103 protein-coding genes, 1 tRNA gene, 1 pseudogene and 1 riboswitch (1 of these 106 running past the window's edge) are annotated in these 111,682 nt (G+C 72.9%); of the genes and pseudogenes, 51 read left to right on the forward strand and 54 right to left on the reverse strand.

Annotated elements, in window-relative coordinates:
• Positions 1-73 precede the first annotated feature (73 nt).
• Together ACFPP6_RS13025 and ACFPP6_RS13030 are read right to left on the reverse strand one after the other, a co-directional pair.
• The gene (locus ACFPP6_RS13025; protein ID WP_382040614.1) at positions 74-1,162 is read right to left on the reverse strand and encodes a FecCD family ABC transporter permease; all 1,089 of its coding nucleotides are present in this window, start codon (positions 1,160-1,162) and stop codon (positions 74-76) included.
• On the reverse strand, positions 1,159-2,193 hold the full coding sequence (locus tag ACFPP6_RS13030) for a FecCD family ABC transporter permease (protein WP_382040617.1): 1,035 nt from the start codon (positions 2,191-2,193) through the stop codon (positions 1,159-1,161). Before ACFPP6_RS13030 ends, ACFPP6_RS13025 begins: the two co-directional genes overlap by 4 nt.
• 139 nt (positions 2,194-2,332) lie before the next feature.
• Here ACFPP6_RS13030 and ACFPP6_RS13035 point away from each other — a divergent pair, with 139 nt between their 5' ends.
• Entirely contained in the window at positions 2,333-2,992 is a 660-nt protein-coding gene (locus ACFPP6_RS13035) for an HAD family hydrolase (protein WP_382040620.1), read from the forward strand.
• Here ACFPP6_RS13035 and ACFPP6_RS13040 read toward each other — a convergent pair.
• On the reverse strand, positions 2,947-3,207 hold the full coding sequence (locus ACFPP6_RS13040) for a hypothetical protein (protein ID WP_382040623.1): 261 nt from the start codon (positions 3,205-3,207) through the stop codon (positions 2,947-2,949). The genes ACFPP6_RS13035 and ACFPP6_RS13040 overlap by 46 nt on opposite strands.
• Positions 3,208-3,419: 212 nt before the next feature.
• Between ACFPP6_RS13040 and ACFPP6_RS13045 the strand changes: the two genes are divergently transcribed.
• Positions 3,420-3,803 (forward strand): cold-shock protein, encoded by a 384-nt coding sequence (locus ACFPP6_RS13045; RefSeq protein WP_058045797.1) that lies wholly within the window; start codon positions 3,420-3,422, stop codon positions 3,801-3,803.
• A 130-nt stretch (positions 3,804-3,933) separates the two neighbouring features.
• Here ACFPP6_RS13045 and ACFPP6_RS13050 read toward each other — a convergent pair whose 3' ends face one another.
• Genes ACFPP6_RS13050 through ACFPP6_RS13065 form a run of 4 tightly spaced genes read right to left on the reverse strand, consistent with a single transcriptional unit; the run spans position 3,934 to position 7,589 of the window.
• Positions 3,934-4,788 (reverse strand): 1,4-dihydroxy-6-naphthoate synthase, encoded by an 855-nt coding sequence (locus ACFPP6_RS13050; RefSeq protein ID WP_382040626.1) that lies wholly within the window; start codon positions 4,786-4,788, stop codon positions 3,934-3,936.
• Positions 4,785-5,564, reverse strand: coding sequence for a futalosine hydrolase (locus ACFPP6_RS13055; protein ID WP_382040629.1), 780 nt, complete (start codon positions 5,562-5,564; stop codon positions 4,785-4,787). The genes ACFPP6_RS13050 and ACFPP6_RS13055 overlap by 4 nt, the downstream gene beginning before the upstream one ends.
• 19 nt (positions 5,565-5,583) lie before the next feature.
• Complete coding sequence (locus tag ACFPP6_RS13060; protein ID WP_382040633.1) at positions 5,584-6,051, reverse strand: DUF2771 domain-containing protein; 468 nt, start codon at positions 6,049-6,051, stop codon at positions 5,584-5,586.
• Positions 6,052-6,077: 26 nt separating this feature from the next.
• A complete protein-coding gene (locus ACFPP6_RS13065) occupies positions 6,078-7,589 on the reverse strand; it encodes an MFS transporter (RefSeq protein ID WP_382040636.1) in 1,512 nt (503 codons plus the stop codon).
• Positions 7,590-7,939: 350 nt separating this feature from the next.
• On the opposite strand from ACFPP6_RS13065, the gene ACFPP6_RS13070 reads away from it, so the two are divergent.
• Positions 7,940-8,830: a DUF3027 domain-containing protein gene (locus ACFPP6_RS13070; protein ID WP_382040639.1), complete on the forward strand. Its 891-nt coding sequence runs from the start codon at positions 7,940-7,942 to the stop codon at positions 8,828-8,830.
• Between the two features lie 353 nt (positions 8,831-9,183).
• Positions 9,184-12,486 carry a sacsin N-terminal ATP-binding-like domain-containing protein gene (locus ACFPP6_RS13075; RefSeq protein ID WP_382041022.1) on the forward strand — a complete coding sequence of 1,101 codons (3,303 nt, stop codon included), beginning with the start codon at positions 9,184-9,186 and terminating at the stop codon, positions 12,484-12,486.
• Positions 12,487-12,547: 61 nt separating this feature from the next.
• Here ACFPP6_RS13075 and ACFPP6_RS13080 read toward each other — a convergent pair whose 3' ends face one another.
• From ACFPP6_RS13080 to ACFPP6_RS13090, 3 genes are all read right to left on the reverse strand, one after another.
• Positions 12,548-12,817, reverse strand: coding sequence for a hypothetical protein (locus ACFPP6_RS13080; RefSeq protein ID WP_382040642.1), 270 nt, complete (start codon positions 12,815-12,817; stop codon positions 12,548-12,550).
• A 274-nt stretch (positions 12,818-13,091) separates the two neighbouring features.
• Positions 13,092-13,484 carry a DUF6415 family natural product biosynthesis protein gene (locus tag ACFPP6_RS13085; protein WP_382040644.1) on the reverse strand — a complete coding sequence of 131 codons (393 nt, stop codon included), beginning with the start codon at positions 13,482-13,484 and terminating at the stop codon, positions 13,092-13,094.
• A 76-nt stretch (positions 13,485-13,560) separates the two neighbouring features.
• The gene (locus ACFPP6_RS13090; protein ID WP_382040647.1) at positions 13,561-14,289 is read right to left on the reverse strand and encodes a GntR family transcriptional regulator; all 729 of its coding nucleotides are present in this window, start codon (positions 14,287-14,289) and stop codon (positions 13,561-13,563) included.
• Positions 14,290-14,347: 58 nt separating this feature from the next.
• Between ACFPP6_RS13090 and ACFPP6_RS13095 the strand changes: the two genes are divergently transcribed.
• The 3 genes from ACFPP6_RS13095 (at position 14,348) to ACFPP6_RS13105 (ending at position 16,238) form a co-directional block, all read left to right on the forward strand.
• Complete coding sequence (locus ACFPP6_RS13095) at positions 14,348-15,163, forward strand: class I SAM-dependent methyltransferase (RefSeq protein ID WP_382040649.1); 816 nt, start codon at positions 14,348-14,350, stop codon at positions 15,161-15,163.
• Positions 15,164-15,234: 71 nt separating this feature from the next.
• Complete coding sequence (locus tag ACFPP6_RS13100) at positions 15,235-15,759, forward strand: DUF6879 family protein (protein ID WP_382040652.1); 525 nt, start codon at positions 15,235-15,237, stop codon at positions 15,757-15,759.
• Positions 15,744-16,238 (forward strand): DUF6879 family protein, encoded by a 495-nt coding sequence (locus ACFPP6_RS13105; RefSeq protein WP_382041024.1) that lies wholly within the window; start codon positions 15,744-15,746, stop codon positions 16,236-16,238. The genes ACFPP6_RS13100 and ACFPP6_RS13105 overlap by 16 nt, the downstream gene beginning before the upstream one ends.
• Before the next feature lie 301 nt (positions 16,239-16,539).
• On the opposite strand, the pseudogene ACFPP6_RS13110 reads toward ACFPP6_RS13105, so the two are convergent.
• Positions 16,540-17,064 (reverse strand): annotated as a pseudogene (locus ACFPP6_RS13110) (DUF6879 family protein).
• Positions 17,065-17,393: 329 nt separating this feature from the next.
• On the opposite strand from ACFPP6_RS13110, the gene ACFPP6_RS13115 reads away from it, so the two are divergent.
• Positions 17,394-19,925 carry a helicase-associated domain-containing protein gene (locus ACFPP6_RS13115; RefSeq protein WP_382040655.1) on the forward strand — a complete coding sequence of 844 codons (2,532 nt, stop codon included), beginning with the start codon at positions 17,394-17,396 and terminating at the stop codon, positions 19,923-19,925.
• A gap of 186 nt (positions 19,926-20,111) precedes the next feature.
• Positions 20,112-21,758, forward strand: a complete 1,647-nt coding sequence (locus tag ACFPP6_RS13120) for a DNA repair helicase XPB (RefSeq protein ID WP_382040657.1) — start codon at positions 20,112-20,114, stop codon at positions 21,756-21,758.
• A 48-nt stretch (positions 21,759-21,806) separates the two neighbouring features.
• On the opposite strand, the gene ACFPP6_RS13125 is transcribed toward ACFPP6_RS13120, so the two are convergent.
• Positions 21,807-21,947: a hypothetical protein gene (locus ACFPP6_RS13125; RefSeq protein WP_382040659.1), complete on the reverse strand. Its 141-nt coding sequence runs from the start codon at positions 21,945-21,947 to the stop codon at positions 21,807-21,809.
• A 360-nt stretch (positions 21,948-22,307) separates the two neighbouring features.
• Between ACFPP6_RS13125 and ACFPP6_RS13130 the strand changes: the two genes are divergently transcribed.
• A complete protein-coding gene (locus tag ACFPP6_RS13130) occupies positions 22,308-24,371 on the forward strand; it encodes a HelD family protein (protein WP_382040662.1) in 2,064 nt (687 codons plus the stop codon).
• 34 nt (positions 24,372-24,405) lie between these two features.
• Here ACFPP6_RS13130 and ACFPP6_RS13135 read toward each other — a convergent pair whose 3' ends face one another.
• Positions 24,406-24,735: an ArsR/SmtB family transcription factor gene (locus tag ACFPP6_RS13135; RefSeq protein ID WP_382040665.1), complete on the reverse strand. Its 330-nt coding sequence runs from the start codon at positions 24,733-24,735 to the stop codon at positions 24,406-24,408.
• A gap of 97 nt (positions 24,736-24,832) precedes the next feature.
• Between ACFPP6_RS13135 and ACFPP6_RS13140 the strand changes: the two genes are divergently transcribed.
• Positions 24,833-26,068, forward strand: coding sequence for an MFS transporter (locus ACFPP6_RS13140; protein ID WP_382040667.1), 1,236 nt, complete (start codon positions 24,833-24,835; stop codon positions 26,066-26,068).
• A gap of 34 nt (positions 26,069-26,102) precedes the next feature.
• Here the strand turns inward: ACFPP6_RS13140 and ACFPP6_RS13145 are convergent, their stop codons facing one another.
• Positions 26,103-26,801, reverse strand: a complete 699-nt coding sequence (locus ACFPP6_RS13145; protein ID WP_382040670.1) for a copper homeostasis protein CutC — start codon at positions 26,799-26,801, stop codon at positions 26,103-26,105.
• A 59-nt stretch (positions 26,802-26,860) separates the two neighbouring features.
• Here ACFPP6_RS13145 and ACFPP6_RS13150 point away from each other — a divergent pair, with 59 nt between their 5' ends.
• Positions 26,861-27,523: an HD domain-containing protein gene (locus ACFPP6_RS13150; protein ID WP_382040673.1), complete on the forward strand. Its 663-nt coding sequence runs from the start codon at positions 26,861-26,863 to the stop codon at positions 27,521-27,523.
• Positions 27,524-27,599: 76 nt separating this feature from the next.
• Here ACFPP6_RS13150 and ACFPP6_RS13155 read toward each other — a convergent pair whose 3' ends face one another.
• Entirely contained in the window at positions 27,600-27,866 is a 267-nt protein-coding gene (locus tag ACFPP6_RS13155) for a DUF4031 domain-containing protein (RefSeq protein ID WP_168091635.1), read from the reverse strand.
• A 10-nt stretch (positions 27,867-27,876) separates the two neighbouring features.
• The gene (locus ACFPP6_RS13160; RefSeq protein ID WP_168091641.1) at positions 27,877-28,245 is read right to left on the reverse strand and encodes a hypothetical protein; all 369 of its coding nucleotides are present in this window, start codon (positions 28,243-28,245) and stop codon (positions 27,877-27,879) included.
• A 54-nt stretch (positions 28,246-28,299) separates the two neighbouring features.
• Here ACFPP6_RS13160 and ACFPP6_RS13165 point away from each other — a divergent pair, with 54 nt between their 5' ends.
• The 3 genes from ACFPP6_RS13165 to ACFPP6_RS13175 are packed head-to-tail and all read left to right on the forward strand — an operon-like array spanning position 28,300 to position 31,896.
• The gene (locus tag ACFPP6_RS13165) at positions 28,300-29,268 is read left to right on the forward strand and encodes a MurR/RpiR family transcriptional regulator (RefSeq protein WP_382040676.1); all 969 of its coding nucleotides are present in this window, start codon (positions 28,300-28,302) and stop codon (positions 29,266-29,268) included.
• A 44-nt stretch (positions 29,269-29,312) separates the two neighbouring features.
• Positions 29,313-30,398 (forward strand): N-acetylmuramic acid 6-phosphate etherase, encoded by a 1,086-nt coding sequence (murQ, locus tag ACFPP6_RS13170; RefSeq protein ID WP_382040679.1) that lies wholly within the window; start codon positions 29,313-29,315, stop codon positions 30,396-30,398.
• A gap of 7 nt (positions 30,399-30,405) precedes the next feature.
• Positions 30,406-31,896 (forward strand): PTS transporter subunit EIIC, encoded by a 1,491-nt coding sequence (locus ACFPP6_RS13175; protein WP_382040682.1) that lies wholly within the window; start codon positions 30,406-30,408, stop codon positions 31,894-31,896.
• A gap of 90 nt (positions 31,897-31,986) precedes the next feature.
• Here the strand turns inward: ACFPP6_RS13175 and groL are convergent, their stop codons facing one another.
• The 4 genes from groL to thrC form a co-directional block, all read right to left on the reverse strand.
• Positions 31,987-33,609 carry a chaperonin GroEL gene (groL, locus tag ACFPP6_RS13180; RefSeq protein WP_058045776.1) on the reverse strand — a complete coding sequence of 541 codons (1,623 nt, stop codon included), beginning with the start codon at positions 33,607-33,609 and terminating at the stop codon, positions 31,987-31,989.
• A gap of 346 nt (positions 33,610-33,955) precedes the next feature.
• On the reverse strand, positions 33,956-34,162 hold the full coding sequence (locus tag ACFPP6_RS13185) for a cold-shock protein (RefSeq protein WP_030367227.1): 207 nt from the start codon (positions 34,160-34,162) through the stop codon (positions 33,956-33,958).
• 423 nt (positions 34,163-34,585) lie between these two features.
• Complete coding sequence (locus ACFPP6_RS13190; RefSeq protein WP_382040685.1) at positions 34,586-34,861, reverse strand: ubiquitin-like small modifier protein 1; 276 nt, start codon at positions 34,859-34,861, stop codon at positions 34,586-34,588.
• Between the two features lie 76 nt (positions 34,862-34,937).
• Positions 34,938-36,245 carry a threonine synthase gene (thrC, locus tag ACFPP6_RS13195; protein ID WP_382040688.1) on the reverse strand — a complete coding sequence of 436 codons (1,308 nt, stop codon included), beginning with the start codon at positions 36,243-36,245 and terminating at the stop codon, positions 34,938-34,940.
• Positions 36,239-36,382: riboswitch (SAM riboswitch) on the reverse strand. It overlaps the preceding gene by 7 nt.
• A gap of 188 nt (positions 36,383-36,570) precedes the next feature.
• On the opposite strand from thrC, the gene ACFPP6_RS13200 reads away from it, so the two are divergent.
• From ACFPP6_RS13200 to ACFPP6_RS13210, 3 genes are all read left to right on the forward strand, one after another.
• Positions 36,571-37,518 carry a glucosyl-3-phosphoglycerate synthase gene (locus tag ACFPP6_RS13200; RefSeq protein WP_382040690.1) on the forward strand — a complete coding sequence of 316 codons (948 nt, stop codon included), beginning with the start codon at positions 36,571-36,573 and terminating at the stop codon, positions 37,516-37,518.
• A 41-nt stretch (positions 37,519-37,559) separates the two neighbouring features.
• Positions 37,560-39,041: an alpha,alpha-trehalose-phosphate synthase (UDP-forming) gene (locus tag ACFPP6_RS13205; protein WP_382040693.1), complete on the forward strand. Its 1,482-nt coding sequence runs from the start codon at positions 37,560-37,562 to the stop codon at positions 39,039-39,041.
• Positions 39,042-39,140: 99 nt separating this feature from the next.
• Positions 39,141-40,043 (forward strand): hypothetical protein, encoded by a 903-nt coding sequence (locus tag ACFPP6_RS13210; protein ID WP_382040695.1) that lies wholly within the window; start codon positions 39,141-39,143, stop codon positions 40,041-40,043.
• Positions 40,044-40,103: 60 nt separating this feature from the next.
• On the opposite strand, the gene otsB is transcribed toward ACFPP6_RS13210, so the two are convergent.
• Genes otsB through ACFPP6_RS13225 form a run of 3 tightly spaced genes read right to left on the reverse strand, consistent with a single transcriptional unit; the run spans position 40,104 to position 42,597 of the window.
• On the reverse strand, positions 40,104-40,955 hold the full coding sequence (gene otsB / locus ACFPP6_RS13215; protein WP_382040698.1) for a trehalose-phosphatase: 852 nt from the start codon (positions 40,953-40,955) through the stop codon (positions 40,104-40,106).
• A gap of 31 nt (positions 40,956-40,986) precedes the next feature.
• Complete coding sequence (locus ACFPP6_RS13220) at positions 40,987-41,304, reverse strand: DUF3263 domain-containing protein (protein ID WP_382040701.1); 318 nt, start codon at positions 41,302-41,304, stop codon at positions 40,987-40,989.
• 9 nt (positions 41,305-41,313) lie between these two features.
• Positions 41,314-42,597, reverse strand: coding sequence for an extracellular solute-binding protein (locus tag ACFPP6_RS13225; protein ID WP_382040703.1), 1,284 nt, complete (start codon positions 42,595-42,597; stop codon positions 41,314-41,316).
• A gap of 186 nt (positions 42,598-42,783) precedes the next feature.
• Between ACFPP6_RS13225 and ACFPP6_RS13230 the strand changes: the two genes are divergently transcribed.
• The 5 genes from ACFPP6_RS13230 (at position 42,784) to ACFPP6_RS13250 (ending at position 48,420) form a co-directional block, all read left to right on the forward strand.
• Entirely contained in the window at positions 42,784-43,746 is a 963-nt protein-coding gene (locus tag ACFPP6_RS13230) for an SIS domain-containing protein (protein ID WP_382040706.1), read from the forward strand.
• A gap of 630 nt (positions 43,747-44,376) precedes the next feature.
• Positions 44,377-45,324, forward strand: a complete 948-nt coding sequence (locus ACFPP6_RS13235) for an ROK family protein (RefSeq protein WP_382040709.1) — start codon at positions 44,377-44,379, stop codon at positions 45,322-45,324.
• Positions 45,324-46,469 carry an N-acetylglucosamine-6-phosphate deacetylase gene (gene nagA / locus ACFPP6_RS13240; protein WP_382040712.1) on the forward strand — a complete coding sequence of 382 codons (1,146 nt, stop codon included), beginning with the start codon at positions 45,324-45,326 and terminating at the stop codon, positions 46,467-46,469. Before ACFPP6_RS13235 ends, nagA begins: the two co-directional genes overlap by 1 nt.
• Positions 46,470-46,617: 148 nt before the next feature.
• Entirely contained in the window at positions 46,618-47,550 is a 933-nt protein-coding gene (locus ACFPP6_RS13245; RefSeq protein ID WP_382040714.1) for a 1-phosphofructokinase family hexose kinase, read from the forward strand.
• A gap of 42 nt (positions 47,551-47,592) precedes the next feature.
• Complete coding sequence (locus tag ACFPP6_RS13250; protein WP_382040717.1) at positions 47,593-48,420, forward strand: class II fructose-bisphosphate aldolase; 828 nt, start codon at positions 47,593-47,595, stop codon at positions 48,418-48,420.
• 2 nt (positions 48,421-48,422) lie between these two features.
• Here ACFPP6_RS13250 and ACFPP6_RS13255 read toward each other — a convergent pair whose 3' ends face one another.
• Both ACFPP6_RS13255 and cdgB read right to left on the reverse strand, forming a co-directional pair.
• Entirely contained in the window at positions 48,423-49,361 is a 939-nt protein-coding gene (locus ACFPP6_RS13255) for a carbohydrate-binding protein (protein WP_382040720.1), read from the reverse strand.
• Between the two features lie 128 nt (positions 49,362-49,489).
• Positions 49,490-51,304: a diguanylate cyclase CdgB gene (gene cdgB, locus ACFPP6_RS13260; RefSeq protein WP_382040723.1), complete on the reverse strand. Its 1,815-nt coding sequence runs from the start codon at positions 51,302-51,304 to the stop codon at positions 49,490-49,492.
• A gap of 340 nt (positions 51,305-51,644) precedes the next feature.
• Between cdgB and ACFPP6_RS13265 the strand changes: the two genes are divergently transcribed.
• On the forward strand, positions 51,645-52,196 hold the full coding sequence (locus ACFPP6_RS13265; protein ID WP_382040726.1) for a flavin reductase family protein: 552 nt from the start codon (positions 51,645-51,647) through the stop codon (positions 52,194-52,196).
• Positions 52,197-52,273: 77 nt separating this feature from the next.
• Here the strand turns inward: ACFPP6_RS13265 and arfB are convergent, their stop codons facing one another.
• Positions 52,274-52,711, reverse strand: coding sequence for an alternative ribosome rescue aminoacyl-tRNA hydrolase ArfB (arfB, locus tag ACFPP6_RS13270; protein ID WP_168091617.1), 438 nt, complete (start codon positions 52,709-52,711; stop codon positions 52,274-52,276).
• Positions 52,712-52,908: 197 nt separating this feature from the next.
• On the opposite strand from arfB, the gene ACFPP6_RS13275 reads away from it, so the two are divergent.
• From ACFPP6_RS13275 to ACFPP6_RS13285, 3 genes are all read left to right on the forward strand, one after another.
• Positions 52,909-53,484 (forward strand): TerD family protein, encoded by a 576-nt coding sequence (locus tag ACFPP6_RS13275; protein WP_058045757.1) that lies wholly within the window; start codon positions 52,909-52,911, stop codon positions 53,482-53,484.
• A gap of 272 nt (positions 53,485-53,756) precedes the next feature.
• Positions 53,757-53,957: a hypothetical protein gene (locus ACFPP6_RS13280; protein WP_168095827.1), complete on the forward strand. Its 201-nt coding sequence runs from the start codon at positions 53,757-53,759 to the stop codon at positions 53,955-53,957.
• Between the two features lie 355 nt (positions 53,958-54,312).
• Positions 54,313-54,516, forward strand: coding sequence for an antitoxin (locus tag ACFPP6_RS13285; RefSeq protein WP_058045755.1), 204 nt, complete (start codon positions 54,313-54,315; stop codon positions 54,514-54,516).
• Between the two features lie 37 nt (positions 54,517-54,553).
• Here the strand turns inward: ACFPP6_RS13285 and ACFPP6_RS13290 are convergent, their stop codons facing one another.
• Positions 54,554-55,114, reverse strand: coding sequence for a GNAT family N-acetyltransferase (locus ACFPP6_RS13290; protein ID WP_382040731.1), 561 nt, complete (start codon positions 55,112-55,114; stop codon positions 54,554-54,556).
• Between the two features lie 59 nt (positions 55,115-55,173).
• Positions 55,174-55,731 carry a GlcG/HbpS family heme-binding protein gene (locus ACFPP6_RS13295; RefSeq protein WP_382040734.1) on the reverse strand — a complete coding sequence of 186 codons (558 nt, stop codon included), beginning with the start codon at positions 55,729-55,731 and terminating at the stop codon, positions 55,174-55,176.
• 216 nt (positions 55,732-55,947) lie between these two features.
• Between ACFPP6_RS13295 and ACFPP6_RS13300 the strand changes: the two genes are divergently transcribed.
• The 4 genes from ACFPP6_RS13300 to ACFPP6_RS13315 all read left to right on the forward strand — a co-directional run bounded on the left by ACFPP6_RS13300 (position 55,948) and on the right by ACFPP6_RS13315 (position 60,438).
• Entirely contained in the window at positions 55,948-57,111 is a 1,164-nt protein-coding gene (locus ACFPP6_RS13300; RefSeq protein WP_382041027.1) for a sensor histidine kinase, read from the forward strand.
• The gene (locus ACFPP6_RS13305) at positions 57,108-57,833 is read left to right on the forward strand and encodes a response regulator (RefSeq protein WP_382040736.1); all 726 of its coding nucleotides are present in this window, start codon (positions 57,108-57,110) and stop codon (positions 57,831-57,833) included. Before ACFPP6_RS13300 ends, ACFPP6_RS13305 begins: the two co-directional genes overlap by 4 nt.
• Before the next feature lie 380 nt (positions 57,834-58,213).
• Positions 58,214-59,836: a M4 family metallopeptidase gene (locus tag ACFPP6_RS13310; protein ID WP_382040739.1), complete on the forward strand. Its 1,623-nt coding sequence runs from the start codon at positions 58,214-58,216 to the stop codon at positions 59,834-59,836.
• Between the two features lie 104 nt (positions 59,837-59,940).
• Positions 59,941-60,438: a hypothetical protein gene (locus tag ACFPP6_RS13315; RefSeq protein ID WP_382040741.1), complete on the forward strand. Its 498-nt coding sequence runs from the start codon at positions 59,941-59,943 to the stop codon at positions 60,436-60,438.
• 64 nt (positions 60,439-60,502) lie between these two features.
• Here the strand turns inward: ACFPP6_RS13315 and ACFPP6_RS13320 are convergent, their stop codons facing one another.
• Positions 60,503-61,231 carry a pentapeptide repeat-containing protein gene (locus ACFPP6_RS13320; RefSeq protein ID WP_382040744.1) on the reverse strand — a complete coding sequence of 243 codons (729 nt, stop codon included), beginning with the start codon at positions 61,229-61,231 and terminating at the stop codon, positions 60,503-60,505.
• 141 nt (positions 61,232-61,372) lie between these two features.
• On the opposite strand from ACFPP6_RS13320, the gene ACFPP6_RS13325 reads away from it, so the two are divergent.
• Complete coding sequence (locus tag ACFPP6_RS13325) at positions 61,373-62,380, forward strand: zinc-binding dehydrogenase (RefSeq protein ID WP_382040747.1); 1,008 nt, start codon at positions 61,373-61,375, stop codon at positions 62,378-62,380.
• A 296-nt stretch (positions 62,381-62,676) separates the two neighbouring features.
• Positions 62,677-64,335, forward strand: coding sequence for an MFS transporter (locus ACFPP6_RS13330; RefSeq protein WP_382040750.1), 1,659 nt, complete (start codon positions 62,677-62,679; stop codon positions 64,333-64,335).
• A 130-nt stretch (positions 64,336-64,465) separates the two neighbouring features.
• On the opposite strand, the gene ACFPP6_RS13335 is transcribed toward ACFPP6_RS13330, so the two are convergent.
• Complete coding sequence (locus ACFPP6_RS13335) at positions 64,466-65,611, reverse strand: aminopeptidase P family protein (RefSeq protein ID WP_382040753.1); 1,146 nt, start codon at positions 65,609-65,611, stop codon at positions 64,466-64,468.
• Between the two features lie 216 nt (positions 65,612-65,827).
• Between ACFPP6_RS13335 and ACFPP6_RS13340 the strand changes: the two genes are divergently transcribed.
• Positions 65,828-67,999, forward strand: a complete 2,172-nt coding sequence (locus ACFPP6_RS13340) for an MMPL family transporter (RefSeq protein WP_382040755.1) — start codon at positions 65,828-65,830, stop codon at positions 67,997-67,999.
• Between the two features lie 74 nt (positions 68,000-68,073).
• Here ACFPP6_RS13340 and ACFPP6_RS13345 read toward each other — a convergent pair.
• Positions 68,074-68,146, reverse strand: a tRNA-Thr gene (locus ACFPP6_RS13345).
• Positions 68,147-68,328: 182 nt separating this feature from the next.
• Between ACFPP6_RS13345 and ACFPP6_RS13350 the strand changes: the two genes are divergently transcribed.
• From ACFPP6_RS13350 to ACFPP6_RS13360, 3 genes are all read left to right on the forward strand, one after another.
• Positions 68,329-69,462, forward strand: a complete 1,134-nt coding sequence (locus ACFPP6_RS13350; protein WP_382040757.1) for an ABC transporter ATP-binding protein — start codon at positions 68,329-68,331, stop codon at positions 69,460-69,462.
• Between the two features lie 268 nt (positions 69,463-69,730).
• Positions 69,731-70,138, forward strand: coding sequence for a hypothetical protein (locus tag ACFPP6_RS13355; protein WP_190022318.1), 408 nt, complete (start codon positions 69,731-69,733; stop codon positions 70,136-70,138).
• Positions 70,139-70,207: 69 nt separating this feature from the next.
• Positions 70,208-70,942, forward strand: a complete 735-nt coding sequence (locus tag ACFPP6_RS13360; RefSeq protein WP_382040760.1) for a nucleotidyltransferase family protein — start codon at positions 70,208-70,210, stop codon at positions 70,940-70,942.
• 88 nt (positions 70,943-71,030) lie between these two features.
• Here the strand turns inward: ACFPP6_RS13360 and ACFPP6_RS13365 are convergent, their stop codons facing one another.
• The 3 genes from ACFPP6_RS13365 to cysS form a co-directional block, all read right to left on the reverse strand.
• A complete protein-coding gene (locus ACFPP6_RS13365; RefSeq protein WP_382040763.1) occupies positions 71,031-72,668 on the reverse strand; it encodes a DoxX family protein in 1,638 nt (545 codons plus the stop codon).
• A 140-nt stretch (positions 72,669-72,808) separates the two neighbouring features.
• A complete protein-coding gene (gene rlmB, locus ACFPP6_RS13370; RefSeq protein WP_190022315.1) occupies positions 72,809-73,762 on the reverse strand; it encodes a 23S rRNA (guanosine(2251)-2'-O)-methyltransferase RlmB in 954 nt (317 codons plus the stop codon).
• A gap of 73 nt (positions 73,763-73,835) precedes the next feature.
• Positions 73,836-75,233: a cysteine--tRNA ligase gene (gene cysS / locus ACFPP6_RS13375; protein ID WP_382040765.1), complete on the reverse strand. Its 1,398-nt coding sequence runs from the start codon at positions 75,231-75,233 to the stop codon at positions 73,836-73,838.
• Positions 75,234-75,411: 178 nt separating this feature from the next.
• Here cysS and ACFPP6_RS13380 point away from each other — a divergent pair, with 178 nt between their 5' ends.
• From ACFPP6_RS13380 to ACFPP6_RS13390, 3 genes are all read left to right on the forward strand, one after another.
• Positions 75,412-76,542, forward strand: coding sequence for an acyltransferase family protein (locus ACFPP6_RS13380; protein ID WP_382040768.1), 1,131 nt, complete (start codon positions 75,412-75,414; stop codon positions 76,540-76,542).
• 196 nt (positions 76,543-76,738) lie between these two features.
• Positions 76,739-78,058 carry an acyltransferase family protein gene (locus ACFPP6_RS13385; protein ID WP_382040771.1) on the forward strand — a complete coding sequence of 440 codons (1,320 nt, stop codon included), beginning with the start codon at positions 76,739-76,741 and terminating at the stop codon, positions 78,056-78,058.
• A 254-nt stretch (positions 78,059-78,312) separates the two neighbouring features.
• The gene (locus ACFPP6_RS13390; protein ID WP_382040774.1) at positions 78,313-78,720 is read left to right on the forward strand and encodes a PPOX class F420-dependent oxidoreductase; all 408 of its coding nucleotides are present in this window, start codon (positions 78,313-78,315) and stop codon (positions 78,718-78,720) included.
• Between the two features lie 24 nt (positions 78,721-78,744).
• Here the strand turns inward: ACFPP6_RS13390 and ispF are convergent, their stop codons facing one another.
• From ispF to ACFPP6_RS13405, 3 genes are all read right to left on the reverse strand, one after another.
• Complete coding sequence (ispF, locus tag ACFPP6_RS13395; RefSeq protein WP_058045737.1) at positions 78,745-79,245, reverse strand: 2-C-methyl-D-erythritol 2,4-cyclodiphosphate synthase; 501 nt, start codon at positions 79,243-79,245, stop codon at positions 78,745-78,747.
• Complete coding sequence (gene ispD, locus ACFPP6_RS13400; protein WP_382040778.1) at positions 79,235-80,008, reverse strand: 2-C-methyl-D-erythritol 4-phosphate cytidylyltransferase; 774 nt, start codon at positions 80,006-80,008, stop codon at positions 79,235-79,237. Before ispD ends, ispF begins: the two co-directional genes overlap by 11 nt.
• Before the next feature lie 299 nt (positions 80,009-80,307).
• Entirely contained in the window at positions 80,308-80,790 is a 483-nt protein-coding gene (locus ACFPP6_RS13405) for a CarD family transcriptional regulator (RefSeq protein WP_003953493.1), read from the reverse strand.
• Between the two features lie 545 nt (positions 80,791-81,335).
• Here ACFPP6_RS13405 and ACFPP6_RS13410 point away from each other — a divergent pair.
• Positions 81,336-82,043, forward strand: coding sequence for a copper chaperone PCu(A)C (locus ACFPP6_RS13410; RefSeq protein ID WP_382040783.1), 708 nt, complete (start codon positions 81,336-81,338; stop codon positions 82,041-82,043).
• Between the two features lie 133 nt (positions 82,044-82,176).
• On the opposite strand, the gene phoP is transcribed toward ACFPP6_RS13410, so the two are convergent.
• Together phoP and phoR are read right to left on the reverse strand one after the other, a co-directional pair.
• Entirely contained in the window at positions 82,177-82,848 is a 672-nt protein-coding gene (phoP, locus tag ACFPP6_RS13415) for a two-component system response regulator PhoP (RefSeq protein WP_465269372.1), read from the reverse strand.
• A 55-nt stretch (positions 82,849-82,903) separates the two neighbouring features.
• Entirely contained in the window at positions 82,904-84,124 is a 1,221-nt protein-coding gene (gene phoR, locus ACFPP6_RS13420; RefSeq protein ID WP_382040786.1) for a two-component system sensor histidine kinase PhoR, read from the reverse strand.
• A 202-nt stretch (positions 84,125-84,326) separates the two neighbouring features.
• Between phoR and phoU the strand changes: the two genes are divergently transcribed.
• Positions 84,327-85,016, forward strand: a complete 690-nt coding sequence (gene phoU / locus ACFPP6_RS13425) for a phosphate signaling complex protein PhoU (protein ID WP_382040789.1) — start codon at positions 84,327-84,329, stop codon at positions 85,014-85,016.
• Between the two features lie 373 nt (positions 85,017-85,389).
• On the opposite strand, the gene ACFPP6_RS13430 is transcribed toward phoU, so the two are convergent.
• Positions 85,390-86,229: a class F sortase gene (locus tag ACFPP6_RS13430; protein ID WP_382040792.1), complete on the reverse strand. Its 840-nt coding sequence runs from the start codon at positions 86,227-86,229 to the stop codon at positions 85,390-85,392.
• A 181-nt stretch (positions 86,230-86,410) separates the two neighbouring features.
• Here ACFPP6_RS13430 and ACFPP6_RS13435 point away from each other — a divergent pair, with 181 nt between their 5' ends.
• Positions 86,411-87,025, forward strand: a complete 615-nt coding sequence (locus ACFPP6_RS13435) for a hypothetical protein (RefSeq protein ID WP_382040795.1) — start codon at positions 86,411-86,413, stop codon at positions 87,023-87,025.
• Between the two features lie 176 nt (positions 87,026-87,201).
• On the opposite strand, the gene ACFPP6_RS13440 is transcribed toward ACFPP6_RS13435, so the two are convergent.
• Complete coding sequence (locus ACFPP6_RS13440; protein WP_058047075.1) at positions 87,202-87,963, reverse strand: phosphoglyceromutase; 762 nt, start codon at positions 87,961-87,963, stop codon at positions 87,202-87,204.
• Between the two features lie 154 nt (positions 87,964-88,117).
• Here ACFPP6_RS13440 and ACFPP6_RS13445 point away from each other — a divergent pair, with 154 nt between their 5' ends.
• Positions 88,118-89,416 (forward strand): MDR family MFS transporter, encoded by a 1,299-nt coding sequence (locus ACFPP6_RS13445; RefSeq protein ID WP_382040797.1) that lies wholly within the window; start codon positions 88,118-88,120, stop codon positions 89,414-89,416.
• A gap of 26 nt (positions 89,417-89,442) precedes the next feature.
• On the opposite strand, the gene ACFPP6_RS13450 is transcribed toward ACFPP6_RS13445, so the two are convergent.
• The gene (locus ACFPP6_RS13450; RefSeq protein WP_382040799.1) at positions 89,443-89,982 is read right to left on the reverse strand and encodes a type III secretion system chaperone family protein; all 540 of its coding nucleotides are present in this window, start codon (positions 89,980-89,982) and stop codon (positions 89,443-89,445) included.
• Positions 89,975-91,336 (reverse strand): D-inositol-3-phosphate glycosyltransferase, encoded by a 1,362-nt coding sequence (gene mshA / locus ACFPP6_RS13455; protein ID WP_382040802.1) that lies wholly within the window; start codon positions 91,334-91,336, stop codon positions 89,975-89,977. Before mshA ends, ACFPP6_RS13450 begins: the two co-directional genes overlap by 8 nt.
• Before the next feature lie 173 nt (positions 91,337-91,509).
• Between mshA and ACFPP6_RS13460 the strand changes: the two genes are divergently transcribed.
• Positions 91,510-92,319 (forward strand): methyltransferase domain-containing protein, encoded by an 810-nt coding sequence (locus ACFPP6_RS13460; RefSeq protein WP_382040805.1) that lies wholly within the window; start codon positions 91,510-91,512, stop codon positions 92,317-92,319.
• Here the strand turns inward: ACFPP6_RS13460 and ACFPP6_RS13465 are convergent.
• The 5 genes from ACFPP6_RS13465 to ACFPP6_RS13485 all read right to left on the reverse strand — a co-directional run bounded on the left by ACFPP6_RS13465 (position 92,282) and on the right by ACFPP6_RS13485 (position 98,155).
• Complete coding sequence (locus ACFPP6_RS13465) at positions 92,282-92,719, reverse strand: NUDIX hydrolase (protein ID WP_382040808.1); 438 nt, start codon at positions 92,717-92,719, stop codon at positions 92,282-92,284. The two genes, ACFPP6_RS13460 and ACFPP6_RS13465, sit on opposite strands and share 38 nt — an antisense overlap.
• Entirely contained in the window at positions 92,716-93,774 is a 1,059-nt protein-coding gene (locus tag ACFPP6_RS13470; RefSeq protein WP_417801535.1) for a CHAD domain-containing protein, read from the reverse strand. Before ACFPP6_RS13470 ends, ACFPP6_RS13465 begins: the two co-directional genes overlap by 4 nt.
• A 139-nt stretch (positions 93,775-93,913) precedes the next feature.
• The gene (locus ACFPP6_RS13475; protein ID WP_382040814.1) at positions 93,914-96,274 is read right to left on the reverse strand and encodes an RNA degradosome polyphosphate kinase; all 2,361 of its coding nucleotides are present in this window, start codon (positions 96,272-96,274) and stop codon (positions 93,914-93,916) included.
• 436 nt (positions 96,275-96,710) lie between these two features.
• The gene (locus ACFPP6_RS13480; protein WP_382040816.1) at positions 96,711-97,700 is read right to left on the reverse strand and encodes an ABC transporter ATP-binding protein; all 990 of its coding nucleotides are present in this window, start codon (positions 97,698-97,700) and stop codon (positions 96,711-96,713) included.
• The gene (locus ACFPP6_RS13485; RefSeq protein ID WP_382040819.1) at positions 97,697-98,155 is read right to left on the reverse strand and encodes a GntR family transcriptional regulator; all 459 of its coding nucleotides are present in this window, start codon (positions 98,153-98,155) and stop codon (positions 97,697-97,699) included. The genes ACFPP6_RS13480 and ACFPP6_RS13485 overlap by 4 nt, the downstream gene beginning before the upstream one ends.
• Positions 98,156-98,386: 231 nt before the next feature.
• On the opposite strand from ACFPP6_RS13485, the gene ACFPP6_RS13490 reads away from it, so the two are divergent.
• The 3 genes from ACFPP6_RS13490 to ACFPP6_RS13500 all read left to right on the forward strand — a co-directional run bounded on the left by ACFPP6_RS13490 (position 98,387) and on the right by ACFPP6_RS13500 (position 102,607).
• Complete coding sequence (locus tag ACFPP6_RS13490; protein ID WP_382040822.1) at positions 98,387-99,475, forward strand: Rieske 2Fe-2S domain-containing protein; 1,089 nt, start codon at positions 98,387-98,389, stop codon at positions 99,473-99,475.
• Between the two features lie 232 nt (positions 99,476-99,707).
• Entirely contained in the window at positions 99,708-100,331 is a 624-nt protein-coding gene (locus tag ACFPP6_RS13495; protein ID WP_382040825.1) for a TetR/AcrR family transcriptional regulator, read from the forward strand.
• Positions 100,332-100,444: 113 nt separating this feature from the next.
• Positions 100,445-102,607 carry an MMPL family transporter gene (locus tag ACFPP6_RS13500; protein WP_382040828.1) on the forward strand — a complete coding sequence of 721 codons (2,163 nt, stop codon included), beginning with the start codon at positions 100,445-100,447 and terminating at the stop codon, positions 102,605-102,607.
• A gap of 1,270 nt (positions 102,608-103,877) precedes the next feature.
• On the opposite strand, the gene ACFPP6_RS13505 is transcribed toward ACFPP6_RS13500, so the two are convergent.
• Both ACFPP6_RS13505 and ACFPP6_RS13510 read right to left on the reverse strand, forming a co-directional pair.
• Complete coding sequence (locus ACFPP6_RS13505; protein WP_382040831.1) at positions 103,878-104,432, reverse strand: flavoprotein; 555 nt, start codon at positions 104,430-104,432, stop codon at positions 103,878-103,880.
• The gene (locus ACFPP6_RS13510) at positions 104,429-105,766 is read right to left on the reverse strand and encodes a hypothetical protein (RefSeq protein WP_382040834.1); all 1,338 of its coding nucleotides are present in this window, start codon (positions 105,764-105,766) and stop codon (positions 104,429-104,431) included. Before ACFPP6_RS13510 ends, ACFPP6_RS13505 begins: the two co-directional genes overlap by 4 nt.
• A gap of 137 nt (positions 105,767-105,903) precedes the next feature.
• On the opposite strand from ACFPP6_RS13510, the gene ACFPP6_RS13515 reads away from it, so the two are divergent.
• The gene (locus tag ACFPP6_RS13515) at positions 105,904-106,410 is read left to right on the forward strand and encodes a hypothetical protein (RefSeq protein WP_382040837.1); all 507 of its coding nucleotides are present in this window, start codon (positions 105,904-105,906) and stop codon (positions 106,408-106,410) included.
• On the opposite strand, the gene mshD is transcribed toward ACFPP6_RS13515, so the two are convergent.
• Positions 106,407-107,330 (reverse strand): mycothiol synthase, encoded by a 924-nt coding sequence (mshD, locus tag ACFPP6_RS13520; protein ID WP_382040840.1) that lies wholly within the window; start codon positions 107,328-107,330, stop codon positions 106,407-106,409. The two genes, ACFPP6_RS13515 and mshD, sit on opposite strands and share 4 nt — an antisense overlap.
• A gap of 132 nt (positions 107,331-107,462) precedes the next feature.
• Here mshD and ACFPP6_RS13525 point away from each other — a divergent pair, with 132 nt between their 5' ends.
• A complete protein-coding gene (locus tag ACFPP6_RS13525) occupies positions 107,463-109,268 on the forward strand; it encodes a bifunctional metallophosphatase/5'-nucleotidase (protein ID WP_382040843.1) in 1,806 nt (601 codons plus the stop codon).
• Positions 109,269-109,327: 59 nt separating this feature from the next.
• Here ACFPP6_RS13525 and ACFPP6_RS13530 read toward each other — a convergent pair whose 3' ends face one another.
• A complete protein-coding gene (locus ACFPP6_RS13530; protein ID WP_382040845.1) occupies positions 109,328-109,735 on the reverse strand; it encodes a YidB family protein in 408 nt (135 codons plus the stop codon).
• An 85-nt stretch (positions 109,736-109,820) separates the two neighbouring features.
• A complete protein-coding gene (locus ACFPP6_RS13535; RefSeq protein WP_382040848.1) occupies positions 109,821-110,681 on the reverse strand; it encodes a helix-turn-helix domain-containing protein in 861 nt (286 codons plus the stop codon).
• Between the two features lie 136 nt (positions 110,682-110,817).
• On the opposite strand from ACFPP6_RS13535, the gene ACFPP6_RS13540 reads away from it, so the two are divergent.
• Positions 110,818-111,288, forward strand: a complete 471-nt coding sequence (locus tag ACFPP6_RS13540; protein ID WP_382040851.1) for a hypothetical protein — start codon at positions 110,818-110,820, stop codon at positions 111,286-111,288.
• Positions 111,289-111,346: 58 nt separating this feature from the next.
• Here the strand turns inward: ACFPP6_RS13540 and ACFPP6_RS13545 are convergent, their stop codons facing one another.
• A protein-coding gene (locus tag ACFPP6_RS13545) for a sensor histidine kinase (protein ID WP_382040854.1) crosses the window boundary here: on the reverse strand, positions 111,347-111,682 show its end. The gene runs 1,056 nt beyond the window's last position; 336 of the gene's 1,392 nt are visible here — the last part of the coding sequence; the start codon falls outside the window, past its right edge; its stop codon occupies positions 111,347-111,349.

A 111,682-nucleotide genomic window follows, 5' to 3' on the forward strand; every position in this document is an offset into this window, starting at 1 on the left:
CCCTCCGGGCCGTCCAACGAGCCACCCTTCACGCTCTCCGAGCCGCCCTTAACGTTCTCCGGCACGCTCTTCGTCACGCTGTTCCTCCGGTGCGGCGGGTGCTGTGGCCCTTGACGATGAGCCAGATCAGGTACGGGGCGCCGACGGCTGCGGTCAGCACGCCCACGGGCAGCTGCGTCGGCTCCAGGAGCTTGCGGCCCAGCAGGTCCGCGACGACCACGATGACCGCGCCCGTCAGTGCCGACGACAGCAGCGGGATCTGCGCGGTGCGCGTCATGCGGCGGGCCAGTTGCGGGGCGAGCAGCGCCACGAAGTCGACGGGCCCGGCCGCGCCCGTGGCGATCGAGGCGAGGACGACGCCGAGGAGGGCGAGCCCGCAGCGCACCCTGTTCAGCCGCACGCCCAGCGCGGTCGCCGTGTCGTCGTCCATGGAGACGGTGCGCTGCGCCCGGGCGGCCCAGCACACGAAGGGCGCGAGCACGAGCAGCGAGAGGGCCAGGGGTGCGGCCTCGTCCCAGCCGGGGCCGTTGAGCGAGCCCGTCATCCACACCTGCGCCCGCTGGGCGACGAGGTAGTCGCCCTTGGTCATGAACAGGTGGGTGACGGAGCGCAGGGCGACGGCGAAGCCGATGCCGATGAGGACGAAGCGGGTGGCGTGCAGGCCGCCGCGCCACGCGAAGGCGTAGACGAGGACGGCGGCGAGGAGGCCGCCGGCGACGGACACGTAGGGCAGGGCGGCGTACGAGGTGACGCCGAACGTCATGGCGCCGACGGTCAGGGCGCTCGCGCCCTGGGTGACGCCGATGATGTCGGGGCTGGCGAGCGGGTTGCGGGCGACGGTCTGGATGAGCGCGCCGGAGACGCCGAAAGCGAGGCCCACGAGGATGCCCACCGTCATCCGCGGCAGCCGCAGCGTGCCGACGACGAGCTCTTCGCGCGAGGGTTCGCCGAGGAGGACCTTCAGCACCTCGCCGGGCGCCGTGAACGACTTGCCGGTGCACAGGTACGCCAGGCACGCGGCGGCCAGCAGGACGGCCAGGCCGGCGGCGACGGCGGTGGCCCGCCGGTGGACGAGGAAGGAGCCGCGGCCGGCCCGGACGAGGGCGTAGCCGGCCGGGCGGGCGCCGCGGCCGGTGGTGCGGCCGTTGACGGTGGTGCTCATGCGGCGGCCACCCGCTTCCGGCGGACGAGGGCGATGAGGAAGGGGACGCCGATCAGGGCCGTCATGACGCCTGCCGGGACCTCGCCCGGCGGGAAGAACACGCGTCCCGCGGTGTCGGCGGACAGCAGGACGGCCGGGCCGAGGAGGGCGGACAGGGGCAGCAGCCAGCGGTGGTCGCCGCCGACGAGCGCGCGGGCGATGTGCGGCACTGCGAGGCCGACGAAGGCGATGGGCCCGGCGGCGGCCACGCCGGCACCGGTCAGGACGGTGGCGCCCAGCCCGCCGGTGATCCGGACGGCCGCCACGTTCTGCCCGAGGCCCTTCGCGACGTCCTCGCCGAGGGCCAGCGCGTCCAGGCCGCGGGCCACGGACAGCACCAGGACCGCCCCGGCCAGCAGAAACGGCCAGATCCGGCCCGCCAGCTCCGCGTCGCTCGCGGAGAGCGAGCCGACCTGCCAGAAGCGGAACTTGTCCAGGACGGACGCCTGCGTGGTGAGCACGGCCGTGGTCACCGAGACGAGCAGGGCGTTGATCGCGGCGCCGGCCAGCGCGAGCTTGACCGGAGAGGCCCCGCCGCGGCCGCGCGAGGCGATGGCGTAGACGGCGACGGAGGCGACGCCCGCGCCCGCGAACGCCCACCACACGTAGCCCGTGAGGCTCTCCACCCCGGCGAGCATGATGGCCAGGACGACGCCGACGGCCGCGCCGTGGCTGATGCCGAGGACGCCGGGGTCGGCGATGGGGTTGCGGGTGATGCCCTGCAGGGCCGTGCCCGCGAGGGCGAGGGCGGCGCCGACCATCAGGCCGACGAGGGTCCGCGGCAGCCGCATCTCACGGACGACGACGGCGTCCCTGCCGTCGCCGCCGTGCAGCAGGGCGTCGAGGACGCGGTCCGGGGCGACAGGGCGGGCTCCCACCGCCAGGCTGAGGAGCACCGCGACCAGCAGGACGGCGGCCGCGGCCGCCGTCCAGCCGATGCGGCGCCGGATCAGGGAGGATCCGGGACTGCTGATCGGGACGGCGGCTGACATCGCTTCCACGGGTGGTTCGGGCGGCCGGAGGGCCGGAGTGAGGCGGTTAGGGCAGGCTAAGTGTACGTAGGGGGCCTGGCGGGAAGGCCGGGGGCGGCCACCCCAGGGAGGCCCGGGGCCACCCTGCACAATGGGGCCCATGAGTTCCGCCGCGCGCACGCCCCGCTTCACGGTCGGCTTCGATCTGGACCTCACCCTGGTCGACTCCCGCCCGGGCATCCGGGCCGCGTACGCCTCGCTGGTCGCCGCCACCGGCACGGCCATCGACATCGACCTCGTCCTCACCCGGATCGGGCCGCCGCTGGAGCAGGAGCTGGCCAACTGGTTCCCCGAGGAGCGCGTCGCCGAGGCCGCCGCCCTCTACGTGGCCGCGTACCCGGAGCACGGCATCGCGCCCTCGCCCGCGCTGCCGGGTGCCCGCGAGGCCGTGGCCGCGGTGCGCGAGCTGGGCGGCCGGGCCGTCGTCGTCACCGCCAAGAACGCCCGCAACGCCCGTCTCCACCTCGACCACCTGGGCATCGAGCCGGACGTGCTCGTCGGCTCGCTGTGGGCGGAGGCCAAGGCGGGGGCGCTGCGCGAGTACGGCGCGGCCGTCTACGTCGGCGACCACGTCGGGGACGTCCGCGGCGCGCGGGCGGCCGGCGCGCTGTCGGTGGCCGTGACGACCGGGCCCTGCGGGGCGGAGGAGCTGCGGGCGGCGGGCGCGGACGTCGTCCTGCCCGGGCTCGCGGACTTCCCCGGGTGGCTGCGCGGCTACCTGGCCGCGGCGGGGCCCGCGGCGGAGGAGGCCCGCGCCTGACGCCGCTGCTCGGCGACCGACCGCAGCACCCCGGCGCCCGCGATGAGGAATCCCACCCCCATCAGCATGCAGACGAAGTACGCTGCGGGAGGCAGCGGGGCGGAGCCCAGGAACAGGGGGGCGACCGTCGCCAGGGTGGCCACCGCGCCGACGAGGAAGACGATGGCGCCGATGCGTACCAGCAGATCCCCGGCCCGGGGCGTTTCGCTACTCACCCCACCAGGGTAGATGCCTGGGCGTGGGGTGGGGCCGGGGACATCTTGTCACCGGGCCCGGGACCATTAGCCTTGGGGGGTAGCGGGTCTTGCGACCCGCTGTAGTGCTATCAAGAGCTGTTTTTCCGCCGATTGCCGTCGATGGCCGATGGTTTCCGGCGGTCTCCCCTTCAATTCCCCATTTCCGACGAGATACGAGGACGAGGACAGACGTGCCTACCGGCAAGGTCAAGTGGTTCAACAGCGAGAAGGGCTTCGGCTTTCTCTCCCGCGACGACGGCGGAGACGTCTTCGTGCACTCCTCGGTGCTCCCGGACGGGGTCGATTCCCTCAAGCCCGGACAGCGGGTGGAATTCGGTGTCGTGGCCGGCCAGCGGGGCGACCAGGCGCTGTCGGTGACGCTGCTCGATCCCACGCCCTCGGTCGCGGCCGCCCAGCGCCGCAAGCCCGACGAGCTGGCGTCGATCGTCCAGGACCTCACCACCCTCCTGGAGAACGTCACCCAGCAGCTCGAGCGCGGCCGTTACCCCGACAAGGCCCACGGCGCCAAGATCGCCGGCATGCTGCGCGCGGTCGCCGACCAGCTGGACGTCTGACGTCCGTCGTCCGACGTTCGCCGTCCGGCAAACCTGCAGAAGACGTCTGGCGAACCCGCAGAACGGGACGTCCGGCAACCCGCAGAAGCCGAAGAGTCCGAAAAGGACGCAGAGTCCGAGGAGGACGCGCTCAGACGAAAGCGAGCGCGTCCGGGCCGAGGGGCGGTACGAGCCCCTCGGCCGCGGCCCGGGTGAGCAGCCCGCGGACCGCCGCATAGCCGTTCTCCCCGAGCCCGGCCGTGAATTCGTTGACGTAGAGCCCGATGTGCTGGTCGGCGACCTTGGGGTCCATCTCCTGCGCGTGCTCCAGCACGTACGGCCGCGAGGCCTCCGGATCGTCCCACGCCATCCGCACGGACGTCCGTGCGGCCTCCGCCAGTTCGCGCAGCCGCTCCGCGCCCAGCGAGCGCTTGGCGATGATCGCCCCCAGCGGGATGGGCAGGCCCGTGGTGTTCTCCCAGTGCTCGCCCATGTCGGCCAGGCAGTGCAGGCCGTAGCTCCCGTACGTGAACCGCGCCTCGTGGATGACCAGGCCCGCGTCCACCTTGCCGTCCCGGACGGCCGGCATGATCTCGTGGAACGGCAGGACGACGACCTCGCCGACCCCGCCCGGCACCTCCGCGGCGGCCCACAGCCGGAAGAGCAGGTACGCCGTCGAGCGCTCGCTCGGCACCGCGACCGTCTTCCCCGCCAGGGACGCGGGGCTGCTGCCCGCCTCCCGCGTGAGCACGAGCGGCCCGCAGCCGCGGCCCAGGGCGCCGCCGGCCGGCAGCAGGGCGTACTCGTCCAGCACCCACGGCAGGACCGCGTAGGAGACCTTCAGGACGTCGAACTCGCCGCGCTCGGCCATCCCGTTGGTGATGTCGATGTCGGCGAACGTGACGTCCAGGGCGGGGGCACCGGGGACCCGGCCGTGCGCCCAGGCGTCGAAGACGAACGTGTCGTTCGGGCAGGGCGAGTAGGCGATCTTCAGGGGCTCGCTCATGAGGTGCTCCAGGTCTCGGAGGTGCTCCACGTCTCGGGGGGAGCCGCCCGCAGCGCTTCCCGCAGGGCGGCGGAGGCGCCGGAGAGGGCCTGCAGGGCGTCGCCGATGCGCCACGCGGCACGGTCGCGCGGGCCGACGGGGTTGGAGACGGCCCGGATCTCCAGGGCGGGCACGCCGTGCACGGCCGCCGCCTCGGCCACGCCGAAGCCCTCCATGGCCTCGGCGAGCGCGGCGGGCCGCGCGGCCACCAGGGCCGCGGCCCGCTCGGCGGTGCCGGTCACCGTCGAGACCGTCAGCACGTCGCCGCGCTGCGCCCCGGCCGCCTCGGCCACGGCGCGCACCAGTGCCGCGGGCGGCCGGTGCTCCACCGTGCCGAAGCCGAGGTCCGTCACGGAGACGAAGCCGGCGGGCGTCTCGGCGCCCAGATCCGCCGCCACGATCGCGTCGGAGACGACGACGGACCCCACGGCCGCGCCGCGGCCGGGGCCCGTGAAACCGCCGCCGATGCCCGCGGAGACCACCAGGCCGTAGGGGCTGCCGGAGAGCGCCGCGGCCGTCAGGGCCGTGGCCGCTCCGGCCGCCGCGGCGGCCGGGCCCACGCCGGCGGCCAGCACGTCGATCACGAGCGGCTCCGGGACCGGGGCGGGCCGGCGCAGCACGAAGCCCGGCACGGCGAACTCGACCGGCTCGACCGTGCCTGCGGGACCGGCCGCCGAGGCGCCGCGCACGAACGCGTCGCGCTCGGCGTCCACGGCGGTGACGACGAGGACGCGCATCAGCGGGACCGCCGGTCCGTCAGCTCTTGTCCAGCTCGAGCTTGACGCTCCACACGCCGTCCTTGGTGATGACCGACAGCACCACGGACTTCTCCAGGCGCTGCGCCATCCGGTTGACGAAGAGCTGCTCGCCGTCGAGGGAGGTGTAGGTCTGCTTCAGCTGGTTGGTCTGCTGCTGGCCGTTGCCCACCACGATCCAGCCCTGCTCGGCCATGTCCGGCTCGACGCCCACGCGGACCTTGTCGCCCGGCTGGACCTTGATGGACTTGATGGACTTGTCGGCCATGCACTTGTCGAGGTCGCCGCGGTCGAGCTCCTTGCCCTTCTCGTAGCAGGCGGCCTCGGTCGTCACGGTGGTCGAGCCGACGGTCACCGTCGCCAGCGGCGTCGGCTTGTCGCAGGCGGAAAGGGCGACGAGCCCGAAGGCCACGGCGCCGACAGCGGCAGCGGCGCGGCGGCGCTTGCCCCGGAAAATCGCAGCGGTCATGCGGGCAGGCTATCGGGCCGCCCAGGTCAGGCCACGCGGGGGTGCGGTGAGCCACGCCGTGCCGCTGCCAGCAGACCCCGTACGGCTGTCGCGACGCCCAGCGCGAGCACCCCGGCGGCGACCGCCATGCCCAGGGTGCCGTTCAGCGGCAGCACGATGCCGACGGCCCCGCCGACGACCCAGCACATCTGCAGCAGCGTCTCCGAACGGGCGAACGCCGAGGTGCGCACCTCCTCCGGCACGTCGCGCTGGATGAGGGAGTCCAGCGACTGCTTCCCCAGCGCCTGGGAGATGCCGGCGACGGCCGCCACGACCACCACGAAGAAGGCCCCGAAGAGCACGGCGGCCGCTGCGGTCGTGCCCAGGGACACCGTCAGCACCAGCGCGATCGTCTTCTCCGGGCCGCGCGAGCGCAGCAGCGCCCCTATGGCCGTGCCCAGGGCGTTCCCGGCGCCCGCGGCGACGGCGACGACGCCGAGCGAGAAGGCCGGGCTCAGGTCGCCGAGGGGGTGGACGCGCAGCAGGAAGGCGAGGAAGAAGGTGAGGAAGCCCGAGAGCATGCGCATGGCGCTGTTGGCCTGCAGGGCGTGCAGGACGGAGCTGCCGACGGTGCGGAGGCCGGGCGGTTTGGGAGGCTTGCTCCTCTTGTTGCCGTTCCTGCTGCCGCTCCTGTTGCCATTCCTGGTGCCATTTCTGGTGCCATTTCTGGCGGCATTCCCGTTGTTCCTGCCGATCCATCCCTTCCTGTCGTTTTTGTTGAACTTCGCCATGTGCATCCGCCGGGGGCGGTGCGGGAGGTGCTCCCCGGAGACCAGCCGGGCCCGCGCCTCGCCCTTCGCCGAGTCGACCTTGTGCGGGAGCGTGAAGGACAGCACCGTGCCGAGGACGAACACGATGAAAGCCCCGTAGAGCTGATATTCCGGTCCCAGCCGGTGCAGCCCCGCGCCCAGCGGGGCCGCCACTCCCGTGGCCAGCAGCCCGCCGAGGGTCACCCGGGAATTGGCCTTCACCAGCGAGATCCGCGGTGGCAGCAGCCGCGGCACGACCGCCGAGCGCACCACCCCGTACGCCTTCGACGCCACCAGGACGCCGAGCGCCGCCGGATAGAGCTCCAGGCCGCCGCTGGCCACCGCCCCCGACATCGTCAGCGCGAGCAGCGCCCGCGTCAGCATCGCGCCCGCCATGGCGGCCCGGCGGCCGTGCGGGAGCCGGTCGAGCAGCGGCCCGATCACCGGGGCCAGGAGGGTGAACGGCGCCATCGTGATCGCCAGGTAGAGGGCCACCCGGCCGCGCGCCTGGTCCGTGGGGACCGAGAAGAACACCGTGGACGCCAGTGCGACGGTGATCAGCATGTCGCCCGCGGAATTCACCGCGTGCAGCTCGATCAGCTTGCCCAGGCCCGACTCGCCCGCGCCGTGCGCGTGTGTCGCCCTGCGCACGCCCCGCGCGGCAGCCGTGAACGGGGCGCGCAGCACGCGGCCGGCGCCCCGGGCCGTGCGGCGCAGCGGACCGCCCTCGACCGACCGGATGGCTCCCACCACGCCATACTGCCCCAACTCGCACCGGGCAGGGCACTTTCGCCGCCGCCGCCGGCCGCACGGGGCCGGGCGCGCCCCCTTCGCGGGCGGTCGGGCGCGGGGCTCGCCGCGGCCCGGCTATCCCCGGTGGCGCCGAGCGGGGTAGCGTGCGTAGCGCGCCACCGGCGGTCGTTCTTGGCCGCGCTCCGAGTCTCGATCCCGCAGAATGGGAGTGACTAGGTGTGCCCGAGGCCGTTCGGGCGCGGACGTCGACGCGGTCCTGAGGTCCGCTCCGTCCGCCGACCCGGCCGATCGGCTGGCGCACTCGTGAGACGGCGTGGAAGAGAGAATCGATTCTTGTGAGTGCTGCGATGCGAAGCCGTACCCCGGACCGCCTGTGCGCCGAGGCGGTCGACCTGGCCCGTGCTGCGGCCGAGGAGGCCGCGCTGCCCGGCACGGTCGGCGAGCATGTCCAGACCGTCGCCGACGGGGACCGCGTCGTCACCCACTCCTTCCTCTGCCTGGACCCGGCCTACCGCGGCTGGCGCTGGGCCGTCACCGTCGCCCGCGCCTCCCGCGCCAAGAACGTCACCCTCGACGAGACGGTCCTGCTGCCCGGGCCGGATGCCCTCCTCGCCCCCGAGTGGGTCCCCTGGAGCGAGCGCCTGCGCCCCGGCGACATGGGCCCGGGCGACCTCCTCCCGACCGACGCCGAGGACCTGCGGCTCGTGCCCGGCTGGAGCGGCGAGGACGTCCCGCCGCCGAACTCCGCCGTCTCCGAGGAGATGGACCGCCTCGCCGAGGCCGAGGACGCCGACGTCGTCCCCGGCTCCCCCGCCGCCCAGCCGGCCGTCCCGGCGCGCGGCACGATCGCGGCCGTCGCCGAGGAGCTCGGGATGCGGCGCGCCCGCGTCCTGTCCCGCTACGGGCTGCACACCGCCGCCGACCGCTGGGACGAGACCCACGGCGCGAAGACCCCGATGGCGCAGGCCGCCCCGGCGTCGTGCGTCAGCTGCGGCTTCCTCGTGCCGATCGGGGGCTCCCTCGGACAAGCGTTCGGCGTGTGTGCCAACGAGTTCGGCCCGGCGGACGGGCACCTCGTGTCCCTGTCGTACGGCTGCGGCGGGCACTCCGAGGCCGCGGTCATGCCGAAGCCGCCGCGGCCGGCGCCGCCGGTGATCGACGAGACGCTCGTCGACCCCATGCCGCTGCGTTCCGAGCCGGCCGGCGACGAGGAGGACGAGGAGCTCGGGCACTCCTGAGGCACCCGGGGGGGCTCGCGCCCGGCGCCTCCGCGGACGGGCTGACGTACGCTCGGCCTGCGCACTCGGCCTGCGCGCTCGGCCTGCGACCACCCGGTGCCACCGCGGACGGGCCGGGCCTCCGGCCTCCTGACGGGGGCTGCCCCTGACGGGCGGGCCCGACCCCGGTCCAGCCCGTCCGGGGGCACCTCCCAGCGGCAGCTGGGGAAGTTCGAGGACGAGCGCCCCCCGGCGCGATACGGCCCCGCCCGCGCAGAGGGCGCCACCGGCCTGTCACCCCCGCGCGGTACGTTCTGCCGTAGGAACACCGAACACCCACCGGCGGCAGGAGACGACACGTGAGCGGCACGGCAATGGTGCGAGGCGCGGCCGAAGGCGCGGATCCGTTCGGAACCGCGCGCCTGCGGCGCGGCGTGCTGGACGCCTGGGCGGCGTCGCCGGCCCGCTTCCGGGAGGACGCGAACGCCGAGGAGGACCTCGCCCTCGGTGGCTACCGCGACCGCCTCGTCGTCGAGCTCGCCCAGAACGCCGCAGACGCCGCGGCCCGCGCCGGCGTCCCCGGCCGTCTGCGGCTGACCCTGCACGCGGCCGCCGGCAGCCGCCCGGCCGTGCTGGCCGCGGCGAACACCGGGGCGCCCCTGGACGCCGCGGGCGTCGAGTCCCTGGCCACCCTCCGGGCCTCCGCCAAGCGCGAGGCGGAGAAGGACACCGCCCCGGGCGGCCACGGCAGCGTCGGCCGGTTCGGCGTCGGCTTCTCCGCGGTGCTGGCCGTCAGTGACGAGCCGGCCGTCGTCGGCCGCTCCGGCGGCGTCCGCTGGTCGCTCGCCGAGGCGAGGGCGCTGGCGGCGCGCGAGGCCGTCCGGGCCCCCGCCCTGGAGGAGGAGATCCGCCGCCGCGAGGGCCACGTGCCGCTGCTGAGGCTCCCGCTGCCCGCCGAGGGCACCGCCCCGGCCGGCTACGACACGGTGGTCGTGCTGCCCCTGCGCGACGGCGCCGCCGAGGACCTGACCTCCCGTCTGCTGGCCGGCGTCGACGACGCGCTGCTGCTGACGCTGCCCGGTCTGTCCGAGGTCGTCGTCGAGACGGACGGCGTCGTACGGACCCTGACGCGCCGCCAGGAGGGCCCGTACGTCCTCGTGGACGACTCCGCGCGCGGCACCACGGCCCGCTGGCGGGTCGAGCGGGCGGCCGGGGCGCTGGACTCCGCGCTGCTCGCCGACCGGCCCGTGGAGGAGCGCCTGCGCCCGCACTGGTCGGTCATGTGGGCCGTGCCGGTGGGCGAGGACGGCGCGCCCGTACGCCCCGGCACCGCGCCCGTCGTGCACGCCCCGACGCCGACGGACGAGCCGCTGGGCGTCCCGGCGCTGCTCGTCGCCACGTTCCCGCTGGAGCCCACGCGCCGCCACGCCGCGCCCGGCGCCCTCACGGACTTCCTCACCGAGCGCGCGGCCGAGGCGTACACGCAGCTGCTGCGCGACTGGCACCCGGTCGGCCCGGGAACGCTCGACCTCGTGCCCTCCCCGCTGGCGCGGGGCGCGCTGGACGCGGAGCTGCGCCGGCGGGTCCTGGACCGGCTGCCGGGCGTCGCGTTCCTGCCGAGCGCGGCCGGGGGCCCCGCCCAGGAGCCGGCCGCGCCGCGGGGCGGCGGCGTGGAGGGCATCCCGTGGACCGAGGGCCCGGACGCGGCCCACCAGGCGCCGGAGCCGGCCCCCGCCCCGGCCGCCCCGCCGGCCGCCGACACGTGGGACGACCCGTTCGCGCGGAGCGGGCCCGGCGGCCCCGACGGCGAGGCGTACGCGCTGCGGCCCCTCGACGCCGAGGTCGTCGAGGGCGCCGGCGCCGAGACCGTCGCCGTCCTCGGCGAGCTCTTCCCGAACCTGCTGCCCGCCGGCCTGGAGCGCCGCCCCGAGCTGCGCGCCCTCGGCGTCGCGCGCGCCCCGCTCGGCGAGGTCGTCGACCGGCTCGCCGGCGTCGAGCGCGCCCCGTCCTGGTGGCAGCGGCTCTACGACAGCCTCGCCGGCATCGACCCGGACCGGCTCACCGGCCTGCCCGTGCCGCTGGCGGACGGCCGTACGGCCATCGGCCCGCGGCAGGTGCTGCTCCCGCCGCCGGACGGCACGGACTCGGAGCGGCTCTCCCGCCTGGGGCTGAAGGTCGCCCACCCCGACGCCGCGCACCCGCTCCTGGAGAAGCTCGGCGCCACCCCGTCCTCGCCCCGGGCCGTCCTGACCACCCCGCAGGTGCGGGCCGCGGTGGCCGCCTCCCTCGACGCCGACGAGGTGTGGGACGAGGACGCGCTCGACGCGGACGCCCTCGCCGAACTCGTCCTCGGCCTCGTGCGCGACGCCGATCTCTCGCCCGGCGACGAGCCCTGGCTCGGCGCCCTCGCCCTGCCCGACGAGGACGGCGAGCTCGCCCCCGCGGGCGAACTCGTCCTGCCCGGCAGCGCCTTCGAACGCGTGATCCGGCCCGGCGAGCTCGCCGCGTGCGACGCCGCCCTCGCCGAGCGGTGGGGCGAGCAGCCGCTCACCGCCGTCGGCGTCATGGCCGGCTTCGCGCTCGTGCGCGCCACGGACGTCGTCCTCGACCCCGACGAACTCGAACCGCGCGACGGCGACTTCGCCGAGCCCGACGACGCCGGGCTGCTCGACGCGGTCGACGTGTGGTGCGAGGACGTCCTCGACCGGCTGCCGGACACGCCCGTGCCGCCCGTCGCGACGGAGATCGTGGCCGTCCGCGACCTCGACCTCGTCGACGACGACGCCTGGCCGGAAGCCCTGGCCCTGCTCGCCGAGCCGCCGCTGCGCGACGCCCTCACCACGCCCGTGCGCATCCTGCTGCCCGACGGCACGACGGAGTCCGTCCGCCCGTACACCGCCTGGTGGCTGCGCGGCCACCCCGTCCTCGACGGCCGCCGCCCCGCCGGCCTGCGCGTCGCGGGCGGCGACCCGCTCCTGCACGGCCTGTACGAGCCGGCGGACGCGGCCGGCCTCGCCGACGAGCAGGTGCTGCGCGCCCTGGGCGTCCGCACGTCCGCGGCCGCGCTGCTCGACGAGCCGGGCGGCGCGGCGGAACTCCTCTCCCGCCTGGCCGACCCGACCCTCCCGGTGAGCCCCGCCCAGCTCCACGGCCTCTACAGCGCGCTGGCGGAGCTGGACCCGGAGGACGTCACCGTGCCCGACGACGTACGGGCCGTGGTCGACGACCACGCACAGGTCGGGGACGCGACGGACGCCCTGATCGCCGACGCCCCCGACCTGCTGCCCTTCGCGGAGGGCCACCCGCTGCTGCCCGTACGCCCCGACCGGGCCGCCGCCCTCTCCGAACTGCTGCAGGTACGACGCCTGAGCGAGGCCTTCCCGGTGACCGTCCCCGCGGGCGACGGCGAGCTCCGCGAGGTACCGGAAGGCGTCCGGGTCCTGCTGCCGGGCGCGCCCTCCACGTACGTCGAACACGAGGAGCTGGTCGTCGGCGGCGTGGAACTGGACTGGCGGCTCAACCCCGACGACGGCGTGCTGCACGCAGCCACCCTGGAGGGCCTGGCGGCGGGCCTGGCCTGGGCCGCAGGAGCCTGGTCCCGCCGCTTCGAGGCGGCGGCCCTCCTGGAGGACCCGAGCCGCACGGAGGAACTGGCCCGGACGCGCTGGTTCGACTGACCGGAACGGGATGGGGGCGGCCCGGCAGGACCGCCCCCCTCACCCCTCTCGCACCCCCTGCCTACGGGTGCGTCTGCTCAATGAGCCGGAGGTTGCACCGGGCGTGCCCTTTGCCGTTCTTCGGCAGAATCCAGAAGGACCCGTCACTGTCCTGCCCCACGACGCACTGCGTGCTCTTGAGGCAGTCGGGCCGGTGGCGCTTGGCCACCTTGCGCAGCTCCTCGAGCGCCTGTTCCCGGGTCTTGTTCCCGCTCAAGGACCGAAGGACCCGCTGGTGCGGAGCCGCTCCCTCGGCGATGACCGTCTCCTCCATGACCAACCACTTGGGCATCGACCACTCTCCGAAGTCCGCAACGGGCGTGCCTGCCTGGACCGTGCGAGACCTGAACGACCGGCCTACGCCCTCTGTTCCCCGCCGACAAAGGCTTCACAGGTGCAGCCCGGCAGTTGCTTGAGCGCGGGCGGGCCACCGGTGTGGGGGACGGCCACCACCTCGTTGCGCCGCTTCGCATACGTCCGTCGGCGGCTCGGCCACAAGGCCCCTACGGGACGGGAGAACTGCCCGTACAGACCCCACCACGCCCACAGCCGCGCAGCCGCCCCCTTCACCGCTCGCCTTCCCGTTGCAGACGCCGCTGCTGGTGCATCAGATCCCCCGCAGCCTTGCCCAGGCCCCGGGCGAAGCTGATCGCGGACGCATACCCGTCACCGGGCCCGCCCCCGGCCCGGTGACGGGCTTCCTGCACCGCGACGAACGCGGACCGGCGGACCGGACACTCCACGGGGCGACGGCCCGCAGCCGCCTCCACGGCCGGGACGGTCTCCCGGATGTACCCGAGAAGCCGCTCGGTGACCTCACTCAGCCGCGACGGGGCAGGCAACCACGTCTCCATGGCGGTGGCCTCACGGAGCGCCTGACCGATCGAGACGGGGGACGGCTCGGAGGGGGCGAGCGTGATCTCGCCGGGGGTGTGGGCGGTACGGGGGAAGGGAGGCATGGCAGGCTCCTTCAGGAGATGTGACTGGCGCCACATCTCCACACTGGACCGGTTAACCGGTCCAGTCAAGCCATCGTCAACTTACCGTTCCCATCTCGTAGTTCTCGACCCGCTCCCACAGATCCGACGGCGTCACTCCCACCTCACACACCAGAGGGGCGCCATCAGCATCTCGGGCGATATGCAGATCAATTGCCACTGCCATCGGCAGTTGCCGTTCGAGCGCCTCGGCCTCCGCGGCACTCGCCAGCCTCACCGTGACGATGTCCGTCCCCCGCACAGGCGAGCGTCCGGTCTGACGACCCACATAGTGGGTGGTCCCCTCCGCGATGGGCTTCGCCTGGGACAGCTTCGGGCACCGGTCGGCCACATCCGCCGGGAACCACGCACTCACCAGCGACAACGGCGCCCCGTCGGCGAGCAGCACCAACCGGTCGCGGCGCAGGGCCGTTTCTCCGGGCTGCAGCTCCAGGGCCTCGACAACATGAGCGGGTGGGACTTCCCTGACCGGCGAGCCCAGACGACGGAATGGACGGCCGCTCACCACACGCGTGGCGCCGCTCCTCCGTCCCCCGGCAGGCCGGGCCAACGGCGTATCGGTGACCCGGAATCCCAGGCCCTGCCGCGCGACGATCACTCCGTCGGCTCGCAGCACATCGAGCGCCTTGTTCACCGTCGCCCGGGACACACCCCACTGCTCGCAAAGGTCCCGGCCGGACGGCAGAAGGTCACCCGGAGCGAACTCCCCCTCGGTGATGCGGCGTCGCAAGGAATCGGCGATCTGTTCGTACTTCAGCATCGGCACGGCTGGGCACTCCCGCTTCACTGGACATGTTGACCGGTCACGGTAGAGCATCGCCGTCATGACGATCCCCCAAGTGGACCCGGAGATCATCGACTTCTACACCGACACCTTCGACGAGGCCACCCGACTGACGGCAACAGCAGACGGCATGCTGGAGATGGTCCGCACTCAAGAGCTGCTCCGGCGTCACCTTCCTCCCGGCCCGGCCACGATTCTCGACGTGGGCGGCGGGCCCGGGACCCACGCGCGGTGGCTCGCCGCCGACGGGTACCGGGTCAACCTCGTGGACCCGGTGGTCAAACATGTGGCGCAGGCTGCCGAGGCCGGGCTCACGGCGGAGGTCGGGGACGCACGGAGCCTCACCGCCGACGACGGCTCCTACGACGCCACGCTCCTCCTCGGCCCGCTTTACCACCTGCTCGACCGCGCCGACCGCGACCAGGCGCTGGCCGAGGCACGTCGGGTCACCGCATCCGGTGGCCTGGTGGCCGCCGCGGCCATCAACCGGTACGCATCCCTCTTCGAGCACACGGCCACCACGTGGCTGGACCGCGAGAGCGTGCGCGGCGCCGTAACCGACATCCTCGCCACGGGCGTGCACGAGCCGGGCAGGAAGGGCTTCACAGCGGCCTACTTCCACACCGCGCCGGAACTGGCGGAAGAAATGCGTGCCGCCGGTCTGCGTGACGTTCGCGTCTACGCGATCGAAGGGCCCACATGGTCGCTGCTCAAGGCCGCCGAGCAGCACACGGGAGAGCCTGTCGCCCTCGACTCCCCGCTCTTCCGCGCAGCACTCGCCGCCGCCCGCGCCGCGGAACCTTACCCGGATCTGCTCGCCGCCAGTTCACACCTACTGGCCACGGGCCGGGGCTAAAGGGGCAAGCAGGCACGAGACGGTCGCGGAGATTCCCCGGCGGATGGTCCAGTTCTTTCTGGAGGTGCAGGGTGGCAAAGGTGCCGACCATTGAGGAGCTTCTGGCCTCGGCCGAGCACTCGGCGGTGCATCTGGAGATGCGCGACACGTACATGCCGTCCGACCCCGCCTTCATCGCCTGGCAGAACGGGACCCTGACCGATCCGGTGGGTGGCGACGTCGAATTCCAGCAGTGGCTGGAGACGGTGTGGGCTGCCACCGGCCGCGGCGTCGGCATCCGCCGGGCGCGGGTTTTCTCCGTACCGGAGTCGGACTGCATCCGCTTCGAGCACTACGTCTCGGAGGCCAACGCGAAAGCGGGCGAGGACATCCGCTGGCTGCCGCGCAGGCAGGCGACCGACATCCCTTTCCCGGGCAACGACTTCTGGGTGTTCGACAACCAGCTGGTCGTGGTCCTGCACTTCACGGGTGACGGGGAGGCGGCGCCGGACTGGCTGGAACCCACGCGGGACGAGCGGGTCCTCCGCCTTTGCACGAGTGCGTTCGAGGCAGTCTGGGAGCGGGCGGTCCCGCACGCGGAATACCGGCCCTCCTGAGCGACGGCAGCGAAGTAGACCGGACACAACGAGTGCCCTGCGGTGTCGGTCGATGCGGAGAAGAAACGCAAGCCAAGCGCACGGGACAACAGGACGTCGACGCTGGCTCGGACTACTGGGCCCCGTGGGTTGATCTCATCCGCCGGACGATCGCCCGGGGCGTCGTCGTTCGCCGGGCCCGGATCGTCTCCGAGCCGGTGACCGACTACATCAGGTACGAGCACGCGGGCACCCCGGTCAACGTTCAGGCCGGGGAGCAGGTGCGTTGGCTGCCACGCCGGCAGGCGTCGGACATTGCTCTCCCGGGCAACGACTTCTGGTTGTTCGACGACCGCTTGGTGATGTTCAACCACTTCACCGGAGACGGTGCATCGGCAGGCCCATCAGTCAGTGAAGACGCGGACGTCACCGAACTGTGCGCGTCGGCGTTCGAAGCAGTGTGGGAGCGCGGTATCCCTCACGAGGCCTACCAGGTCTGACACGCCACCACCGTCTTCCAGCGCCCAAACCGCCCACGAAACACTCGCCGAACGCTTGCGGGAGCTACGCCTGGACACAGATCCCGACCGGGCCACCGACGCCGGCGAGAAGGACGGCGGGAGGGGACGGGGGCGCAGGGGTGGGGGTCCGGGGCGCTGACGTGTATTTGTGGGCCCAATCTCCGGGCACGCACGACATCAGGGGCACCGGGCCCGTAAATATACGGCCCCGGACCCCCACCCCGGAGCCCCCGGCACCGGCACCCCCACGCACCGCCCCACCCCGCGCCCCCGGGTGGTTTCAGGGCTTGTAGTCGCGGTGCGGGATCGCCGTGGTCCAGAGAAGGTCCCGCACCCGGATGCACTCGGCCACGGCCACGGCGTCCTCGATCAGCTCCGAGCCGAGAACCCTCCCGTCCTCGTCGAAGTGCCCCACGGCCAGGAGGCGGTCATCGAACAGCCACCAGTCATTTCCGCCCACGGGAAACGTGATGCCTTCCGGCAGTCTGTGCCTCGGGAGCCACCGGATGTCCTCGCCCATCTCCAGGTTCAACCGGGTCAGCGAGTGCTCCCGCCCGACGTACCGGGAGTGCGGCTCCGTGACGACCCGCACCCGCCGGACTGCCTTGCCGCCCCCGGTCACACTCTTCATGAGCGTTGTCCACGGTCCCAGTCAGGCGAAGTCGTCAGGTTCGCCCCTCTGCCAACGGGCATAGGGAGTGTCCTCGACAGGCGACCCGTAGTGGTCCCTCAGCTCCAGATGAAACGCGTCCCGCTCCAGGCTGCGGAACAGCTCGTCACGCTGTGCGGGGGTGATCAGGTCCACCGCTCTCCTCCGGTAAGCCCGCGATCGAGGACTTGGGGACCTCGATGCAGGTGTCGTAGCCGGGTATGCGCATCTGGCTCAGGGCTTCAGGGTCGCGCATCTCGCCCCACGCTGGGGCCGCGTCCGACCAAGCCACCGAGGCCAGCGGGTGCGGGCCCGTAAATATGCGGCCCCGGAGCCCCCGGCACCGGCACCCCCACGCACTGGCAGCGCCCCGCGCACCGGCACCCCCCACCCACCGGCGGAGCCGCCGGCACCGGCGCCCCCGCACCGCCGCAGCGCCCCGCAACCCCCTGGCCTGCGGCGCTCGACCCGGTACCGTAAACAGAATGACCACACCGCGGGAGACAGGCAGTAGCGGCGGGGCCGCGCGCGGCGGGCCGCGGACGCTGGCCGAGGAGTTGCGGGCGCGGCCCGACGGGGCGCTCGCGGGGCTGCTGCGGGCCCGGCCCGATCTCCTCAACCCCGTGCCGGGCGATCTGACCCAGCTGGCGACCCGCGCGGGCACCCGCGCCTCCGTCGTGCGCGCCCTGGAGCGCCTGGACCGCTTCGCCCTGCAGGCGGCCGAGGCCCTCGCCGTGGCCCCGGACCCGTGCCCGTACGGCACTCTCGCGGCCCTGATGACGGGGGACGCCCCCGCCGACCCGCGCATCGCCGAGGCCCTGCCCCGCGCCGTGGCCACCCTGCGCGAGCAGGCCCTGGTCTGGGGCGGCGAGGACCGGCTGCGCCTGGTCCGCACCGTCCGCGAGCTGCTGGCGCCGAGCCCGGCGCACCCCTCCCCCACCGGCCTCGGCCCGACCGTGGCGGAGGCCACGGCGGGCATGTCGCCGGGCCGGCTGCAGCAGATCATCGCGGCTGCGGGGCTGCCGGGGACGCACGACCCGGTGTCGGCGGTCGCCGCGCTCACGACCCTGTTCGAGGACCGCACCCGGATGGCGGAGCTGCTGGCGGGGGCGCCCGCGGAGGCCACGGCCGTCCTGGGCAGGCTGGTGTGGGGCCCGCCCTACGGCACGGTCACCGCCGATCCCGCCCCGCACCTGCGCTGGCTGCTCGACCGCGGCCTGCTGCTGCCCGCGTCACCCGGCAACGTGGTCCTGCCCCGCGAGGCGGCCCTGCACCTGCGCGGCGGCCGCGCGCACCGTACGCCGGAGCCGGTGGCGCCCGAGCTTGCGCCCGCCACGCCGCACTCGGCCCGCACGGTGGACGCGACGGCCGCCGGCCAGGCGTTCACGGCCCTGGGGACGGTGGAGGAGCTGCTCGCCGCCTGGGAGTCGGACGGCCCGCTCGTGCTGCGCGCGGGCGGCCTGAGCGTGCGCGACCTGAAGCGCGCCGCGGCGGTCCTCGACGCCACCGAGGACGCGGCGGCCTTCTGGATCGAGCTGGCGTACGCGGCGGGGCTGCTCGCCTCGGACGGCGAGGTCGACGAGCGTTACGCGCCCACGCCCGCCTTCGACGACTGGCTGCACCTGCCTGCCGAGCATCGCTGGGCCCGCCTGGTCACGGCCTGGCTCGCGGCCACCCGCACCCCGGGCCTGGTGGGCAGCCGGGACGCCAAGGGCCGCCCCCTCAACGTCCTCGCCGCGGAGCTGGACCGCTCGCCCGCGCCCGAGGTCCGCCACCGCGCCCTGGCCCTCCTGGCCACGCTCCCGCCCGGCACGTCGGTCTCCGCGGACACGCTGCTGGACCGCATGCACTGGGAGCGCCCTCCGCGGACGCCGGCCGAGCCCGGCACGGAGGACCTGCGCACTCGCCTGGCCCGCTGGGCGCTGGCCGAGGCCGAGCTGCTCGGCGTCACCAACCGCGGCGCCCTGTCCGCCCCGGGCCGCGCCCTGCTGGGTCCGGAAAAGCCGGAGAGGCCGGAGGGACCGGAGGGCACGGAGCCCGCATTCCCGCTCAGCGACGCCGAGCAGGCCGCCTGCGCCGTACGGGCGGCCGCCCTGCTGGCCCCGCTGCTGCCGGAGCCGCTCGACCACATCCTGCTCCAGGCCGACCTGACGGCCGTCGCCCCGGGCCCCCTGAAGCGGCCGCTCGCCCAGACGCTCGGGGTCCTCGCGGACGTCGAGTCCAAGGGCGGCGCCACGGTCTACCGCTTCACGCCCGCGTCCGTGCGCCGCGCGCTGGACGCCGGGCAGACCGCGGCCGACCTGAAGGCGTTCCTCACGGAGCACTCCCGTACGCCCGTGCCGCAGCCGCTGGCCTACCTGATCGACGACGTGGCCCGCCGCCACGGCCGGCTGCGCGTCGGCGCCGCGTCCTCGTACCTGCGCTGCGACGACGAGGCGATGCTCGCCGAGATCCTCGCCGACCGCCGCTCCGCCCCGCTGCGGCTGCGCCGCCTCGCCCCCACCGTGCTCGCGGCGCAGGCCGCGCCGGACGACCTCCTCGCGGGCCTGCGCGCGATGGGGTACGCCCCGGCGGCCGAGTCGGCCGAGGGGGACGTCGTCGTCACGCGCGCCGACGCCCGCCGCACCCCGCAGCGCACCGCCCCGGCCCCCGTCCCGGAGGGCCCGCCGGTGCCGGACGAGACGCTGCTGGGCGCCGCGGTGCGGGCGATCCGCGCGGGGGACCTGGCGTCCACGGCCGAGCGCAAGCCGGTCGCCGCCCCCGCCCCGGCCGACGGCGGCCTGCCCCGCACCACCTCCGCGGACACCCTCGCCACGATGCAGGCCGCGGTGCTCACGGGCGCCGCGGTGTGGATCGGCTATGTGAACGCGGAGGGCGCGGCGAGCCAGCGCGTCATCGCCCCGGTACGCGTCGAGGGCGGCTTCGTGACCGGCTACGACCACACGGCGGACGAGGTCCGCACGTACCCGCTGCACCGGATCACAGGCGTGGCGGAACTGGCGGACGAGCACGCCTGACCCCCGGCCCCGGCCCCGGCCCCACTACCCCGGCACGACCACCCCGGACGGCCCGCGCAGGAGCACTCGCCCAGGAGCACTCGCGCAGGAGCACTCACACCCCATTCCCACCCGCCTCCACGTTCGAGCAAGTAAACTCAGGAGTTTGGCGCGGTGGGCCGGCCGGGCCCGGTTGTGGAGGTACGAGTGTCCTGCTTGATCGTCCAGAGCGACAAGACGCTGCTCCTGGAGGTGGACCACGAGCAGGCCGACGCATGCCGTCGCGCCATCGCCCCCTTCGCCGAGCTGGAGCGCGCCCCGGAGCACATCCACACCTACCGGGTCACCCCGCTGGGCCTGTGGAACGCGCGGGCGGCGGGGCACGACGCCGAGCAGGTCGTCGACGCCCTCGTCACGTACTCGCGCTATCCCGTCCCGCACTCCCTCCTCGTCGACATCGCGGAGACGATGGACCGCTACGGGCGGCTGCGGCTGCTCAAGCACCCCACGCACGGCCTGGTCCTGGAGTCGACGGACCGCCCCGTCCTGGAGGAGATCCTCCGCTCCAAGAAGATCCAGCCGCTCGTCGGCGCCCGGATCGACCCGGACACCGTCGCCGTGCACCCCTCCGAGCGCGGGCAGATCAAGCAGACGCTGCTGAAGCTGGGCTGGCCGGCGGAGGACCTGGCCGGGTACGTGGACGGCGAGGCGCATCCGATCGAGCTGGCGGAGGACGGCTGGGCGCTGCGGCCGTACCAGCAGCAGGCCGTCGAGGGGTTCTGGCACGGCGGTTCGGGCGTGGTCGTGCTGCCCTGCGGCGCGGGCAAGACGCTCGTGGGCGCCGGCGCGATGGCCAAGGCCAAGGCGACCACGCTGATCCTGGTCACGAACACGGTCTCGGCGCGGCAGTGGAAGCACGAGCTGGTGAAGCGCACGTCGCTGACCGAGGACGAGATCGGCGAGTACAGCGGTACGAAGAAGGAGATCCGGCCGGTCACCATCGCCACGTACCAGGTCCTCACGACCAAGCGGAAGGGCATCTACCCGCACCTGGAGCTGTTCGACTCCCGCGACTGGGGCCTGGTCGTCTACGACGAGGTGCACCTGCTGCCGGCGCCGGTCTTCAAGTTCACGGCCGACCTGCAGGCGCGGCGGCGGCTCGGCCTGACGGCGACGCTCGTGCGCGAGGACGGGCGCGAGTCGGACGTCTTCTCCCTCATCGGCCCGAAGCGCTTCGACGCGCCGTGGAAGGAGATCGAGGCGCAGGGCTACATCGCGCCGGCCGACTGCGTGGAGGTGCGCGTCAACCTCACGGACTCCGAGCGGCTCGCCTACGCGACGGCCGAGACGGAGGAGAAGTACCGCTACTGCGCGACGACCGCCACGAAGCGGCGCGTCACGGAGGCGCTGGTGGCCCGGCACAAGGGCGAGCAGACGCTGGTCATCGGGCAGTACATCGACCAGCTCGACGAGCTCGGCGAGCACCTCGACGCGCCCGTGATCAAGGGCGAGACCAGCAACGCCCAGCGCGAGAAGCTCTTCGACGCCTTCCGGCAGGGCGAGCTCTCGGTGCTCGTGGTCTCGAAGGTCGCGAACTTCTCCATCGACCTTCCGGAGGCGACGGTCGCCATCCAGGTGTCGGGCACGTTCGGCTCCCGGCAGGAGGAGGCCCAGCGGCTCGGCCGGGTGCTGCGCCCGAAGGCGGACGGGCACGAGGCGCGCTTCTACTCGGTGGTCGCCCGGGACACCGTCGACCAGGACTTCGCGGCGCACCGGCAGCGGTTCCTGGCCGAGCAGGGTTACGCGTACCGCATCGTGGACGCGGACTCGCTGCTCGCGGGCGAGGAGGCGTAGGCCGTACGGCCGCGCACGACCCCGGCCTCGTACGGAGGAGAGCCGGGGTCAGGCCCTGCGGCCGTCCGCGTACTGGCCCAGGACGACGACGCTGACGGCCGCGCCGGCGAAGGCCTTGATCGCACGGAGGGCGTGCGCGAGGGGGGATTCGTCGGCGGCGGGGTCCGGGTTCACGGCTGCTGTGTTCATGTCTCCATGATGGTTTCCCGCGGCGCCCCCGGACATCGGCCTGCCGGTGTAAAAGCGCAGGCCCGCGCGTACGACCCGAGGATCATGGTGTCCTACGGGAGGTGGACGCCGACCCTGAGGTCGTCCCTGGGGACGCCCCTGGGGACGGCCTTGGAGGCGACCCTGGGGACGACCCTGGGGCGGCTCTGAAAACGCCCCAGGGGAGCGCGGAAAATCGCTCGCGCGCCCCCAGCCCGCTGACTAGAATCTCCCCTTCCCGCCCGCCTCCCGCAGCGTCCGCCGCGCCGCACGGAGCGCGGCCGCCGACCGGACGGAAACCGGCGGCTTCCGATCGTCCCCCGTACGTCTGGAGGCTCTGCCGTGCCCGCGCCGCAAGTGACCACCCACGCGAACGACCCCCTGGAGCGGGAGCGCACCCACCTCTCCTCCTCCCGCGCCGCCTTGCGCGCGATGCGGGAGGACGTCGAGGCCCTGGACATCAAGGACGTCACCGCGAACTGGGTCAACGCCGCCGTCCTGGAGCGGCAGATCGAGGAGCGCATCACGGCGCTGGCCGATCTCGCGCACACCCCGCTGTTCTTCGGGCGCCTGGACTACACGCACGCGCCGGGCGCGGACCGGGCCGAAGGGGCCGAGGGCGAGCAGTTCTACATCGGCCGCCGGCACGTGCACGACGCGGACGGCGACCCGATGGTGATCGACTGGCGCGCGCCCGTCTCGCAGCCGTTCTACCGGGCGTCCAAGAAGGAGCCGATGGACGTGCGGATGCGCCGCCGCTTCGGCTACACGGGCGGCGAACTCACCGCGTACGAGGACGAGGACCTCACCGACACGTCCGGCGCCGACCAGGCCAGCAAGCTGCTGCAGGCGGAGATCGAGCGGCCGCGCGTGGGCCCCATGCGGGACATCGTGGCCACGATCCAGCCGGAGCAGGACGAGATCGTCCGTGCGGGGATCGGCGGCACGGTGTGCGTCCAGGGGGCTCCCGGCACCGGGAAGACGGCGGTCGGCCTGCACCGCGTGGCCTATCTGCTCTACGCGCACCGCGAGCGCCTCGCCCGCACGGGCACGCTGGTCATCGGACCGAACCGGTCGTTCCTGCACTACATCGAGCAAGTCCTGCCCGCGCTGGGCGAGTTGAACGTGGCGCAGGCGACGGTCGATGACCTCGTCGCGCATGTGGAGGTGCGCGGCACGGACCGCGCGGAGGCCGCCCGCATCAAGGGCGACGCCCGCATGGCGGAGGTGCTGCGGCGCGCGGTGCGCTCCGGGGTGACGATGCCGGAGGAGCCGGTGGTCGTCGTGCGCGGCTCGCGGCGGTGGCGGGTGCCCGCGTACGAGATCGAGGAGATCGTCCGCGAGCTGCTCGGTCGCGACATCCGCTACGGCGCCGCCCGCGAGGCCCTGCCGCAGCGGATCGCGCACGCCGTGCTCGTACGCATGGAGCAGGCGGGCGAGGCGCCGGACGACCGGGTGCAGGACGCGGTCGCGCGCAACGCCGCCGTGAAGGCGGCCGTCAAGGCGGTGTGGCCCGCGGTCGATCCGGTGAAGCTGGTGCTGCGGCTGCTGTCCGACGCGGAGTTCCTGGCGGAGCACGCGGACGGGGTGCTCTCGGCGGAGGAGCAGGCGGAGATCCTGTGGGCGAAGCCGGCGCGCGGCGTGAAGTCGGCGAAGTGGTCGGCGGCGGACGCGGTGCTGATCGACGAGGCGGCGGACCTGGTGGCGCGGACGCCGTCGCTGGGCCACGTGGTCCTGGACGAGGCCCAGGACCTCTCCCCCATGCAGTACCGCGCGGTGGGCCGGCGCTGCACGACCGGTTCCGCGACGATCCTCGGCGACCTCGCGCAGGGCACGACGCCGTGGGCGACGTCCAGTTGGCAGGAGGCGCTCACGCACCTCGGCAAGCCGGAGGCCGGCGTGGAGGAGCTCACGCAGGGCTTCCGCGTGCCGCGCGAGGTGATCGCCTACGCGTCGCGGCTGCTGCCCGCCATCGCCCCCGGCCTGGCCGAGGCCACGTCCGTGCGTGAGGCGGCGGGCGACTTCGCGGTGCGCGCGGTGCCCGGCGGGGAGCTGGACGCGGCGGTCGTGGCCGCGTGCCGGGAGTCGCTGGAGCGGGAGGGGTCGATCGGCCTGATCGCGGCGGACGCGCGGATCGGGGCGCTGGGCGCGCTGCTGGCGGAAGCGGGCCTGCCGTACCTGGCCCCGGGCGAGGAGACGACGGCGGAGGCCCGCCTGACGCTCGTGCCGGCGTCGCTGGCGAAGGGCCTGGAGTACGACTACGTGGTCCTGGACGAGCCGGCGGCGGTCGTCGCCGGCGAACCGGACGAGCGGACGGGGCTGCGGCGGCTGTACGTGGCGCTGACGCGAGCGGTGTCGGGGCTGACGGTGCTTCACGCGGAGCCGCTGCCGGGGCAGTTGGCGTAACGCCTGCACACGGAGGGCCCGCGCCCGGGAGGCCTTACGAGGCCTCCCCCTCCAGCCCTCTGAGCAGGGCGTCCAGCAGCCCGGGGAACCGCTTGTCGAGATCCCCCCGCCGCAGCTGCACGAACCGGTTGCGGCCGGAGACGCGCGTCGAGGTCACCCCCGCCTCGCGCAGGACCTTCATGTGGTGCGACACCGTGGACTTGTGCAGGTGGTCGAGGCCGAGCCCGCTCAGGTCGCAGGCGAACTCCTGACCCCTCAAGTACACCCACAGCAGCTGCAGGCGCACCGGGTCGCCGAGCGCGTGCAGCACCCTCACCAGCTGGATGTCCTCGGTCGCGGGCTGCGGCAGCCACTCGTCCGGCATGTGCTCTTCCCTCCTCGCCCCCGGTAATTGTTTGACAATTATCCACCCATCCCCAATTGTTTGACGAGCATCCAACGATTCGTCTCGGGGGGATCCTGTGCGTCTGCGACTACTCCTGCTCGCCCTCGGCACCTTCGCCGTGGGCACCGACACCATGGTCATGGCCGGCATCCTCGGCCGGGTCGCCGACGACCTCGGCGTCTCCGTCCTGGCGGCCGGCCAGGTGGTGACGGTCTTCGCGCTCGCGTACGCGCTGCTCGCCCCGGTCCTCGCCGCCGCGACCGCCCGCTGGCCGCGCCGCCGCCTGCTGCTGACGGCACTCGCCGTGTTCACCGCCGCGAACGCCCTGAGCGCCCTCGCGCCCGACTACACGACGCTCCTCGCGACCCGCGTCCTGGCCGCCGCCGGAGCCGCCCTGTACAGCCCGAACGCCAGCGCGGCCGCCACCACCCTCGTCCCGCCGGAGCGGCGCGGCCGGGCCATCGCGACCGTGCTCGGCGGAATGACCGTGGCCACGGCCCTGGGCGTGCCGCTCGGCACCTACGTGGGCCGGGCGGACTGGCGGCTGACCATGTGGCTCGTCACCGCGCTCGGCGCCGTGGCCCTGCTGGGCCTGGCCGCCTTCCTCCGCGAACTGCCCGCGCCCGCCCAGGCGGTGGGCCTGCGGGAGCGACTGGCCCCGCTGCGCGACGGGCGCGTCCTGGCCGCCGCGGCGACGACGTTCGCCTTCTTCATGGCGTTCCAGTCCGTCTACATCTACCTGGGCACGGCCGTGCACCCGGCGACGGGCGGCGACGCGGACCGGCTCAGCACCATCCTGCTGGCGACGGGCGTCGCCTCGGTCGCGGGCAGCTGGCTCGGCGGCCACGTCGTGGACCGCTGGGGCGTCCGCAAGGTCCTGCTGGCCGGCAGTGTGGTCTCGGCGGTGTTCTTCGCGGCGCTGCCGTGGCTGGGCCGGACGATGACGGGCGCGCTCGTCTACGCGCTGGCGGTGCCGCTCGCAGGCTGGTCGATCTCGGTGGCCCAGCCCCACCGCCTGGCCTCCCTGCGCCCCGCCGACGCACCGCTGCTGCTCTCCCTCAACAGCAGCGCGCTGTACCTGGGCATGGCCGCGGGCGGCGGGACGGGCAGCCTGGCGATGGCGCTCCTGGGAGAGCGCTGGTTCCCGCTGGGGGCGTCGGCGCTGGCGCTGGTGGCACTGGGGATGGCGGCAGGGACGACGAGGCCGGCTGCGACAGCTGCCGCAGCCACGGGAGCAGGCCGCACGCGGACCCCGGCCGGGCCCGCAGCCGAGAACCGGGCCCGGCAGAATTCGAGCCCGTCCGGCGTTTGAGGACCGGGGACCGGGACGGAGCCCCGGACCCGCCCTACGCGTCCAGCGCCTCCCGCCAGGTCCGCACCGCACCCGCGTCCACCGGCCCGCCCCACCCGTCCGGCCGAGCGGCGCCGCCGATATGGAAGGCGGAGATCCCGGCCCCGCGCAGCACCGGCAGGTGCTTGAGCTGCAGCCCGCCGCCGACCATGATCCGCGGCTCGTAGCCGGGCTCGTCGGCCCGTCCCGCCTCCGCGACGAGCGTGGCGAGGCCGTCGTCGACGCCGGCGGCGGACCCCGCCGTCAGGTACGTGTCGAGGCCGGGCAGGTCGGCGAGCTGCTTGCGCAGGGCGTCGCGGTCGGCCGCCCGGTCGATGGCGCGGTGGAACGTCCAGCGCGCCCGCGGCCCGATCGCGTCGGCGAGCGCGGCGACGGCCGTGAGGTCGGCGCGTCCGTCGTCGGTGAGGAAGCCGAGGACGAACTCGGAGGCGCCTTCCGCGACCAGCGCACGGGCCCGGCCGCACAGGGCGTCCAGGGCCGCGGCGTCACCCGCGGAGAAGCCGTCGGCGGCGCGCAGCATGACGCGCACGGGGATGCGGACGGCGTCCCGCACGGCGGTGAAGGTCTCCAGGGACGGGGTGAGCCCGTCCGCGGCCATGTCGGTGACCAGTTCGAGGCGGTCCGCCCCGCCGTCCTGCGCCGCCACCGCGTCCCGCGGGCCGAGCGCGATCACCTCAAGAATTGGTCTAGACATATTGCACAGCCTGCCATACGGGAGCCCCGCGCCAAAAGCGGTGCCCCACAATTGGCCCCATGGCAGCTACGACCGAGCACCCGTCCGGCCCCGCCCTGCGCATCCGCTGGCAGGAGACCGTCGACCGCGCCCGCGGCGGCGCGACCTCCCCGGACCCCGGCCCGTACGCCGACGACCTGCTGCGCCGCTGGTCGGAGCCGCAGCGCCGCTACCACACCGTCGATCACCTGGTGGCGGTCCTGGACCGGGTCGAGGAGCTGGCCGCGCACGCCGACGACCCGGACGCCGTCCGCCTCGCCGCCTGGTTCCACGACGCGGTCTACCGCCCCGACCGCTCCGAGAACGAGGAGCGCAGCGCCCACCTGGCCGAGCGCGCCCTGCCCGAACTGGGCATCGGCGCGGCCCGTACGGCCGAGGTCGCCCGGCTCGTACGGCTGACCGTCGGCCACGCCCCGGGGGCCGGCGACCGGGACGGCGAAGTGCTCTCCGACGCCGACCTGGCCGTGCTCGCGGGATCCCCGCAGGAGTACGCGGCCTACGCCGCCGCCGTCCGCGAGGAGTACGCCTTCGTGCCCGACGCGGCCTTCCGCGAGGGGCGCTCGGCCGTGCTGCGGCAGCTCCTGGACCTGCCGCGGCTCTTCCGCACGCCGCTGGGCTACGACCGCTGGGAGGCGGTCGCGCGCCACAACCTCACCACCGAACTGGGCCTGCTGGCCGGCTGACCGCGCACCTGCACGGGCGGCGGGCGCACGGACCACGGCTGCACGGGCACGGCCACACGGACTGCGGCCGCACCGACTACGGCCGCTCGTGCTTCGGCCGCCGCAGCCCCGCGCCCACCAGCAGCCGCACCAGCTCCTTGCTGCTCGCCTCCACCGCACCCAGCCGCACGGCGTCCCCGTAGGACGTCGACGGCACGTCGTAGTGGTCGCGGTCGAACGCGCGGGCGGGAGCACCGAGCCGCGCGGCGAACGCGTGCAGCTCGTCGTACGACACATCGCTGATCAGGTGGGACCACATGCGGCCGTGCCCGGGCCAGACGGGCGGGTCGATGTAGAGCGTCATCGGCGGCGCCTCACCGCAGGGCGCCGGCGAGCGAGCCGACGGGTGCGACCAGGACCGTCTGCTTGGTGCAGGCCCAGTGCGGGTCGGGCCCCAGCTCCGGCTCGACCTCCAGGGCGTGCAGATCACCGGATCGGGTGCAGAGCGGGCACAGCGGCCAGCGGCCGTAGCGCTCCAGCAGGGCGTCCTGGACGTCCTGGGCTATCAGCCCGACCACGAACCCGGCCCCTTCCGGCCACTGCTCGACCCACCACCGCCGCTGCGCCACCGCGTCCTCGACGAGCGAGACGACGTCGGCCTCCGCCACGTCACCCGCGACGAGGTCGGCGAGGATCAGGGCGCGCGCCGTGTGCAGCGTTTGTTCGAGCTCCATACGGTCCATTGTCCCGGACAGGGGCGGTTGACGGCTCACCACCCTGAAAATACCTTTCAAAAGGTGAGCAGCAAACTGAAAGAAACTACCGGCGGCGACCGTGCGGTCCCCGCGCCGGCCGACGCCCCCGCCGCGCCGCCCGCCCGCGGCGCCCCCGCCCCCGGCGCCCTCGCCGCCAAGGTCCGCACGCTCGCCCCCTCCATGACCCGCTCGATGCAGCGCGTCGCCGAGACCGTGGCGAGCGACCCGGCGGGCTCCGCCGCCCTCACCGTCACCGGCCTCGCCGAGCGCACCGGCACGAGCGAGGCCACCGTCGTGCGCACCGCCCGCATCCTCGGCTATCCGGGCTACCGCGACCTGCGGCTCGCCCTCGCCGCGCTCGCCGCCGAGCAGGCGGCCGGCCGCGCCCCGGCCGTCACCGCCGACATCGCGGTCGACGACCCGCTGCCCGCCGTCGTCGCCAAGCTCGCCCAGGAGGAGGCGCAGTGCCTGGCGGACACCGCCGCCGCCCTCGACACCGCGCAGCTGGAGGCCGCGGTCGCGGCGCTCGCCGGGGCCCGGCGCATCGACGTCTACGGCATCGGCGCCTCCAACCTCGTCGGCCAGGACCTCGTCCAGAAGCTGCTCCGCATCGGCTTGATCGCCCACGCCCCCGCCGACCCGCACCTGGCCGTCACCAACGCCGTCCAGCTGCGCGCGGGCGACGTCGCCGTCGCCATCACCCACTCCGGCCGCACCACCGACGTCATCGAACCGCTGCGGGTCGCCTTCGAGCACGGCGCGACGACGCTCGCGATCACCGGCCGCCCGGAGGGCGAGATCGCCCAGTACGCGGACCACGTGCTCACCACCTCCTCCGCCCGGGAGAGCGAGCTGCGCCCCGCGGCCATGTCGAGCCGCACCAGTCAGCTCCTCGTGGTGGACTGCCTGTTCATCGGCGTCGCCCAGCGGACGTACGAGTCCGCGGCGCCGGCCCTGTCCGCCTCGTACGAAGCGCTCGCACACCGCCACGCCCCGCGCTCCACGCGCTGACCGAAGCCGGCCCGCCCGGCACGCATGGAAAGAGCCGTCCGCCCATGGCCTCTTCTTCTGCTTCGTCATCCGCATCAGCCGCGGCCGCCGCCGCTTCCCCCGCGCCGTCCGACCCGCCCGTGCCGTCCGGCCCGGCCACGGCATCCGGCACCCCCGCCCCGCCGGCCGCCTCCGCACCGGCCGGCGCCTCGCCGGACCCGGCATCGCGGGCGTGCAACGCCCTCCGTGGCGAGCTCGCCGCCCTCACCACCGAGGCCTTCCGCCCCGACCTCGCGGACATCGACCGGCTGCCCACCCTCGACATCGCCCGGATCATGAACGGCGAGGACGCCGGCGTCCCCGCCGCCGTCGCCGCCCGGCTGCCCGAGATCGCCGCCGCCATCGACGCCACCGCCGCCCGGATGGCCCGCGGCGGCCGGCTCGTCTACGCGGGCGCGGGCACCGCCGGCCGCCTCGGCGTGCTCGACGCCAGCGAGTGCCCGCCGACCTTCAACACCGACCCCTCGCAGGTCATGGGCGTGATCGCGGGCGGCGCGGCGGCGCTCGTCACCGCCGTCGAAGGCGCCGAGGACAGCCGGGAGCTGGCCGCGGGCGACCTGGCCGCCCTCGGTGTCGGCCCGGCCGACACCGTCGTCGGCGTCTCCGCCTCCGGCCGCACCCCCTACGCGGTCGGGGCCGTCGAGCACGCCCGCGCCGCCGGGGCGCTGACCATCGGCGTGTCCTGCAACGCCGGCTCGCCCCTCGGCCGGGCCGCCGACCACGCGATCGAGGTCGTCGTGGGCCCCGAGCTGCTCACCGGCTCGACCCGGCTGAAGGCCGGCACCGCCCAGAAGCTCGTCCTCAACATGCTCTCGACGATCACCATGATCCGGCTCGGCAAGACCTACGGGAACCTGATGGTCGACGTGCGGGCCACCAACGACAAGCTGCGCGCCCGCTCCCGGCGGATCGTCGCCCTGGCCACGGGCGCCTCCGAGCAGGAGACAGAGGCCGCGCTGACGGAGACCGGCGGAGAGGTGAAGCACGCCATCCTCGTCGTCCTGGGCGGCGTCGACGGGCGCACGGCCGCGCGCCTCCTGGACGAGTCGGGCGGTCACCTGCGCACGGCCCTGCGAACGGCACATGGGTAGCCGCACCATGGCACCGGACCCTCCGGACGCACCCGACGACGGCCCGAGAGGCGAGCGCGGCCGCGGCACCGGCGCGGCCGCGCTCCTGCCCCTCCTCGGCGGCGCCGGCAACCTCACGTCCGTCACGAACTGCATGACGCGGCTGCGGGTGACCGTCCGGGACCCGTCGGCCGTCCGGCGCGACGAACTGCGGGCCCTTCCGGGGGTGCTGGGCATCGTCGAGGACGGCACGGCCCTCCAGATCGTGCTCGGCCCGGGTGCGGTGGCCAAGGTCGCGCCGGAGCTCGCGCGGTACGTGGAGGCGGCCGGCGCGGAAGGTGCCGCCCCGGAGGCCGTCACCGCGGAAGCGCTGGCCGAGCGCGGCGCGGCGCTCCGGGCCGAGCGCAAGGCCCGCAACGCCACCCCGGCCAAGGAGTTCCTGCGCCGGATCGCCCAGATCTTCGTCCCGCTGATCCCCGCCCTGATCGGCTGCGGCATCGTGGCGGGCCTGGCCGGGCTGCTCGCCAACCTCCACTGGCTGCCCGCGCTGGCCCCCGCGCTGACCGCGTGCGCGTCGGGCTTCATGTCCCTGATCGCGGTCTTCGTCGGCTACAACACCGCCAAGGAGTTCGGCGGCACCCCGGTCCTGGGCGGGGCCGTCGCGGCGATCATCGTGTTCCCCGGCGTGGACCGGGTGACCGCGTTCGGCGAGAAGCTCGCACCCGGCCAGGGCGGGGTGCTCGGGGCGCTGGCCGCGGCCCTGCTCGCCGCGCACGTCGAACGGTGGTGCCGGCGCCGCGTCCCCGAGGCCCTGGACGTGCTGGTCACGCCGACGGTGACGGTCCTGGTCGCGGGCCTGGTCACGCTGTACGGGCTGATGTACGCGGCGGGCGAGGCCGCCACGGCCATCGGCCGCTTCGCCGACTGGCTGCTCGCGAACGGCGGGGCGGCGGCGGGCTTCGTCCTCGGCGGGCTGTTCCTGCCCCTGGTGATGCTGGGCCTGCACCAGGCCCTCATCCCCATCCACACGACCCTGATCCAGCAGCAGGGCCACACGGTGCTGCTGCCGATCCTCGCGATGGCGGGCGCCGGCCAGGTGGGCGCGGCCCTCGCCCTCTACGTCCGCCTGTCGCACAACGCCTCGGTGCGCCGGACGATCCGGTCCGCGATGCCGGCCGGGCTCCTGGGCATCGGCGAGCCCCTGATCTACGGCGTCTCCCTGCCGCTGGGCCGCCCGTTCGTCACCGCCTGCATCGGCGGCGCGTTCGGAGGAGCGTTCGTGGGACTGCTGGGGCAGCTGGGCGACACGGTCGGCTCGACGGCCATCGGCCCGTCGGGCTGGGCCCTGTTCCCGCTGCTGCAGGGCGGCCACGGCCCGGTCCGGGCGGTGACGGTCTACGGGGCGGGCCTGCTGGTGGGCTACGCGGCGGGATTCGCGGCGACGTACGCGTTCGGCCTGAGTCGCGAGTCGCTGCGCGAGCTGAACGCCGGTGGGGAAAAGAGCCCGTCCGGCGAGTGAGGACAAAGGCGGTACGCCCGAGGGCGGCACCCCCTTCGCAGGGAGTGCCGCCCTCGGCGTACAGCGTTCAGGACAAGTGATCCGTCAGGATCAGAAGTCCATGTCACCGCCCGGCATGCCGCCCGGAGCGGCCGCGGCGGCCTTCTCCGGCTTGTCGGCGATGACGGCCTCGGTGGTGAGGAAGAGCGCAGCGATGGACGCGGCGTTCTGCAGGGCGGAGCGGGTGACCTTGGCCGGGTCGATGATGCCCTCGGCGACCAGGTCGACGTACTCGCCCGTGGCGGCGTTGAGGCCGTGGCCCGGGGTCAGGTTGCGCACCTTCTCCACGACGACGCCACCCTCGAGACCGGCGTTGACCGCGATCTGCTTGAGCGGGGCCTCCAGGGCCAGCTTGACGGCGGCGGCACCGGTGGCCTCGTCGCCCTCGAGCTCCAGCTTCTCGAACACCTGGGAGGCCTGCAGCAGGGCCACGCCACCACCGGCGACGATGCCCTCCTCGACGGCCGCCTTCGCGTTGCGAACGGCGTCCTCGATGCGGTGCTTGCGCTCCTTGAGCTCGACCTCGGTCGCGGCACCGGCCTTGATGACGGCCACGCCGCCGGCCAGCTTCGCGAGGCGCTCCTGGAGCTTCTCGCGGTCGTAGTCCGAGTCGCTGTTCTCGATCTCGGCGCGGATCTGGTTGACGCGGCCCTGGACCTGGTCGCTGTCACCGGCACCGTCGACGATGGTCGTCTCGTCCTTGGTGATGACGACCTTGCGGGCGCGGCCGAGCAGGTCGAGACCGGCGTTCTCCAGCTTGAGGCCGACCTCCTCGGAGATGACGGTGCCACCGGTGAGGATGGCGATGTCACCGAGCATGGCCTTGCGGCGGTCGCCGAAGCCCGGGGCCTTGACGGCGACGGACTTGAAGGTGCCGCGGATCTTGTTCACGACGAGCGTGGACAGGGCCTCGCCCTCGACGTCCTCGGCGATGATCAGCAGCGGCTTGCCGGACTGCATGACCTTCTCCAGGAGCGGCAGCAGGTCCTTGACCGAGCCGATCTTGGAGTTGACGATCAGGATGTACGGGTCGTCGAGGGACGCCTCCATACGCTCCATGTCGGTGGCGAAGTACGCCGAGATGTAGCCCTTGTCGAAGCGCATACCCTCGGTGAGCTCCAGCTCCAGACCGAAGGTCTGGGACTCCTCGACGGTGATGACGCCTTCCTTGCCGACCTTGTCCATGGCCTCGGCGATGAGCTCGCCGATCTGGGTGTCGGCGGCGGAGATGGAGGCGGTGGAGGCGATCTGCTCCTTGGTCTCCACGTCCTTGGCCTGCTCGAGCAGGGCACCGGAGACGGCCTCGACGGCCTTCTCGATACCGCGCTTCAGCGCCATCGGGTTGGCACCCGCGGCGACGTTGCGCAGGCCCTCGCGGACCAGGGCCTGGGCCAGGACGGTCGCGGTCGTCGTGCCGTCACCGGCGACGTCGTCCGTCTTCTTCGCGACCTCCTTGACCAGCTCGGCGCCGATCTTCTCGTACGGGTCCTCGAGCTCGATCTCCTTGGCGATGGAGACACCATCGTTGGTGATCGTGGGGGCGCCCCACTTCTTCTCGAGGACGACGTTGCGGCCCTTGGGGCCGAGGGTGACCTTGACGGCGTCGGCGAGCTGGTTCATCCCGCGCTCGAGACCGCGCCGTGCCTCCTCGTCGAACGCGATGATCTTGGCCATGTGAAGTGGTCCTCCCAGGACGGGGTGGAGACTGCTCCGGACCGCACTGGCGCCCGCGACGGACGGCCTGCGTACCCTGCGGTTCCTTGCCCCGCCTGGCCCGCGGACCTCACCGACGGTCCAAATCTGTCACTCTCACTCGGAGAGTGCTAAGCCCAATGATTAGCACTCGACCAGGGAGAGTGCAAGCGCCTCGGGGGGACAGTCACGCCCACGAGGCGCCGGGAGCAGGGGCCCCAGGCAGCCGTACCCACCCCACGCGCCCCGCACACGCGCGAGGGGCTCGCACCCCGTCGGGTGCGAGCCCCTCTGCAAACCGAGCGAGCCGGTGGTCGATGCGCCGCGATCAGACCTGCTGCAGCTTCACCATGTCCGCCTGCGGCCCCTTCTGGCCCTGCGAGATCTCGAACTCGACCCGCTGACCCTCCTCGAGGGTGCGGTAGCCGTCCATCTGAATCGCGCTGTAGTGGACGAATACATCCGCACCACCGTCGACCGCGATGAAGCCGTAGCCCTTCTCCGCGTTGAACCACTTGACGGTGCCCTGAGCCATGCCTAACTCCCCTATTACTGGCCCTTGCGCAGGACCGCACTTCGCGGACCCGGGTCAGACCTCACCCCCTGGCAGCCCAGTGGGTGTGCGCCGGAACGCGTCGACCGCGGCTGAATGTATCTGCACGGATGCCGTCTGCAACAGGTCACTCGGACGAGAATTCCGGGCATGGCCGATCGAGAAAATCGGCTGAACTCCGGGTATTTCAGGGCAAGTCGGGCCGGGTATAACGCAACCAACCCGGCATTTCGTGCACACACTTCGCGCACAACTTGACGGGTTCTCATATGCGTTCGGCACTGACGCCGGGCGGGGATCGCCTCAACTGTATCGCGCTCAACAGGCGGAATCGCCCCGTCCGCTTTACGGACGGGGCGATTCCGGGGACGTCGTGCGGCAATAACGGAAGAACCCTGTGAAACCTCAGCCGCCCGCGACGGCCGGGATGACGGAGACGGCGGAGCCGTCGGGGGTGGGCGTCTGCAGCCCCTGCTCGAAGCGGACGTCGTCGTCGTTGACGTAGACGTTCACGAACCGCCGCAACTTGCCGGCGTCGTCGAGCACGCGGGCGGCGATGCCGGTGTGGTTCTCCTCCAGGGACCGGAGGACATCGGCAAGGGTCGCACCTTCGGCGGAGACCTCGGCCTTCCCGCCGGTGTAGGTGCGGAGGATGGTGGGGATGCGAACAGTAACGCTCATGGGAAAACCTTCCAGAGAGGTTGTGGGCAGTCGTTCCGTAGGGGCGGAACGGGTGGGCACAACCGGCCCGCAGATGTCAGACGGCAGCAAGACCAGCGGCGCGGAACGCTTCCAACGACGGCCGGATCGTCGCCGTGGGCCCGGCCGCAACGGCGTCGAGGGTCTTCAGCCCGTCGCCCGTATTGAGCACGACGGTCGTGAGCGACGGGTCCAGCAGCCCGCTCTCGATCAGCTTCCGCGTCACGCCGACCGTCACCCCACCCGCCGTCTCGGCAAAAATCCCCTCGGTCCGGGCGAGCAGCCGAATCGCATCGACGATCTCCGGATCGCTCACGTCCTCCACCGCCCCGCCCGTCCGCCGCGCGATGTCCAGCACGTACGGCCCGTCGGCCGGGTTGCCGATGGCGAGGGACTTCGCGATCGTGTCCGGCTTCACCGGCCGCACCACGTCGTGCCCGTCCTTGAACGCGCGGGCGACCGGCGAGCAGCCCTCCGCCTGCGCTCCGAAGATCTTGTACGGGCGGTCCTCGACGAGCCCCAGCGCGACGAGCTCCTTCAGCCCCTTGTCGATCTTCGTGAGCTGCGAGCCCGAGGCGATCGGCACGACGATCTGGTCCGGCAGCCGCCAGCCCAGCTGCTCGCAGATCTCGTAGGCGAGCGTCTTGGACCCTTCGCCGTAGTACGGCCGGAGGTTGACGTTGACGAAGCCCCAGCCCTCCCCCAGCGGGTCGCCGATCAGTTCGCTGCAGAAGCGGTTGACGTCGTCGTACGTGCCCTCGATGCCGACGAGGTCGCCGCCGTAGACCGCGGCCATGACGACCTTCCCGGCCTCCAGGTCGTGCGGGATGAAGACGCACGACTTGAACCCGGCCCGGGCGGCCGCGGCCCCGACCGCACCCGCCAGGTTCCCGGTCGAGGAGCACGACAGCGTCGTGAAGCCGAAGGCGCGGGCGGCCTCGACCGCGATCGCGACGACCCGGTCCTTGAAGGAGTGCGTCGGGTTGCCGGAGTCGTCCTTGACGTACAGGCCGCCCGTCACACCCAGCTCGCGGGCGAGGTTGTCCGCCTTGACGAGCTTGGTGAGGCCGGGGTTGAGGCTGGGCTTGCCCGCGACGTCGGCGGGGACGGGCAGCAGGGGGGCGTAGCGCCAGATGTTCGCGGGGCCGCCCTCGATGCGCTTGCGCAAGGCCTCGGGGTCGCCGGCCGGCAGCTCGTAGGCGACTTCGAGGGGGCCGAAGCACAGGGCGCAGGCGAAGATGGGACCGAGGTCGAAGCGCTCTCCGCACTCGCGGCAGGAGAGTGCCGCGGCGGGTCCGAGGTCCACAGAAGTGGTAGAGGGTTCAACAGACTGCACAGCCATGGAGGCGAGGCCCTTTCTCCTCATCTTCCTCGCGGCGTACGTCGCCACGAGACGGAATTGGCACCTTCCCCGCCGGGAGCCTCGCCGCGTGAACGGTGAGACCGGCTGGAGGGTTGCCGGGGCTTCAACGGGCCGTGTCCCTCTGCCCCTCTGGATGAGCGGTATGGCACTGGGCGTGGCCCAGGCGTTTGTGCACGCGACGACCCCCGACATAGGACGGCGGTCCGCGTTGTTCAAGACTGTAACGGAAGGGACGGCCCGTTGAGAGGGGCGTCCGCACCGCGAGATGCATCACAGAACGCGTCACAGAACGCGTCGCACAACGTCCGTGAGACAGGGAGTCGTACACGTGCTGGAAGAGGTGGAGCGCTGGCTGGCCGAGCGGTCCTGGTCCGCTGCCGATCGTCCGCTCGACGTGCTTCTGGCCGCCAAACGGGACTCCGGCACCACGGTGAGCGTCGTCCTGCCGGCGCTGAACGAGGAACCGACGGTCGGCACCATCGTGGCGACGATCCGCCGCGAGCTGATGTCGGCCGCGGTGCCGCTGGTGGACGAGCTGGTGGTGGTCGACTCGGGCTCCACGGACCGCACGGCCGAGGTCGCCGCGGCGGCCGGGGCGCGCGTGGTGCACCGGGACGAGGTGCTGCCGAGCCTGCCCGCGCTGCCGGGCAAGGGCGAGGTGCTGTGGCGCTCCCTGCTGGCGACGACCGGCGACATCGTCTGCTTCGTGGACGCCGACCTGCGCGAGTTCTCGGCGGACTTCGTGTCGGGGATCGTGGGCCCGCTGCTGACCGACCCGGGCGTGCACTTCGTCAAGGCGATGTACGACCGCCCGCTGGGCGAGGCCGTCGGCCAGGGCGGCCGGGTGACCGAGCTCGTGGCCCGTCCCCTGCTGAACCTGCACTGGCCGCAGCTGGCCGGTTTCGTGCAGCCGCTCGGCGGCGAGTACGCGGCCCGCCGTTCCCTGCTGGAGCAGCTGCCGTTCCCCGTCGGCTACGGCGTGGAGCTGGGCCTTCTGGTGGACGCGCTGCACACGGTCGGGCTGGGGGCGCTGGCCCAGGTGGACGTGGGCGTGCGCAAGCACCGCCACCAGGACGGGCGGGCGCTGGGCCGGATGGCCGCCGCCATCTACCGCACCGCGCAGCTCCGGCTGGCCCGGGGGCACCTGGTGCGACCTGCGCTGACGCAGTTCGAACGAACCCCGGAGGGCTTCGTTCCGCGGACGTACGCGGTGGACACGGAGGAGCGGCCGCCGATGGCCGGAATACCCGAGTACGCACAGCGGCACGCCGCGTAAGCGTACGTTTGAGCGGTTCTTCCCGTGGCAAGGCTGGCCACATGGTCGCTGAGCACGTGCCCACCGCATCGATCGCCGCCGCGCCGATCGTCGTCGCCTCCAACCGCGGACCGGTCTCGTACCGGCGCAGCGAGGACGGCACCCTCGTGGCCGGGCGCGGCGGCGGCGGGCTGGTCTCCGGGCTCAGCTCGATACAGCGCGACGCCGAGGGCGGGGCAGCGGTGTGGGTGTGCGCGGCCCTGGGCGAGGGCGACCGCGAGGCGGCCCGCGCCGCCGGCCGAAGACTCGCCACGGGCGACACCGGCGGCCATCAGGTGCGGATGCTCGACATCCCGCCGGACACCTTCGCCGCCGCGTACAACGGCATCGCCAACTCCGTGCTGTGGTTCGTGCACCACATGCTCTACCAGACGCCCCTGGAGCCCTCCTTCGACCGGGACTTCCGTGTGCAGTGGGCGGCCTACGAGGAGTACAACGCGGCGTTCGCGGACGCCGTCGCCGAGGAGGCCGCGCAGGGCGCCGCGGTGCTCGTCCAGGACTATCACCTGGCGCTCGTGCCGGGCCTGCTCCGGGCGCGCCGCCCCGACCTGCGCATCGGCCACTTCTCGCACACCCCGTGGGCCCCGCCGGACTACTTCCGGATGCTGCCGGACGACGTGGCCGGGCAGTTGCTGCGCGGTGTGCTCGGCGGCGACCGGGCCGGCTTCCTGACCCTGCGCTGGGCCGAGGCCTTCGCCGCGTGCTGCGCGGACGTGCTGGGCGCGGAGGTCGTGCGGGACGGCGAGGGGCGCGCCGCCGGGGTGCGCTTCGAGGGGCGGACGACGCGGCTGGGCGTGCACGGCCTCGGCGCCGACGGGGACTTCCTGCGCGAGCGGGCGCACCGGGCGGACGTGGAGGAGCGCATGGCGGCGCTCCGGTCGCAGATCGGCCCGGGCCGCAGGGCGATCGTGCGCGTGGACCGCACGGAGCTGTCCAAGAACATCGTGCGCGGGCTGTACGCGTACCGGCGGCTGCTGGAGGATCACCCGCAGTGGCGCGGCAAGGTCGTGCACGTCGCCTTCGCCTACCCCTCCCGGCAGGACCTCGCCGTCTACCGCGACTACACCGCCGAGGTGGAGCGGGTCGCCCGCGGGATCAACGCCGAGTTCGGCACGGAGGGCTGGGAGCCGGTCGCCCTGCACGTCAAGGACGACTTCGCGCGCTCGCTGGCCGCGTACCGGCTCGCGGACGTGGCCCTGGTCAACCCCATCCGGGACGGGATGAACCTGGTCGCCAAGGAGGTGCCGGTGGTCTCCGACCACGGGTGCGCGCTGGTGCTCTCGCGCGAGGCGGGGGCGGCGGCCGAGCTGGGCGACGAGGCGATCACCGTCAACCCGTACGACGTGGAGGCCACGGCCCGCGCGCTGCACCTGGCGCTGCTGATGGACCCCGGGGAGCGGGCGGAGCGCACCAAGCGGCTGGCCGCGGCGGCGACGGCGCTGCCGCCGGCCCGGTGGTTCACGGACCAGTTGCGGGCGCTGTGACGCGCCGGAGTGCGGGCCGCACGCTTCCGGGCCCCGTCTGAGCGGCCCGCGCTTCGGCGCCCCGGGCTGCCCGCATCCGGGCACGGGTAGCCATGGCGCATGTCGAATGTCCCACGTTGGGCCGTGCTTGCCACGGCGTGCGCCGCCGCCCTGACCGCGGTCGCCGGCTGCTCCTCGGACTCCTCCAAGAACGACGACGGCAAGCAGACGGGGGCGAAGGGGACCTCCGCGGCGCCGTCCGGCTCGTCGGCCGACCCGTCGGCGAACCCTTCGTCCGGCTCGTCGGCGAACCCGTCGGCCAACCCGTCGGCCTCCTCCGCGGCTTCCGCCTCCTCCGGCGGCGCGCCGTCGGGCTCGCCGCGCACCGGTTCGCCGCCCTCCCGCTCGGCACCCGCGGGCTCGGCACCGGCCGGGTCCCCGCTCCCGTCCCTGCCGAGCGGCTCCATACCGGTCGGCCCCGGGCCGCAGGCGTCCTACGCCGTCCAGCAGCAGCCCGCCGCCGGCAGCTGCCACTACCGCTTCACCCCCGCCAAGGAGCCGCTCCCCGACCCCGCGTGCACCCCCGGAGCGACCAACCCGAAGGTCACCCCGGCCACGCTCAAGACGACGATCTGCCGCAGCGGCTACACCGCCGGCATCCGGCCGCCCACGAGCGTCACCAGCCGCCAGAAGGCCGCCAACGCCGCCGCGTACGGCTACAAGGGGCCGCTGGGCGACGCCGAGTACGCCCACCTGATCGGCCTGCAGCTCGGGGGCGACCCCAACGACTCGCGCAACCTGTGGGTCGTGCCGCCCTCCCCCGGCCGCAAGGCGGTGAAGGGCGCCGGCAACCCCAAGGACGTGGTGGAGAGCCGGCTCAAGGACGCCGTCTGCTCGGGCAAGGCCGACCTGGTCAAGGCCCAGCAGGCCGTCGCACGCGACTGGACGACGGCGCTCGACGTCCTCGGCGTCCCGGGCAAGCCCGCCAAGGGCGGGACGGCGAGCCTCCCGGACGACGGCTGAGCGGACGACGGCGGCTGAGCGGACGACGAGGGCCGAGCGGACGACGGCCGGACGGGCGGGTCACTCCGCTGCGGAGGCCAGGCGGTCGGCGAGGGCCGTGAGCAGCTCCACGACCCCGCCCGGGCCGTCGACGACCAGGTCGGCACGGTCCGCGAGCTCGGCGACCTCGGAGCTTCCGCTGCACACCAGCAGGCCCGGGAGGCCCTCGGAGCGCAGCTCCTCCACGGCCGCGAAGGCGGCCAGGTCTCCGAGGTCGTCACCGGCGTAGAGGACACAGCCCGCGCCGCTCTCGCGCACGTACGAGGCGAGGGCGGCGCCCTTGTCGACGCCCGGCGGCCGCAGTTCCAGCACGAGCCTGCCGGGCTCGACGATCAGCCCGTGCCGCCCGGCGAGGGCGGACAGGGGCTCGCGCAGGGCGTCGAAGGCGGCTTGCGGGTGGGCGGTGCGCCGGGTGTGGACGGCGAGGGCCCGGCCCTTGTCCTCGATCCAGGTGCCCCGGCCGAAGCCCGAGCCCGCCACGATCCCCGGCAGCTCCGCCCGGGTGGCCGCGACGCCGGGCGGAGGGGCGTCGGCGGTCACGGCGCCGGTCGCCGCGTCCCAGCGCTCGGCGCCGTACTGCCCGAGGACCACGAGCCGCTCCAGTCCCGCGGCCCCGGCGAAGCCCCCGTAGCGCACCGCGACCTCGGCCGGGCGGCCGGTGATCACAGCGACCGAGCCGAGCCGGGGGGCGAGCCGGGCCAGCGCGGGCACGGCGCCCGGGTGCGCCCGGGCCCGCTCGGGGTCGGGGACGATCTCGGCGAGCGTCCCGTCGAAGTCGAGCGCGACGACCGCGCGTTGCGGACCGGCCAGGAGGGCGGCGAGGCCGTCGCGGCCGGCGGGGGTGACGGGGACGGGGAGGGAGGGGCTGCCCATGGGGCCGACCCTACTGGCTGGGCACCGCCGGCTACCGGCGTTCGCGGCGGGCGTCCCGGATGCGCCGCAGCCGGTTGACGGTGACCGGATCGTGGGCGAGGGCCCGCGGGTCGTCCAGGAGGGCGTTGAGCAGCTGGTAGTAGCGGGTCGGGGTCATCCCGAGCCGCTCCCGCACGGCGCGCTCCTTGGCGCCGGGCCCGGAGAAGGCCCGGCGTTCCAGGGCGAGCACGGCGAGGTCGAGCTCGGAGAGCCCGCGCTCCGGGAGCGCCTGCCCGGGGAGGTCCCCCTCGGAGGGCTCCCGCTCCGGGAGATCCCTTCCCGAGGGCTCGCCGGGCTGTTCGTCGCTCACGCCGCCAGCCTACTTGGCGTGGCCGGCCAGCTCCGTGGCGTCGGCCTCGCGCTGGATCTCACCGAGGACGCTCGCGGGGTCGCCGCCCTTGACGACCACCGAGCCGATCTTCTCCTTGAAGGCCTTGCTGACCTTCGCCCAGGAGGTCTTGTCGACGGGGTAGAACTCGGCGTTCTCCAGCTGGTCCAGGAACGGCTTGAGGTGCTTCTTGCGGGTGTCGCCGGCCATCTGCTCGGAGGCGCTGGTGGTCACCGGCAGCAGGTCGTACTGGTTGGTGAAGCCGAGGACGTTCTTGGTGGTGTAGACGAAGTCGAGGAAGCGGCCGATCTCCTCGCGGTGGCCGTTCGCCTTGAACGCCATGATCCAGTCGGCGACGCCCATGGTGGACTTGGCCTTGCCGCCCTTGCCGGGCAGCGGCGCGGTCCCGTACTTGATGCCCTTGGCCTCGGCCTGCTTCATCAGCGTGGGGTGGCCGTTGAGCATGCCGACCTCGCCGCGGCAGAAGGCGTCGAAGACGTTCTGGCGGTTGGTGCGGGAGGGGTCGAGGGAGCCGGTGAGGCCCTTGCCGACGAGCTCGTCGCGCAGCCACTCGAACGTCTTGACGTTCTCGTCGGAATTGATGGTGTACGTGCCGTTGTGGTCGGTGTAGCCGCTGCCGCCGCTGAGCATCCACATCATGGTCTCGGCGGGCGCCTCCTCGGGGCCGAGCGGCAGCCCGTAGGGAACCTTGACCCCCGCGGTCTGGAGCTTCTTGGCCGCGGCCTGAAGCTCGTCCCAGCTCTCGGGGGCCTTGGCTATGCCGGCCTTGGCGAAGAGGGTCTTGTTGTAGAAGAGCAGCCGGGTGCTGGAGACGAACGGCAGGCCGTACTGCACGCGGGCCACCTCGCCCGCGCGGGCGATCTGGGCGATGATGTCGGCCTGGGTGGGGATGGTCAGCAGCTGGTCGGCGCTGTAGAGCTTGCCGGCGGCGGCGAAGTCGGCGTACGCGCCGATCTGCGCGACGTCCGGGGCCTTGCCGGCCGCCACCATCTCGGCGACCTTCTTGTCGACCTCGGTCCAGCTCAGGACCGAGACGTCGACCTTGACGCCCTTGTTCTCGGCCTCGAAGGCGCGGGCGAGTTCGTCCCAGTACTTCTGGGAGTTGTTCGCCTCGCTGTCACCGTAGTCGGCCGCGACGACGCGCAGCGTCTTGCTGCCGGAGCCACCGTCGCTCCCGCACGCCGTCAGCGCGGGCGCCAACGCCGCCGTGGCGGCACCTGCCGCCGTCAGACCCAAGAAACGCCGCCGCTGCACTGCTGCTTCCCACCTTCGTGGTTTGTGATCGTCCTGATCGTCCGCTGAAGACCGTAAGAACCGTGAGTTTCCCCCGCGGGCCACCATACGGTCCAGCCGACTCCGGTTTCGCTTCGGTATCGCCCTTCCCGTGGGGGGCGGGGGCTGCTATGCACGGAGATCACCGGTGGAAGGAGAAGAAAGCGCATGTCCGAGCCCTCTCTCACGCCCTCTCTCACCTCTGCGGAGATCACCACTCAGCCCGCCTGCTGGCGGCGCGCGGCCGAGGCCGAGGCCGCGGCTTCGGCCTCGGCCTCGGCCTCGGCCGGCACGACGGGCCTTCCACGCCCCGGGGAGCGGGTGGCCGTGACCGGCTGCGGCACCTCGTGGTTCATGGCCCAGGCGTACGCGGCGCTGCGGGAGGCGTCGGGGCAGGGGGAGACGGACGCCTTCCCGGCGTCGGAGTTCCCGGTGATGCGGACGTACGACCGGCTCGTGGTGATCACGCGGTCGGGGACGACGACGGAGGTGCTCGACCTGATCGAGGAGGTGCGCGAGCGCTGGGAGGTCTTCGCGCTGACGGCCGACCCGGCGTCGCCGGTGGTGCGCGGGGCCGACGAGACGGCGGTGCTGGACTGGGCGGACGAGGAATCGGTGGTCCAGACGCGCTTCGCGACGACGGCGCTGGCGTACCTGCGAGCGGGCCTGGAGGCGAGCGGCGCGCTGCCGGCGGGGGTGAAGGGCATGGCGGAGGCGGCGACGGACGCGGAGACGGCGCTGCAGGACCCGCTGCCTGCGGAGGTGGTGGCGGCCGGTCAGTGGACGTTCCTGGGCGCAGGCTGGACGTACGGCCTCGCGCAGGAGGCGGCGCTGAAGATGCGGGAGGCGGCGGGCGCGTGGACGGAGGCGTACCCGGCGATGGAGTACCGCCACGGCCCGATGGCGATCACGGCCCCGGGCCGCGTGGCCTGGCTCCTGGGCACCGCCCCGGCGGGCCTGGAGACGGACATCTCCCGCACGGGCGGCACCCTCGTGGCGGACGGCGCCCGCCTGGACCCGATGGCGGACCTGATCCGCGCCCAGCGCCTGGCGGTCGCGGTGGCGGAGTCCCGCAACCTGAACCCGGACACCCCGAAGAACCTGACAAGAAGCGTGATCCTGCACGGCTGACCTGCCCCGACCCGACCTGTCCGCCGGGCGGGCACTCCCCCGGGCCGCCACGGCGCACAACCACCAACAACCTGACGGCGGCGCCGAGCCAACCTGATCCGCGCCCGGCACCGCCGACCAGGACTATCAGGACCACAGAGGCTGATCACCACTGCGGCGGATTCACGGGCGCGGATGCCCCCTGCAGCCGGGCAAGCCCCTCCGGCGGTGCCGAGCCGCCCCCGAGGCATGCCCGGCACCGCCGACCAGGACCGTAGAGGCTGATCAGCGCCGCGGCGGATTCATGGCCGCAGGCACGCTCGCAGCCGGCGAGGCCCTCCCCCCTCCGCCGCGAGGGCGCGCAACCACCACCGAGGCACCCGGCGGCGGATCCGTATGGGCAAGCCCCCGCTTTCTCCCCGCCGGGCAGCCGATTGCCCCCGCGCCGCGACGGCGCGCAACCCCCGACAAGCCCTCCGGCGGTGCCGAGCCGTGAGTCACTCGGGCGGGCACGGCCCCACCCCACGCCGCCGTGTCGGATTCACGCCGCCCGGCGCGTAGGGCCACGCACCCCCCGCCGGAGGCGGGGAAACACCCACCCACGGGCGAGTGGACTAGACCTTTCGTACGCGGACACGCGACACTGTCCCCGTGAGACACGTCATCGCGCTCGACGTAGGCGGCACCGCCATCAAGGCCGCCCTGATCGGCCCGGACCACGAACTGCTGCACGAGGCCCGCCGCCCGACCGGCCGCGACCGCGGTCCGGACGCCGTCATAACCGGCATCCTGGACTTCGCCGCCGAGCTCGCGGCCACCGGCGAGGCCGCCTTCGGCGAGCCCGCGGCCGCGGCGGGCATCGCCGTGCCCGGCATCGTGGACGCCGGCGCCGGCACCGCCGTCTACGCCGCCAACCTCGGCTGGCGCGACGTCCCGCTGCGCGATCTGCTGAGCCGCCGCCTGGGCGGCACCCCCGTGGCCCTCGGCCACGACGTGCGTACCGGCGGCCTCGCCGAGGGCCGCATCGGCGCGGGCGAGGGCACGGACCGCTTCCTGTTCGTCGCCCTCGGCACCGGCATCGCCGGCGCCATCGGCGTCGAGGGCCGCATCGAGGCCGGCGCCCACGGCGGCGCGGGCGAGATCGGCCACGTCCGCGTACGCCCCGGCCCGGACGCCCGGCCGTGCGGCTGCGGCGGCCGCGGCTGCCTGGAGACCCTCGCGTCCGCCGCCGCGGTCAGCCGCGCCTGGGCGGAGGCGAGCGGCGACCCGGACGCCGACGCCGCGGACTGCGCGCGCGCCGTCGACGCCGGCGACCCGCGCGCCCGCGCCGTCTGGCAGGAGGCCGTCGGCGCCCTCGCGGACGGCCTCGTCGTCGCCCACACCCTGCTGGACCCGCGCACGCTGATCGTCGGCGGCGGCCTCGCCGAGGCCGGCGAGACCCTCTTCGCCCCGCTGCGCGCGGCGATCGCGGAGCGCATCACGTTCCAGCAGCTCCCCCGCATCGTCCCGGCGGCCCTCGGCGACGCCGCCGGCTGCCTGGGCGCGGGCCTGCTCGCCTGGGACCTGCTCACCACCCACCTCACGGAGGTTTCCGCCTGATGGTCGAACGAACGGTTCTCGCCGGCGCCCGCGTGGTGCTGCCGACCGGCGTGGTCGAGGACGGGCGGGTGACGGTCGAGGGCCGGCGGATCGCCGCGAACGAGAGCGGCGAGCAGGCCACGCTCGACCTCCCGGGCCACTGGATCGTCCCCGGCTTCGTGGACATGCACGTCCACGGCGGCGGCGGCGCGTCCTTCTCGGCGGGCGACCCCGAGGAGGCCCTGACCGCGATCCGTACGCACCGCGCGCACGGCACCACGACCATGGTCGCCTCCACCGTCACCGGCGACCTGGACGACCTCGCCCGGCAGGCGGCCGTCCTCTCCGAGCTGACCGAGCAGGGCGACCTGGCGGGCATCCACTTCGAGGGCCCGTTCATCTCCCCGCACCGCTGCGGCGCCCACCAGCCGGAGCTGCTGCGCGACCCGCAGCCGGCGGACGTCCGCAAGCTGGTCGACGCGGCGCGCGGCGCGGCCCGCATGATGACGCTGGCCCCGGAGCTGGCGGGCGGCCTCGACTCCGTCCGGCTGCTCGCCGAGCACGGCGTCGTCGCCGCCGTCGGCCACACGGACTCGTCCTACGAGGCGACCCTGGACGCCATCGAGGCGGGCGCGACCGTCGCCACGCACCTCTTCAACGCGATGCCGTCCCTGATGCACCGCGCCCCCGGCCCGATCGCGGCCCTCCTGGAGGACGAGCGGGTCACCGTCGAGCTGATCAACGACGGCACGCACCTGCACCCCGCCGTCCTGGAGCTGGCGTTCGCCCGCGCCGGCGCGGACCGCGTCGCGTTCATCACCGACGCGATGGGCGCGGCCGGCATGAGCGACGGCATGTACCCGCTCGGCCCGATGAGCGTGGAGGTCAAGGACGGCGTGGCCCGTATCGCCGACGGGCCGACGGCGGGTTCGATCGCGGGCTCGACGCTGACCCTGGACACGGCGTTCAAGCGCGCGGTGACCATCGACAAGCTGACGGTGGGCCAGGCGGTACGGGCCCTGTCGGCGAACCCGGCGCGGCTGCTGGGCGTGGCCGACCGGGTCGGCTCCCTGGAGCCCGGCAAGGATGCGGATCTGGTCGTTTTCGACGCCTCGTACGACCTGGTGGGCGTCATGCGCAAGGGCGAATGGGTGGTCAGGCCCTAAGTGCACTGATTTCTCCCGCCCTTGACGCACGGTCGCACTCCGGCCGGAACAGCGGCGGCAGCCCCGAGGTCTGGGCCTGCCGCCGCTGTTTTGGCATGATCGCTCGCGGTCGACGGTCCGGTTCATTGGTCAAGGGAGGGAGACGCCGGTGATCCTCACGGTCACGCTCAACGCCGCGCTCGATCTGACCTATCGCGTGCCGCGGCTGCAGCCGCACGCGTCGCACCACGTCACGGCCGCGGCCGAACGGGCCGGCGGCAAGGGCGTCAACGTGGCCCGCGTCCTCGCCGCCCTCGGTCACACCACGGTGGTCACGGGCTTCGCGGGCGGCACGACGGGCGAGACCCTGCGCCGCCGCCTCGCCGAGGACACCCCCGGCGGCGGGGCGGAGCTCGTCGACTCCCTCGTCCCCATCCTCGGCACCACGCGCCGCACGGTCGCCGTCGTGGACGCCTCCACCGGCGACACCACCCAGCTCAACGAGACCGGACCGGACGTCACCACCGAGGAGTGGGCGGCGTTCACGGACGCCTACACGCGCCTGCTGCGCGAGGCGCGCGCCGTCGCCCTGTGCGGGAGCCTGCCGCCGGGCGTGCCCGTCGGGGCGTACGCCCACCTCGTCCGGCAGGCGCGCGCCGCCCGCGTCCCCGTCCTGCTGGACACCAGCGGCGAACCGCTGCGCCGCGGCATCGCCGCCCGCCCCGACCTGGTCACCCCCAACACGGCCGAACTCGCGGCCCTCACCGGCTCCACGGAGCCCCTCCGCGCGGCCCTGGACGCCCGCCGCCGCGGCGCCCACGCCATCGCCGCGACGCTCGGCCCGGAGGGCGTGCTCGCCGTGACCCCCGACGGCCGCTGGCACGCGGCCCCGCCCCACCGCCTCACCGGCAACCCGACCGGCGCCGGCGACTCCGCCGCGGCCGGCCTCCTGTCGGCCCTCGTCGAAGGCCTCCCCTGGCCGGACCGCCTGACCCGGGCCGTGGCCCTGGCCGCGGCCACCGTAAAGGCCCCCACGGCAGGCGAATTCGACCCCGCGACGTACGAGGACGTGCTGCCGCACGTGAAGGTCACGACGGCCTGAACCCGCCCCCGAGGGGGCGCCCCGACGGAAGGACCACCGGCCATGCCACTCGTCCACACCAGGGAACTCATCACCGCAGGCCGCGCCCTGTGCGCTTTCAACGTCATCACGGTCGAACACGCGGAAGCCGTCGCGGCGGGCGCCGAAGCCGCGGACCGCCCCGCCGTCCTGCAGATCTCGGAGAACGCCGTCAAGTTCCACGGCGGCCTGCTGGGCCCCATCGCCGCCGCGACGGCAGCGGTGGCGACCGCCTCCTCGGCACGCCTGTCCCTCCACCTGGACCACGTGGAGGACGAGGCGCTCCTGCGCCAGGCGCACGCCCACGGCTTCAGCTCGGTGATGTTCGACGCCTCGAAGCGCCCGTACGGAGACAACGTCAAAGCGACGGCTGAAGCGGCCCGTTGGGGCCACGAACGCGACATCTGGGTAGAGGCGGAACTGGGCCGCGTAGGCGGAAAGGCGGGCGACGCGCACACTCCGGGCGTACGCACGGACCCGGCGGAAGCGGCGGCCTACGTGGCGGATACGAACGTCGACGCCCTGGCCGTGGCAGTGGGCAGCACGCACGCGATGACGGAACGCACGGCAACCCTGGACCACACCCTGATCGCGTCCCTGCGCGCCGCCGTCCCCGTCCCCCTGGTCCTCCACGGCTCGTCAGGCGTCCCGGACCCGGAACTCCGCAGGGCGGTCGCCGCCGGAATGACGAAAATCAACGTGGGCACGGCCCTGAACAAGGCCTGCACAGGCGCAATCCGCGCCTTCCTGGAGGCCCACCCCTCCACCACGGACCCGCGCAAGTACCTGACCCCTGCGCGGGCTGCGATGACGGAGACGGTCGCGGGATTCCTCCGGACCGTCTCCGGGTGAGGTCACGCGCCGCCGGGCTGCAGCCAGACCTGGTCGATGTGCACGTCGCACTTGTTGCCCTGCTCGCAGGACATCTTGATGGTGTTCTTTCCCGGCTTGAGAGTGACCTGGGTCCAGGAGTTCACCCAGAAGTTCACCCACTCACCGGGCTTGGCATTGCCGAAGTTCTTCATCTTTATGGGATAGGAGGCCGTCGCGCCATTGGTGGCGACCGAAAGGTCGTTGTCCGTGCCGGGCACTCCGTAGGTGGCGTACAGCCGGTAGTCGCCACCGCTGGGGACGTCCACCTCCCACTCGATGCCGGCACCCACCTGGTTGATGCCTACGTACGCACCGTTCTCGGCCTTGGCGCCGTGCACTTCGTGCGACGTGGTGGCGCTGCCGACCAGCCTCAGGCTCGACGCGTCCCGCTTGAGCTTCCCGACCGCCGACGGGTTGTCCGGCTCCTTCTTCTTCTCCGGGTCCTTGGACGGCTTCTTCTTGTCCTCGTCCTGCGGCTGCTTCTGGTCGCCCCCGGCGGACGCCTGAGTGTTCGTGTCGTCACTCGTGCCGCTGTTGTTCATCATCGCGACGCCGATGCCGCCCGCCACCACCGCGACGACGGCTATGGCCGCCACCAGCAGACCGGTCCGCTTCGGCCGGGAGCCGCCGCCGTGGCCGTGGCCGCCGTGGGACGCCGGCTGGCGCGGGACGCCGCCCGCCAGGGTCTCCGGCGCCGCGTAGTGCGGCGACGGCTGCTGAGCGTGCGGCGGCTGCGGCTGGCGCGGGCCGTACTGGCGTGAACCGACCGTCCGTACCTGGTTGTACGAAGTGCGGGGGACGCCCGGCTGCGGCGCGGCCGGGGCGTTGTCGTGAGGCCCCTCGCCGCCCTCCGAGCGGTACAGGTGCGCGAACGGGTCGTCGTTCTCCGGCGTACCCGTGCCGTTATTACCGGCCGTCATCCCCTGTCACTCCCAACCTGTGGGCCCATCGCCCACTGGCCAAATCTTTGCGTTCGATTTCACGGTAGGCGGCGGTGCCGCGTTGGCGCAGCCTACCGCGACGCGGCGACACCTCGCGGTGCGTGGCCTCAGCCCGCCCGCCGACCTGCCTTGGCGCGTGACCGTTTTTCGACGTACATGCGCTGGTCGGCGGAGTGCAGCACCTCGTCGGCGGACATGCCGCAGCCTGCCCAGCCGATGCCGAAACTCGCGCCTACCCGGACCGCCCGGCCGTCAACCCTTATCGGCGGGACGATGGCGCTGCGCAGCCGTACGGCGAGATCCTCCGCGTCGGCCTGGGCGAGGCCGTCCGCGAGGACGACGAATTCGTCGCCGCCGAGGCGGGCGACCGTGTCGCCTTCGCGCACGCCGTTGCTGAGCCTGCGGGCGACCTCTATGAGGACGGCGTCGCCCGTGTGGTGCCCGAAGCGGTCGTTGATCGCCTTGAAGCCGTCGAGGTCGCAGAAGAGCACCGCCAGGCCCTTGGTCCCGTCGTCCTCCCCGTCCTCGGGCGGGGCTATGGCGTGGACATGCCCGGGGTAGGCGCCGTCGTGCTCGCCGCAGCCGATCTCGTCGGGGGCGTAGTCGGGCCCGCAGTCCGGCGCGTGCTCGGGGCCGAGCTCGGAGCCGAAGCCGTGCGCGTACGGCCCGGCCTGCCCGGACCCGTACGCGCCGCCCCCGGCCATGCCTGCCATCCCGGCCGCGCCCACGCCCGCGCCCGCGGCCGCCGCCGCCCCGTCCACGCCCTCCACCTCGGCGAAGCCGTCGAGACAGCCGTAGGGCGCGGCCACGGCGGCCGCGTGCGGCTCGCTGCCGGGCGTGCGGTTGCACAGCCGGCTGCTGAGCCGGGCCCGCAGCTCGGCGCTGTTGGGCAGGCCGGTCAGCGAGTCGTGGCTGGCGCGGTGGGCGAGCTGCAGCTCGTGCCGCTTGCGCTCCTCGATGTCCTCGACGTGGGTGAGCAGGAAGCGCGGCCCGTCGGCGGCGTCGGCCACGACGGAGTTGCGCAGCGAGACCCACACGTAGGTGCCGTCGCGGCGCGCGAGCCGCAGCTCGGCGCGGCCGCCCTCGGCGGAGGTGCGCAGGAGCGTGCCGATGTCCTCCGGGTGGACGAGGTCGGAGAACGAATAGCGGCGCATCTGGGACGCCGAGCGGCCGAGGAGGCGGCACAAGGCGTCGTTGGTGCGGTGCAGGCGGCCGTGCTGGTCGCCGCCCATCTCGGCGATGGCCATGCCGCTCGGCGCGTACTCGAAGGCCTGGCGGAAGCTTTCCTCACTGGCGCGCAGGGCCTGCTGCTCCCGCTCCAGGCGCACGAGGGCGCGCTGCATGTTGGCCCGCAGGCGGGCGTTGCTGATCGCGATGGCGGCCTGGAAGGCGTACATCTGCAGCGCCTCGCGGCCCCAGGCGCCGGGCCGGCGGCCGTTGCGCGGCTTGTCGACGGAGATCACGCCGAGGAGCTCCCCGCCTGCGGCGCCCGCGGTGTACATGGGGGCGAAGAGGCGGTCCATGGGGTGCCACTCGTCCGGGAAGCGGGGCGCCGGGCCGGCCGTGTGCCACTGGGGCACGTCGTCGTTGTCGAGGACCCAGCCCTCGGTGTACGGGATGAAGCGCAGCGAGCCCCACTGGTCGGCCATGGCCAGGCGCCGCTCCCAGGAGACGCGCGAGCCGACCCGCCCGGCCAGCAGCGCTTCGGCGCCGGCGCTGCCGGCGACGGCCGCGACGACGAGGTCACCGTCGGGCCGTACGAGATTGACGGCTGAGAGCTCGTACCCCAGCCCGGTGACGATGCCGTCCGCGACGGTCTGCAAGGTGTCCGCGAGGCTTCGCGCCGTGTTCAGATCGGCCACCACCTGATGCAGCCCGCGCAAGGTGGCCAGGCGGACATACGGCTCCGACTCGGTCTCCATCTTCGCTCTCCCCCGAGACCTCGACAGCAACTCCAGGCTTCTTGTCGTCCGTTTACCACGGCCACTGAATCACAGCGAGCTGACCACTCGGTACACAGGGTCAACAATTACAGCCCTCTGTGACTCATGTCACAATGCGTGATGAGGTCCCGCTACTGGCGGGGTTAGAAGCTCTTATGCTTCCTGAACGCAAATCCGGAACGGCGTGAACACTCATCCGGACGCCTTCCCGAACCGATGCGGACAACTTTCGGAACCGTTCCGGCACCCTTCCGACCTAGGACCCGCCTGGTCCTGCAGCCCGATGCGAGGGCGCTACGGGCGGACTAGCGTGCACAGCGTGTTGCAGACGACCCCGCCCTACGAGACCGCCATAGCCCATTCTGAAGGGGTGAGCGCCGATGAGTTCCGTGCCGCCCTCGCCCGCCTCGCCGCCGGCGTGGTGCTGGTGACCGCACACGACCCGGAGCACGGTCCGCGCGGCGAGGACGTCGGAATGACGGCGACCGCCTTCCTGTCCGTCTCGCTCGAGCCACCTCTCGTCATGGTGAGCGTTCGCAACGATTCCCGTATGGACGACCTCCTGGAGCGGCAGCCGCTGTGGGCGGTGTCCGTCCTCTCCGAGAGCCAGCGGCACATCGCCGGACGCTTCGCGATGAAGGGACGGATCAGCGACCGGCTGCTCTTCGAGGACATCCCTTACGCGTCCGGGACGGCGACCGGCGCGCCGCTCGTAGGGGGCGCGCTGTCGACGCTGGAGTGCCGGACGGAGCAGCGGGTGACGGCCGGGGACCACACGCTGGTGATCGGCAGGGTGCTCACGGCGACGGCGCCGACGACGGAGGGCGGCCCGCTGATGTACTTCAAGGGGAAGTACCGGCAGCTGGGGTGAGGCGGGGGCGGGACGGGGGCGCGCCCCCTCAGGCCCAGCCCTCGGATCCAGCGCTCTCCAGTCCTCAAGCCCAGCTCTCAGGTCCAGTCCTTACCGGTGCGCCCGCGCTTGGTCTCAGCGCGCTGCTTCTTCTGCCGCAGCCGCCGCTCGTTGATGCCGCGCGGGATCTTCGTGGCGCGCCGGGGGCGGGGCGGCGGGGCGCTCGCCTCGGCGAGCAGCGAGGCGAGCCGGACGGCGGCGGTCTCGCGGTTGCGCCACTGAGAGCGGTGCTCCGAGGCGCGCACGACCACGACGCCGCCGACGAGGCGGCCGGCGAGCTTGGCCAGCGCGCGTTCCTTCCAGACCTCGGGCAGCGCCTCCGTGCGGGCGAGGTCGAACCGCAGCTCGACCTGGCTGTCGCTCGTATTGACGTGCTGGCCGCCGGGGCCGGAGGAACGGGAGAAACGCCACTGGAGCTCGGCCTCCGGCAGGGAGACCGAGCCGCGGATGACGTAGGGGCCGGACATGCCCCCCATGATCCCGCGTGGCGCGGGCGGGCGTCACCTCGTTTTGCGCCGCCCTCGACGCGCGTCGGCATCAGGGATTGGCAAAGAAAGTAAAAGCGTGTGGAACCCTGGGGTCCCCCGAGGGCGTTAACAAGGGTGAAGGTGACCCGCGGGCCCGCGGTGCGCTGGAGAACCGACGCAGACTTGACCAGAAAGGGACAATTCCCATGGCTGTAAGCCTGTCCAAGGGCGGCAACGTCTCCCTCACCAAGGAGGCCCCGGGCCTGACGGCCGTCACGGTCGGCCTCGGCTGGGACGTCCGCACCACCACCGGCACGGACTTCGACCTCGACGCGAGCGCGATCGCCGTGAACCCCACGGGCAAGGTCTACTCCGACGCCCACTTCGTCTTCTTCAACAACAAGTCCACCCCGGACCAGTCGATCGTCCACACCGGCGACAACGTCACGGGCGCCGGCGAGGGCGACGACGAGCAGATCAACGTCAACCTGGCCGCCCTCCCGGCCGACGTCGAGAAGATCGTCTTCCCGGTCTCCATCTACGACGCGGTGGCCCGCAGCCAGAACTTCGGCCAGGTCCGCAACGCCTACATCCGCATCATCAACCAGGCCGGCGGCGCCGAGCTCGCCCGCTACGACCTGAGCGAGGACGCCGCCACCGAGACCGCCATGGTCTTCGGCGAGCTCTACCGCAACGGCTCGGACTGGAAGTTCCGCGCGGTCGGCCAGGGCTACGCCTCGGGCCTGCAGGGCATCGCGCAGGACTTCGGCGTCAACGTCTGACGAAGGCCGCAGTGAGGGGCCGCCCCGGGACACGGGGCGGCCCTCGCCTGTGCCCCCGCCCGGGCCCGAGCCCGTGCCCCGGCCTGTGCCCGGTGCGCGGCTGGCAGCCCCCTCAGCCTGGGTAGAACCAAGAGGAAGCGGCCCGCCATACCACACAGCCGACCGGTTGCGCACGCTCCGTAACCAGTGGCTGAGCAGCGGAGTTGGGGTTCACCGGGGCGGGTACGTAGTTACCCAAGGAGGGGCACCCGTGGAGACAGGACGAACGCACCATGGACGACGGCGACTCACTCGAACGCATTCTCGCCGCAGTGATCGGCGACCGGGACCGCGAGCCCGAGCTGTGCCCGGAGTGCGGGCGCCCGCTGCGGGTGATCGTCGTGGCGGAGAACCCCGGCGACGCCACGTCGCCGGCGATCGTGCGAGGGGTCTGCCCCGCGTGCCCCAAGGGGCTGGGGGCCGCGGCCCCTTGAAGCACCTGGCGCTGGCCTGCCCCAACTGCCAGAACATGATGCAGCAGATGGGCAACGGCGTGTACAAGTGCTGGAGCTGCGGATATACGAGCACCGGCTGATCCCGGCCGTGCCCCGACCGAGTCCCACCTGAGTCCCGGCCGCACCCCGGCCGAGCCCCGCCTGATCCCCGGCCGAGCCCGGGCCGGCCCCGCCGCCGGGCGGCGCACGGCCCCTCCACCCGGTCCGGCGGACCGCGGACCCGTACGCCGTCCGGTGGCCCCTGCGCGCCGCCCGCCGCGGGGCCCAGCGAGGATGCGGGCCCGGTGGATTGCGGAGATGCTGGTTGCGTCAGCGTTCCGTGAGGAGGACGGCCATGTCCATGCTCGACAAGCTCAAGGGTCTGCTCAAGGGCCATGAGGACACCGCTCGGCAGGGTGTCGAGAAGGCGGGCGACGCGTTCGACGCCAAGACCCAGAACAAGTACCAGAGCCAGGTCGACACCGCCCAGCAGAAGCTCAACGAGCAGCTGGGGACCCAGGAGCGGCGGCCGGGGGACGAGCGCCCGCCGACTCCCTGATCCAGCTCCCCGATCCTGATCCGGATCGCCGATCCGGTCACCACAGCCGGTCGGTCTCCCCCGGGTAGAGCCCGATGCGGCTCCTCTCGAAGGCGGCCGCGGCACGCTGCGCCCGTGCCGTGAAGAACGCGGCCATGGTGACCTTGTCGAAGCCCGGCCGGTCGCTGGGGAACGGGTCCTGCGGCGTGCCGCCGATCAGGACGGTGCCGGGCAGGGCGGTCCAGCCGGCGCTCTCGTAGAACCCCTGCAGCGGGCGGTCGCACGTGAACAGTCCCACGTCCACGGCGCCGCCGTCGGCGATGAGCTCACGGGCGGCGGCCACCAGCCGCCGCCCGTATCCCTTGCCGCGGTGTGCCGTGTCCGTGACGACCGCGCTCAGGCCCGAGGCCCGGTAGCTCCGGCCGCCGTGGATGATCTCCTTGGACAGGATGTCCAGCGCGGCCCGTACGCCGCCGTCCGGGGCGAGGAGCAGCACGGCCACGGGGCGCAGGGCCGGGTCGTGGGGGCCGCCGCCGGGCCAGGCCTGGTCCTGCAGGGCCTCGATCTGCGTGCGCAGCTCCGGCGGGAGTTCCGGCTCCGCCATCGTGACGATCCGCATGCGCCCCACGCGCCCCTCCCCCGTTCGGCCGCACCCTCGCGGGCCCGTGGCTCCGCAGGCTAGCCCAGCGCCGCCGCGCCCGCCTTCGCGAACTTCTCGTCGAGGTCGCCGCTCGGCGCTCCCGCGACGCCGATGCCGGCGACCGGCGCGCCCTTGACCTGGACCGGCGTGCCGCCCGGCAGGAACAGGGTGCCGGGGATGTCCTTGAGGTTCGGGGCGCTCTGCAGGCGCTTGACGAGCTCCGAGGTGGGGGCGTTCCAGGAGACGGCCGTGAAGCCCTTCCGTACGGCCGACTCGTAGGACTGCGGGCCCGCGCCGTCGCCGCGCAGCGTCACCAGCGTGTTGCCGTTGCGGTCGACGACCGCGACGGACACCTTCTGGCCCTCCTTCTTCGCGGCGGCCAGCGCGGCCTGGGCGGCGCGCGTGGCGGCGTCCACCGACAGGTGCGACGACTCGGTCACGCCGTTGCCGGCCACGGACACCGGAGCCTGGCGCTCCGCCGCGGGCGAGGCCGTTGCCGTGACCGCCCCGAACGTACCGGCGGCGACGACGGCGGCGCCGGCCGCACCCACGAGCACACGGCTCCGGACGGAGAGCTTCCCGAGCGCAGACTTCATTTTCGGCTCCTCAAAACGCCAGTGGTCTGCCAGTGCCTTGGCAGTGGTTTCCTTGCGCTCTCCATCCTTCGGGCCGTCCGCGCCGCGGGCATCGGCGTCCCGGCTGCCCGCCGGGTCAACCGATCGGCTGATGCGGCGGCCCTCCGCACCGGTTAGGAACAGGGGGTGACCTTTACTGACGATGACGAACCCGGCGCCCGCCGCCTCGCCCTCGTCATGCACGCCGCCTTCTTCCTGCTCCTCTCCGCCTCCTTCGCGCGCTTCCTGATCCGGCACCCCGGCGAGCCCCGCACGCCGTGGATCGTCGCCCTCAGCGTGCTGCTCTCCCTGCTCTACGTCCTGCCCCATGCCCTGCCCCACGCCCTGAGCCAGGCTCCCGCGGCACGCCCGCCGCGGCAGCTCCTCTGGCTGGCCGCCGTCGTCGCGACCTGGGTCGTGCTCGTCGTCCTCGCGCCGAGCTTCGCGTGGTGTTCCGTCCCCCTGCTCTATACGGGCCTGCGCACGCTCCCCACGCGCGCCGCGCTCCTCCTGGTCACCTTCCTCACCGGCCTGGTCGTCGTGGCGCAGCTCCGCCTCTCCCACGGCTTCGACCCCACCCTCGTGCTCGCCCCGCCCGCCGTGGCCGCCGTCGCCACGGCCGTCTTCGTCCACACGCAGCGGCAGACGGACCGGCAGCGCGCCCTGATCGAGGACCTGGTCCGCACGCGCCGCGAACTGGCGGCCACCGAGCGGCGCGAGGGCGCCCTCGCCGAGCGGCAGCGGCTGTCGATGGAGATCCACGACACCCTGGCCCAGGGCCTGTCCAGCCAGCGGATGCTGCTGCAGGCCGCGGACCGCACCTGGGAGTCGGACCCGGAGGCGGCGCGCCGGCACGTGCGGACCGCCGCGGACGTCGCGGCCCGCGGCCTGGCCGAGACCCGGCGGTTCGTCGACGACCTGGCGCCGCCGCAGTTCGACGGCGGCGCGCGGCTGGAGGACGCGCTGCGGGCGCTGGCGGCCTCCGGCACGGCGGAGGGGACCGGGGTCCCGGTGCTCTTCCACGTCGACGGCGTGCCGGTCCCGCTGCCGGACGGCGTGCGGGCCGCGCTGCTGCGCATCGCCCAGGGCGCCCTGGCGAACGTCCGCGAGCACGCCGGCGCCGCCACGGCCGCGCTCACCCTGAGCTACCTCGGCGACCAGGTCGTTCTCGACGTCGCGGACGACGGCCGGGGGTTCGCGCCGGACGCGCCCGGCGCGCCGACCGGCCCGGCCGGCGGGCGCGGCCACGGGCTGCCCGCGATGCGGGCCCGGGTGCGGCAGCTCGGCGGCTCCCTGACCATCGAGTCGGCGCCCGGCGAGGGCACCGTCGTCTCCGCCTGCATTCCCCTGGAGCCCCAGTGACCGACCGCCCCGGCCCCGTTCACCCCGGTAGCCCCACCCGGCCCATCCGCATCCTGCTCTGCGACGACCATGCCGTCGTACGGGCCGGGCTGCTGGCGCTGCTGTCCAGCGCGCCCGGCATCGAGGTCGTCGGCGAGGCGGGCGGCGGCGAGGAGGCGGTCGTGCTGGCGGCCCGGCTACGGCCCGACGTCGTCCTGATGGACCTTCAGCTGGGTCCGGGCATGGACGGGATCGAGGCCACGCGGCGCATCGTGGCCGATGCCGGAGGCAGCGCCTCCGCCGGCACCGGCATCGGCGCCGGCACCAGCGGCGGCACCGGCGGCGGCCCGTACGTCCTCGTCCTCACCACCTACGACACGGACGCCGACATCACGCGGGCCATCGACGCCGGAGCGACGGGGTACCTGCTGAAGGCCGAGCGTCCGGAGGAGCTGTTCTCGGCCATCAGGGCGGCCGCCGAAGGCCGTACGGCGCTGTCGCCGCCCGTCGCGGGCCGCGTCATGGCGCGGATGCGCGGCTCGGTGCGGCCGGCGCTGACCGACCGCGAGCGGGACATCCTGGGGCAGCTCGCCCGCGGGCTGGGCAACCGGGAGATCGCACGCGCCCTGTTCATCAGCGAGGCGACCGTGAAGACCCATCTGGGGCGGATCTACGACAAGTTGGGCGTGGACACCCGGTCCGGCGCCGTCGCCGTGGCAAAAGAACAGCGCCTTTTGCCGTGACTTCACACCGACTTGATGCCGCCGGCCCTAGCCTGGCCGCGCCGGCCTCGTAGCGGAAGCGGTACCACCGCCTCAGCCCCCGGCGGATTGCATGCAATCTCATCCGATCGCATGCAATCACTGTCCTCGCACTGAGATGCGACCGGTTTCAAGTCCGGACCAGCCCTGTGCAGTTCACCGCATAGCGGAACAGAACAACCGCGTTTCGGAGAACGGCAGATCAAATCCTTGTTGCGCCCCTGTCAATGTCGCTCAGGGGATGGCACTCTCTCCTCAATCCACTCATGCACCACTCCTGCACCACCGGGCAGCCGTAACCCGTGCTGCCTGAACCCCCCTCAAAGGGACGTGACTTCACGGCCCGCACATAGGAGACAGAGTTGAGAAGCGTCACCTCCACCTCCCGCAAGAACTCCCTGCGCGCCGCCGCGCTCGTCGCCTCCGCCGCCATGGTCGTCGTGGCCGTGCAGACCGGCTCCGCGAGCGCCACCGCCGACAAGGCGAGCGAGGCTTCGCCCCTCGCCGTGTCCGCAGGGCAGCGGGTCGCCGCGATCAAGGACGCGCAGTCCGCGGCCCCCTCCACCGCCTCGAAGCTCGGCCTCGGCGGCAAGGAGAAGCTCGTCGTCCGTGACGTGATCAAGGACGCGAACGGCACGGTCCACACCCGCTACGAGCGCACGTTCGACGGTCTGCCGGTGCTCGGCGGCGACCTCGTCGTGCACGAGGCGAAGAGCGGCTCGCGCAGCGTCGACAAGGCGACCGACGCCGAGATATCCGTGCCCAGCACCACCCCCGCCCAGGCCCCGGCCGCCGCGAAGAAGAGCGCCCTCAGCGCCGCCGCGGAGGAGAAGAAGACCGACAAGGCCGGTGCCGAGCGGGCGCCGCGCAAGGTCGTCTGGGCGGCCTCCGGCAAGCCCGTCCTGGCCTACGAGACCGTGGTCACCGGCGTCCAGAAGGACGGCACGCCCAGCAAGCTGCACGTGATCACCGACGCCAACACCGGCAAGAAGCTCTTCCAGCGCGAGGCCATCGAGACCGGCTCGGGCACCAGCACCTACAGCGGCACCGTCCCGCTGACCACCACCAAGGGCGGCTCGGGCTACCAGCTCGTCGACGGCCAGCGCGGCGGCCACAAGACCTACAACCTGGCCCAGGGCACCGACGGCACCGGCGACCTGTTCACCAACTCCACCGACAGCTGGGGCGCCGGGGACCAGAAGGCGGGCGTCGACGCGCACTACGGCGCGGCCGTGACCTGGGACTTCTACAAGAACGTGCTCGGCCGCAGCGGCATCAAGAACGACGGCGTCGCCGCGTACTCGCGCGTCCACTACGGCGACAACTACGTCAACGCCTTCTGGGACGACGAGTGCTTCTGCATGACCTACGGCGACGGTGAGGGCAACAAGAACCCGCTGACCTCGCTCGACGTGGCCGCGCACGAGATGAGCCACGGCGTCACCTCCGCCACGGCCGGCCTGGTCTACAGCGGCGAGTCCGGCGGCCTCAACGAGGCCACCTCGGACATCTTCGGCACCGCCGCCGAGTTCTACGCCAACAACAGCACCGACAAGGGCGACTACCTCATCGGCGAGGCCATCAACATCCGCGGCGACGGCTCCCCGCTGCGCTACATGGACAAGCCCAGCAAGGACGGCGCGTCCAAGGACTACTGGTCCTCCTCGCTCGGCCGCCTGGACGTCCACTACTCCTCGGGCCCGGCCAACCACTTCTTCTACCTGCTGTCCGAGGGCAGCGGCTCGAAGACGATCAACGGTGTGACGTACAACAGCCCGACCTACAACAACTCCAAGGTCGCGGGCATCGGCCGGGACAAGGCCACCAAGATCTGGTACAAGGCCCTGACCACGTACTTCACCTCCACCACCAACTACAAGGCGGCCCGCACCGGCACCCTGAAGGCCACCGCGGACCTCTACGGCTCCTCGAGCGCGGAGTACAAGGCGGTCGCCGCCGCCTGGACCGCGATCAACGTGAAGTAACCCGCAACGACGAAGTGAGCCGGGAGCGCCCCGCCGCCGACGCGGGGCGCCTCCGGCTCGCACACGTTTACGCGTCCGGCCCTCCGCCGTGACACCATCGAAGCGTGATCGACCTCGGCTACTCGCTCTCGCGCCGCTTCCCCGACCCTCCGCAGACGGACTACCGCACGGCGGACGTGCGGACCCTCCGGCACGACCTGTTCTGCGGGGACGTCTACATCGCGGACGTGAAGAAGGACCGCGAGCTGTCCACAGCCTGGGGATGGGTGCCGGTGCTCGACTTCGCGTGGGCGCTGTGCGACATCATGGAGCAGATCGACCGCGACCCGCGGGGCAGGCGCTCGGCGACCACCCAGTTCGCCGAGCTGGACTTCACCGAATCCACCGACTGCATGCTCTTCGAGCGGCGCTTCGGCTGGGTCGAGGTCTCCGCCGACTGGATGCCGGCCGACGAGCCCGCGCTCACCTTCGACCACCGCGCCCTGCGCCGCGAGGCCCGCGACTTCCTGCACGACCTGATCGCGGACCTGTCCGACATGCACGAGGGCCTCGCCGACAACCCGGTGATCTGGGACCTGCAGAGCCGCTTCCCGCGCGTGTAGCCGGCCCGCGCGACCGCAGTCCGCAGCCCGCCGCCTCCGGTCCGCAGTCCGCAGCCCTCGGCCTTCAGTCCTCCGCGGCCTCCACCCGTACACCTATCTGCGCCGCGAAAGCCGGAGCAAGATCCAGGAGTTGGGACGGGCTGATCACCGCTCCCGCCAGGCGCTCGATGCCGCGGGCGATGTCGATCTCCGCCGCCGCCCGCAGATCCACGTCCGTCATCCGGGCCGCCGTGAAGTCGGCGCGGCGCAGCACGCAGCCGCGGAAGGCGACGCGCTCCAGCCGGGCTCCGCCGAAGTCGGCCTCGGAGAGGACGACGCCTTCGAAAGTGACGTCCTTCAGCTCCGCCCCGCGCAGATTCAGATAGTCGATCTTGCCGCCGCGGACGACGACCCGCTCCAGCACCGCGCCGTGCAGCTGGGTCCCGCCGAGCCGGGCGTCCCGGACCTCCACGTCCCGCAGGCCCGCCTTCGACAGGTCGGTGCCCACGCCGCGGACGCCGTCCAGCACGCAGTCCGTGAAGCGGGCGGCGACCAGCTCCGTCCCGTCCAGCGCGCAGGCGTACAGGCCGCAGTCCAGGAAGCGGGCGCCTGTCCCCGACTGCCCCGCGAAGTCGGCATCCGTGAACGCGAGGCCGTCGTAGTCCCCCTCGGGCTCCAGCTCCGCGCCGTCGTACGGCCGCAGCTCGGGCAGCCGCACCTCCGGGACCCTCACCCCCACCCCGGGGCGTTCCGTACCGGCCCGCTTCGTACCGGCCCGCTTCGTACCGGCCCTCTTCCTGCCGTCCGTCGTCATGCCGACCACCGTGACACACGCCACTGACAACGCCCCTGACGGCGGCCGCGCCACGCCTTGACCTCAACCATGACTGAGGTTGAAAGCTCAAAGGCATCACCGCACGAGACGCGCAACACGCGACACCGCTGGGAGACCGCCATGCACGCCGTACGACTGCACGAATTCGGCCCCGCCGAGAACCTCACCTACGAGCGCACCGAGGACCCCGTCCCCGCCCCCGGACAGCTGCGGATAGCCGTCGCCGCCGCCGGCGTGCACCTCCTCGACACCGCCCTGCGCTCCGGTCTCACCAGCCCCCTTCACCCCGCCCCCGACCTGCCGCCCATCCCCGGGCGCGAGGTCGCCGGAACGGTCGACGCCGTCGGCGAAGGCGTCGACGGGCACTGGCTCGGCCGCCGCGTCGTCGCCCACCTGGGCATGGTCCCCGGCGGTTACGCCGAGCTCGCCGTCGTCACCGCCGACAAGGTGCACGAGCTGCCCGACGGGCTCGGCGAGGCGGAGGCCATCGCCATGATCGGCACCGGCCGCACCACCCTGGCCATCCTCGGCTTCACCGTGCTGACCGGCAAGGACGTCGTCGTGGTGCCGGGCGCGGCCGGCGGCATCGGCGCCCTGCTCGTGCAGTACGCCAAGAACGCGGGCGCCACCGTCGTCGGCCTCGCCGGCGGCCCCGCCAAGACCGAGCGCGTCCGGGCCCTGGGCGCCGACGTCGCCCTCGACTACAACGACCCCGCCTGGCCCGACGCCGCCCGCGAGGCCCTGGGCGGGCGCTCGGCCTCCGTCGTCTTCGACGGGGTCGGCGGCGAGGCCGCCCGCGCCTCCGTCGGCCTGCTCGGGCCCGGCGGCAGCCACTTCGTCTTCGGCTGGTCCGCGGACGGCATCACCAGCGGCGGCCCTTCCTTCACCCCGAGCGAGGAGGAGCTCGCCGCCCGCTCCCTCACCTCCCGCAACGTCCTCGGCCCGGCGATGATGGAGCGCATCGGCGGCCCCGAGGGCCTGCGCCGCCTGGAGGCCACCGCCCTGGCCGACGCCGCCTCGGGCCGCGTCACCCCCCTGGTCACCCGCTTCCCCCTCGCCGAGGCCGCCGCCGCACACGAGGCCCTGGAGACGCGACGAACGGTGGGGAAGGTCGTCCTCGTGCCATAGGAACGACGGGGGTGGCGGGGTTGCGGGGGCGGGAGCCGCCCCACAGGACCGCCGCAACGGCGAGCACCCCACCCGGCCCGGCCGGCGGTGCCGGGCCGCCTCGGCGGACACGGGGCCGCGGCACCGCCGCCACCGCCGCGCGGGCCGGTCCCGGGCAGCGCCCCGGGCCCCGTCCCGACAGGCGCCCGTCACCCGGCAGGCCTACGCTGGATTGCGGATTCTGCGCGCCACGCGCACTACGTGCACCCGCGCGCACCACGCGCACCGCGCACGCCACGGCCGCGAGAGCAGGTCCCATGAGTTCCACGAACAAGGGCCCCATACCCCCCGGAACCCCCGCCACCGCCGCACCCGCACCCGGATCCGCACCCGCCCCCGACCCCCGCCGCTGGTGGGGCCTGGTCGTCATCGCCGTCGCGCAGCTGATGGTCGTCCTCGACGCCACCATCGTGAACATCGCCCTGCCCTCCGCGCAGCGCGACCTCCACATGTCCGACGGCAACCGGCAATGGGTGATCACCGCCTACACCCTGGCCTTCGGCGGCCTCCTCCTGCTCGGCGGCCGCGTCGCCGACCTCGTCGGCCGCAAGCTGACCTTCATGACCGGCCTCGTCGGCTTCGCCGCCGCGTCCGCCCTCGGCGGCGCCGCCCACACCTCCGGCCTGCTGTTCGTCGCCCGCGCCCTCCAAGGCGCCTTCGGCGCGCTCCTGGCCCCCTCCGCGCTCTCCCTGCTCACCACCACCTTCACCGACGGCAAGGAACGCGCGAAGGCCTTCGGCATCTACGGCGCCATCGCCGGCGGCGGCGCCGCGATCGGGCTCATCGCCGGCGGCCTGCTCACCGAGTACCTCGACTGGCGCTGGTGCCTCTACGTGAATGTGCCCATCGCCCTGATCGCCCTGCTCGGCGCCCTGGCCTTCCTCCACGACGACCGGCGCCGCCGCGGGGAGCGCCCCCGCCTGGACATCCCCGGGGTCGTCCTGGGCTGCGGCGGCCTCGTCGCCGTCGTCTACGGCTGCAGCGAGGCCCAGCCGCGCGGCTGGGACGACCCGCTCGTCCTCGGCCTGCTGTGCGGGGGCGTGGCGCTCCTGGGCGCCTTCACGTGGTGGCAGGGCCGCGCCCGGCACCCCCTGCTCCCCCTGCACATCGTCCGTGACCGCAACCGCGCCGGGGCCTTCCTGGTGATGGGCCTGGCCGTCATCGCCATGTTCGGCATGTTCCTGTTCATGACCTACTACCTGCAGGTCGTCCTCGGCTACTCCCCCGTGAGGACCGGCCTGGCCTTCCTCCCGATGACCGCGGCCATCGTCGTCGGCTCCACCCAGATCTCCGCCCGCCTCATGACCCGCGTGCCCCCGCGCACCCTGATGGTGCCCGGCACGTTCCTCGCCGCCGGCGGGCTGTTCCTGCTGACCTTCCTGCCCGTCGAACCCGCGTTCGTCAGCCACGTCCTGCCCGCCGAGCTCCTCGTCGGCCTCGGCATGGGCCTGGTCTTCATGCCCGTCATGGCCACCGCCACCGCCGGCGTCGCCCCGCAGGACGCCGGCGTCACCTCCGCGACGGTCAACACCGCTCAGCAGGTGGGCGGCTCCATCGGCACCGCGCTCCTCAACACCATCGCCACGTCCGCCAGTACCGGCTACATCACCACGCACCTGAAGACGGCGGCCGCCGGCGGGGTCGTCACGCCCGCCGTCCGGGCCGGCGTCGTGAAGACCGGCATCGTCCACGGCTTCCAGATCGCCATCGCCTGGGGCGCGGGCATCATGCTCCTCGCCGGCGTCACCGGCTGGTTCCTGGTCACCGCCCGCGCGCCGAAACACGCGAGCCCGCTCGGCGGCGCCGAAGCGGCCGCCGTCACCACCGGCGCCGCCCCCGCGGAAACCCGGGCGGCCGCCGAAGCCGAGGAACGGCACCGCATGCGCGCACCCGAACCAGGGGACGGCCCCGGGTAAGCCGTCTCAATCCGGCTCAAGCCTGACGCAGGCCCGGCGTAAACCCGGCTCGAGTCCGACTCGAGTCCGGTTCAATCCTGGCGTAAGCCCGACTCGAGCCTGACGCAACCGCGATACGTGTAAGGCCCTTTCAGGCCACCACCCGCATCCCGTGCGACGTATTGTTCAGCCTCCGCCCGCCCGAGTCCGTGCACACCACAATGTCCTCGATGCGCACCCCGAAACGCCCCGGAAGGTAAATCCCCGGCTCGATCGAGAAACACATCCCCGGCACCAGCGGCAGGTGCTCGCCCTCCACCAGGTACGGCGGCTCGTGCGTCGTCACCCCGATCCCGTGGCCCGTACGGTGAATGAAGTATTCCCCATAGCCCGCGCCACGGATGACCTGCCGCGCCACCCGGTCGATCTCCTGGCACGCCACACCGGGGCGCACCGCCTCGAACGCCGCCTGCTGCGCCTCGCGCACCACGTCGTGCACCTTGCGCTCCTCGGCCGTCGGCTCGCCCACGTGCACCGTGCGCGTGGTGTCCGAGCCGTAACCGTCCTTCAGGCCGCCGAAGTCCATGACGACCATGTCGCCGTCCTCGATGACCCGGTCGCCCGCGTCGTGGTGCGGATTCGCACCGTTCGGACCCGAGCCGACAATCGTGAAATCGACCTGGCTGTGGCCGTGTTCGCGCAGCAGACGCGCCAGGTCCGCCGCCACCTCGCACTCGCGCCGCCCCGCGAACCGCAGCCCCACGACCTGCTCGTACGCCGCGTCCGCCGCCGCGCCCGCGGCCGCCAGCCGCTCCACCTCGTAGGCGTCCTTCACCGCCCGCAGCATCGGCATGACCTCGGTGAACGCCCCGTACGACACGCCCGGGCAGGTGCGTTGCAGCGCGAGCACGTGCAGCGCCCACGCGTTGTCGGAGACGCCGTAGCGGCCCTTGGGGTCGAGCAGCGGGGCCAGCGCCGCGTACGGATCCTGGCCGTCGCTCCAGCCGGTGACGGACAAGGACCGGGCGGCCGGGGCACGTTCGGCGTCCGGGCGCTCCAGGGCGGGCACCAGCAGCCGCGGCCGGGTGCCCTGCGCGATCAGCAGCGCGGTCAACCGCTCGGTCACGGGCGGGCGGTAGCCCGTCAGCCAGTCCAAGTCCGGGCCCGGTGTGACGATCAGACCGGCCAGACCGGAGTCTGCGGCCGCCACGGCGGCGCGCTCCAGGCGGGCGGCGTAGGCGGGCCCGCCCTTCGGTCCGCCGGGCGGGGTGGGGGCGGAGGCGGCAGCATCGCTCATGGGGGCAGAGTAATCCGGACGAAGGCGGTCGGCGACGCGATTCTCTACCTCACGGGTGATGCCCCCTCATCCGGCCGGATGAGAGTTACCCCGACCCAGGGCCGATTTCCCCCCGATTCCGTTGTGGGGAAATTCAGGGATGTCTAGCGTGTTCATGCCTGTAGTTCACACCTGCAGCCTCCTGCTGCAGTTCATGCTCGCCTAGCTAGGAGCACCATGTTCCGACGAGTCGGGCGGTTCGCCGTCCACCGACCTTGGCTCACCATCGCCGGCTGGATCATCGCCGCGGTGGCCCTCAGCCTGCTGGCCCCCGGGCTGAAGTCCACGACCGATGAAACGGAATTCCTTCCTTCACATTACGAATCCGTACAGGCGGGCAAGCTCCAGGAAAAGGCCTTCCCCAAAACCGAACAGCCCTCCGCCATAGTCGTCTTCCAGCGCTCCGACGGCGGGAAGCTCACCGCGGCCGACCGCGCCGACGTCGCCAAGGTGACCGGCGGGCTGCACGACAAGCACCGCAAGGGCATCGCCCGCATCGAGACGAACCCCCAGGCCGTCTCGCCCAACGGTGAGATCGCCCTGGCCAACGTCATCGCCGTCAACAAGAACGCGCAGGACCAGACCCTGCCCAATGCCGTCAAGGACCTCCGTCAGGACGCCAAGGGCCTGCTGGACGGCACCCACTTGAAGGCGGGCTTCACCGGCCAGGCGGCCACCGCCCTGGACGCCCAGGAGTCCTCCGGCGACACCGACGCGATGATCATGTCGGCCACGCTCCTCCTGATCATCATCCTGCTGCTGGTCATCTTCCGCAGCCCGCTGATAGCGCTGATGCCCGTCCTCATCATCGCCCTCGTCTTCGCCGTCGCCCTCGGCCTCATCGGCACCGCCGCCGAACTCGGCGGGCTCAAGGCGGACAACTCCATCTCCGCCATCCTCATCGTCGTCCTCTTCGGCGTCGGCACCGACTACATCCTCTTCCTCCTCTTCCGCTACCGCGAAGAGCTGCGCGACGGGCAGCAGCCCAAGGAGGCCCTCACCAACGCCGTCGCCCGCGTCGGCGAAACCATCGCCTCCGCCGCCGGCGCCGTCATCGTCGCCTTCCTCGCCCTCCTCCTGTCCACCATGGGCATGATGCGGGCGATGGGCCCCTCGCTCGCCATCGCCGTCGGCGTGACCCTCATCGCCGCGCTCACCCTCGTGCCGGCCGTCTTCTCGCTCCTCGGCACCAAGGCCTTCTGGCCCTCCAAGGCCTGGAAGAAGCGCTCCCGCAGCCGCCTCTCCGACGGCCTCGGCGCGCTCGTCGCCCGCCGCCCCGCCGCCATCGCCGTGCTCTCCGCCGCGGTCCTGGCCGTCCTCGCCGTCGGCGCCGTCAGCTTCAAGGCCGAATTCGACACCGACAGCCAGCTGCCGCAGAAGCTCGAATCCGTCCAGGCGATGAAGGACCTGCAGCGCGGGTTCTCCGCCGGCCAGTCCGACCCCGCCATGGTCTACGTCGAGTCCCGCAGCGGCACGCTCGACAAGGGCGACCTCGGCACGTACAAGAAGGAGCTCGCCGGCATCGAGGGCGTCGGCGGCGTCTCCGACCCCGTCGTCAACCCCGACGGCACCGTCGCCCAGTACAGCGTCGTCCTCAAGTACCGCCCCACCGAGGACAAGGCCATCGACCTCGCCGGCGGCACCCTGCGCACCACCGCCCACAAGGCCGCGCCCGAGGGCAGCAAGGCCTACGTCGGCGGCACCTCCGCCGTCCTCGCCGACGTGGAGAAGGCCGTCGGCCACGACTACAAGCTGGTCTTCCCCATCGCCGGCCTCGCGATCATGATCATCCTGGGCCTGCTGCTCCGCAGCATCGTCGCCCCGCTCTACCTGATGATCTCCGTCGCCCTGGGCTTCGGCGCCACCCTCGGCTCCACCGTCTGGCTCTTCCAGGACCTCCAGCACAAGAACGGCCTGCTGTTCATGCTGCCGGTCATCGTCTACCTCTTCGTCGTCGCCATCGGCACCGACTACAACATCCTCATGGTCGCCCGGCTGCGCGAGGAGGTCCGGCGCGGCGTCCCCGCCCGCGAGGCGATCCACACCGCCGTCGCCCGCTCGGCGCCCACCATCGCCTCCGCCGCGATAATCCTCGCCGGCACCTTCGGCGTCCTCCTGCTGGCCGACAACTCCATGCTCCAGCAGATGGGCTTCGCGGTCGCCTTCGGCATCCTGCTGACGGCCTTCGTGATGGCCATGCTCCTCGTCCCGACCGTCACGTCCCTCCTGGGCCACAAGGCCTGGTGGCCCGGCCACCAGGACGCCCCGCGCCCGGACCCGGCGACGGGAGCCCTCCCGTACGCGAACCAGGAACGGCAGCTGGACGCGGGCGAGGAGATCCGGCGCTGAGGCGCCCGGCCCGCACCCGCCCCTGACAGCACGAAACCGCAGGTCCCGGAAGGGGACCTGCGGTTTCGTTTCCGAGCCGACTGTCGGGTTCGAACCGACGACCTTCGCTTTACAAGAGCGGTGCTCTACCAGCTGAGCTAAGTCGGCCTGTGCGTTGCAGTCTAACCAAACTCCACCCGTGCCCAGGCCACGAATTCTCACAGCCATCGGCTGCTGACAACCGACCGCCTCCCGGGTACCGTCACCTGCAACCCGGTCCAAATGGACTGGACCACTCCCTCTACTCGGATCGTCCGGCACGTTCCTGCCGGTGAAGGGACTGCATCACCATGGCCACGGTCACGTACGACAAGGCGACCCGGATCTACCCGGGGGCCGACAAGCCCGCCGTCGATCAGCTCGACATCTCCATCGAGGACGGTGAGTTCCTCGTCCTGGTCGGCCCGTCCGGGTGCGGGAAGTCGACCTCGCTGCGGATGCTCGCGGGGCTCGAGGACGTCAACGGAGGGGCGATCCGGATCGGTGACCGGGACGTCACCCATCTGCCGCCGAAGGACCGGGACATCGCCATGGTGTTCCAGAACTACGCGCTCTACCCCCACATGACCGTCGCCGACAACATGGGCTTCGCACTGAAGATCGCGGGCGTGCCCAAGTCGGAGATCCGCCAGAAGGTGGAGGACGCGGCGAAGATCCTGGACCTCACCGAGTACCTGGGGCGCAAGCCCAAGGCGCTCTCCGGCGGTCAGCGGCAGCGCGTGGCGATGGGGCGGGCGATCGTGCGCGAGCCCCAGGTGTTCCTCATGGACGAGCCGCTGTCGAACCTGGACGCGAAGCTGCGCGTGCAGACGCGTACGCAGATCGCCGGGCTGCAGCGCCGCCTCGGCATCACCACGGTCTACGTCACCCACGACCAGGTCGAGGCCATGACCATGGGCGACCGCGTCGCGGTGCTCAAGGACGGCCTGCTGCAGCAGATCGACTCGCCGCGGAACATGTACGACCGGCCGGCCAACCTCTTCGTCGCGGGCTTCATCGGCTCGCCGGCGATGAACCTGGTCGAGGTGCCGGTCACCGACGGCGGCGTGAAGTTCGGCAACAGCGTCGTCCCGGTGTCGCGCGAGGCCCTCGCAGGCACCGGCAAGGGTGACCGGACCGTCACCGTGGGTGTCCGCCCGGAGCACTTCGACGTGGTCGAACAGAACGGCGAGGCGGCGAAGTCGCTCGGCAAGGAGTCGAAGGACGCCCCGGCCGGCCTGGCGGTCACCGTCAACGTGGTGGAGGAGCTCGGCGCCGACGGATACGTGTACGGCACGGCCGAGGTCGGCGGCGAGCAGAAGGACCTCGTCGTCCGCGTCAACGGCCGCCGCGTGCCCGAGAAGGGTTCGATCCTGCACGTCGTCCCGCGCCCGGGTGAGCTGCACGTCTTCTCGACCTCCTCGGGCGAGCGACTGAGCGACTGAGCGCCCGGGGGACCGGGCGGAGGCCGATCACGCGGCCCGGCCGCGGTCCGCGCCGCACGAACCCCGCAAACCCCCGCCCCCGTGCCGCCCAAATGGCCCGGGGGCGGGTGTTTTTCGCCCCGAAGTCACATCAGTTGCCGTTTTCCCTGCCAGATCGCCCTTTTCGAGCTCCGTGCGTCAACCCGGCGACCATCCGCACCACCTGACGCATCCCTCGACCGGGTGACTAGATGTCGCGGCGTCATTACCCCTCGCTACCATCTGCGGCATGAACCAGGCCGCCCGCCACATCGGCAGAACCCTTGCCTTCGTACTCCCCGTCGTCCTCGTCCTCTCCGGGACGCTCGCGGTGACCCGTGTCCCGTGGGCCGCGCCTGCCGATTCGCAGGTGCTCACCGCGTCCTCCGACAACGCCTCCACCCAAGCCCGGATCCGCGCCCCGCACGAGGTGCTGCACGACAAGCTCCTGACCGAGCTGCAGGAGAAGAACCCGGGGGTCGCCCTCAGCCACCTCCAGGAGGCCACCAACGGCCGCCCCTCGCTCGCCCGGCACTGCGTCGAGATCGCGCGGAGCCTCGGGCGCGCGGCGGTCGCGAAGTACGGCCCCCGGCAGGCCCAGCGCTTCGCCCGTCCGGTCTGCGACACGTCGTACGCCTCCGGCGTCCAGAGCCGCTGACCGCCGTAAGGGGGCACGGCGCCGCCACCGCCGGTCCGTCCGCGGACGGCACCGCATATCGTGCGGTGCATGACCGGCACGAACGCGTATCCGTACCCCACCCAAGCCGTGATCCTGGCCGGCGGCCAGGGGTCGCGGCTGCGCCCGTACACCGACGACCGACCCAAGCCGATGGTCGAGATTCCCGGCACCGGGACCCCGATCATCGGCCATCAACTGGCCTGGCTGGCCGCCGAGGGCGTCACCGACGCCGTGGTCTCGTGCGGCCATCTGGCGGAGGTCCTGCAGGAGTGGCTCGTGTCGGCCGACCTGCCGCTGCGGGTGACGACGGTCGTCGAGAAGGAGCCGCTCGGCCGGGGCGGCGGCCTGAAGTTCGCGGCGGCGTCGCTGCCGCACCCCGACCGGCCCTGGTACGCCACCAACGGCGACATCTGGACCCGCTTCTCGCTGCGCGAGATGGCCGCCTTCCACCACGAGCGTGACGCGGCGGCCACCCTGGCCCTGGCCCGGCCCCGGATCCCCTGGGGGGCCGTCGAGACCGACGAGTTCGGGCACGTGCTGGACTTCATCGAGTCCCCGCCCTCCCCGTACCTGATCAACGCGGGCGTCTACGTCTTCTCCGCCGCCTTCACGGACATGCTGCCGGAGCACGGCGACCACGAGCGCACCACGTTCCCCCGGCTGGCGCGCGAGCGGCGGCTCGCGGGCTACCCGCTGCCGCACGGGGCGTACTGGCGGGCCATCGACACGGCCAAGGACCTCACGGAGGCCGCGAGGGAGCTCGCGCGGGGCGGCCCGGCGTAGTCGCCTGCCGGACTCCGGCCCGGGTACGCAGACGGCCCCCGCACCTTCCTGGTGCGGGGGCCGTCTGCGTGGAGCGCCCTGCTCGGCCTCAGCCGAGGAGGCCGCCGAGCGCTCCTCCCGTGCGGGTGCCGCCCGACGAACCGCCGGAGGAGGTCCCTCCGGTGCTGTTCGTGGTGCTGCTCGTGCCGCTGGAGGCCGAGGAGCCTCCGGAGGGGCTGCGCGGCGCCGCGGGCGCGGCCGGCTGCCGCGGGGTCTGCGGGGCCGGGCGGACGCCCTGGCTGGCGCCGGGGTGTCCGGTGCCGCCGGCCGCCGCACCGGTGGGGGTGCGGGCGGCGCCGGGCGCGGCCGGAGCCGTGGCCGAGGGGGTCGCCGCGTGGGTGCCGGGGGCCGTGGGCTTGGGGGTGCCGACGGCGGAGGGGCTCCGGGGGCCGCGGGGGGTGGAGGTGCCGGGGCTCTGGGGGTACGGCGAGCCGGGGAGGTTGTTGATGGGCGGGTCGCTGGGGCCGGGGACCTTGACGGTCTGGGAGGAGCGGACGGCGCCGCCGAGCGTGGAGCCGACCAGCAGGGTGAGGCCGATGAGGACGGTGGCCATGATCGTGCCACGGCGCAGGACGCGCTGCCGGAGCTCCCACAGCTCGGCGCGGGGGCCGAGGCGGCGCCAGGCCTCGCCCGCGAGGCGCCCGTCGACGGAGTAGAAGGGCGCCCCGGCGATCACAAGGGGGCTCCAGGCGGCGAGGTAGATGATGTCGGGCGCGTCGTAGACGGGGGCGCTGCGCCAGCTGACGGTCACGAGGAGGACGGCGGACAGCAGGACGCCGACGGCGGCGGCGAGGCGCTGCCAGAGGCCGAAGATGGTCAGGACACCGACGACGACCTGGAGGAAGGCGACGGTGAGGCCGGCGCCGACGGGGTGGGCGAGGGCGAGGTTGCGCAGGGGCTCGGCGGCGGCCCAGGGGTGCAGGGCGGTGAGCCAGGCGACCATGGAGCCGCGCTTGCCGCCGTCGAAGTAGACGGGGTCGCAGAGCTTGCCCATGCCGGCGTAGATGGAGATGAAGCCGAGGAAGATCCGCAGGGGCAGCAGGACGACGCCGAGGTTCATCCGGCGGCCCGGATAGTAGGCGTGCCGGACGGAGTCGCCGTGGCGCTTGGCGGCGCTCTCGTCCTCGGCGTCCTCGTCGTCGTAGTCGGCGTCGGGGCCGTCGAACTGCGGGTAGCGGTACTGATCTTCGTCGTAGGCGCTGTCCGTGGGGCGGACGCCGCGCAGGAGCTGGGTCCCGGGCGCGGCGGGGCCGGCGGCGTCGACGAGCTCGCCGGGGCCGGTGCGCTCGGAGTGGCTGCGGGGGCCCACGACGGAGGGGTGCTGGTCGTCGACGCGGATGCGGGGCAGCACCTGGGTGGAGCCCGCGTCGGTGACGGCGGAGTCCCGTACGGCCTGGAGGAGTTCGGTGGGCGCCGCGTCGCCGGGGGCGGCCCGCCCGCTCCACACCACGGGAGCGCGCCGTTTGGGCGCGCTCTTGAGGGTGGGCAGCTGCGCCGTGTCGGCGATGCCTGCGTACTGGCGGGCGACGCGCGGGGGCCGGGCGAGCTGCACGCGGAAACTCACGTGGTTGACGGCGATCTGCGCCGGGTCGGACGGAACCTTCACCGTACTCAGCGCGGGCTGGTCGTCGTACCCGGAAGAGCTTCCCCCCGTGGGTGTGCGGGGTGTTCTGGTGTCCACACTCATCTAACCGAGTGACTTCTGATTAGGACACTGCCTTGACCGAGTCGAACTGTCCGGGTCGCGTCAACGGAGCCCGTCAACCCCGCCCTTAAACGCAGGACGGGCCGGTGAACCGGCCCGTCCTGTGCTCGAGGGGAGTTTGCTCAGGCCCGGCGGCGCGCCGCCTCGTAGAGCACGACGCCCGCGGCGACACCGGCGTTGAGCGACTCGGCGCCGCCCGGCATCGGGATGCGCACGCGGAAGTCGCAGGTCTCGCCGACGAGGCGGGACAGGCCCTTGCCCTCGCTGCCGACGACGATGACGACCGGGCCTTCGAGGGCTTCGAGCTCGTGCAGCTCGACGTCGCCGTCGGCGGCGAGGCCGACGACCATCAGACCTTCCTTCTGGTACGACTCCAGCATCCGCGTCATGTTGGTGGCGCGGGCGACGGGCGTACGGGCGGCGGTGCCGGCGGAGGTCTTCCAGGCGCTGGCGGTCATGCCGGCCGCGCGGCGCTCGGGGACGACCACGCCGTGGCCGCCGAAGGCGGAGACGGAGCGGACGACGGCGCCGAGGTTGCGCGGGTCGGTGATGCCGTCGAGGGCGACGATCAGCGGGTCCTCGCCGTCGTCGAAGGCGGCGGCGGTGAGGTCCTCGGGGTGGGCGTACTCGTAGGGCGGGACCGAGAGGACGAGGCCCTGGTGGTTGAGCCCGTTGGTCATCCGGTCGAGCTCGGGACGGGGGGCCTCCATGAGGTTGAGGCCCTTGTCCGTGGCGAGCTGGAGGGCCTCGCGGACGCGCTCGTCGTTGTCGAGGTACTGCTGGACGTAGAGCGTCTTGGCGGGCACGCCCTCGCGCAGCGCCTCGACGACGGAGTTACGGCCGACGACGAGCTCGTTGGGGCCCTTGGGGCCGCCGCGGCGCGGGGCGGGGCGGCGGGCCGCCGCCTGCTTGGCCTGGGCATTGGCGACACGGTTCTTCTTGTGTCCCTTGCGCATGGACGCGGGCGGGGTCGGGCCCTTGCCCTCCAGGCCTCGGCGCCGCTGGCCGCCGCTGCCGACCGTCGCGCCCTTCTTGTTGGACGTGCGGCGGTTCCTGCGCTGGCTGTTGCCGGCCATGGGTCACCTGTTTCTTTACTGCTCAGAGCCGCACGGAGAGCGGCTCAGTAAACGTACGTACGAAAAGTGTCCCTCAGGACAGCGACCAGCGCGGTCCGGACGGGGTGTCCTCGATGGCGAGGCCCGCGTGCTGGAGCTGGTCGCGGATGGCGTCGGCGGCGGCCCAGTCCTTGCGGGCGCGGGCGGCCTGGCGCTGGTCGAGGACGAGGCGGACGAGGGAGTCCACCACGCCGTGGAGGTCGTCGCCGCGGCCGGCGGAGGCGCCGGCCCACTGCTCGTCCAGCGGGTCGAGGCCGAGGACGCCGAGCATGGCGCGGACCTCGGCCAGGCGGGCGACGGCGGATTCCTTGTCGTCCGCGGTCAGGGCGGAATTGCCCTGGCGGACGGTGGTGTGCACGATCGCGAGGGCCTGCGGGACGCCCAGGTCGTCGTCCATGGCCTCGGCGAAGGCGGGCGGGACCTCGGCGGCGGGCTCGACGGTCTTGCCGGCCATCTCGCAGACGCGCTGCATGAAGCCCTCGATCCGCGCGAACGCGGACTCGGCCTCGCGCAGGGCCTCCTCGCTGTACTCGATCATCGAGCGGTAGTGCGGGGTGCCGAGGTAGTAGCGCAGGACGATGGGGCGCCAGTGCTTGACCATCTCGGCGACGAGGACGGAGTTGCCGAGGGACTTCGACATCTTCTCGCCGCTCATGGTGACCCAGGCGTTGTGCACCCAGTACGAGGCGAAGGCGTCGCCGAAGGCCTTGGCCTGGGCGATCTCGTTCTCGTGGTGGGGGAAGATCAGGTCGAGGCCGCCGCCGTGGATGTCGAAGGCCTCGCCGAGGTACTTGTGGGCCATGGCCGAGCACTCCAGGTGCCAGCCGGGGCGGCCGCGGCCCCAGGGGGTCTCCCAGGAGGGCTCGCCGGGCTTGGCGGCCTTCCACATGGCGAAGTCGCGGGGGTCGCGCTTGCCGGTCTCGCCCTCGCCGGAGGGCTGGAGGAGGTTGTCCAGCTCCTGGTTGGAGAGCTCCAGGTAGCCGGGGAAGGAGCGGACGTCGAAGTAGACGTTGCCGTCGGCCTCGTAGGCGTGACCGCGCTCGATGAGGCCGCGCATCATCTCGACCATCTCGGTGACGTGGCCGGTGGCGCGGGGCTCGACGGTCGGCGGCAGGCAGCCGAGGGCGTCGTAGGCGCTGTTGAAGGCGCGCTCGTTCTCGTAGCCGATGGACCACCAGGGGCGGCCCTGGTCCGCCGCCTTCGTAATGATCTTGTCGTCGATGTCCGTGACGTTGCGGACGAAGGTCACGTCGTAGCCGCGGTAGGCGAACCAGCGACGCATGATGTCGAAGTTCAGGCCCGACCGGATGTGGCCGATGTGCGGGGCGGCCTGCACGGTCGCGCCACACAGGTAGATCGAGACGCAGCCCGGAGTGAGCGGGGAGAAGTCGCGGATCTGCCGGGCGCTGGTGTCGTACAGGCGAATGGTCACGCAACCAGAGTAGTGGGCGTTCGGCAGTGCCCCCGGCAATCGAGCCCGTGAACTGGCGGATCGAAGGGTTCCATGGCGGGACGGCACACATTGTCCGTTATGAAGTTAATACCGAAAAACTACAGATTTGCGTGATAGCTTCCCCGGCACTGCCTCACCTTCCTCACCTGGAGGGGCGTTGCACCCCACTCTGCCGGTACAGCAGGAGCACGCGGAGCCCCCCGAGACCCCCGGAAGCCCGGACGGCAGCGACGGGCGCGCCCGGCTGGCCGCGCTGGACGGGCTGCGGCTGCTCGCGGCGCTGATGGTGGTGGCGTACCACTACGTGGCGTTCGGCAGCGGCGCCTGGGGCGGCCCGCCGGCGGCGGTCTTCCCCACCGCCCACCTGCCGGCCTCCTACGGCTGGCTGGGCGTGCAGCTGTTCTTCCTGATCAGCGGCTTCGTGATCTGCATGAGCTGCTGGGGCAGGGGGGTCGGCCGGTTCGCCGCCTCGCGCGTCACCCGGCTCTTCCCCGCGTACTGGTTCTCGGTACTCGCCGTCGCGCTCGTCGTCCGTTTGTGGCCGGTGCCGGGCGAAACCCCCCGCGCGCGGGACATCGCCGTCAATCTGACCATGCTCCACTCCCCCCTCGGGGTGACCCCCGTCGACGGCGTGTACTGGACGCTCTGGGTCGAGATGCGTTTCTACCTGCTCTTCGCGCTGATCGTCGCCGGGAAGGGGCTGACGTACGCGCGGGCGGTGGGCTTCTGCGTGGTGTGGGGCTTCGCGGCGGCCGTCGCGGCGGCGGTGGACGAGCCCGTGCTCGACCAGGTGCTGATGCCGGAGGACTGCTGGTACTTCATCGCGGGCATCGCCTTCTACCTCATGCACCGCTACCGCCCCAACCTCGTGCTGTGGCTGATCGTCGCCGCGTGCTTCCTCGTCGCCCAGCACGACCTGGTGGCGGCCCAGACGCGGGCCGAGGGCTACATGGGCCACCGCGTGCCCCACTGGCCGACGGCGGTGCTGCTCGCGCTGTTCTTCCTCGCCGTGGGGGCCGTCGCGCTCGGCCGGACGCACCGCCTCGGCCACCCCTGGCTGACCGCCGCCGGGGCGCTGACCTATCCCCTCTATCTGATCCACGAGCGCGTGGGCTGGCTGGTCATCCGGCGGACGGCCGGGGGCGTGCCCCCCGCCGCCCTGCTGACCGCACTGGTGACGGGCATGCTGCTGACGGCGTGGCTGGTGCACCGCCTGGTGGAGCGGCCACTGGCGGGGGCCCTGAGGCGCGGGCTGCGGCGGGCGGCGGCGGAGATCCGGGCCGGATAGCGGGCCCGGCACAAGCCGGACGGCGGGCCCACCACAAGATCGTCACAAGATCACCCCGGAGCCGTTCCAAGGCAGGGGTTGGAATTACGGCAGAGACAGGAGATAACTGTCACGGCGGGCCGGGGGGTCCTCGTGTCAGCATGCGCGCGGACGGCCCTCGTAGGATGAGCCGACCTGAGCCGATGGAGAGGACGACATGCGTTTCGCCAGACGAGGTGACCTCGATGGCGGCCTGGCAGCCGGACAGCGGAGCGCCGCTCCCAAGCCCAGGCTCTACGTCCTGGACGCGCTGCGGCTGCTCGCGGCCCTCATGGTCGTCTTCTTCCACTACGTGGCGCTGCGCGGCGGCTGGGGCGAGGACCCCGAGCACATCTTCCCCAACCTGTGGAAGTTCGCCCAGTACGGCTGGACCGGCGTCGAGATCTTCTTCCTCATCAGCGGCTTCGTGATCTGCATGAGCACGTGGGGCCGCTCCCTGGGCGACTTCGTGGTCTCCCGGGTGTCGCGGGTCTATCCCGCGTACTGGGTCGGGATCTTCCTGACGGCGGCCGTCATCTCGCTGTGGCCGCAGGTGCGGCAGATCAACGGCGGCTTCAACAGCGTCCTCACGAACCTGACCATGCTCCAGACGGGCTTCGGAGTCTGGGACGTCGACGGCGTCTACTGGACGCTCTTCATCGAGCTGAAGTTCTACGTACTCTTCGCGATCGTCGTGGCCACGGGCGTGACGTACCGCAAGTGCGTGCTCTTCTGCGCGCTGTGGACGGTCGTCGCGATGGCCTCCGTCCAGGCGGACGTCAAGCTCCTCGACCAGTGGGCGATGCCGCTCTACCAGCCGTACTTCGTCGCGGGCATCGCCTTCTACCTCATGTACCGCTACCGCCCCACCGCGCTGCTCTGGGGCATCGTCACCCTGTCGCTGCTCCTCGCCGAGCACCAGATCGCGCGGCGCGTCGCGGACAACACCACGCACAACGTCCCCGCCTGGCCCGCCCGGGTGATCATCCTCGTCGCGTTCGTGCTGATGGCGCTGATCGCGTGCGGCGCGTTCAACCGGATCCAGTGGCGCTGGCTGTCCACGGCGGGCGCCCTCACCTACCCGCTGTACCTGCTCCACCAGTACATCGGGATGACGCTGATCTACGCCCTGCGCGACCGCGTGCCCCGGCACCTGCTGGTCATCGGCCTGGTCCTGGTGATGCTCGGCGCGGCGTGGCTGATGCACCGGTTCGTGGAGAAGCCGCTGGGCACCTGGCTGCGCAAGGTGATGCGCTCCAGCATGGAGGAGGTGCGGCAGCACTCGCCCCGCCCGAAGGGAGCGGCGCACGCCGCCAAGGGCGCCGGTGCGCCCGCCAAGGCGGCCGCGCCGTCGGCCGTGCCCGAGCAGCACGCCGGGCGCGAGGACGTTCGCGAGGGCGCGGGCGCGGTGGCGCAGCGCCTGCGGGCGTACGAGACGGGTCCGTACGAGCAGGCGGCGGCCGACCGCGTGGGCGCGGGCCGGCCGGACGGGGCCTGACGGAGGCCGGGTCCGGCGGAGGCTGGGTCCGGCGGAGGCTGGGCCGATCCTTCCGGGCCGGCCCGTCCCGGGCCGGCCGCCCGGGCCGCCGGGCCACGAGGTCACTGGGGCACGAGGTCACTGGGGCACGAGGTCGCTGGGCCACCACGGGCGCGTTCCGGCTTGTCCCGGCTTGTACGCGCCCGTTTCCCGCGCGTGCGGCATACGGTGAGCGCGAACGCGCACGCGCACGCTCCCCAGGGAAGGAACACGCCGTGGCCGCCATGCTCTCCGACGACCTGAAGAAGCTCCTCGACGACTCCCCCGTCTTCGCGACGGTCGCGACGATCCAGCCCGACGGCAGCCCTCAGCTCACGGTCACGTGGCTCACGCGCGACGGCGACGACCTGCTGATCTCCACGACGGTCGGGCGGCGCAAGGAGACGAACCTGCGCCGCGACCCGCGCGTCACGGTGATGATCAACCCGCACAACGCGCCGTACACCTACGCCGAGGTCCGCGGCACGGCCAGCCTGACCACCGAGGGCGGCCAGGAGCTGATCAACGAACTCTCGCGGAAGTACACGGGCAAGGACTACGCGGACTTCAACCCGGCGGCGAAGGACGACGCGGAGAGAGTCGTCGTGCGGGTCACGCCGCGGAAGGTCGTGGGGTCGATCTGACCCCACGGAACGGTCCGTCCGGGCTCAGTAGGCGTCGGCGCGGACCACCAGGGCCGTCGCCACCGCCGTGAGGCCCTCCTCGCGGCCCGGGAAGCCCAGACCGTCCGTCGTGGCCCCGGAAACCGTCACCGGCGCTCCGACGGCCTCCGAGAGGACCTTCTGGGCCTCTTCGCGGCGCTTGCCGATCCGGGGGCGGACGCCGACGACCTGGACGGCGACGTTGCCGATGAGGAAGCCGGCCTCGCGGACGATGCGGGCGGCCTCGGTCAGCAGCGTCACACCGGAGGCGCCGGCCCACTCGGGACGGCCGGTGCCGAAGTGCGCGCCGAGGTCGCCGAGGCCGGCGGCGGAGAAGAGGGCGTTGCAGGCGGCGTGGGCGACGACGTCGGCGTCGGAGTGGCCGGCGAGGCCGGTCTCACCGGGCCACAGGAGGCCGCCGCACCACAGCTCGCGGCCCTCCTCGAAGGCGTGGGTGTCGGTGCCGATGCCCACCTGGGGCAGGGCGGGGATCCGGTCAGAAGCCATCGTTGGCCCTCCTGCGGGCGAGTACGGCCTCGGCGAGGACGAGGTCCAGCGGGCGGGTGACCTTGAAGGCCTCCTCGTGGCCGGGCACGAGGACGACGGGGGCGCCGAGGCGCTCGACCATGCCGGCGTCGTCCGTGGCGCCCTCGCCCTCCAGGGCGGCGAACTTCTCGTGGGCGGCGTCCAGGGTGCGCCGGTCGAAGCCCTGGGGCGTCTGGACGGCGCGCAGCAGGGACCGCTCGGGGGTGCCGGTGACGAGCTCGGGCTCGCCCGCGGCGGCGCCGGTGCGCGGCTCGACCTGCTTGACGGTGTCGGCGAGCGGGAGGGCCGGGACGACGGCGGGGGCGCCCTCGCGGACGGCGGTGATCACGGCGTCGACCGTGTCGACGGGCACCAGCGGGCGCGCGGCGTCGTGCACGAGGACGGTGGTGATGTCGGCCGGGAGGGCCGCGAGGCCGAGGCGCACGGACTCCTGGCGGGTCTCCCCGCCGGGGACGACGAGGACCTCGGCGCGGTCGTGGCCGGTGAGGGGGTGGTCGTCGAGGAGGGCGCGGACCTCGGCGGCGCCGTCCGGCGGGGCGACCACGACGACGAGGGAGACGGCGCGGGAGGCGGCCATCGCCCGGACGGCGTGGACGAGCATCGGGGTGCCGCCCAGGGCGCGCAGGGCCTTGGGGGCGCCCGGGCCGAGCCGGACCCCCCGGCCGGCCGCGGGGATCACCGCGGCGGTGCGCGCAGGAGTGACGGCAGGGGCTCGATCAGACATTGCGTTCACGTTCAGGTTTGCTTCCTCGGCCGGATTGGGTATGGCCTGGGGGTACCCCCTGCTCGGAGAGCGGGGGGAGTGCCGGGCAAGCCCCGACCAGCCCCTTCCGTGACAGCTGGTCGGGCCGGCTGCCCGGGCCCGGCACACCGAGTCGTGTACGGCGCGTGCGCCGGTGTCCCCCGGTCACCGGCATCACCGGAACGAGAGATGCCGCAGCGCCCGGCGGATGACTTGCGTCACCGCGCGGGCACCGCGGCACTTCTTTACGTCCGGCACCTGTGGTGTGTCCGGCATTCGCGTCAGGACGCGAGGACCTCGTCGAGCAGGGCCTCGGCCTTGTCCTCGTTGGTGTTCTCAGCGAGGGCGAGCTCGCTCACCAGGATCTGGCGCGCCTTGGCCAGCATGCGCTTCTCACCGGCGGACAGGCCCCGCTCGCGCTCGCGGCGCCACAGGTCGCGCACGACCTCGGCAACCTTGATCACGTCACCGGACGCGAGCTTCTCGAGATTTGCCTTGTAGCGACGGGACCAGTTCGTCGGCTCTTCCGCATAGGGTGCGCGGAGCACCTCGAAGACCCGGTCCAGCCCATCCTGGCCGACCACATCGCGCACACCGACGAACTCCGCATTGTCCGCCGGCACCCGAACCGTCAGGTCACCCTGGGCGACCTTCAGCACCAAGTAGGTCTTGTCCACGCCTTTGATCTGGCGAGTTTCGATGGCCTCGATCAGCGCGGCCCCGTGATGGGGATAGACCACGGTGTCGCCAACCTTGAACGTCATGTGACAGGTACCCCTTCCGTGGCTATCCAGTCTAACACGGGAACTCCCCGTTCTGAATGGCGTTTTCGCAGGTCAGGGCATATCTCAGGGCTTGACAACAGCAACCGCGTCGTGCTGCGGGAGGGTTCCGGAAGCGGGTATTCGCAGGTGGGAGCGGTTCTCCGGGCAAGGCGAAACGGGCACGTTACACGCGTGGAGAGGCACTCGCGAGCGGTCGAACGTCCCGTTTTGCCGGGGTCCGCTCGGCTGACTTCCGCTACTCCGTTCGGGGCGGGGCCGGCCTTCACCGACCGGAATCGGGAATTGATCACCGCGAACTTGATCAATTCAGGAACACGTTCCGCACGCCCGCGCATTCCGCACCGATAATCCACACCGGCGCCCGCCGGACATCCGCACGGCCGCACGGCGGCGATATTCGGCCGTGGGCCGGACAGGGGGCGAAGTTGACCATGGGGGCGGGTCGGGTGCGGGGCCGTCCGAGGGGGTCGGTAACCTAAGCGCGCTGACACACCCTTTACCTCGTCCAAGGAGATGCCGCCGCCGTGAGCAGCAGCCTTCGACGCGGCGCTCTCGCCGCTACCGCCCTCGTGCTCTCGATCGCCTCGCTCTCCGCCTGCGCGGCGGGCAACAGCGCGCAGACGCTCGAGGTGAAGCCGGACAACGCCGCCACCTCGGTCGGTGACATCAAGCTGCAGAACGTGAACGTGATCACGCAGCCCGACCTGAACGCCAAGGGCCCAGCCGTGATCACCGGCCAGGTCTTCAACAACGGCCGCAAGGACCAGACCCTCCGCGGGATCACCCTGGCCGGCAAGAACGGCGCCAAGGTGAAGCTCAGCCCGGCCAAGGGCTCCGGCGACCTCGTCGTGCCGGCCGGCGGCTCGGTGCTCCTGGGCGGCAAGGGCAACGCCTCGGCCGTCCTGCCGGAGGGCCGCGAGGCCCTGAAGGACGGCGAGGACCAGAAGCTGGCCTTCGACTTCAGCGAGACGGGCGAGGTGCGCATCGGCGCCTTCGTCGTCCCGGCCACGAGCTACTTCAAGGACTGGGGCCCCTCGGAGGCCGCGCCGACCCCGGCCGCGAAGCCGGGCGGCACGAAGCCGAGCGGCCAGCCGGGCGAGCCCGCCACGGCCCCGTCGGGCGCCGCCTCCGGCACTCCGGCGGGGGCCGCCGGGAAGCCGAGCCCGGGCACGGGCCAGGCCTCCCAGGGCGCGCAGGCCTCCCAGGGCGCGCAGCAGCCCGCCGGCCGCTGAGCCGCCGGCCGCACCGGACACGACGAGGGCCCGGAAGCATCACGCTTCCGGGCCCTTCGCTCGTACGGGTGACGCCCGGTCCGGCGGAACGCGCAGCCGCCGCCGGCGCGCCGTCCTCATCCGCCGGCAGGGCCTACGGCTCGAACTTGTAGCCCAGGCCCCGCACCGTGACCAGGTACCGCGGCGCGCCCGGGTCCGGCTCGATCTTGGCGCGCAGGCGCTTGACGTGGACGTCGAGGGTCTTGGTGTCGCCGACGTAGTCCGCGCCCCAGACCCGGTCGATCAGCTGCATGCGGGTGAGCACGCGGCCCGCGTTGCGCAGCAGCATCTCCAGGAGGTCGAACTCCTTCAGCGGCAGGTCGACCTTGGCGCCGGAGACCGTGACGACGTGCCGGTCGACGTCCATGCGGACCGGGCCGGCCTCCAGGGCGGCCGGCGCCACCTCCTCCGGCTCGCCGCGGCGGCGCAGCACCGCTCTGATGCGGGCCACGAGCTCGCGGGAGGAGAAGGGCTTGGTGACGTAGTCGTCGGCTCCTATTTCCAGGCCGACGACCTTGTCGATCTCACTGTCCTTGGCGGTCACCATGATGACCGGCACGTTGGAGCGGCCGCGCAGCTGGCGGCAGACCTCGGTGCCGGGCAGGCCGGGCAGCATCAGGTCGAGCAGGACGAGGTCGGCGCCGTTGCGCTCGAACTCGTCCAGCCCGTCGGGCCCGGTGGCCGCGACCGCGACCTCGAACCCCTCCTTGCGCAGCATGTAGGACAACGCGTCGCTGAAGGACTCCTCGTCCTCTACGACGAGCACTCGAGTCACGGGTTGACCTCCGGTCGGGTCTCAGAGCCAATCACGAGCACTCGGGTCACGGAAGGACCTCCGGGGCGGGAAGGTGTTCGACAACGGGATGGTGAGGGTTGCGGTCGCGGTCACGGACCGCGCCCGCCTCGGGAAGTCGCAGGGTGAAGGTGGAGCCCTGGCCCTCGGCGCTCCAGACCGTGACCTCCCCGCCGTGCGAGGCGGCCACGTGTTTGACGATGGCGAGGCCGAGGCCGGTCCCGCCGGTGGCGCGCGAGCGCGCCGGGTCCACGCGGTAGAAGCGCTCGAAGATCCGCTCGCGGTCCTTCTCGGAGATGCCGATGCCCTGGTCGGTGACGGCGATCTCGATCAGGTCGCCGCCGGGCGCCGTGATGTGCCGGGCGGCGATGCCGACGCGGGTGCGGGCGGGGCTGTAGTTGACGGCGTTCTCGACGAGGTTGCCCAGGGCGGCGGCGAGCTGCCCGCGGTTGCCCCAGACGTGCAGGTCGGCGGTGCCTCCGGAGGCCATGGTGATCTGTTTGGCGCCGGCCTGGTGGCGGCAGCGGTCGATGGCCTCGGCGACGAGCTCGTCGACGCGCACGGGCTCGGAGTCGTCCAGCGGGTCGTCGTTCTGCACCCGGGAGAGGTCGATGAGCTCCTGGACGAGGTTGGTGAGCCGGGTGGCCTCGATCTGCATGCGGCCGGCGAAGCGGTTGACGGCCTCGGGGTCCTCCGCGGCGTCCATGACGGCCTCGGAGAGCAGGGACAGGGCGCCGACCGGCGTCTTGAGCTCGTGGCTGACGTTGGCGACGAAGTCGCGGCGGACGGCCTCGATGCGGCGGGCCTCGGTGAGGTCCTCCACCAGCAGCAGGACCAGCCGGGAGCCGAGCGGGGCGACGCGCGCGGAGACCGCGAGCGCCTCGCCGCGGCCGGTGCCGCGGCGCGGCAGGTCGAGCTCGACCTGGCGTATCTCGCCGTCGCGGCGGGTGTCGCGGGCCATCTGCAGCATGGGCTCGACGGACAGCTTCCCGCCGCGCACGAGCCCGAGGGCGTAGGCGGCGGAGCTGGCCTTGACCACGGCGTCGGCCTCGTCCAGGACGACGGCCGAGGAGCGCAGGACGGAGAGAACGGTGTCGACGCCGGGCGGGAGCACGGCGTCGGTGTGCAGGGAGCTGCGGGTGGGGCGGGCCTGGTCGCGCTCGCTCCAGCGGAACGCGAGCATGGCGATCACGCCGGTGCACAGTCCGGCGAGCGCTGCCGCTGCGGCGAGGGCCGCGTCCACGTTCATGAGTCCAGGTTATGCGGCTGCCGCGGCCCATCCACAGCCAAATGGGTGCCGCCTCGAACACACGTTGCTGAGAGTTCACCTTGGCGTCGGTACCGGTTCACTCCAGAGCGCCGCAGCCGTCGCGTTCCGGCCAGAACGTGGGAGTGTGGGCGGCCATACGGCTCCGGCCCACTGTTTCACTCGGCAGAGAGAAGGTCAGGCAATGCGGGACGCGTACCACGAGGAGCTGGATTCGATCGGCGAGGGCCTGGTGGAGATGGCCCGGCTCGTCGGGTCCGCGATCGGGCGCGCCACCACGGCGATCCTCGACGCGGACCTCAAGCTCGCGGAGTCCGTGATCGCGGCGGACGCCAAGGTGGACGACCTCCAGCGGGACCTGGAGGACCGGGCCGTCGCCCTGCTCGCGCGCCAGCAGCCGGTCGCCACCGATCTGCGGATCGTGGTCACCTCGCTGCGCATGAGCGCCGACCTGGAGCGCTCCGGCGACCTCGCCCAGCACGTCGCCAAGCTGGCGCGGCTGCGCTTCCCGGACACGGCGGTGCCGCGCGACCTGCACGCCACGATCCTGGAGATGGGGCAGCTGGCGCAGCGGCTGATGGCCAAGGCCGGCGAGGTGATCATCACCAAGGACGTCGACCTGGCGCTCCAGCTGGAGCAGGACGACGACGCGATGGACCTGCTGCACCGGACGCTCTTCCAGCACCTGATGGACGACCGCTGGAAGCACGGCATCGAGACGGCCGTCGACGTCACGCTCCTGGGCCGCTACTACGAGCGGTTCGCGGACCACGCGGTCTCGGTCGCGAAGCGGGTGGTCTACCTGGTCACGGGCGAGCACGCGGACGAGCTGACGCAGTCCGAGGGCCGTACGGGCGGGGACGCGAACGCCTGAGCCGGGCCCCGGGGCGCGGGGCGGGAGACACGGGGCGAGGGCGCGTACAAGAGGGCGTGCGGCCTGGTCCGTATGCTCCTACGCGCCCTCGATGCGCCCGTACATACGTACGCGAAGGGCATTGACGGACGCATCGGGCGGTCCTTGACTGGGGGCAGGCAACCACCCTTCGAGGAGGTACCCGCATATGACCCAGACCCCTCCCGCACGCACTCAGGCGAACTGCACGTGCGGCCCCGGCTGCTCCTGCGGATGCCAGAGCGGCGGATCGTGCCAGTGCGGCGGCGGCTGCGGTTAGCCCCGCGCCGCGCACGTCACTCACGGGACGGACCCCCGGCCGGAGCACCGGCCGGGGGTTCTCTCACTGCTCGGCTCACTCTTCTTCGTAGTCGGCGTCGGTGTCGTCCGCGTCGTCGTCGCCGGGGCCGGCGGGAGCGGGTGTCACCGGTGCGGCCGGTGTCGCGGGTGCGGCCGGTGTGGCCGGTGCCCCCGTGCCCGGCTGCTGGGGCTGGGGCTGCTGCTGCGGTTTCTGCGGCGGCCGCTTCGCCGGTGCCGCGCCGGTCAGGTACGAGGTGACGACGATGTTGGCGCTGTAGAGGTGCTTCTTGCGGTCGTACTCACCGCCGCAGGTGATCAGGCGGAGTTCGGCGCGGTCGGTGTCGAGCGGCCCGTAGACCTTGTCGGCGTCGAAGGGCTCGTTGGGGACGACGGTGATGTCCTCGACGGTGAACTCGGCGACGATGCCGTCCGCGCGGGTGACGTGGATCTTCGCGCCGCGTTTGAGGACGCTGAGGCCGGCGAAGACGGCCGGGGCCTTCTCGGTGTCGACGTGTCCGACGATGACGGAGGGGCCGAGGCTGCCGGGCGTGGGGCCGTCCTTGTACCAGGAGACGGCGTTGGCCCGCTCGTACGGGGGCAGTTCGACGCCCCCCAGCTTGTCGAGGCCGTGGCTCTCGACGGGTGCCTTGAGCCCCAGGATCTTGACTTCCAGGGTCTGGGGGCCCGCCCCCGGCAACGGTTCGTGTGCCGGGGGCAGACCGTGCGCGCGGGGGTGGCTCTTGGCGGCTACGCCGCCGCGACCCGTTGCCTGGGTTTCCGGCTCGTCGGCGGCACCGCCGCCACCGGCCAGGCACAGGGCGAGCAGCAGTGCTGCCCAGGCCACCCTCGTCAGCAGGCGGTTGCGTTTCCGGCCACCTGCGCGCGCTTCTGACATGACGCCCGTTCGCTCCCCGTCACTGCTTGACGGCGCCGGCGGCCCGGCGGCGGTACCAGATCATGCCGCCGATGAGACCTGCGGTCGCGGTACCGGCCAGGATGAGGACCGGGGCGTCGGCACCCGTCGTCTCCGCGGAGGACGCGAGCGCCGTGGCGCCGCCACCCGCGTGCGAGGAGTGGTGCGGGCGACCGTGGTCGTGGTGGTCGCCGCGGCCGTGGTCGTCGTGACGCCCGTGGTCACCGCGACCGTGGTCGTGGTGGTCGCCGCGGCCGTGGTCGTCGTGACGGCCGTGGTCACCGTGGCCGTGGTCGTCGTGGCGGCCGTGGTCACCGCGACCGTGGTCGTGGTCGTGACGCCCGTGGTCGTCGTGGCGACCGTCGTGGTCGTGGCGACCGTGGTCGTCGTGACGGCCATCGTGGTCGTGGCGACCGTGGTCGTCGTGACGGCCATCGTGGTCGTGGCGACCGTCGTGGTCGTGGCGGCCGTCGTGGTCGCCCCAGCCATCGTGGTCGTGGCGGCCGTCGTGGTGGCCCCAGCCGTCGTGGTCGTGACGCCCGTCGTGGTCGTGACGCCCGTCATGGTCGTGTCGACCGTGGTCGTCGTGGCGACCGTGACCGTGGTCGTCGTCGCAGTCCTCGTGGTTGTCGTGACGGCCGTGGCCCGGGCCGTCCGTGTTGGGGACGGCCTCGCCGATGGTCGGGGCGATGCTGCCCCCGAAGGCGTAGGCGGGGGCGACGGGGGCCGCGACGACGGCGACGACGGTGGCTGCACCGCATATGGCGGAGCGGATTGAATGCATGGTGTTACCTCCTTGCTTTCGAGGCTCACCTGAAGACCCATGAGTCGCATCCGCACCGTGGTCAACTTGCTCCATTCGGTGACCGCATGACCCGTTCGCCACAACAAGAAGCCCCCCACCAGCGCTTTCGCGCCGACAGGGGGGCCCGCAGCCGTGCTGCTCGCTGCTGCCTACTTCTTCTTGCCCTGGTTCTTCACGGCCTCGATGGCGGCCTTGGCGGCCTCCGGGTCGAGGTAGGTGCCGCCGGGGGTGACCGGGCGGAAGTCGGCGTCGAGCTCGTAGGCGAGCGGGATGCCGGTCGGGATGTTCAGGCCCGCGATGTCCGCGTCGGAGATCCCGTCCAGGTGCTTGACCAGCGCGCGGAGCGAGTTGCCGTGCGCGGCGACCAGGACCGTACGGCCGGCCAGCAGGTCCGGGACGATGCCGTCGTACCAGTACGGCAGCATGCGGACGACGACGTCCTTGAGGCACTCGGTGCGCGGGCGCAGCTCCGGCGGGATGGAGGCGTAGCGCGGGTCCTCGCTCTGGGAGAACTCGGTGCCGTCCTCGAGGGCGGGCGGCGGGGTGTCGTAGGAACGGCGCCAGAGCATGAACTGCTCCTCGCCGAACTCGGCCAGGGTCTGGGCCTTGTCCTTGCCCTGGAGGGCGCCGTAGTGGCGCTCGTTCAGCCGCCAGGAGCGGTGAACCGGAATCCAGTGGCGGTCGGCGGACTCCAGGGCGAGCTGCGCGGTGCGGATAGCGCGCTTCTGCAGGGAGGTGTGGACCACATCGGGGAGCAGGCCGGCGTCCTTGAGCAGCTCGCCGCCCCGGACCGCCTCCTTCTCGCCCTTCTCGTTCAGGTTGACGTCCACCCAGCCGGTGAACAGGTTCTTCGCATTCCACTCGCTCTCGCCGTGGCGGAGGAGGATCAGCTTGTACGGTGCGTCGGCCATGCCCATGAGCGTAATCGACGGCGTGGGCCTGCCCGTGCGCGCTGCCCGGGAGGGCGTCGATTGACGGCGGGCGGCAATCCGATGGCTTGCGGCCCACCACTGTGTGTAAGTTGCGCCTACCGAGTTCGACACTTACACATCGGGGGGATCCGGAATGTCCGTCGCGAGCGTCAGACGAGCCGCGAAGGAGAGTGTCTCGGGCCTGCCCCGGGCGTTCTGGTGGCTGTGGGCCTCCACTCTCGTCAACCGTCTTGGGGCCTTCGTCTCCATCTTCCTGGCCATGTTCCTCACGGCCGACCAGGGGCACTCGGCCTCGTTCGCGGGGCTCGTCGGCGCGCTGCTCGGCCTGGGCAGCGTCGTCTCGTCGATCGGCGCCGGGGTGATGACCGACCGGCTGGGGCGCAGGCCCACGCTGCTGATCGCGCAGACCTCGACCGCGGTGTCCGTGGCCGTGCTGGGCTTCATGACCGACCCGGTGGCGATCTCGGTCGTCGCGTTCCTCGTCGGCATGGCGAGCAACGCCTCGCGGCCGGCGGTGCAGGCGATGATGGCGGACATCGTGGCGCCCGAGGACCGGGTGCGTGCCTTCGCCCTGAACTACTGGGCGATCAACCTGGGCTTCGCGATCTCGTCCGTCGCGGCGGGCTTCGTCGCCGAGTACAGCTATCTGATCGGCTTCCTGGGCGAGGCGGTCATGACGCTGGCGTGCGCGATCCTGGTCTTCGTGAAGCTGCCCGAGTCGCGGCCGGACGCGGACGCGGCCGCGGCCAAGGGCGACGAGCCGACGGTCAGCATGGGCACCGTGCTGCGCGACGGCCGCTACATGGCCGTGGTCGGCCTGTCCTTCCTCCTCGCCGTGGTGTTCCTGCAGTCGCAGGTCGCCCTGCCGGTGGCGATGGCGGACGGCGGGTTCTCCACCAAGGACTACGGCGCGGCCATCGCCGTCAACGGCGTCCTGATCGTCGCCGTGCAGATCCCCGTCACCCGCTTCCTGGAGCACCGGGACCCGCGGCTGCTGCTGGTCCTCGCGGCGCTCCTCGGCGGCTACGGCTTCGGGCTCACCGCCTTCGCCGGCTCGCTCGCGGTCTACATGCTGACCGTGTGCGTGTGGACGCTGGCGGAGATCATCAACTCGCCCATCCAGATGGGCCTGGTCGCCCGGCTCTCCCCCACGCACGGCCGCGGCCGCTACCAGGGCATGTACACCCTGTCGTGGGCGGCTGCGTCACTGGTCGCGCCCGTGGCGGGCGGTACGGTCATCGACCGGTTCGGCGCGGACGCGCTGTGGGCGGGCTGCGCCGTGGTGGGGACGGTGACGGCCGTCGGCTACTGGCTGCTGATGCGAGGGATGCCGGCGGCGGGTCCCGCAACTGATGCCGCCGCGGAAACGGCTCCGGAGGAGCCTGCGGGCGCACGGACCGCGGCCGTGGACCCGGCGGGGTCACCGGCGTAGGCCGTCACCGGGCCCGCGGCGCGCCGTCACGATCCGGCGGATCCGCCCGGGCCCCGGCCCTCGCCGTCGCCGCCGCCATCGGGCTGATCGCCCGTCAGCCGGGCGAACGCCTCAAGGTTCCGCGTGGACTCCCCGCGCGCGGTGCGCCACGCGTACTCCTTGCGGATGGCGCTCGCGAAGCCCATCTCCAGCAGGGTGTTGAAGCTGCCGTCGGCGTTCTCCAGGACCGTGCCGAGGAGCCGGTCGACCTCGTCCGGGGTCACGGCGGCCAGCGGCAGCCGGCCGACGAGGTAGACGTCACCCAGCTGGTCGAGCGCGTAACCCAGCCCGTACAGCCGGGTGTTGCGCTCCAGCAGCCAGCGGTGCACCGCCTCGTGGTTCTCGTCGGGCCGGCGCACGACGAAGGCGTTGACGGACAGCGAGTGCTTGCCGACGACGAGGGACACGGTCGTGGACAGCTTGCGGGTGCCCGGCAGCTTCACCACGTAGGTGCCGTCGGACGGGCTCTCCCACTCGAGCCCGGCCTCACTGAACGTCTGTTCGAGAACGGTTTTCGCGTCAGCCATGCGACGAGCGTAGGCGACGCCGCCGCTCGGTGATCGCTTCGGTGTACACCTCGGCGGTGGCGGCCGCGGCCGTGCCCCAGCCGAAGTGCCGCGCGTGGCGGGCGGCCGCGTCGCCCATCCGGTCCGCGAGGGAGGGGTCGTCGGCGAAGCGGCCCAGCGCGGCGGCGTAGTCGGCCGGGTCGTGCCCGTCGACGAGGAAACCGCTCTCGCCGTCCCGCACGGCCACGGGCAGGCCGCCGACGGCCGCCGCGACCACGGGCGTGGCGCAGGCCTGGGCCTCGGCGGCGACCAGGCCGAAGGACTCGCTGTACGACGGCATGACCAGCACGGACGCGGCCCGGTACCAGTCGGCGAGCTGTTCCTGGCCGACCGGCGGGCGGAAGCGGACGACGTCGGCGATGCCGAGCCGCGCGGCGAGCTTCTGCAGCCCCTCGGGCTTGGCCAGGCCGCTGCCGCTGGGTCCGCCGACGACCGGCACCACGATGCGCGTGCGCAGCTCGGGGCGCTCGTCGAGGAGCACCGCGACCGCGCGCAGCAGGATGTCGGGGGCCTTGAGGGGCTGGATGCGGCCCGCGAAGAGGGGCACGAGGGCGTCGGCGGGCAGGCCGAGCCGCTCCCGGGCCGCGGCGCGGGAGTCGCCGGGGGTGAACCGGTCGAGGTTCACGCCGGGGTGGACGACCGCGACCTTGCCGGGGTCGGCGTCGTAGTGGTGGACGAGCTCCCGGGCCTCGCCGTCGGTGTTGGCGATCAGGCGGTCGGAAGCGCGCACGATCTGGGTCTCGCCGATGACGCGCGTCTCCGGCTCGGGGGTGTCACCGGCGGCCAGCGCCGCGTTCTTGACCTTGGCCATGGTGTGCATGGCGTGGACGAGGGGGACGCCCCAGCGCTCGGCGGCGAGCCAGCCGACGTGCCCGGAGAGCCAGTAGTGGGAGTGGACCAGGTCGTAGTGACCGGGCCGGTGACCGGCCCAGGCCTGCATCACGCCGTGCGTGAAGGCGCACAGCTGCGCGGGCAGCTCCTCCTTGGCCAGGCCCTCGTACGGGCCCGCGTCGATGTGGCGGACCAGCACGCCGGGGGCCAGCTCGACGGCGGGCGGCAGGGCGCCGGTGGTGGCGCGGGTGAAGATCTCGACCTCGATATTGATCGCGGCGAGCCGCTTGGCCAGCTCCACGATGTAGACGTTCATGCCGCCCGCGTCGCCGGTCCCGGGCTGGTGGAGCGGCGAGGTGTGAACGCTGAGCATCGCGATGCGGCGGGGCTTGCGGGGGGCGCCGAGGCGCCGGAGGGGGGTGCCCGCGAGGGTGCCGAGCGCGCGGCCGCGGCGGGCGCCGAGCCTGGATGCGTACTGGCTCACCGTGCGTGTCCTCCGTCAGCGTGAGGTGGGTGGGGGCGTGCGTCACCTTTTCAACGGTGCAACGCCACGGGCACGGAGTCGCATTTCCGCTTTGCCAAAGAGTGACCCAGCCCTCTTCCCGTCCTCCCCCGGCGCGGCACGGACTGCTCTGAGCAGCGCTTACGCTCGAAGGCATGGCCGCTCGCACCCCTCCTCCGCCCAGCCGTCCCGTCGGTGCGGTGACCCGGGGTACGACCAATCCGAACCGGCTGCGCCGCATGGACCGCTGGATCGCCGACGCCCACGGGCCCGCGCTGCGCCGCAGCGCCGACCCCGTCGCCGTCGACCTCGGCTACGGAGCCGCCCCCTGGACGGCGGTCGAGCTGCTCGCGCGGCTGCGCACGGTGCGGGCGGAGGCCGAGGTCGTGGGGGTCGAGATCGAGCCCGCGCGCGTCGCCGGTGCCCGGCCGTACGAGCGCGACGGGCTGTCCTTCCGGCACGGCGGCTTCGAGGTGCCGCTGGACGGCGGGCGGCGTCCGGCGCTCATCCGCGCCGCGAACGTGCTGCGCCAGTACGACGAGGCCGAGGTCGCCGCGGTCTGGGCCCGGCTGTGCGCGCGGCTCGCGCCGGACGGGCTGCTCGTGGAAGGCACGTGCGACGAGATCGGGCGGCGGCACGTATGGGTGGCGCTCGGCCCGGAGGGCCCCCGCACGGTCACCTTCGCCACCCGCCTCGGCTCCCTGGTCACCCCGTCCGACCTTGCCGAACGCCTCCCCAAGGCGCTCATCCACCGCAATGTGCCGGGCGAGCCGGTGCACGCGTTCCTGCGCGACTTCGACCGGGCGTGGGCCGCGGCGGCGCCGTACGCGTCGCTCAGCGCGCGCCAGCGGTGGATCCGTACGGTCACCTCGCTGCGGGCGGACTGGCCCGTGACGGACGGCCCCCGACGGTGGCGCCAGGGCGAGGTCACCCTGCGGTGGGAGGCCCTGGCTCCGGCGGGCTGATCATCGCCAGCAGCGCGTCCAGCAGCTCCCGGTCCCTGTCCTCCGTCAGGCGTTCCCTCGCCTCCTGGGGCGGCAGCCACAGCAGCCGGTCCACCTCGCTGTTCGGCACGAACGTGCCCCCCGTGGCACGGGCCGCCCAGTAGCGGACCTCCTTCGGCCGACCGGCGACGGCGTACCGGGCGGTGGGCAGCACCCCGCCCGGCTCGCACTCCATGCCGGTCTCCTCGCGGACCTCGCGCACCGCGCCCCACAGGGCGTCCTCGCCCCGCTTGAGTTTGCCCTTCGGATGGGACCAATCGTCATATTTGGGCCTGTGAACCAGGGCGATCTCCAGGGCCCCGTCCCTCCCCCGCCGCCACAGCACGCAGCCCGCCGCGCGCAGCGGCGCCTCCGCCGTCACGGCGCCCCCGTCCCCGCCGTCACCCGCTGCCAGATCCGGCCGAACGCGAAGCGTGCCGCCTCGACCTCGTGGCGCTGGTCGGCGTGGAGGATGCCCAGGGCGTAGGCGGTGGCCGGGGCGATGCGGGGGGTGCGGGCGGCCGTGGCGGCTGCCGCCGCGGCCTCGGCGGCGTCGCGGTGGCGGTCGAGGGCCTGTCCGGCGCCGAGGAGGCGGACGGACAGGGACGGCTCGACCTCGGTCTGCTCGTGTTCGTCGAGCACCTCCTGCGCGTACCGCCGCAGCCGTACGAGCCGCCGCACCTGGTGCCAGGGCGCGTCCTGGCGTCCCTCGGCGGGCGGGCCGCCGGGGGCCGGGTCGGCGGCGAGGCCGTGGGCGAGGGCCTCGGCGTTGTACGGGTGCCCGGCGGCGGCCAGCGGCAGCGCCTCCGCCGCCTCGGCCAGTCGCTGCTGTGCCTGCTCGGCGAGGCGGGGCAGGACCTCGCGGGCCGGGAGGCCGCGCGCGCCGGGGTCGAGGGGCACCTCGGAGGCGAGCAGGGCGGCGGCGTCGGCGACGGCGTGGAAGCGGGAGGTGCCGAGCGCCTGGAGCGCCGCGGAGTGGGCGCGCGTCCGCGCGAGCGTCAGCTGGCGCTCCAGCAGCGCTCCTGCCCGGGCCGCCCCGACGGTCAGCCCGCCGCCGGCCCCGCCGCCCTCCGCGCCGGAGAGCCGGTGCAGCGCCCCCCGCAGCCGGGCGAGTCGCGCCGCGTAGGCGTGCTCGCGCCCCAGCACGTCCGACAGCCACACGAGCTCGGTGCGGAGCTGGTCGGTCCAGCCGGTGTCCGTCAGCGGGCGGTAGACGTACAGGGCCCCGGCGATGCGCCGGGCGGACCGGCGCAGCATGCGGGCCGCCTCCCCCGCCTCGTCGGCGTCGGCGCCGCTCTCGCCGTGCAGCCGCAGGCTGCGCAGGAACTCGACGGCCTGGCCCTGCAGGTATCCGGCCAGGACGTCGCCGGCGGTGGCCGTGCCCGCGGGGCCGGCCGGGCCGGCGGCGGTGCGCACGGCCGGGTACTTCGTCGTCATCGTGTCCTGCCCCCCGGCAGTGTCCATGAGCACGTCCGTGAGCGCGTTCGTGAGCGGTTCCGTGAGCGGTTCCGTGAGCGCGTCCGTGCGTGCGTCCTCAGGTGCGCCCGTAAGCGCGGCGGTGTCCGTAGCTGCCGGGTCATGGGGTCGCTGAGCCACGCCGGCGCCTCCGGGCGTCAATGAGCATCTCCTGGACGTTCCGCAGCGGCTGCCCGTCGGCGTCGGTCGCGTGCCGCGTCCAGCCGCCGTCCGGGCCGAGGTGCCAGGAGGCGGTGGAGTCGGACATGCCGGCTTCGAGCAGCCTGCTGAGGGAGGCCCGGTGCGCGGGGTCGGTGACGCGCACGAGGGTCTCGATGCGGCGGTCGAGGTTGCGGTGCATCATGTCGGCGCTGCCGAGCCACACCTCGGGCTCGCCGCCGTTGCCGAAGGCGAAGACCCGCGAGTGCTCCAGGAAGCGGCCGAGGACGCTGCGGACGCGGATGTTCTCGGAGAGCCCGGGGACGCCGGGCCGCAGCGCGCAGATGCCGCGCACCCACACGTCGACCGGGACGCCGGCGCGGGCGGCGTGGTAGAGGGCGTCGATGACCGTCTCGTCGACCATCGAGTTGACCTTGATGCGGATGGAGGCGGGCCGCCCGGAGCGGTGGTGCGCGACCTCCTTGGCGATCCGGGCGACGAGCCCGTCCCGCAGGGATCTGGGGGCGACGAGCAGACGGCGGTAGGTCTCGCGGCGCGAGTAGCCGGAGAGCCGGTTGAAGAGGTCGGAGAGGTCGGCGCCGACCTGCGGGTCGGCGGTGAGCAGCCCCAGGTCCTCGTAGAGCCGGGCGGTCTTGGGGTGGTAGTTGCCGGTGCCGACGTGCGAGTAGCGGCGCAGCGTGTCGCCCTCCTGCCGGACCACCAGGGAGAGCTTGCAGTGCGTCTTGAGGCCCACCAGCCCGTAGACGACGTGGCAGCCCGCCTCCTCCAGCTTGCGCGCCCACTTGATGTTGGCCTGCTCGTCGAAGCGCGCCTTGATCTCGACGAGGACGAGCACCTGCTTGCCCGACTCGGCCGCGTCTATCAGGGCGTCGACGATGGGCGAGTCGCCGGAGGTCCGGTAGAGGGTCTGTTTGATGGCGAGGACGTCGGGGTCGGTCGCCGCCTGCTCCAGGAAGGCCTGCACGGAGGTGGAGAACGAGTCGTAGGGGTGGTGCAGCAGGACGTCGCGCTCGCGCAGTGCGGCGAAGATGTCGGGCGCGGAGGCCGACTCGACCTCGGCGAGGTCACGGTGCGTGCCGGCCACGAACTTGGGGTACTTGAGCTCGGGCCGGTCGAGGGAGGCGATGCGGAAGAGCGCGGTGAGGTCGAGCGGGCCGGGCAGCGGGTAGACCTCGGCGTCGGAGATCTTCAGCTCGCGGACCAGCAGGTCGAGGACGTACGGGTCGATGGACTCCTCGACCTCCAGCCGCACGGGCGGGCCGAAGCGGCGGCGCATGAGCTCCTTCTCCAGCGCCTGCAGCAGGTTCTCCGCGTCGTCCTCCTCGACCTCCAGGTCCTCGTTGCGCGTCACGCGGAACATGTGGTGCGCGAGCACCTCCATGCCGGGGAAGAGCTCTTCGAGGTGCGCGGCGATGACGTCCTCCAGGGGGACGTAGCGCTGCGGGGAGGCCTCCAGGAAGCGGGAGAGGATCGGCGGGACCTTCACCCGGGCGAAGTGGTCGTGCCCGCTGACGGGGTTGCGGACGACGACGGCGAGGTTGAGGGAGAGCCCCGAGATGTACGGGAACGGGTGCGCGGGGTCGACGGCCAGCGGCGTCAGCACCGGGAAGATCTGCTGCCGGAAGAGGGTGAAGAGCCGGCCCTGCTCCTTGTCGGTCAGCTCCTGCCAGCGGATGAGGTGGATGCCCTCCTCTGCCAGCTCGGGGGCGACGTCCTGCTGGTAGCAGGCGGCGTGCCGGGCCATGAGCTCGCGGGAGCGGGTCCAGATCAGCTCCAGCACCTCGCGGGGCTGCAGGCCGGAGGCGGAGCGGGTGGCGACGCCGGTGGCGATGCGGCGCTTGAGGCCGGCCACGCGGACCATGAAGAACTCGTCCAGGTTGCTCGCGAAGATCGCGAGGAAGTTGGCCCGCTCCAGCAGGGGCGTCGCCGGGTCCTCGGCCAGTTCCAGGACGCGTTCGTTGAAGGCCAGCCAGCTGCGCTCGCGGTCCAGGAAGCGGCCCTGCGGGAGCGGCCCGTCGCCGTAGGGGTCGTCGTCCTCGCCGTCGCGGCCGGGTGCGTAGGCCCGGCCGTGGCCGTACGCCTCGTGGTCGTAACCGTGCGCGTACGGACCGAGGTCGGCGTCCAGATCGGGCTCCAGGCCGGGCGAGGCGGTGGGGGAGGCCACCGCGAAGGGCCGGTGCGCGGCGATGGACCCGACCGAGGGCTGCGGGTTTCCGTACCCCTCGCCGTACGCCTCGCCGTAGCGGTCGCTGCGGTCGCCGTGCGGCTGGTCATGGGCCTGTGCGCGGGACGACTGGGTCATGTTCCCATGGTGCCGCGCCGGGGGCGGGCCGGGCGCGTCGAAGGAGGGCGCGGCGGGGGCGGCGCGGAGCCTTCGAGCGGGTACGGGGGGCACAGCGGGCTGCATTCCGCAAGACTCGCAACCGCTGTTGAATCACGGGTAACGCCCACATGGCGCGCAGGGAAGCGGCGCCCCACTCCGCTGTGCCGCGGCGGAGCGGGAGGGCGCCGCTGCGGCCAGGGGCGGGGCGGCGCTTCCACCCCTACGAGGCACCGGCGAGGCACCGCCGAGGACGGCTGCGGAGGGCGTCACGAGGCTTGCCCGGGCCCGTGCCGGCGGGCGGGCGAAGTGCAGCGGACGGGGCAGCGGGCGCGGCCGGGCGGCAGCCGGGCCGGCCTGGTGGCCGAAGCGGTGCGGGTGACGGGCGCCGGGCTCACGCGACCGCCCGTCGCCGGGCTCACGCGGCCGCCCGCGGCAGGCGCGACGGGCCCTGCGTGCGCGGCCGGTGGGGCGTGCGCGGCTCCGCGCTGGGGGCGAGGAGCGCGGGGGCGCCGGGAGCCCGCAAGTGGGCGAGGAGGAGCTCCTCCAGGGACGGTTCGGTGACCCGCCACCGCTCGGGGAGGGGGCCGTCGGGCCGGACCAGGGCGGTCAGCTGCCGCCCGGTGGCACGGGCCTCCACGACGGTGTGGGTGGCGAACTCCCGCGGCAGGCCCGGGCCTTCGTGCCGGCCGACCACGACGGCGTGCGCGGCGAGCAGGTCCTCGACCTCGCCCGCGAGCCGGACGCGGCCGTCGGCCAGCAGCAGCAGGTAGTCGCAGATCCCGTCGAGCTCGGCGAGGACGTGGGAGGCGATCACGACGGTGGTGGCGTGCTCGGCGGCCTGGCCCATGAGGGCGGTCGTCATCTCGTGCCGCGCGAGCGGGTCGAGGTCGGCCATCGGCTCGTCGAGCAGCAGGAGTTCGGGCCGCTTGCCGAAGGCGAGGGCGAGGGCGACGCGGGTGCGCTGGCCGCCGGAGAGGTCGCCGACGCGGGCCGCGGACGACAGTCCGCCGTCGGCGACCATCCGCTCGGCCGCGGCCCGGTCCCAGCGGCCGGGGTTGAGCTCGCGCCCCATGCGGAGGGTGTCGGCGATCGTGAACTGCGGGTAGAGGGGCTTGTCCTGGGAGAGGTAGGCGATGCGGGGGCGGACGTCCGCGGCACCCGGGCGGCCGCCGAGGACGGTGAGGGATCCCGCGGCGGGGCGGCGCAGCCCGGCGGCGAGCGACAACAGCGTGGACTTGCCCGCTCCGTTGGGCCCCACGAGCGCGCAGACCCGGCCCGCGGGAAGGCGGAAGGAGCAGTCGTCGAGCGCCCGGCGGCGCCGGTACTTCGCCCCGAGGCCCACCGCTTCCACGGCGGTCCGCCCGGGCTGGAACGTCATCCCGGTCATGCCGGTCGTCCCGGTCATCCACTCCCCCTGCCCGGCCATCCACTCCCCTTGTTCGTCTCGTGCGGGCCGCCGTGCCCCGCGTTCCCCCCGGGCCCGTCGTACCCCTCCTCCAGGACGGAGGCGAGCAGCGCCGCCACGTCCTCCCGGTCCAGGCCGGCCTCGCGGGCGCGGTGCATCCAGCCGGTCAGTTCGGCGCGCAGGGGCGAGTCGGCGGCGGCCTGCGGGCGGGCCAGCGAGCGCCGTACGAACGTACCCAGCCCGGGGCGCGCCTCGACCAGGCCCTCGCGGTCGAGCTCGCGGTAGGCCTTGAGGACGGTGTTGGGGTTGATGGCCGTGGCCGCGACGACCTCCTTGGCCGTGGGCAGCTTGTCGCCGGGCGCGAGCAGGCCCAGGCGGAGGGCCTGTTTGACCTGCTGGACGATCTGCAGGTACGTGGCGACCCCGCTGCGCCGGTCGATGCGGAACTCGACCACGCGGGCCCCTTTCACTACTTGACTAGTGAAAGGGTGCGGGATGGGGCCGCGGACTGTCAAACGGGGGCCGCGCGCGGGCGCACGGGGCCGCACGGGGCCGTACCGGTCGCGGCGGGGCGGCGCGCACTCCTCCGCCCCGCGCCATCAGCCATCGGTCAGCGGCCTGTCAGTGAGCCGCGCCACAGTGGCCTTGACGTATGCGCCAGCAGAGCGAACTCCAGGGGGACAGACGTGATACCCAACCAGTGGTACGCGATCCTGCGGTCGCAGGACGTGAGGACCGACCGGCCGACCGGCGCCCGCCGCTTGGGAAAGGAGCTGGTCGCCTGGCGCAACCGCGCCGGCCGCGTGGTGCTGCAGGACGCGCGCTGCCCCCACAAGGGCGCCAGCCTCGCCCGCGGACGGCTGTACGGCGACTCCATAGGCTGCCCGTACCACGACTTCCGCTTCGGCGCCGACGGCGTGTGCCGGCTCGCGCCGTGCCTGGGGCCCGGCGCCCGCGTCCCCCGGTCGATGCGCATCGGCACCCATCCCGTGCGCGAGCGGAACGGGCTGGTGTGGATGTGGTGGGGGCAGGACCTGGACGTCCTGCCGGAGGTGCAGGTGCCGCCGGAAGTGGCCGACAAGCCCGCGCTGTACGCGACCTCCACCTGGAGCCAGCCCGTCCACTACACCCGCTACATCGAGAGCCTCCTCGACTTCTACCACGTGCCGGTCGTGCACCGGGACCACTGGTTCAACTACGCGGACTACATGGGCTGGGGCGGGACGCTGAAGAAGCTCGGCCTCGACGGCCGCAGGCGCTACATCTCCATGACGAAGGTCGAGAAGAGCCGTCTGGAGGTCGACGGGACGACCCTGCGGCACTACTTCGAGCTGTGCCAGCACGACGATCCCGCCAACCGCAACTTCCTCAGGGTGACGTTCACCTTCCCCGGCATGGTCCACATCCATGCGCTGCCCTTCGACGTGACGATCTGGATGACGCCCATCGACGACGGCAACACCCAGGTGCTCTTCCGCTGGTACGAGGACGAGCGGATGAAGAACGTCCTGCGCTTCCCGGCGGCGCGGCGGATCGTCCCGAGGCTGGCCCTCTTCGCGCAGAAGCGCGTGCAGGAGGTCCAGGACATGAACGTCGTCAGGAGCATCGAGCCGCGCGCCACCGGCCGCGGGGTGAACCGGTTCGTCGCGGCCGACGAGCTGAACGCCAAGTACGTCGTGATGCGGGACCAGCTGAAGAAGGAGGCCGCCGCGGCGATGGCCGGGGAACGGCCGCCCGTGGAGCTCGTCGCCGAAGGGGCCGCGGCCGTCGAGTGAACTCCCGCGCGTGGGCCGGCTCGCGCGGCGCGGGGGGCTGGGTCGCGCGCCCTGGGACGCACCTTCGCGCCGGGACGGGCGGCAGAAAACCTCCGGCCCACCGGTGACGCGCGAGGCGTCGCCGGCCTTACCGTGGGTACGCATAGGGCGAACGCCCAAGGCGATCACCCAAGTTGATCGTCCCCCGGCCGTACGCACGGACGGCCTCACGCACGGACGGAGAGACGGCACGGTGACCCCCACCTCGGCGGAACGCGGCCAGGAGACCCGGGCACGGCTGCTCGGGGCCGCAGCGCGGCTGGTCGTGGAGGAGGGGTGGGGAGCGGTGACCACGCGGAAGGTGGCCTCGGCGGCGGGGCTGCGCCCCGGGCTCGTGCACTACCACTTCGACACGGTCACCGACCTGCTGGTCGAAGCGTCCCTGGAAGCCTCCCGGCAGGAGATCGACAAGGTGATCGCCCTGCTGGAGCAGGCCACGGAGGGCCCCGCGGGGACGCCGGAGGCCCTGGCCGCCCTCGCCCGGTACCCCAGCGACGCGTCGACGGCCGTCCTCGCCGGCGAAATGGTGCTGGCGGCCACCCGCAACAAGAAGATGCGCGACGGCCTGGCGGAGCTCACCGGCCGCTGGCGCACCGCCGTCGCCGCATGGCTGCGGGCGCACGGCAACACGGCCGACCCCGAGGGCACCGCCCTGGTCCTCGGTGCGGCCGTCGACGGTCTGCTGCTCCAGCGCCTGATCGAGCCCGCCCTCGCCGCCGTGCCGCTGGACGGCCCGCTGGCGCGGCTCACCGGTATCGCCTGCACCACCGACACAGCCGGGTGTGCCGACGGCCCGGACGGCACGGACACCACCTGAGTCTCCGTGTGCGCCGTGGCCTCCCCCGCCCGCGGCGCACACGGTCCCTGCCCGTCGTCCTCCGGCCGCCGCCGTCCCGAAGCCGACCAGGAACAGGAAGAGGCACCAGGACCATGCCAGAAGACGTCCTCCACCCGTCCGAGGAACACACCGGCCCCGCCCCCGGCGGCGGTGGCAGGGGCAGTGGCAGGGGCCGCAAGGGGTTGCCGATCGGCCTGATCACCGGCCGCCGGTCCAAGTACGGGGTGATCGTCGCCTGGCTGATCGTGCTCGTCGTCGCGGCGGGGTTCGCGGGCAAGCTCTCGAGCGTGGAGAAGAACGACGTCAAGTCGTCCCTGCCGAACAGCGCCGAGTCCACGCGCGTCTTCGACACCCAGGCGAAGTTCGGCTCCCCGTACACCGTTCCGGCGGTGGTGGTCTACGAACGCTCCTCGGGCCTGACGGAGGCGGACAAGCGGAAGGCGGCGGCCGACGCGAAGGTGTTCGGCGCGCGCAAGGACCTGGAGGGCCCGGTCACCGGCCCCGAGATCTCCGAGGACGGCAAGGCGGCACAGACCACCGTGCCGCTGAACCTGGGGCCCGACTACTTCAGCAAGGTCGGCGACCGCGTCAAGGAGATGCGCAGGACCGCGCGGGACGGCGCCCAGGGCATGGCGGTCCACATCGCGGGCCCCGCGGGCAACACCGGTGACCTCAGCAAGGCCGTGAGCGGCATCGACACCACGCTCCTGGCCGCCACGCTGCTCGTGGTGATCGTGATCCTGCTGTTCACCTACCGCAGCCCCGTGCTGTGGCTGATGCCCATCGTCTGCGCCGGGGTGTCGCTCCAGATCGCCGAAGCGGTCATCTACTTCCTCGCCAAACACGGGGGGCTGACGGTCAGCGCCGACGGGGCAGGCATCCTCACCATCCTCGTCTTCGGCGCGACCACCGACTATTCGCTGCTGCTCATCGCCCGCTACCGCGAGGAGCTGCGCCGGCACGAGGACCGGCACGAGGCCATGGAGGAAGCCCTGCGGCGCTCGGGCCCGGCCGTCATCGCCAGCGCCGCGACGGTGGCGGTCGGCATGATCTGCCTGATGCTGGCCGACATGAACTCCACGCGGGGGCTCGGCCCGGTCTTCGCGGTCGGCATCGTCGTCGGCGCCGCGGTGATGCTCACGCTCTTCCCCGCGCTGATGGTCGCGGTGGGACGGTGGATCTTCTGGCCGGCCAAGCCGGAGTACGGCTCCGGGAACACCGTCGACGCCGGCCGCTGGCTCGCCGTCGGCAACCGCATCGCCCGCAGGCCCCGGACGACCTGGGTCGTGACCGCCCTGATCCTGGCCGCGGCCGCCGCCGGCATGGTGCAGCTGAACTCCCACGGCCTGACCGACCAGCAGGCCTTCACCACGCACCAGGACTCGGTCGCCGGCGAGAAGGTCATCGACCGGCACTTCGACGCGGGCCTCGGCAGCCCCGTCTTCGTCACCGCCAAGGCCGACCGGGCCGAGGCCGTGCGCACCGCCCTGATGTCCGTACCCGGCATCGACCGCGGCTCGGTGAGCCCGCCCATGACCAAGGGCGGCGACGCCCTGCTCTACGCCACCCTCACCGACGCGCCCGACAGCAAGGCCGCGTTCCGCACGGTCGAACGCGCCCGCACGGACCTCCACGCCGTGCCCGGGGCACAGGCCCGGGTCGGCGGGAACACCGCGCTGAACCTCGACGTCAAACAGGCCACCAAGGACGACCGCGCCCTGATCGCCCCCATCGTGCTCCTGGTCGTCCTGGTGATCCTGGTGCTGCTGCTGCGCGCCGTCGTGGCATCGCTGCTGCTCATCGCCACCGTCGTGCTCTCCTGCGCCACCACGATCGGCGTCAGCGCGCTGGTCTTCCGCCACATCTTCGGCTTCGGGGCGGAGGACAACTCCTTCCCGCTCTACGTGTTCGTCTTCCTGATCGCGCTCGGCATCGACTACAACATCTTCCTCATGACCCGCATCCGCGAAGAGGCCCTCAAACACGGCACCCGCCCGGCCACCCTCACCGGCCTGGCCGCGACCGGCGGCGTCATCACCTCCGCAGGCGTCGTCCTGGCCGGCACCTTCGCCGTCCTGGGCACCCTCCCCCTGACCCAGTTCGCCGAACTCGGCTTCGCCGTGGCCTTCGGCATCCTCCTGGACACGTTCATCGTCCGCTCGGTCATGGTCACGGCCCTCAACCTGGACGTGGGCCGCCACATCTGGTGGCCCAGCGCCCTGGCGAAGAAGGAGGACTCCCCGGCCGCCCCGTGAGGCGGACGTCCCCGCCCAGGGCGAGGCGGTCAACACCGTCACCCCGCCTCGCCTCGCAAGGCTGCCCGGACCGCGCCCGCTCCCCTGAATGCCGCCGACACCGAGCCGGGGACAGACACAGAGCCACGGGCACCGGCCGCGGCCCGGCAGCATTCCCGGCACAGCTCCTCCTCCGCCACCGGCCGGAACAGCCGTGGCTGGACGTGGTCCCCCCTGCATTCCCTCATATCGGCCACACGGGAGGACACCGCACCGCCGGGCACGCCTTGGGGCTCCGACGCTCGCTGCTCTGCGAAGGTGGGGACCAGCGGCATCTTACGGAGCAACCGGTCCCGGACCAGGCCCGCCGGGTGGTGGACGACCCCCGGGAGATGGGCGGTCAGTGCCTCGCGGAAGTCCGCCATCGGCGCGCCCCGCAGGAACCACTCCCCAGCCAGTGGTGCCAGCCTGGCCACGTCCGGCGCCGACAGACGCAGCCGCCGCTCACTACGGGATACCACTGCCAGCGCCTGAGCCCCGCGTTCGACCAGGGAGGCAGGTGGCTCAGGCAGTGCCTCGGCGGCCGGGGAGGGACGGTGGAGGTTGTTCTCACCGTTGTCGTCTTTGGGGAGACGGCCGACGGGCCGACCTGTCGGCTCACCGGCGGCCGGAATCCCGTCCGTCGGCCGCCCGTCCGGCACACGGCCGTCCCACACAGCAATCGCCTCCGCCGCAGACAGAGGCACGCTGGACACCAGCTGGGTCGTCGCCCACCGTCCGGTCTCGCCCTGACGCCGCCACTCGTGCAGGTAACCCTCGGCCAGGAGTTGGCGCTTCGCCCGAATGAACGCAACTTTCTTGATTCCTGCCCGCTCCGCCGTCTTCGAAAGTGCTTCGTTCGCACCGTCCGGAAGCGATAGCTGCCAGGTCAGCAGACGGACAGCGTCGGATGACAGACGCGGGTGGCGAAGAATCTCATTGGAGACCTGCGTGAAGAAGGACGCAGGAGGGATAGCATGCCTGAGCATTCCCGAGGAGCTGCTTTCTCCTTGCGGGTGCAGACCCCCGGGCCCGGTGTTGCTGCACCGCCGGGGGTCGCCTCGTTTCCGTACGAAGCAACCCGATGCGCGCACCGTAGCCCGATGACGCAGGCGGGCACACCACGCGATCCAAGTCCCTTCCCCACGGGGTGAATCGCGCAACTTATCGGCTGGCTCGCCTGCTCCCGTGCTCTACGCTGCCATCCCGCCGATCCAGGCCGGCGTGCCCTGCCCCCAGCCCGCAACTGCGGTCAGGTCACCAGACCCTCCACGGCATCCAGTGCGAGGTTCCACGGATACGACGGGCGCCGTTCATCACCCGTGCCCGGTACGTGGGGCGTCCATTCCCCTTCTCCGTACAGCACTCGGACGCCAGTGCCTCGCAGCGTTTCCACGGCACGTCGCGTGGCGGGGTGGGAATCCAGGGCCGTCGACCAGAAGGGAAGGGCGACCACGGGCAACCCCAGCCCGACGGCCTCGGCGACCAAGCCGAGGGCGTACGTGTCGGCGATACCGGCAGCCCATTTGTTGGCGGTGTTCATCGTCATCGGCGCTACGACGACGGCGTCCGCCGGAGGGTTGCGCTTCTCCTCTCCGGATCGGCGCCAAGCGCTCCGCACCGGCCGGCCCGACGCGGCCTCCAGAGCGGGCCGGTCGACGAAGTCACCGTCGGCGGCGGCCGGGGTGGCGATCACGCACACGTCCCAGCCGCGGGCCTTCGCTGCGACCACCAAGCGCACGGCGTCCACGGCGGGGCCCGCCGCACAGATGATCAGGTACAGCACCCGGCATGGGCCCGTGCTCATACCGCCACCTGTGCCCTCGACGCCAGGGACCGCAGCACGGGCACCCGGCCACCTCGATCCCGCATCAGCAATCCTCCGATCAGCCCCCGGACCACGGGGCGGGACCGTACCTCCTCCGGAGCCTCCTTCTCGGCTGCGAGCAGGGCGGCCGTGGCCTTCTCGACTCTCCCGCAGGCGTGCAGGGCACGAGCGACGTCCGTCCAGAAGACAGCACGCCGTTCCGCGACAGCGAGTGCCCTCACGTCCACCTTCCGCGCCTCTGCAAGTGCTCGCCCGGCATCTCCGAGGGTGAGGGCGACGGAAACCCTGTGCAGGAGAACATTGTTGGGCCCGAACGCGGTCCCCTGCAGGTTCGACTCTTCCAGGAGACCGGCCGCCCTCCCGGCCTCGTCCAAGAGCATCTCGGCCATATCGCGATCGTCGGCCACCGATGCGGCCCATGCTCCTCGGAGCAGCAGGGCGCCGAAGACGGCGACCGTGCCGGGGCTGGACCGGGACACGCCCCCGGAGATCTCGTCCGCCCCCCGGACTGCGACGCCGACTCCTTGCCGATGGTGGCCGACTGCAGTTACCGCGTGAGTCAGAATGCGCGAAGCCGAAGCGACGGCTGCCGCGTCCTCGGTGCGACGAGCCGCCGCCATGGACCGCTCAGCAGCGACCCACGCAGATGGGGCGTCGTCGTTCTTCAACAGGAGTGAAGCGGCCACGTGATACGCCTCGGCTGCGACGCGATCGACCCTGCGCCGCTCTTCGGCTGATCCGCGCCGGGGTTCAAGCTGGACGAGCAGGTCCGGCAAGCTCCTGGCCACGCTGGAATAGCGGCACCGCTGAATCTGCCGCTTTGCCGAAGCGGACGCCCACGCCAGAGCCTTGGTGGTGCTGAGCTCTGCCCGGCAGCCCGCGGCGCCTGTAAGGACGGTCCGCAACCGGTCCAATGGATCGGCCCTGGTCCGGGCGAGGACCTCGTCGGGAGAGGACGGAACACTCACCGCACCGACCGCGGCAAGCGAAGACGTCACGAAGTCGCGTCTCTTCAGAGGGCCACCGTGCGGCGGGTCCGTCGGGGCAGTCTGCCCGGCGTTCCGGACCGGACGGACGAACCCCAGCTCTTCAGCAGACCTCCGAAGGAGGGCCTGGAGGACCATCCGCGCAGAAGGGTGAGGCCAGCCCGGTTTCCGCGATTCCCAGCGGCGAACCTGCCGGACCGAGACCGCCAGCTTGAACCCCAGCTCGCGAGCCACGCCCTCGAACGCCTCGGCGAACTCCTCCTGCGTGTGCAACCCCTGAGCAACTCGGGCCCGTACGAACAACGGATTCCCCGGCATGTCCGCCATGGCCGCCTCCCCAGTGCGTTGCTGCTCACGGTAGCCCGCTGACCGCTGCGCCACTGGGAAATGTCCTGCGATATGTCCGCCCGGGCGTCCGCGGATCCGGCCTGGTCCACGGCCGCGCCAAGCGATGTTCTGTTGACATGAGAACTCCGGTCGCCGAAGAGCCCACCCCGTCCGCCTCTCACCGGCACAACGGGGGCGACCCCATGACCGCCGTCTCCCGGTGGCTGTCCCGTGCGTCGTACGACCCTGCCACCACCCTCGCCCTCTGGGCGGCCGGTGAGACGGCTCCCCTGCTGGTCGGGCGGGAGTGGAGGCTCGTGCGGATCGACTTCACTCCGGCGACCGCCGCCGTCACCGGGCTCAGGGCCCGGGGGCGCCACATCGGCCCCTACCTGATGGGCGGCGCGGAACATGCCATGTGGTGGCTGCTTCCGCTCGGCGAGGACGGCGGCGGCGTCGCCGGAATTCCCGGCGTCACCCCGTACCCCAAAGGCTCCGAGCTCTTTGCGCCGCCGCCGGGCAAGTACCTCGGCGACCGCGTCTGGGTCCTCCCCGACCTTGCAGACGGCCGGTGGAGCACCCTGACCGCGGCCGCTGACCTCCGCGAGGCCCTGGAAGCCGCCCGCGCCGCCGGGACCCCCTAGCTCTCCGTCCGGTACATCAAGTCCGTTTCGTGGATCTGGAAGCCGAGGCCCTCGTAGACCGCCACTGCGGCCGCGTTGTCGGCGTCCACGTAGAGCATGGCCGTGGGGAGGCCCTGGGCCGCCAGGTGGCGGAGGCCGATGGCGGTGAGGGACTTGCCGAGGCCGCCGCCCTGGGCGCCCGGGGCCACGCCGAGGACGTAGACCTCGCCGAGGCCCTCCTCGGCGTGGACCTTCGTCCAGTGGAAGGCGACGATGCGGCCGTCCTTCTCGGCGAGGAAGAAGCCCTTGGGGTCGAACCAGGCCGCGGCCTTGCGGTCGTCGAGGTCGCGCTGGACGAGCGAGCCCTGCTCGGGGTGGTGGGCGAAGGCCGCCGCGTTCACCGCGAGCCATTCGGCGTCGTCCTCGCCCGGGCGGAAGGTCCGGACGGTCACCCCGGGGGGCAGCACCGGCTCGGCGAGGCCGAGGTCGTGCAGGGGGCGCCGCATCTGGCGGAGTTCGCGGAAGAGGCTCAGGCCGAGCACCTGCGCCAGGTGCCGCGCCGCCGGGTGGCCGCCGTGCGCCCAGATCCGCAGCCGCTTGCCGGACTCGTGCAGCAGCGCCGAGCCGAGCGCCCGCCCGTGCCCGCGCCCCCGGCAGGAGGGGTGCACCACGAGCTCGCCGGCGGGCGCCTCGACCGGGTCGCTGTCCTCCAGCTGCCCGTAGCCCACGAGCTCCCCGCCGTCCGTGCGGAGCAGCACGTGCCGCACGCCAGGGCGCCGGCCCTTCAGCTGCAGCCGTCCCTGCTCGGAGACGGCCGGCTGGCCGTCGACCGCCGCGGCCTCCGTCACCAGCCGCAGCACGTCCTGCGCCACCTCGGGCGGGAGTTCCTCCAGCACCTCGACCGACCGCTGCCCGTTCGCGTTGTTCGTGACGTCGCTCATGGTGCGAGCCTACGACGCGGGTGACGCCGAATCGTCACAGCCAACCCTGCTGACGTTCTACGCGGGTTGATCTAGGCTGCCGCAGACCATTCCACCCACCTCTCACTCGCAAACATGCATAAAGGGGAACACATGCACGCGACGCCGCCACGCAAGCGCATGGCGAGACGGCTGACCGCGACCGCAGCCGCGCTCGCCGCCACCGCCGGTGTCCTGGCCACGGCCGCCCCGGCCGACGCCCTCTCCTACGGCCGTACGGGCCGCACCGTCGACGTACAGCTGCTCTCCTTCAACGACCTCCACGGCAACCTGGAGCCGCCGCAGGGCTCCTCGGGCACCGTGACGGAGGCCCAGCCGGACGGCACGACGAAGGCCATACCCGCCGGCGGCATCGAGTACCTCGCCAACTCGCTGCGCTCCGCCCGCAAGGGCCACGAGTACTCGATCACCGCGGCGGCCGGCGACATGGTCGGCGCGAGCCCGCTGATGACCGGCCTCTTCCACGACGAGCCGACCATCGAGGCGCTCAACAAGATCAAGCTGGACGCCTCCTCCGTCGGCAACCACGAGTTCGACGAGGGCCGTGCCGAGCTGCTGCGCATGCAGAAGGGCGGCTGCCACCCCAAGGAGGGCTGCTTCGAGAAGGGCAGGACCTTCCAGGGCGCCGGCTTCCCCTACCTCGCGGCCAACGTCACCGACGAGAAGTCCGGCAAGCAGATCCTCAAGCCCTACACGGTGTGGAAGCACAAGGGCGTGAAGATCGGCATCATCGGCCTCACCCTGGAGGGCACCCCGGACGTCGTCACGGCCGAGGGCGTCAAGGGCCTGAAGTTCGCCGACGAGGTCGAGACGATCAACAAGTACGCCAAGGAGCTCGACCGCCAGGGCGTGAAGTCGATCGTCACGCTCATCCACGAGGGCGGCATGCCGGCCTCGGGCGCGTACAACTACGACTGCGACACCCCGGGCGCGGGCGCGGGCATCTCCGGCGCGATCGTGGACATCGCGAAGAAGGTCACGCCGAAGGTGGACGCCCTGGTCACGGGCCACACCCACCAGGCCTACGCCTGCACGATCCCCGACCCGTCGGGCGCCCCGCGCACGGTGACCTCGGCCGCCTCCTTCGGCCGCGTGTTCACCGACACGACGCTGACGTACGACCGCCGCACCAAGGACATCGTCCGCACGACGGTCAAGAGCCCGCGCGCGAAGAACCACGTCGTGAACCGTGAGCAGCCCAAGGCCGCGGACATGACCAAGCTCATCGACCGCTGGAAGACCCTGGCGGCGCCGGTGGCCAACAAGCCCGTCGGCTACATCACCGCCGACATCAACGGCCGCGGCTCCGAGGCCTACGAGAAGCCGCTCGGCGACGTCATCGCCGACGCCCAGCTGGAGGCCCTGGCCCCGGCCGACAAGGGCGGCGCCCAGATCGCGTTCATGAACCCCGGCGGCATCCGCTCCGACCTCGCCTTCAAGGCGTCGGGCGGCGAGGGCGACGGCGTCGTGACGTACGGCGAGGCGTTCACCGTCCAGCCGTTCACGAACATGATGCAGACCAAGACCCTCACCGGCGCGCAGGTCATCGCGGCGCTCCAGCAGCAGGTCAGCGGCCCGAACGAGGCTCAGCCGAAGATCCTGCAGATCAGCAAGGGCCTGACCTACACCCTGGACCTGACGAAGAAGGGCGCCGACCGCGTCCCGGCCTCGTCGGTCAAGCTGAACGGCACCGCCGTCGACCCGGCGAAGTCCTACCGCGTCGCGGGCAACGAGTTCCTGATGGGCGGCGGCGACGGCTTCCCCGCCTTCAAGGAGGGCACCGACAAGCGCGTCGGCGCGTCCGACCTGGACGTCTTCAACGCCTACCTGACGGCCCACTCGTCGAAGGGCGCCCCGCTGGCCCCGCCGGCGGCGGACCGCATCACGGTCGTCAAGTGACCCCGTGATCCCGTGATCCCGAGGACGGCCCCGGCGTGTGCCGGGGCCGTACGCGTCCCTTACGACTGCTGCCGGATCAGGTCCTCCAGCGATCCCTCCGGCACCTCGCCGGCCGGGGTCAGCTTGTCGACCGCCTGCGGCAGGGTCCGGGCGAGCTCGTCGGCCGCCTCCTCCGGGGTGACGCCCGCCTGCTGCGCCACGTGGTCGAGCGCCTGGTACGGCAGGGCCTGGGCCACCTCGGGGCCGCTGACCTCCTGGTTCGCCCCCTTGCCGACCCACGAGTCGGTCTTCTCCCCCAGACCGCCCTCCTTGAGCGTGTCGAGCAGGGCGCCGAGGGGGTTGCTGCCCGCGCCGTGCGTACCGGCGCCGCCGAGCGAGGTGAGGAGCGCGCCCAGCAGATTGCCGCCCTTGCCGCCCGCACCGCCGCCGAGCAGTCCTCCCAGCAGGGCACCCAGGTCGTTGCTCATCGCTGCCGCCTCCTCGATCGCCTCATGACCAGAGCCTTACCCCCGGATGCCCGCACCAGGGGCCGGGCCCTGCAGATTCACCCGTTCACCTGCCCTCCAGAGCGCGGACGATGTCCAGGATCAGGTCCCGGGACCTCCGCTCGTCCAGGGCGACGGACTCCATGCGGTCGAGCACCATCCGGTAGCGGTCCAATTGCGCCGCCGCGTCCACCAGTTCCGAGCCGTGCTCGCGGTCGACGTGCACGGTGTCCAGCTGGGGCACCGGGCCGACCGCGAACAGCGTGGACTGCCCCGAGCCGGGGAACGCCCCGGCGTCGAAGGGGATCACCAGCACCCTGATGTGCTCGCGCTCGCTCATGGCGAGGATGTGCCGCAGCTGCGGCCCCGCGACGGGCGGGCCGCCGAAGCGCATGCGCAGGGCGGCCTCGTGGACGATCGCCGTGTACGGGGTGGGGTCGTCCCGGTAGAGGACGGCCTGCCGCTTGATGCGGTGCGAGACCCGGTGCTCCACCTCGGGCGGGGCCAGCGGCGGCACGACCTGGCGGAAGATCTCGCGGCAGTGCTCGGCCGTCTGGAGCAGCCCCGGCAGGTGGGCGACGTACGACGCGCGCAGGGCCACCGCGTGGTGTTCGAGCTCGGCCAGGTCCAGCAGCCCGGCCGGGAGGATCTCGCGGTACTCCTCCCACCAGCCGCGCTTGCGCTCCCCGGCCATCTCGATCAGGGCCGCGACCAGCGCTTCGTCGGAGCACGAGTAGTTGCGCGCCAGGGCGCGCAGGCGCTCGGCGCTCACTCCGTAGCGGCTGGCCTCGATGTTGCTGATCTGCGCCTGGTTGGTGCCCAGGAGGCGCCCGGCCTCGGTGGACGTCAGCCCTGCGCGCTCGCGCAGCTTGCGCAGTTCGGCACCGAGGCGGAGTTGACGCGCCGTCGGGCTGCTCCTCACCGGCATCTCTCGCCTCTCCCGCACGTCACCCACATGGGTGCTTACCGAAGTAGTTCTGCCAACGCCGCTAAATACCTTTGGCCGGGCGGCGTACGGTGGTGAGCAGCGCCACTCACCTGCTCGCCTCGTCAGAGGAGCCAGCATGGCCACGGTACCGCCGCAGACCCCCTGGTCGTACGCCCTCGAACTGCCCCACGACCCGCAGTCCGCCCGCGCAGCGCACTCCGTAGCGCACTCCACCGTCCGCACCGTCCTGGAGGCGTACGGGATGGACGAACTGGCCGGCGAGGCCGGGCGGTTGGTGGAGGAGCTGCTCACCTCAGGCTACCGGGGCCCGCACCCCGCCACGTCGCTCCGGCTCACCCACCTGCCGCCGCTGGGGGTCGGGATCACCGTGTCGTACGGCCGGGGGCGGGAGGTCGCGGCGGTCGCGTGGTCGTCCCGGTTGCGCGGATCGCGTGACATGCCGGTCACGCTAGACGGCGCGATCGGTCCGGCAGGTGCGGAGCGTCCGGGATCCGCCGGAAATGATGGTGACCGCACCGGTATTGACGGGCAGGGCCACGCAATCACGCGTCCGTCCGCGCTCCACGCAACGCAACCCCAGAAGTGAAGGACGGAAAGGCCATCCGCCTTGCAGATAGGTCGCAGTGGGGCGGATTGGCCGGCCCCTACAGCGCGGGCGGCGCCACCGGCGCGCCCGGCAGCCGCACCGAGGCGACCGTTCCGCCGCCCTCCGCCGGCCGCAGGGCCACCTCGCCGCCCGCCTGCTGCACCGTGCGGGCGACGATGGACAGGCCCAGGCCGCTGCCCGGCATGCTGCGGGCGGACGGCGAGCGCCAGAAGCGGTCGAAGACGTGCGGGAGTTCGTCGGGTGCGATGCCCGGGCCGTGGTCGCGCACGGTGAGCTCACCGGTGGACGACAGGGCCACCTCCACCACGCCTCCCGGCGGGCTGAACTTCACGGCGTTGTCGAGCAGGTTGACCAGGGCCCGTTCCAGGGCGGC

The sequence above is a fragment of the Streptomyces aureoversilis genome, from assembly GCF_042657885.1.
In the GTDB taxonomy this organism is placed as follows: domain Bacteria; phylum Actinomycetota; class Actinomycetes; order Streptomycetales; family Streptomycetaceae; genus Streptomyces; species Streptomyces aureoversilis.

Excerpts from the sequence above, each read along its gene's own strand:
- ACFPP6_RS13025 (WP_382040614.1), bottom strand. The coding sequence starts at position 1,162 with ATGAGCACCACCGTCAACGGCCGCACCACCGGCCGCGGCGCCCGCCCG.
- ACFPP6_RS13030 (WP_382040617.1), bottom strand. The coding sequence starts at position 2,193 with ATGTCAGCCGCCGTCCCGATCAGCAGTCCCGGATCCTCCCTGATCCGG.
- ACFPP6_RS13035 (WP_382040620.1), top strand. The coding sequence starts at position 2,333 with ATGAGTTCCGCCGCGCGCACGCCCCGCTTCACGGTCGGCTTCGATCTG.
- ACFPP6_RS13050 (WP_382040626.1), bottom strand. The coding sequence starts at position 4,788 with ATGAGCGAGCCCCTGAAGATCGCCTACTCGCCCTGCCCGAACGACACG.
- ACFPP6_RS13055 (WP_382040629.1), bottom strand. The coding sequence starts at position 5,564 with ATGCGCGTCCTCGTCGTCACCGCCGTGGACGCCGAGCGCGACGCGTTC.
- ACFPP6_RS13060 (WP_382040633.1), bottom strand. The coding sequence starts at position 6,051 with ATGACCGCTGCGATTTTCCGGGGCAAGCGCCGCCGCGCCGCTGCCGCT.
- ACFPP6_RS13070 (WP_382040639.1), top strand. The coding sequence starts at position 7,940 with ATGCGAAGCCGTACCCCGGACCGCCTGTGCGCCGAGGCGGTCGACCTG.
- ACFPP6_RS13075 (WP_382041022.1), top strand. The coding sequence starts at position 9,184 with ATGGTGCGAGGCGCGGCCGAAGGCGCGGATCCGTTCGGAACCGCGCGC.
- ACFPP6_RS13080 (WP_382040642.1), bottom strand. The coding sequence starts at position 12,817 with ATGCCCAAGTGGTTGGTCATGGAGGAGACGGTCATCGCCGAGGGAGCG.
- ACFPP6_RS13085 (WP_382040644.1), bottom strand. The coding sequence starts at position 13,484 with ATGCCTCCCTTCCCCCGTACCGCCCACACCCCCGGCGAGATCACGCTC.
- ACFPP6_RS13095 (WP_382040649.1), top strand. The coding sequence starts at position 14,348 with ATGACGATCCCCCAAGTGGACCCGGAGATCATCGACTTCTACACCGAC.
- ACFPP6_RS13115 (WP_382040655.1), top strand. The coding sequence starts at position 17,394 with ATGACCACACCGCGGGAGACAGGCAGTAGCGGCGGGGCCGCGCGCGGC.
- ACFPP6_RS13125 (WP_382040659.1), bottom strand. The coding sequence starts at position 21,947 with ATGAACACAGCAGCCGTGAACCCGGACCCCGCCGCCGACGAATCCCCC.
- ACFPP6_RS13135 (WP_382040665.1), bottom strand. The coding sequence starts at position 24,735 with ATGCCGGACGAGTGGCTGCCGCAGCCCGCGACCGAGGACATCCAGCTG.
- ACFPP6_RS13145 (WP_382040670.1), bottom strand. The coding sequence starts at position 26,801 with ATGTCTAGACCAATTCTTGAGGTGATCGCGCTCGGCCCGCGGGACGCG.
- ACFPP6_RS13150 (WP_382040673.1), top strand. The coding sequence starts at position 26,861 with ATGGCAGCTACGACCGAGCACCCGTCCGGCCCCGCCCTGCGCATCCGC.
- ACFPP6_RS13155 (WP_168091635.1), bottom strand. The coding sequence starts at position 27,866 with ATGACGCTCTACATCGACCCGCCCGTCTGGCCCGGGCACGGCCGCATG.
- ACFPP6_RS13160 (WP_168091641.1), bottom strand. The coding sequence starts at position 28,245 with ATGGACCGTATGGAGCTCGAACAAACGCTGCACACGGCGCGCGCCCTG.
- murQ (WP_382040679.1), top strand. The coding sequence starts at position 29,313 with ATGGCCTCTTCTTCTGCTTCGTCATCCGCATCAGCCGCGGCCGCCGCC.
- ACFPP6_RS13175 (WP_382040682.1), top strand. The coding sequence starts at position 30,406 with ATGGCACCGGACCCTCCGGACGCACCCGACGACGGCCCGAGAGGCGAG.
- groL (WP_058045776.1), bottom strand. The coding sequence starts at position 33,609 with ATGGCCAAGATCATCGCGTTCGACGAGGAGGCACGGCGCGGTCTCGAG.
- ACFPP6_RS13185 (WP_030367227.1), bottom strand. The coding sequence starts at position 34,162 with ATGGCTCAGGGCACCGTCAAGTGGTTCAACGCGGAGAAGGGCTACGGC.
- ACFPP6_RS13190 (WP_382040685.1), bottom strand. The coding sequence starts at position 34,861 with ATGAGCGTTACTGTTCGCATCCCCACCATCCTCCGCACCTACACCGGC.
- thrC (WP_382040688.1), bottom strand. The coding sequence starts at position 36,245 with ATGAGGAGAAAGGGCCTCGCCTCCATGGCTGTGCAGTCTGTTGAACCC.
- ACFPP6_RS13205 (WP_382040693.1), top strand. The coding sequence starts at position 37,560 with ATGGTCGCTGAGCACGTGCCCACCGCATCGATCGCCGCCGCGCCGATC.
- ACFPP6_RS13210 (WP_382040695.1), top strand. The coding sequence starts at position 39,141 with ATGTCGAATGTCCCACGTTGGGCCGTGCTTGCCACGGCGTGCGCCGCC.
- otsB (WP_382040698.1), bottom strand. The coding sequence starts at position 40,955 with ATGGGCAGCCCCTCCCTCCCCGTCCCCGTCACCCCCGCCGGCCGCGAC.
- ACFPP6_RS13230 (WP_382040706.1), top strand. The coding sequence starts at position 42,784 with ATGTCCGAGCCCTCTCTCACGCCCTCTCTCACCTCTGCGGAGATCACC.
- nagA (WP_382040712.1), top strand. The coding sequence starts at position 45,324 with ATGGTCGAACGAACGGTTCTCGCCGGCGCCCGCGTGGTGCTGCCGACC.
- ACFPP6_RS13250 (WP_382040717.1), top strand. The coding sequence starts at position 47,593 with ATGCCACTCGTCCACACCAGGGAACTCATCACCGCAGGCCGCGCCCTG.
- ACFPP6_RS13255 (WP_382040720.1), bottom strand. The coding sequence starts at position 49,361 with ATGACGGCCGGTAATAACGGCACGGGTACGCCGGAGAACGACGACCCG.
- cdgB (WP_382040723.1), bottom strand. The coding sequence starts at position 51,304 with ATGGAGACCGAGTCGGAGCCGTATGTCCGCCTGGCCACCTTGCGCGGG.
- arfB (WP_168091617.1), bottom strand. The coding sequence starts at position 52,711 with ATGGGGGGCATGTCCGGCCCCTACGTCATCCGCGGCTCGGTCTCCCTG.
- ACFPP6_RS13275 (WP_058045757.1), top strand. The coding sequence starts at position 52,909 with ATGGCTGTAAGCCTGTCCAAGGGCGGCAACGTCTCCCTCACCAAGGAG.
- ACFPP6_RS13280 (WP_168095827.1), top strand. The coding sequence starts at position 53,757 with ATGGACGACGGCGACTCACTCGAACGCATTCTCGCCGCAGTGATCGGC.
- ACFPP6_RS13285 (WP_058045755.1), top strand. The coding sequence starts at position 54,313 with ATGTCCATGCTCGACAAGCTCAAGGGTCTGCTCAAGGGCCATGAGGAC.
- ACFPP6_RS13290 (WP_382040731.1), bottom strand. The coding sequence starts at position 55,114 with ATGCGGATCGTCACGATGGCGGAGCCGGAACTCCCGCCGGAGCTGCGC.
- ACFPP6_RS13295 (WP_382040734.1), bottom strand. The coding sequence starts at position 55,731 with ATGAAGTCTGCGCTCGGGAAGCTCTCCGTCCGGAGCCGTGTGCTCGTG.
- ACFPP6_RS13300 (WP_382041027.1), top strand. The coding sequence starts at position 55,948 with ATGCACGCCGCCTTCTTCCTGCTCCTCTCCGCCTCCTTCGCGCGCTTC.
- ACFPP6_RS13320 (WP_382040744.1), bottom strand. The coding sequence starts at position 61,231 with ATGACGACGGACGGCAGGAAGAGGGCCGGTACGAAGCGGGCCGGTACG.
- ACFPP6_RS13325 (WP_382040747.1), top strand. The coding sequence starts at position 61,373 with ATGCACGCCGTACGACTGCACGAATTCGGCCCCGCCGAGAACCTCACC.
- ACFPP6_RS13330 (WP_382040750.1), top strand. The coding sequence starts at position 62,677 with ATGAGTTCCACGAACAAGGGCCCCATACCCCCCGGAACCCCCGCCACC.
- ACFPP6_RS13335 (WP_382040753.1), bottom strand. The coding sequence starts at position 65,611 with ATGAGCGATGCTGCCGCCTCCGCCCCCACCCCGCCCGGCGGACCGAAG.
- ACFPP6_RS13340 (WP_382040755.1), top strand. The coding sequence starts at position 65,828 with ATGTTCCGACGAGTCGGGCGGTTCGCCGTCCACCGACCTTGGCTCACC.
- ACFPP6_RS13350 (WP_382040757.1), top strand. The coding sequence starts at position 68,329 with ATGGCCACGGTCACGTACGACAAGGCGACCCGGATCTACCCGGGGGCC.
- ACFPP6_RS13355 (WP_190022318.1), top strand. The coding sequence starts at position 69,731 with ATGAACCAGGCCGCCCGCCACATCGGCAGAACCCTTGCCTTCGTACTC.
- ACFPP6_RS13360 (WP_382040760.1), top strand. The coding sequence starts at position 70,208 with ATGACCGGCACGAACGCGTATCCGTACCCCACCCAAGCCGTGATCCTG.
- ACFPP6_RS13365 (WP_382040763.1), bottom strand. The coding sequence starts at position 72,668 with ATGAGTGTGGACACCAGAACACCCCGCACACCCACGGGGGGAAGCTCT.
- rlmB (WP_190022315.1), bottom strand. The coding sequence starts at position 73,762 with ATGGCCGGCAACAGCCAGCGCAGGAACCGCCGCACGTCCAACAAGAAG.
- ACFPP6_RS13385 (WP_382040771.1), top strand. The coding sequence starts at position 76,739 with ATGCGTTTCGCCAGACGAGGTGACCTCGATGGCGGCCTGGCAGCCGGA.
- ispF (WP_058045737.1), bottom strand. The coding sequence starts at position 79,245 with ATGGCTTCTGACCGGATCCCCGCCCTGCCCCAGGTGGGCATCGGCACC.
- ispD (WP_382040778.1), bottom strand. The coding sequence starts at position 80,008 with ATGTCTGATCGAGCCCCTGCCGTCACTCCTGCGCGCACCGCCGCGGTG.
- ACFPP6_RS13405 (WP_003953493.1), bottom strand. The coding sequence starts at position 80,790 with ATGACGTTCAAGGTTGGCGACACCGTGGTCTATCCCCATCACGGGGCC.
- phoR (WP_382040786.1), bottom strand. The coding sequence starts at position 84,124 with ATGAACGTGGACGCGGCCCTCGCCGCAGCGGCAGCGCTCGCCGGACTG.
- phoU (WP_382040789.1), top strand. The coding sequence starts at position 84,327 with ATGCGGGACGCGTACCACGAGGAGCTGGATTCGATCGGCGAGGGCCTG.
- ACFPP6_RS13430 (WP_382040792.1), bottom strand. The coding sequence starts at position 86,229 with ATGTCAGAAGCGCGCGCAGGTGGCCGGAAACGCAACCGCCTGCTGACG.
- ACFPP6_RS13440 (WP_058047075.1), bottom strand. The coding sequence starts at position 87,963 with ATGGCCGACGCACCGTACAAGCTGATCCTCCTCCGCCACGGCGAGAGC.
- ACFPP6_RS13445 (WP_382040797.1), top strand. The coding sequence starts at position 88,118 with ATGTCCGTCGCGAGCGTCAGACGAGCCGCGAAGGAGAGTGTCTCGGGC.
- ACFPP6_RS13450 (WP_382040799.1), bottom strand. The coding sequence starts at position 89,982 with ATGGCTGACGCGAAAACCGTTCTCGAACAGACGTTCAGTGAGGCCGGG.
- ACFPP6_RS13460 (WP_382040805.1), top strand. The coding sequence starts at position 91,510 with ATGGCCGCTCGCACCCCTCCTCCGCCCAGCCGTCCCGTCGGTGCGGTG.
- ACFPP6_RS13470 (WP_417801535.1), bottom strand. The coding sequence starts at position 93,774 with ATGACGACGAAGTACCCGGCCGTGCGCACCGCCGCCGGCCCGGCCGGC.
- ACFPP6_RS13475 (WP_382040814.1), bottom strand. The coding sequence starts at position 96,274 with ATGACCCAGTCGTCCCGCGCACAGGCCCATGACCAGCCGCACGGCGAC.
- ACFPP6_RS13480 (WP_382040816.1), bottom strand. The coding sequence starts at position 97,700 with ATGACCGGGACGACCGGCATGACCGGGATGACGTTCCAGCCCGGGCGG.
- ACFPP6_RS13500 (WP_382040828.1), top strand. The coding sequence starts at position 100,445 with ATGCCAGAAGACGTCCTCCACCCGTCCGAGGAACACACCGGCCCCGCC.
- ACFPP6_RS13505 (WP_382040831.1), bottom strand. The coding sequence starts at position 104,432 with ATGAGCACGGGCCCATGCCGGGTGCTGTACCTGATCATCTGTGCGGCG.
- ACFPP6_RS13510 (WP_382040834.1), bottom strand. The coding sequence starts at position 105,766 with ATGGCGGACATGCCGGGGAATCCGTTGTTCGTACGGGCCCGAGTTGCT.
- ACFPP6_RS13515 (WP_382040837.1), top strand. The coding sequence starts at position 105,904 with ATGAGAACTCCGGTCGCCGAAGAGCCCACCCCGTCCGCCTCTCACCGG.
- mshD (WP_382040840.1), bottom strand. The coding sequence starts at position 107,330 with ATGAGCGACGTCACGAACAACGCGAACGGGCAGCGGTCGGTCGAGGTG.
- ACFPP6_RS13525 (WP_382040843.1), top strand. The coding sequence starts at position 107,463 with ATGCACGCGACGCCGCCACGCAAGCGCATGGCGAGACGGCTGACCGCG.
- ACFPP6_RS13530 (WP_382040845.1), bottom strand. The coding sequence starts at position 109,735 with ATGAGCAACGACCTGGGTGCCCTGCTGGGAGGACTGCTCGGCGGCGGT.
- ACFPP6_RS13535 (WP_382040848.1), bottom strand. The coding sequence starts at position 110,681 with ATGCCGGTGAGGAGCAGCCCGACGGCGCGTCAACTCCGCCTCGGTGCC.
- ACFPP6_RS13540 (WP_382040851.1), top strand. The coding sequence starts at position 110,818 with ATGGCCACGGTACCGCCGCAGACCCCCTGGTCGTACGCCCTCGAACTG.